Consider the following 115,343-nt stretch of genomic DNA (forward strand, 5'->3'; position numbering starts at 1 on the left):
CCAGCCGAGAATTGCCACAGGAATATTTAATAATAATAGCCAGATACCCGGCGATAAGGGAATGAGTTCGGAAATAATTTGCGCCACTCCAGTAAACCCGCTAGCAAAGACATTTGCAGGGATTAAGAATAAGTTTAAACTCATGGCAAGAAGGGCACCACTTATGGCAGAAATGGTAAATACCTTTATTTCCTCTCCCAGATTCATTCGGTTTTTCAAAGAAAATTCCTCCCATTCACATTGCTGCTATGCTCTCGTTCAATGTATCACGACCGGCACATAAATAGAAGCCACCATTCACCGAATAGTGGCTTCTATCTTTTATTTTTTTAGATTTTCATTGTAGTAATTAACTGAGAACACAGCGCCTTCATCAACCATTGAATTATCTCCAATGTCTTGAGGATCTGAATGTCCTAATTTCTCAGCGTAATAAGGATCATAATCTTCTTTTGTTTCCTTCTTCATTTTAGATTTCAAACGATTGTAGTTGTGAGAAAGCTTTTCTCTATTCTCATCTTTTCCTAAATAATAACTTCCTGCAGCGACCGCGGTTGCTAATAAAGTAGATGTGAGCCATTTATTTGCCAATCTGCTCACTCCTTCCTTCTTGGATTATCTCCTAGATTTATGTCTCAAAATCAAAAAATTCTATATAAACGACTTGACGTTAAGAGACCGGTCAAGCCCGTCGTCCGCTAATTAAATTCACAATAGCAACAACAAGTGCAACGACTAACAATAGATGGATTAATCCGCCACCTACTTCAAAACTAAATCCTAATAGCCACATAAGAATAATAATACCAACAATAGTCCATAACATGTTACAACATCCTCCTCTTCGATTATACGTTTTATATTTTTTGATTAAAGGTTGCCCTTAGTCTTTGTTATTACCATAATTTCAAAAAATAAAACCTTCTGTGAAAACACAGAAGGAAATTGGGTCAATATCACTAGTATAGTTTTAATTCATCACTCGTGGTGATTTGCTTTTCGGGACCTTCTTTAGTATCACCGTCCCATGCCAACATTCCACCATCATAATTCGTCACTTGATCAAACCCTTGTTGTTTCATAAATAAGGACACATTCTGCGACCGGTTCCCGCTCCGGCATATGAAAATATATTCCTTCTCTTTATCAAATCCATCTAATAAGTTTGGAATCGTGTGCATAGGTACAAGAGGCACCCCAGGGATATGTCCGCTATGATATTCGTCTGGTTCACGGACATCAAGTACCACTTGGTTCGGGTTTGACTGTGCCAAAATTTTCTTTAATTCTTCTTTGTCTACTTGGTTCACACCATCATGTTCGAAACTCACATTCATCACCTCTAATATAATATTTACTTATTTTCTACCCATAATAGCCAACGAAAAACGAAATGTAAAGCATGTCGATCTCCTCTTCATTGGCTCCATCATTCTTTTCGATTCAGTTCTTCATCTATTTTTTTTCGCAGTTGGAACAGGCGGTACATGTGGGAAATAATGACTTTAGCTACTGCGTACATTGGGACGGCTAAAATTAAACCTAACAAGCCTGCAAATCTCCCCGCTACGAGAATTAAGACGATAATGGTTAAAGGATGAACCGCCAGTTTTCTCCCCATGACTTGAGGTGAAATAAGATTGCTTTCTATTTGCTGAACAATCACAATCGCCAGGATGACCCAAACGACCATCATAGGGGAATCAATAATGGCGACAATTACAGCAGGAACAGTTCCAATCCAAGGCCCTACAAAGGGAACAATATTCGTGAACATGGCAATTAAAGCCAAAATGAGTGAATACTCAATCCCTATGATTAAAAAAGCGATATACATTAAAACACCTACACAAAAACTTACGATGATTTGTCCTTGTATGTAAGAGCTTAACTTCATATCCATATCTTCAAGGATGCGATACCCTTGATTCTGCTGTTTTTCAGGTAAAAATCGAAGCAGTTGTTTAGGCGCTTTATCTCCATCTTTCAATAAATAAAATAATACAAACGGAACGACAATAAAAATCAATAATACATTCGTCACTACACCGATAAAACTGGCGATGTTCGTTGTAATAAAATCAAATGCCTCAGCCAAGTAATTTGTTAAATTATTTGTGATTTCTTCAATCGAAAAATTCTCTGTTTCTTGGAACTGTGAAACCCATTCATTGTCTTCTAATTGTATTAAAAGCCGTCTAAGCTCTTCAAACAGCATCGGAGCGTTATCAACCAAATTGGTCACTTGTCGCTGGAACACAGGCCCAATTAACACGACTAACAGGATGATCAGGCCGATCATCACCAAATAAATGATCAAGATCGCTAAAGACTTAGGTATTTTTTTACTATGTAGATAATGAACAACAGGGCGTAACAGATAAAACAAAACCCCTGCAATGAGAAATGGAATAAATAATGTTTGAAAAAATACAACAAGAGGTCTGAATATAAATGACACATGGGAACCTACAAGAATAATTAGTAACAGCAAAAGTACAACAACTAAGAACTTTAGAAAACGTGTTTGATACATACTCCCCCTCATTTCTTTTGATTAATAGTCTTATTATAGGATAGCAAGAAAGAGAACAAAAAAGCTACTAGAAAGAGTGACTCTTCTTCCAAGTAGCTTGACCTGTGAATTATAACTAGGTTTACTGAGCCGATAGACGTCTTACAAGCCTTTGGCATGTCTGCCGTTTAATCATTTTATGAGGAATAATCACTTGTCTTGGTTCTGTTCCAGGTTTCATTATTTTCTCAATTAAGCAATTGGCGGCCTCGTATCCTAAACTAAATATATTGATATCAACTGTTGTCATTGGTGGAGAGGACAATTCAGAAATCATGACATTATTAAAGCTCACAATGGAAATGTCGTCAGGTACTTTCACTTCCATCTCATTTAACATTCTCATCACACCAAATGTCATAATATCGTCTGCCACAATTAACGCCGTCGGTCTTTCCGATAAACTCATCAAATCAATAACAGCTTCTTGCCCACCTTCTTGAAGCTCTTCATGGAAGACAACGTAATCTTTACGGGGCTCAATACCTGCATTCGTTAACGCTTTTTCATAGCCTTTCATGTGGTCAAGTGTTACGACTGTATCTAAATTCCCTCCAATAAAGGCAATTTGTTGGTGCCCAAGTAAAATCAAGTACTCAGTGACTGTTTTCGCTGCTTTTAAATTGTCATTATTCACATACGTAATATCTTTCATGTTTTCATCGTAAGGTCTGCCGATCACTGTAAAAGGGAATTTCTGGTTGCGTAAATAATCCATGACTTTATCGTTCACTTTTGAATATAAAAGGACGATTCCGTCGACTCTTTTTCCTTGAACCATGTCTTGAACTTCATCAAAGATTTCTTGTTCTGACTGTCCAGTAGATAGATACAGACCATATTCCAACTGGTGAGCTTTAGAACTGATGCCACGAATAACTTCAGGGAAAAAAGGATTTTGAAACGTCTTATTTGCAGAATTAGGCATGACTAATCCGATCGTTTTCGTACTTTTGTTGGCTAAACTCCGGGCATTAAAGTTAGGATGGTAACCTAATTCCTTCATCGCTTCCCGAACTTTTTCTTTCGTGGGCTCACTGATCCTTGGACTATTTGCGATTACACGTGAAACAGTAGAAGGGGCGACATTTGCAATTTTAGCTACATCTTTAATTGTCACGGTCATGTTCTTTCATCCCTTCTATATCATAAGATCAACGAGGTCACTCTCCTCATTGCCTTTCTCACTTCTTTTAGTTTAAAACTTCAGTTGAGCTTTCATACCTTTTGAACTATAGGTTTCTTATTTTAACGCTTTCATATTCGAATGACAACAGACATGTTCCATTAAATAAAGCATTTGTAGATCGTTCGTCTTTATTTAAAGAGAGGTACGGAGAAAGAAGGTCTCCTCCTTAGCCCGTACCTCGAACATTCATGACTATATTAACCTTTGGTCGCACCAGATGCTAATCCGGAGATCAAGTATTTTTGTAGGTATAAGAATACTAAAGCGATCGGCACGGCAATTAATATCGAACCTGCAGCAAATCGTGTAAATGTGTTTGCAAATTGATCATTTACCATATTGAATAGCCCCAATGCCAGTGTAAAGTTTTCCGGACTTCTTAATACGATCCGTGGCAAGATAAAGTCCATAAATGGTGCCATAAAGTTGAACAATGCTACAACAGCTAAAATAGGTTTTGCTAACGGAAGCAGGATTTGGAAAAAGATTCGGAAATGACCGGCTCCGTCAATTTTAGCTGACTCATCAAGTTCTCGAGGAAGTGTATCAAAATAACCTTTAACGAGAAAGGCATTCATAGGAATGGCTCCTCCAATATAAATGATGATTAACCCGATCAGGCTATCAAGTAAATTCACAGTATTTAACAAGATATACAAAGCAACCATGGCCATTAAGATTGGAAACATCTGCAATAGCAAGAAAGCATACAGTCCATATTTTCTACCCTTGAAACGATATCTTGAAAAGGCATAGGCAGTGATTCCTACAAAGAACGTTGCTAAAAAGGATACGGAAATAGCTACGAATAATGTATTTCGATACCAGACTAAATAGTTACTTCTTGCATCGAAGAACAACCATTCATAATGAACAAGTGACCAGTTTTCCGGAATGATCTTCGCTCCATAGAGACCTGTTCCGGGATTCAATGATACTCCTACTGCCCAAAGTAAAGGATAAAGAATAATCACAAACATAATCCCAATAATGGTATAAATCGCAGTCATTTCAAGTATATTTTTCTTCTTTTTACTCATAGGTTTTTTCTCTGTTGTAGTACTCATTAGAAAGTTCCCTCCTCTTTAAAGGAACGAGAACGACGGAATTGGAAGAACGCAAACGTCGCTACAAGTAGTCCTAAAATAATTGAAATGGCTGCAGCCATATTAAACTGCTGATTTTCGAACGTCAATCCGTAAATCCATGAAATCAAAATATCTGATCCACCGGCGGTTTGACCTCGAACAGCTGGTCCACCTTGGTTAAACAAGTAAATGATATTAAAGTTGTTAAAGTTAAATGAATATTGCATGATCAATAAGGGTGCGGTAGCAAACATTAAGTGAGGGAACGTGATGTTCCGAAACTTTTGCCAACGGTTCGCTCCATCAATATCTGCAGCCTCATACCAATCAGAGGAAATCCCCTGCAAGACTCCTGTAAATAAAGCATATACAAATGGGAAGCCCAGCCAAACTTGAATCGTTATCAAAGCTACTCTCGTCCATAGAGGATCTTGAAGCCAGGGAATACGAGTATTAAATAATGGTTCGATAATTTGTAAGTTTATTGCGCCAAAATTGTCATTAAACATAGCTGAGAAGATGATAATTGTAACGAATGCCGGTACAGCCCAAGGCAAGATAAATACTGTGCGAATAAGTTTTTTAAACCTTACTCGAGGATCGTTGACTAAAATCGCTAAAAACATCGCTAAAGCAATTTGCAGTGTCGTCGCAACAAAAGTCCATATTAACGTCCAAGATAATACGTTGATAAAGGTGTTTCTCCACTCATTTATAGTAAATAAATCATAGAAGTTTTGGAATCCAACCCACTCAAGTAAGTTTCTAGGCGGTGCGTTGTAAAGATTATAATTCGTAAAGGCAAGAAATACCATAAACAGTAAAGGGAATACAACAACAAAGATTAGTAAGAATAGTCCCGGTCCCACTAATAAATAAGGGAAACCTGTATCCCATGCATTTCTAAATCCTTCTCTAATATTTGGAACTTTCCAACCTAATTGTATTCTCTTTGCGTCTTTATAAGCATCTTGAAGATTCAAAATGTAAAAGCTTAAAAAGAAAGCGGTAAAAATCAATGAAAGAATTCCGTTACTTAAAAAGACTCGAGAATCATCTTCTCGTGGAATATCTCCGAGTGTAACTAATCCTTGTAAACCGGAGCTGATGAATTCCATCATTGCAATTACAAAAGCAGCAAAGAGAATGAATAAGGCAGCACCTTTTAAGAATCGCTTATTGTATGCTTGACCAAGCCCTGGAATAATTGAGAGCAGCGTAGCTACAGTCGGATTATGTTGAGGGTTGACTAATTTATTTTGTCTATCTTGACTGTTGTTTGTAGCCATATTTGCTTCCTCCTGATTTAAAGATTCAGGATTGGGAAGTTACCCTTCCCAATCCCTAATCATGTCCACTTATTAATTCATTATTGAAATTTGATCACGAATTTGTTCTACAGCTTCGTCAAGGACTTCTTGTGCATCTTCACCTTGAGAGATGAACTGAAGTGCGTCACCAATTGGTTCCCAAACTTGTGACATTTCAGGAATGTTCGGCATTGGCTCAGCATATTGAGTTTGATCAAAAATCGGACTCATGAACTCATCATCAATTTCGACAGCCGTGTGGGCAGGAAGCTCACCAGCAGTTTCGAAATATGTTTGAGAGTTTTCAGCGTTAGTTAAGAACAACGCTAGCTCTGTAGCCCAATATTCATTTTCAGTATAATAGTTTACTAACCAACCTTTGTTACCAGAGAACGAGCTTAATACTTCGCCATCTTGTTCAGGAAGCATAGAGATTTCTAAGTTGTCACCTAAAGCCTCTTCGTATTCTGGAATAGACCAAGGACCTGTAACGACCATACCAACTTGACCATCTGTAAATAGACCGTTCATGATGTCGCCATCAATTCCGTCAGGCATAAGGTCTTCTTCGAACCATGACTGGATAACTTCAGCACCTTCAACAGCGCCTTCACTATTAAGTCCAATGTCATCAGCGTCATAAACGCCATCTTCGTCTTGAGCAAATACATAGCCCCCTGGAGCTGTTAAGAACGGATATGTGAAATAGAAGTTTGTCGCTTCCATTAAGAATCCATAGTTGCTTCCATCTGTTAAGTCTCGGGCAATATCCATTAGTTCATCCATTGTTTCAGGAGCATCTGGAACAAGTTCTGTGTTGCGGAAAAGTGCATATGTTTCAACAACAGCTGGAATTCCGTATTGGATTCCTTCATAACTAAATGCAGTTACTGCTTCTTCATTGTATTCAGAAAGACGATCTAATTGATCATCAGTCAATTCTAATTCCGCGGCTAACCCTTGAAGATGAATATCTCCCATTCTGTCATGAGGCTGGAAGAATAGGTCTGGCCCTTGACCAGATGGACCATCCAAAGACATACCTTCTGTTTGCTCTAACATAGAGTAAGGAATAACATTCACTTCAATGTCATGTTCATCAGTAAAACGTTGAGCAATTTCTTCATATGCATCTAATTGTGCATCTTCATCATTTACCCACATTGCAAGTTCTTCAGGCTTTTCCGGAGCATCTGCATCCGACGCAGCCTCATTGTTGTTGTCATCGTTATTCATATTGTCTGCATTATCATTGTTTCCCGTGTTGTTTACTTCTTCTTCGTTGTCCACGTTGTTTACATTGTCGTTATTTGTTTCTGGATCGTTGGCTGGAGCATTGTTATTATCATTGTTGTCTCCTCCACAAGCGACCAAAGCGATCGACAACACCAACACAAGCATGATTGATAGTAGTAATGACTTCCCTTTTAACATCTGATTTCCCCCTTATTAAGTATGTTACTTTTCTGTGCACCCTTAGTTATCTTTCTATAAAACCTCTTCACTTGCCACTCATTAAGATTAAAAACCTTCTACAGTCAGCAAGAAGTAATCGCTTTCAAAACTTCACTGCTAATGAATGGATAGAAATCTTTTTCTACACTGTCACCCAGACTGTGTATATATTGAGTGAAGAAGTCTGACATAAGACAACCGTTTGCACAAAGTGGCTTAAAAGAATTTCACGAGCGTCTCGTGAAATCGTTTGCACCACTTTATGATCTCATTATACTATTTGATTCTATAAAAACACAACCCTTTTTTTTGAAAAAAAATTCATTTTCTTCAGCTGTCACATTCACGGCAAAATTCAAACTTTTAATCAGTCTTGACCTCGTAATTTTTCCGCCATGTCTTCTAAAGTAAGAACTTCATCTGACAGCTCTCTTTGACGGTCTGTTTGCTCTGATACGATTTGTTTGACACTTCCACTTTTTTCTTGCAACACGTTTGCACCATCGACTAGTTCAGTCACAGAACTCACCACTTCTTCGATTGCTTGATTGATTTGCATAATGGATTCATTGATATCCTGGTGCTCTTGAACGTATTTACTATTGTCAGTAGATATTTTCTCAAATAATTTTGCAGACGAGGTTGTTTTATCCTGAACTTCAACACTTTTGTGTTGAAAAGCCTGAAAAGCATTAACGACCTCTCTCGCTTCATTTTGTAGGTTCACCAACACTTTTTTTGTTTGTTCAGAAAATGTATTCGTTCCTTGAGAAAGTTTGCGAATCTCGTTTGCCACAACGGCAAAGCTTCTCCCTTCTTTTCCAGCTTTAGCCGCTTCAATCGACGCATTGATAGCTAATAAGTTCGTTTGATCAGCGATGTCGTCAATTCCCTTTAAGAAAGACGTGATATGATTCAACTGGTCCTGCATCATTTTCACACGTTCTGCAGTACTTCCTGTTTCTTGATTCAATTCATTCATTGAGCCCTGAAGGTCTTTCATTAGATGCAGTCCCTCGTGAGAAACACCTTCTAGATTTTTCATTTGTCCATTCATATACTCAATGGAAGATTGGATTTCTTCCGAACTAGCCGACACTTCTTCTGTCGTAGCAGAAATTGTCCCAGTGAAATCCGTTTGCCGTTCCATTTCATTTATAAATGCATCCATTGTAGATTGAATCTCTTTCATACCTTCTAACTGGTCTGTAGATCGTTTGGATGTTGTTTTAGCTACGGCTAATACGTCGTCACTGATTTGATCATTTTTCTGCAAGATCGAAAATAATGTCGTGCCCATTTCCTCTAATCTCATGTCAATTTGCCCAAACTCATCGGAGCGAGTGCCTTGTTGAACATAATCAAACTGACCATCTTTGTAAGCCATAATTCTGTTCATCACTCTTTTTACACCACTGCTTAAGTTTCTTGCAAACCATAATAATGATATTAAAGGAACAATAATAAGCGTGATAAGGGCAACCATCGTGACCACCTCAGTTATGGCAATAGATGATTGCAACGATGTGGACGCGTGCTCTCTTTGATCTTCTAGATATGCCTGAATCCTTTCGTCTACCGTATTAATAGATTCTTCGTTTCTAGTAATAATAGGCGTGATCCGATTTCGAATTCGTTCTACTTCGTCCCCAACATAAATACTTGTAAAGTATTCTTCATATGTACCTTCATAGGATTGAATAACACCTTCTAAAAAATGAAAATAATGGGCCACATTTTGATTAACTGACACATCTGTTCTTAAGTTGTCATACATAACACTCGTTTCTTGTAGCAATTCTTCGACTCGATCAATTTGGTCCTCGTTATACCCTGCCGTCGCCAACTGATATTTTAATAAGCTTATTTGCTTCAAGCCATTTACTAACTGAGTGTAATCTTGTTGAAAGCTCGCTGACTCTTCTAGTAATAAACTTTGCTCAGAAACATCTTGGCTATAGTAATAAATAAAACCACCTGATAACACACACACAAGTAAAATTACCGCTGTTAAACTATAGAGCTTATAAATCAATTTCCGGTCTTTCGTCTTTTTCCTGTCTTTACCCTTCCGCTGAACCAACCTAAATACCCCCTCTTTTTATCCCATAACCCTTATATATCTCTCTATAAACTAAATGCAATCGTTTGCATTTAGTCATATTATACCATTATTATTCAGCAATTCTATTGTTTTTTTCCAATTTTATTCAAGTTCATATAATTTGAAAAGCTCACTCTTCTATACTGACCGGGAGTCATCCCTTCTTTTCTTTTAAATACTCTCGAAAAGTAACTAACGTCCTTAAAGCCTGATTCTATTGCAATTGTCTTTAAATCTACATTTTCCTGTTGAAGCATTTTTTTCGCTTTCGTTATTCTGCAATGGTTCACATATTGGATCGGAGACATTCCTATCGTTTTTTTGAGTGCTCTCGTTAGGTAATCAGGGTGATATAACAATTGTTGAGCCATCGTTTGAACTCGGAAGTCTTCCTTTTTATAGTGAGTTTTAATATAATTCATGCACTGGTTTGCTACATTTTGCGCACTAGAAGGTAATTCTAAGGCGTTCTTTTGAATGAGAGTGATAATGTCGAAAAACGAACATTGCTGCTTCATTCTCGCCGATGGCTCATTGGATTCATTTGCTTGAACCAAATTCGAGAAAAGTTCCTTCGCTTGATCTTTTCGTTGGAAAGTACCGAACCTAGGCAGGTACAAGTCATAAAGTTCTGATTGAGTATATGAACTATTCCTTTTAATAATTTTTGACCAATCCATATTCTTTTCTTCTATTAATTGATAAGGAGAAGAGAATGAAAAATGAACCCAGAAAAACTCCGTATCCTCCTCACAAGGATAGTCCCCTTGGTGTTCGAAGTCTGGAGCTAAAATCATGTATTGTCCTTCTCTTACTGAGTAATGTTTGTCGTGTTCTTTCATATATAATGTCCCTTTCGTAACAAATAACATGTCGAATAAATGAAATTGACGGCGAAAGTGCTTTTTGCCTTTACGAAACATGGAATGTGATCCTTTAATAAAAACGGGTAAGGGCGGGATAACAGTAGAAATGGCTTGCACGGACATGACCTCCAAGTCGGATTTGTTCAATAGTGTTCGATTTTCTATCTATAATCTTACTACAGTTACCAGTATGATAAGAAAGAAAGTCAATAAGAGACCACGAATGAATCAAAATTCAAGACAATTCCATGTCGGATATGCCATCATTATTTGTCTATTTCAGGCTTTATCTTAGCCATTAAAATCGTCTCTCTTAATGTTATGAATGAAAAATTAACATGGAAAAAGAAGGTGTTTATGTGAGTAAAACTCAACAAAAAAAAGCAGCTAAACTCACTTTATTCGCATTAACTTGGCCGATCTTTATTGAAATCCTTCTTCATATGCTTATGGGGAATGCAGATACGTTAATGTTAAGCCAATACGATGATAATTCAGTCGCATCAGTAGGGGTCTCAAACCAAATCATGAGTGTCATCATCGTGATGTTTGGCTTTGTAGCAACGGGGACCACGATCTTAATTGCTCAGAATTTAGGAGCGAATAAACGCCAACGCGCCTCTCAAATCGCTGTTGTGTCCATTTGTGCCAACATTCTCTTTGGACTATTATTAAGTTTTGTTCTATTCTTCTTTGGTGAATCCATCTTATCCGCAATGAATTTACCAGAAGAGTTAATGGACACAGCACTAATATATCTGAAAATTGTCGGTGGTTTTGCGTTTATCCAATCCTTAATCATGACCTTATCTGCGATTATTAAAAGTCATGGTTTTACAAAGGATGCCATGTACGTCACATTAGGAATGAATGTGGTCAATGTAATAGGAAATTACATATTTATCTTCGGGGCATTTGGAGCCCCGACTTTAGGGGCTACGGGGGTTGCCATGAGCACGGCCGTTAGTCGAGGACTTGGGACGGTTATCTTGTTTATTGTCTTATATAAAAGAGTCAAGGGAGAACTTCCTTGGAGCTATTTGACAAAAGGATTTCCAAAAAGAGAGTTGCGTGATTTACTTAAAATCGGTATTCCTTCTGCTGGGGAGCATCTTTCTTACAACACCTCACAAATGGTTATCACTTATTTTATTGCAAGCATGGGGACTGCCGCTCTGACTACCCGAGTGTATGCTCTAAATATTATCATGTTTGCCCTTTTATTTTCTGTGGCCATTGGGCAAGGTACACAAATATTAGTCGGTCATTTAATCGGTGAGAAAAGGCATGAGGAAGCTTATCAGAGGTGTCTTCGAAGCCTGTGGATTGGTATGAGTGTTTCAACGTTTGCTGCGATCATTTTCGCTGTTTTCAGAGAGGAGATCCTGAATATTTTCACAGATAACCCTGATATCATTCAACTAGGAAGTATTCTCCTCCTGTTGACCATTCTTCTAGAACCGGGCAGAGCCTTTAACCTGATCGTTATAAACTCCTTGCGTGCTGCAGGAGATGTGAAATTTCCTGTCTATATTGGTATTTTATCCATGTGGGGAGTAGCTGTGACTATCTCCTATGCCGCAGGGATTTGGTTAGGTTTAGGACTTATCGGTGTGTGGATCGCATTAATATTAGATGAGTGGCTAAGAGGCTTACTCATGCTTCGTCGCTGGAAGACTAGGAAATGGGAGAAGATGTCTTTTATAGATAACGAAGAACAAGGATCAGACGAAGAAAAAGAATACGCTCAGTAACATCATATTTCGAGCGAGCCGCTGAGTCATAAAACCTTGTTTTGACTCAGCGGCTCGCTTTGCTATATTTTGAACAAGATTTAAAACGAGGACCCCTCTACATTTAAGCTCAAATATTCATGACACGCTTTTGGGATTTTTTTCAACAAATGACTACATAAATATACATTTATATTTTTTAAAAAATGGAGTCCGAGAAGTAGATGGACACCCAATGAGTTTACATTATATAGAATTTCTCTTTTTATAATTGTCTAAAAGACCGGTAGATCAATTCATCTGAAAATACATTCTCTATTAATAACTATACCTTTTGACATTTATAATTATTTTTGATTAAATAAAATAGAATATCAATAACTGTTTATGCGGTTCTTGGTATTTTTACTATCTAAAAAATAAGGGGGAATGTAAATTGAAGAGAAAAATGACTTCAATGTTCGGGTTACTTTTGACAGGTAGTTTAGTATTAGCTGCTTGTGGAGACGGTAACAACGATGCCAATGATAATAACAACGGCAACGCTGATACTGGAAATAATGTAACCGAAGAGAACAACAATGAGAACAATACCGACAACAACGACGGTGAAGCTGCTGGCGACGTGAATGTTGGTAACTTGCAGTTAGGAACAGGTAGTACAGGTGGAACCTACTATCCACTAGGTCAGGAAATGGCGACTGTCATCAATAACAACATTGATGTTGACGGATTTGACCTTTCAGCTGTTTCTTCTGGTGCTTCTGTTGATAACATCATTAGTATTTTCCAAGGCGAAATGGACTTAGGAATGACAGTCCACCTTCCAGCATTAGAATCATTAACTGGTGACGGAGACTTTGAGGGAGTTGCTGTAGACAACTTTGGTTTCATGGGTCATATTTACCCTGAAGTGATGCAGATTGTTACAGCTGCTGATTCAGATATTGAATCCATTGCAGACCTAGAAGGCGCTTCTATTGCGATCGGACCTCCAGGAAGCGGAACTCAATCTGCTGCTAAATTAATCCTTGAAGCATACGGAATTGAAGATGGTGACTATGAAGCTTACGAAGAAGGATTTGGCGATGCTGCCGGACGTATTCAAGATGGTAACTTAGACGCTTCATTCGGTCTTCTCGGACTTCCTGCAGGAAGCATTGAAGAATTAGCTGTTTCCCGTGATATTCGTCTATTACCTGTTAGCGATGAAGGTCTTCAACATGTCGAAGACAACAGTGGTTACGAAGCCTTAACGATCCCTGCTGATTCTTACGATTTCTTGGAAGAAGATATTCAAGCAATTACAGCTTATGCTATTTTAGTTGGTTCAACAGATTCTATTGATGAAGACTTAGGATATGAAATTACAAAAGCTCTTTACGAAAACAGTGGAGACATTTCACATCCTCAAGGAGAATTCATCACAGGTGAGAATGCTATGAATGGTTCTGATGGCCTTCCAATGCATCCAGGTGCAGAAAGATATTTTGAAGAAGAAGGTTTTCTAGACTAATAACATTAAGATCGGGGCCGGACCTCTTACTATAAAGTGTCCGGTCTTTTTATTTCCTTTTATCCATATTCATCCATTGTGTAATGATAAAAGTTATGATAAAAAATAAATATCCGTGTTCATTTTGCTCTGTCGTTCCCATAGACAGAACATCGACGAAAGTGCAGGAACAACTTCTCCTACCTTTTCGTCGATCACTCGGTACATAGTTAGAAAAATGCAACGAGCCTGTTAATGGCAGGATCAAAACTGTAAGTATTTTTTAAAAACACTTGAATAAAAGTGAATAAAGGTGAGGTGAAAGTATGAAAGAAAAAGAGAAAGAGATGCTTTCAGAAGAAGAACAGCAGGAGATGTTAGCTAAATATGATAAAGAAAACTCTTTCCGACAGAATACAGGTAAATGGAAATGGGTTATTTCTTTTTTAGCAATCTCATTAACTATTTTTCATTTGTGGAGAGCTTTTCCTCAATCTGGAGGACCTCTCGTCTATTTAATGCAAGGATCGGTTCACTTAGGAACGGCGATGGGTCTTATTTTTCTTCTTTATCCATTTCGACGTACTGGCATGAAGAAAATAGGCATTCCATGGTATGACGTGGTTTTAGCCTTCTTGGCCATGGGATCGGTTTACTATATCTTATTCAGATATGAGTGGATTACAGGTCCCGCTAGAATTTTAGGATTTACCGATTTAGACATTGCCGTAGCAACCATTGGTATTGTCCTTTTGTTAGAAGCGACTCGACGAGCTGTTGGATTGCCAATTATTATCATTGCTTCTTTAGCCATTTTATATGGATTATTCGGGACGAACATTCCTTACTTCGGACATGGCGGATTTAATTGGGCTGGACTCTCAAGACGGTTATTTTTCACGTCTGACGCTATATTTGGTACACCTATTCAAATCTCATCCACCTATATTTACCTCTTCCTATTCTTCGGGGTCATGCTTACGAAAACAGGAGTAGGTCAATATTTCAATGATTTAGCTTTCGGCGCTACCGGCCGATTCACAGGGGGAACAGCGAAAGCTGCGGTTGCCGCTTCCGCTATGCAAGGTACTGTAACAGGTAGTTCTGTTGCAAATACTGTGGCGTCTGGTTCATTTACAATTCCTATGATGAAGCGAGCGAAATTTCGACCTGAGTTCGCTGCTGCTGCAGAAGCCTCTGCTTCTACAGGTGGTCAAATCATGCCACCAATCATGGGTGCGGCGGCCTTTATCATGGCCGAATATGTTTCAAGTGTTTCATACAGTGACATTATTATCATAGGGATCATTCCAGCCCTTCTTTATTTTACAGGCGTATTTATGGGAACGCACTTTGAGGCTAAACGACACGGAATTACAGGTCTTCCTAAAAGCGAACTCCCCCCTTTAAAAGGATTAGTGAAACGAGCTGATTTACTCTTACCACTCGTTGTTATTATCTCTATGTTGGTTAATGGATTTACACCAACTTACGCAGCCTTAGCTGGTATTGGTACGGCTTTTGCTGTAAGTTTCCTTCGTAAAGACACGCGCATGGGACCTAAAGATGTTATTGATGCACTTGAACAAGGGGCAAGGATTGCCTTGCCGGTTATTGCTGCCTGTGCTACCGCCGGGATTATCGTCGGTATTGTCGTATTCACAGGACTAGGTGGCAAAATTGCCGGTGGATTGTTAAGTCTTGCAGGAGATAACTTATTCCTTCTATTGTTCTTTACGATGATTGCTTGTATTTTACTAGGGATGGGTTTACCAACAACAGCAAACTATGTGGTCACAGCTTCCATGGCTGCACCCGCATTAATTTCATTTGGTGTTCCTGATATCGCAGCTCACTTTTTCGTCTTTTACTTTGGAATTGTGGCTGACATCACTCCACCAGTATGTTTAGCAGCATACGCCGGTGCGGGAATAGCGAAAGCTAACCCGATGAAAGCAGGTGTCACCGCCTTCAAGTTAGCAATCGCTGGGTTTATTATTCCTTATGTATTTGTTTACAACCCAGCGCTATTACTGCAAGATGCAGATGTGGTCACTGTAATTCTACTCGTGATTACTTCCGTATTGGGTATGGCCGCGATCAGTGGTACGATGATGAATTACTTTGTGTATTCGTTCAAATGGTACGAACGGCTGTTACTGTTAATTGCAGGGATCATGCTTATCTATCCTGAAAATTTAGTAATTGAACTTTCAGGTTTGACCCTATTTATTGCGATAGGAGTAATACAACATCTACGTAAGAAAAAAGAAACAGCATAAATAAAGCGTGCTAGACGAGGCAGCCTCGTTTAGCACGCTTTTTAATTATAGTTCCTATTTAAAAAATCCGCATATCTTAAGGTATGCTCTTTCAGGGCGGTTAATCATAGAACACATCAAATGTTTCCCACAATCCCTCTAATTCTTTTAACCTCTTCTCCACCTTTACATGCTCAGCTCTCGTTAATGCAGTGATTAAGGCACTAGCTATACTCATAGGTGCCGCAAACGAGTCAATAAAAGAATTGATTTCAGTGGTCGCTACTAATTTATAATCACCATAAGGTACCAAAGGACTCAACAAATGATCGGTAATGACTACGGTCTTTGCATCACTTTGCTTCACATACTTCAACACTTCCACCGTTCTCCTCGTATATCTGGAAAATCCTAGTCCAATGACAAGATCATCTTTCGTAATATCCAGAAGATGTTCTGATACCCCATCCGCTTGATGAATCATCTCCGTATTTTGCAGGATCAGATCTAAATAAAATTCCAAAAAAGTGCCGATACTCGTTGCACTTCTATAAGCAATAATATAAATTCTTTTCGCTTTGATCATTTCATTAACCACTTGTTCAAATACAGCCGTATCTACTTGGTTTAATGTTTGTTTCATATTTTGAATGTCGTCCCCTAGAACTTCCCTTACCACATTCTCGGTGAAATTATCTTCATCCGTTGTCCTGGCAAGGACCTCCGCCGACGTCATTTTCCGTTGTAAAGCTTCTTGTAAGTGCCTTTGCAAATCAGGATAACCTCGATAATTCAGAAAAAAAGCAAAGCGAATCACCGTGGCTTCGCCCACTTTTACATTTTTAGCAAGCTTCGAGGCAGTTAGGAAAGGAGCAGTTTCATGATGCTCTATTAAATAATTCGCAATCTTTTTATGAGATTTGCTCATCTTTTCTCTGGCGTGAATCATTCGTTTATAAACATCACTTTCAAGCAAGCTGCATCATCCTTTAGGACACCCCCGCTCCTCCTTTTAAATTCCGACACGCTTTCTCGTAAGCTTTTAACGTGAAAGTTAACTCATCTTCACCATGTGCAGCAGAAATACTATACCGATTCAACGGCTTCGTATAAACCCCTGCTCGCATCAATTCAAAGTCTAGTTCTCTTCTCAATTTCGTGTTCGTTTTTTGGAGGTCCCGGTAGTGTCTTAGATTTGTCTCTTCATTCCATATTACATTAAAAATAGAACCAATTCCACAAGTCTTAAGAGGTAGGCCTACCCTCTTACCTATCCCTTCTATACCGTTTCGAAGTTCATCTGTATAACGAAGAATCTGGTCAAATTGCTGGTCTAATTTATTCATTGTTGCTAAACCAGCAGCAAGAATCGTTGGATGACCATTATACGTTCCACTATGAAATAATATGTCTCTCGCTGTACCTTTTCCTTTTGAACCTGCTTCGAAAACATCTGCCCCTCGAATAGGTGAGGTGAGATCCATGATTTCACTTTTTCCCCCCACTACTCCAAAAGGAAATCCCCCACCGATTACTTTTCCTAATGTCGTCAAATCTGGTTCTATTTGATAAACGTTTTGAGCTCCTCCTAACGAGGATCGAAAACCGGTTTTTACTTCATCATAGATTAACACTACATTGTATTTTTGAGTCAACTGTCTTAACCGATTCATATATTCTTGATCTGCAGGTATAAAACCTGCTTGTACGGGTTCAATCACAACTGCAGCTAATTGATCTTTATACTTATTAAGCAGCTTTTCCATTCCTTCTATATGGTTAAACGGCAATATCACAGGTTCCTGACCATCCACTTCCACTCCTGCTGATTCAGGTACTGGATACGGTGCCGCCTCTTCTCCTGCTTCCTCAAGAGAAGGATTAATACTATACAACATCTCCTTATAACCGCCATGATAGTGACCTTCACATTTAGCAATTCGCTTCTTACCAGTAAATACTTGAGCTAATCGAATGGCTAATTGGGTCGCTTCTGTGCCGGAATTTGTATAGCGAACTTTTTCAATTGACGGGAAGTAATCCTGAATTTTCATTGCAAACTCTAACTCTAATCTGTGAGGTGTTCCAAATAAAAGCGTCCCATCTTTTTTTAACTGTTGAAAAATAGCCTCTTTAACCGTCTCGTCTCCGTGACCAAGTGCAAGAGAGCCATACCCCATTAAGTAATCAACATACCAATGACCATCTACATCTTTGATCCAAGCACCTTTCCCTTTTTCCATCACAACAGGATAGGGAGCAAAGTACTTAATATTAGCTGTTACACCGCCTGGAAGATGGTTTTCAGCTTCTTTCATTTGTTTTTTTGATTCTTGTGTTCTTAGTCCATACTCTATGAATGGGTGTTTGTGAACTTTTTTCATGGCCATTGTATCGAACTCTCCACCTTTCATTCTCAATTTCATTTTTATGAAATATTTATTTCATTTTATGTCAAGAAGGCTTGTCTGTGAAGGGCGATTGCATAATTTTTTCCTGAAGTAACTGTGCGCTAAATTAAATATAATCTAGAACGAGAAAAATGAAGTATTTATTTCATTTCATTAAAATAATTGATGATTTCTTCCGTTTTTGACCGATTTTGACGGTTGTGGTTAAATGAAGATAGACTACAACTAGGAGGATGATTACGCATGGCTCAACCAAAGTACATTATGAACATCGATAAAGTGCCACACCTATCAGACGAAGAGAAAGCAAAATTAAAACAAATTACTGAGAAGTTCGTTTTCAGAGTGAATGAATACTATTTAGGATTAATCGATTGGGGCGATCCTCAAGATCCAATTAGAAAACTGGTCATTCCAAATGAAGGTGAATTAGAAGAGTACGGTCGCTGGGATGCTTCTGATGAAGACACGAACTATGTAGTACCTGGCTGTCAACATAAGTATGACGAGACCGCACTCCTAATCGTCTCTGAAGTATGTGGTGCTTACTGTAGGTATTGCTTTAGAAAACGATTGTTTAGAAATGATATCAAGGAAGCCATGTCTGATGTTCAGCCTGGAATTGAATACATTAAAGAGCATCCGGAAATTACAAACGTTCTGTTAACCGGAGGCGACTCTCTTATTCTTGCAACGAAAAAGCTAAGAGGAATTATTGAACAATTAAGAGAGATCCCACACGTAAAGATCATTCGTCTTGGTTCTAAAATGCCTGTATTTAATCCGATGCGAATCTATGAAGATGAAGCATTACTAGAATTGATTCGTGAGTATTCTACTCCAGAACAACGAATCTATGTCATGGCTCATATTAATCATCCAGTAGAAATTACACCTGAAGCGAAGAAAGGCTTCGAAGCTTTGCATAACGCAGGAGCTATTGTTGTGAATCAAACTCCTGTTCTTCGAGGAATCAATGACGATCCTAAAGTTCTTGCTGAGCTACTAGATAAATTATCATGGGCAGGTGTCACTCCTTACTACTTCTTTATTAACCGTCCTGTCGCTGGAAACAATGACTTTGTCCTGTCACTTAAAGAAGCTTATGATATTGTTGAAGAAGCAAAGGCCAACACATCAGGTCTTGGTAAACGAGTTCGTTTATCCATGAGCCACACATCAGGAAAAGTTGAAATTCTTGCGATTGAAGATGGAAAAGCTTATCTGAAATATCACCAATCTCGAGACGGCAACTATGGAAAATTCATGATTCTTGATTGTCCAGAAGATGCAGCATGGTTTGATGACCTCCCTGGAAATGAACAATATTGGGATGCACCAAAGAAAAAGTGGGATGATTTCAAAGGGGCAAACGAAAAAATTGCTCAAAAAGAACAACCTGTCACGTAATCATTCACCATCAACCAAGAGACCTCTATTTCCATAGAGGTCTCTTGGTTTTATTATGTTCTCTTTTCACTTCCTTACAATCCAATGAAAATAGTCTTTTCTTCTTACGAATTGTTTCGCTTCTCTCCATATTTTTTAGTACAATAGATTTAGTACACATATAGGTGAGGGATCTGCATGCGACTGCTTCTAATAGTTATTACTATGGCTCTTCTGTTAAGCGGGTGCTTGATGGAACGTTCTTCTGATAGCAACACGTCAACAAGTACGACCTTTCCTGAAACAACAGAAATAAGTAAAACGCCATTAACTATGGCCCTTGAATCGGTGAATTATACTGATACATATGGTGAATTTATGTTTATTTTAGAGCACACAGATGAATCACCGATCTCTTCAGACGATTATCAGTTCCAATGGCCTAAATATGTTGCCGATGACCAAGATGTTATTTATGAAATAAAAAGTGTTGATTTCAGCCACAGTGAAGTCAATGGAAGAACGCTAGAAAATCATGAGCTATCGATCACACTTCATATAACACCGCCACCTTCAGATAGTAATAGAGATCAATATATTCACATTCCTTTATACATAGTTCCTAGCCTGTTTGAAGAAGGGTATCCTTTTCTCTTAACAGAAGATTCTTTAGATCGATTAGAAGTAGGGGATCTCGTTCTTGAGAACATTTTCTTAGAAGAAAAGACGCTTTCTTTTGAAATGAGCGATCAAGAAAATCTTTCTTATTTATTTACTCGTCTGCAAGAAAATCAAAGAATTTATCCTTTATTTTCTCGAATTGAACCTGACGAACATTCCTTTCATGTTCTATTAGAATTTGCACAACCTGTTTCTCTTCCCACTCGGTTGATGATCGAACGAACAGAAGCAAATTTGCCAGAGTGGCGTTTCTCTTTTTTCCTACCCATGGACGAAAGCGATACAAGTGAATAAAGCGTAAGGCTTAGGCCTTACGCTTTTATTATTGTCTTCTGATATCGATAGACATATGATTTTGAAAAATCACAGCTCGAGTTCTTACGTGAAAATGCAAAGTCCCTCTTAAAAATAAGGGAAGATTAATCAATCGAAGTCGTCATCATGTTCTTCTGGTACGTAGCCTGTTTGCGGCATCATACCGGGATACCCATTCATTTGGTTTTGGTGAGTATTTGGTCCTTGCATTGGGTATGAATTCCCCTGGTCCGGACTCTGCATAGACTGATCGTATTGCTGCCCCATTTGTTGCATATTGTTTCCTTCCATGTAAGGCATCTCCTGTCCGCCCATTCCCATGTTCGGCATCCCTTGATCTCCCATTTGCGGCTGTGTCATTTGCTGAGGATACTGTTGCATTTGCTGTGGCGGTTGCCACCCCATGTTATTGTTAAATCCTTGATGGGCTTGTTGGTAATGTTGAGGATACCCCATCATAGGTTGCATGCTTTCTCCGTATCCACCAGAATGGTTTTCAGGCATCATCATTCCTTGCATAGGCTGTTGCATTGCCCCATGATTATAGGGCATCATTTGTCCATAATAAGGCGAAGGCATCGGATGCCCTGGATGTTTTTGACACTTACATTTCATATGATGAACTCCTTTCAAAATGTTCATTCTGTAACTCCGCCGAAGAAGTCACGATTCACTTTATCTTATGAACAGCCAGTAAATTTGTGACAACGTCTTGATTGATCAGCCGTGCCGGGGCAAAACGCTTTGCCAATTCCGCCTCATTTTAGTCGCTCGTTTAAAAAATCATTGCCAGAAGTAAATTGATAAAACTACTATAATTCAGTTGATTCTAGGATGATCATGCCGGAAAGACTGGGCTTTTTCAGTGGTTGCCTGATTCATATGACGAAGATATGATATGATGAGCATAGATTATACATATGGAGGAATACAACATGAACATAGTTGTGACTAGCTTGAATGCGAAATATATTCATACTTGTTTAGCTTTACGCTTATTAAAAGGGTACGCTGAGCCTGAGTTTAAAGTAGATATGTGCGAATTCACCATTAAAGACCCAGAAATGGATATTGTGTCAGACTTATATATGAGAAAACCTGATGTGATTGGATTCAGCTGCTATATTTGGAACATTGAAAAAACCATTCAGGTTGCGAAAATGATCAAAAAAGTACTTCCTAAAACGGTGATTGTTTTCGGAGGACCAGAAGTTTCCTACGATACTTCTCTATGGATGGAACGCATTCCTGAAGTGGATATGATTGTACGTGGTGAAGGGGAAGAGACTTTCAAACAAATATTACAAGCAGTGGAAAACAAGGAATCGTATCATAGTATTGGCAGCCTTGCTTTTCGTGAGAACGGTCAAGTGATTCTCACTCCTTCAAAAGCGAATTTAGACATTAACACGATCCCAAGCCCTTACCGATTTGATGAGGATCGTGAAGAATTAAATAAACGAATTGTTTATTTTGAGACGAGCCGTGGTTGTCCCTTTCAGTGTCAATTTTGTCTCTCTTCCATCGAAGTAGGTGTGAGATATTTTGATATTAACAAAGTAAAAAGTGACCTGCTTTACCTTATAGAAAGTGGCGCTAAAATGGTTAAGTTTGTTGATCGAACGTTTAACATAAAACGGGATTATGCTTTAGATATTTTCCAGTTTCTAATTGATAACCATCAAGGGTGTCAATTTCAATTTGAAATCACCGCAGATATTATGAGGCCTGAAGTCCTTGAGTTTCTTAACGAGAACGCTCCTCCCGGTGTTTTCCGATTTGAAATTGGTGTGCAATCTACCAATGATGATACGAATGTATTAGTTAAACGTAAGCAAAACTTCTCGAAATTATCTCGTACAGTGAGATTGATTAAAGAAGGCGGTAAAATTGACCAGCACCTTGATTTAATTGCAGGGCTTCCTGAAGAAGACTATTCTTCTTTCAAGAGAACTTTCAACGATGTCATTGCACTGGATCCTGAGGAGCTGCAACTAGGTTTCCTGAAGATGTTACGTGGAACAGGAATGCGTGCCATGGCAGATAAATATGACTACAAGTATATGGATCATGCGCCTTATGAAATTTTATCCAATCAAATATTAAGCTTTGACGAAGTTGTTCGCATTAAACGTGTGGAAGACATCTTAGAGAAGTATTGGAATGACCATCGGCTAGACCATACGATTCACTATTTAATCAATCATCAGTTTGAAACTCCCTTTGATTTCTTCCAACAATTTGGTGATTTTTGGGACTCTCATGGGTGGGGCAAAATTGGACATCAATTTGAAGATTTATTTCTTCGTTTATCAGAATTTCTTGATTCCATTGACGTCTCCCGTCGAGATATCATTGATGGATTAATGAAAATAGATTATTTGATTCATTTCCAGCAAAAGCCTAGGAAAATGTGGTGGACCAACCGGTTAAGTAAAGAAGAAGTCCAAGATATTCGTAAGAAAACGTTGGATGTTAACGACGAACTTCAGCCATACATGAAAGATGCCAGGACAATGTCTAAACATATAATTGTCGAACCAGCACCCTTTAATATAGATGCTTATTTATTAGACGGGCGGATCGATGAAGAACGGGGGATGATGTTTGTTCTTTACGATCCCAAAGAAGGAAAACCGAAAGTCCATTTTACAACAATGGAATCTTCTCTTCTTACATGAACTTGTAGAATAATATAGGGCGACAAGATAACTTCAATAAGCAGACGAAAAAAACCGATCCTAGTGATCGGTTTTTCTTACGATTTCATAGCCTTCTAGCGACATGACATGCTGAATAGCTTGTCGGTAGTGAGGAAAAGTGGAAAGTTTATATTTGGTATTAAATTTGACGAATTTTTTCACATGCTCTTTTAAAAATCCTGCAAAAAACACCTTGGCTCCCATAAGAGTAACCGTCTCAACAACTTGGTAAAGTCGCTCAGCAATGTCTTCATTGTCTATAACGACCATTCCTGACATGTCAAACACGATATAATCCGCATTGTTTTTTAGTACTTCTTGAAGAAGCTTATGGGTTAAATGATCAATCCGTTTTTCATTGAATGTTCCTAAAAGAGGAACGAACAAAGTATTTTGTAAGACGCTTGGAAGGATCGGAGTGGATAATTCGTCGATCAATTTCTGATCTAAGTCTCTCGCTTCTTCTTGTTTAGTAATATCTTGCCAAAATAAGATATAGCCTAAGAGTTGTCCTTGATCATCTGTTAATTTGTTTACAACGATATTCGCAATATATTTATCAAATAGTTTAATCCTTGTCTCGTGGGGGAAAATATCTCCTTTTGCCATCACATGATGATAGGAGGAGTGTGATGGATGTAAGTCTGATACTCTCCTTCCTAGTAATTCTGCCGCACTAGTAATAGAAAATAACTCATAAAAATCTTTCATTAACTCCTCAGCCGCTTCATTCATCCATATTAATCGTAACTCGGGATCTGCTAAAAATACATTATCCGTTAATGAATTTAATACATGATAAGTCTCTGAATGGAAATGGCTCTCTGAAGCCATGATTAACCAATCCTTCCTAGAAGATGTTCTACGCTGTAATCGGTATGCCTATTAAAAATGAATAAATTCATTCGCTACTGTAAAAAAAAGGTGCTATCAATTTACTTATAATAACAGAACTTATTGTATACGAGCACAAAAATTTTCAACATGATCTAACATTTGCTTTCTATCAGAATCAGACTTTTGAATGACATCTCCAAAATGAAGAATTTGATCAAGTTCGATCCCGCAAAATTGGAACACACTCTTATCAAGTAAATGAATCATATGGTCATACATTCCCGATTGATGAAATTCTTTTTCCGGGGCTCCCGTTGTGAAAACTAGTGATGCTTTTTTGCCTTTTAATAGAGGTATAGGTGATTCTCCCTCTAATTCATAAGCAAATCCATAAGAAAGAATACGGTCAAGGTAACCTTTCCCTATTGCAGGAAAACCTCCCCACCAAACAGGAAATAAGAAAATGAATTGATCCGCTTCCATAATCTTCTTATGCTCTTGTAATACATCCTCAGCATATTTACCATTCATACTCTGTTCATATTCTTCCAGTGATAGGTGAGCATCTTGAAATTCCTTGTACAAGTTCTTGACTTCTACTTGAACATTTAATTGTGCTAGTGAATGAAGCATTTTTTCAAGAATAGCTCCATTAAAGCTGTCCTTTGACGGGTGCATGTAAATAACATAAACCTTCATAATCATTCCCCTTTTCTTAAGGTTCTGGTACTTCTCCTGTATCTGCATGATATCCTCTCATAAATTCCTCAGCCATTTCCCCTTCTGCTTGGAGATAAAACCGCTCTACTCTTTCTTCTCCTTCTTCTGTCAATGTAATTTCAGTATACCACTCTCCTGCCATGGCTAAGGGTAACTCCACTTCATAAACTCCATCCTCCGATAGATTCATCGTTCCTATCATCGGGTGATTCATCCGTTCCATATTGATATGGATCTTTACGTCATCTACCTCTAGCCTTTCTCCCGCCTTGTCTTTCAGCTCGACTCTAAATGTCTGAAACTCTCCCGTTTCGAACACTTCTCCTTCATTATGGAATTCTATTGATATCTTTTCGAGCACGGGTTCCGATTGACAAGCCACTATTAATAAGATGATGATACTGGTAATTGTCAATAAATTGACGATTTTACTCATACTTCCCCCACCTCTATTTCGCTATAATAAAACTAGTTACATTATAATCAATTTTACGTTCCATTTCATTACATTTACCATTTATTTCATTTGGGGGAAATCATCTTGATGAACAAAGTAGGCATCGCATTAATGATTTTTATCTTGGCTGGTATGGGTTATACTGCCTTTTCTTTCGTTACCGACAGCTCCTCAGGGGACATTTCTACCGTTTCACGCATTCATGCAGATGAACCCCTTTTGTTAGAAGATTATCTTGGAAACAAAAAAACGATCTTACAATTTGTTGCCGTTCCTTGCGAGTGTTGTAGTTATTCAATGCCCTTCATTCAAGAATACGTGGAAATGCAAGATGAAATAGAAATCATAACCATTGTGTTCTACGGTAGAGAAAGAGAAATACTAGATAAATTCGAAAATGAGTATGAAGCAACACACGAATGGGCTGTTGATTTAGATCGAAACTTAGCCAATTACTATGATGTATCGGTCTCACCTACTTACGTATTTTTTGATGAACATGGGAACGAAATGGGAAGCCATCCTTATATTATTGCGACAGCTGAAGAATTAGGAGAACGTTACGAAGAAGCATACGAAAAATACCTTGCAGAGAGCAAATCATAATGGATATATGGTTTGCTTTTGCCGCTGGTATTCTCTCATTTGCTTCTGCATGTATCCTTCCTTTAATACCTAGTTATATTGCAGTCATTACAGGAGTGGCCATCACTGATCTAGATGGGGTTCATGCTAAACGTTTCAAGATGATTTCAAGGTCGATTGCTTTTGTTATCGGACTGATTATTCCGTTAATGCTAATTGGGATGGGTGCTACAGCAGTAGGAGCGATTTTTAATCCAGCCGTCTCTACATTTTTATCACAATTTCTAGGATTTATCGTGATCATCTTTGGTCTATATTTGCTAGGATTATTAAACATCCAACTTTTTCAACGAGAGGTCCGCTTCCACCGTTTTTTTCAAAAAAGAGGGGGACTGCTTACGGTCGCTCTGATGGGTATGGCTTTTGGATTTGGATGGACACCTTGTATAGGGCCCATGTTGAGTTCAATTCTCATCATGGCGGCAGATTCACAAACGATTTGGCAAGGCAGTGGCTTATTATTTATTTATGGGTTGGGACTTGGGCTGCCCTTTATCGTTATTGCCTTTATCGGAAGCTCCAGTTTAAAGTTTTTGAAGTTTCTACAGAAACATATAAAAGTCCTTTCGATCATTAGCGGCATATTATTAATTATTCTCGGTTTATTGCTTGTGACGGGTAATATGGCATATATTACTCCAACGATTTAATCGATACTCCTAAAGAACATCCTTGAAATCTATTTTTAAAATCACCATTTTCGCAGCATTTTGATCAGTGGTTAACCGAAAAAAGATCTAACTTAGACTCCTAAGTTAGATCTTTTTTAGCTAGACTTTTATGCTGGGTTTCTCATAGGCTTTCCAAAGTAATAACCTTGAGCTAAATCAACATAAGGTTGAACTGCATTGTACTCTTCCATTGTTTCGATACCTTCTGCTAAAAGAATAATTCCCATTTCTTTTGTAACCATTCGAAGCTGTTGAACTTTTTCTAATTTAGACGAATCCACGTGGCAGTTTCTGATTAAATCTCGATCAATTTTAGCATAATCCGGCTTTAATTCCTTTAACAATTCAATCGTAGAATAGCCTGACCCGATATCATCTAAAGCTACCTTGATTCCCGCTCTTTGATAATGCTCGAAAATATTTTTTAAATGAACAAGATCACGAATCTTTTCAGTTTCTACTACTTCAAAAACCAAATCTTCAGGATCCACGTCGTACTCTTCCACTGCTTCAAACGTACTCTTTAAACAATGTACCGGGTCATAGATCGAAGAAGGTAAGAAATTGATGAACTGTTTCACACCTTTTGGAAGGAATTGCGATCCCGTACGAATTGCGTTCACTCTAGCCTGACTGTCTAACGTCGATTGTAATCCTGCATGTTGCGAAAATAAAAATAAATCTCCCGGAGAGAAACTATATATTTTACTGTTGGGTCTCAAAAGGAATTCATACCCTATTACTTCTTGATCTAATGCCGAAATGATAGGCTGCATGAAAGATTGAAAAAGCTTTTCTTGAATAATTTTCACAAACATTGGATTTTCAATAATCAGTGACAATTGGCTTAAAGGATACTTTTTCATTTCAAACACGTCAGATTGTTCGTTTGTCTTAAGATACCCTTTAAACTTGTCTAACTGTTCATCATTTAAGACCGATTGGATCAACGATGTGCACCGTTGTAATTGCTCCCAATTAGCATAAGGGATGTGTAATTTATTTAAACCTGAAAAAATATTGATACCGATTTGCTCCATTTTCTTAATAAGAGCCAAATTCGCTTCTTCATCACAAATGGACAGAATCATTTCACCTGTGTTCATAAGCGGTATTTTTGTTTGACATTTGTGACAAGAATTCATAGTGCTCACCTGCTTTTACGATATTGGATACTTATGAGATACCCTTAATACATACAATAGAAACTCTAATAGGACATTTTACATACGTCTGATAATTACATTCATTTTACCATACAAAAGATGTATATAAAAAGAACTATTTTAGTTGTATTTCCAGGATTTTTTATTCTTTGTATAGTATTAATTTCCCTCCCCTTCAAAGTCAGTCTCTTTTCCAACGGTAAGATAATGTTTCGATGTTATTTTTATCTGAATCGTTTACGATCTCATTAAGCATGTCTGATACAATTTGTGTTTGCAAATCTTCTCTTCCTGCCTCTCCAAAGGTTCGTCCTAATGGAAATTTTATATGAAGAGCCCTAGGCACATGAACTTTTCTTGAAAGGTCTGGAAAATGAGTCATAGATATCGTTGCGATCCCCGCTTTTTCTATTTCTTTTTGAATCAATCCGACCGATTGATGACAGATATATCAGCCAGGCGATAACAACACAACATCTACGTTGTCTTCTTTCAGTTTTTTCAAGATGATAGGGATACTTTCGTTCATCAATTTATCAACTCTAGGAATGTAGCCCATCATGCCGTATAAGGTTTGACTGACCTCTCCAATCGTTCCTTTTTCTACTAAATTCTTTAAAATTTTTATAGGGAAAACACAATTTACATCTTGATCGGCTGAAGACGTATCATAATGCGTATGAGTAATCGTCAAATCATCCTCAGGTGTATGATGAGGGATGAATTTCACTCCCCAGTCCCCTCCGTCAACATCAAAAGGATGATCTGTTTTCAGGTGAACTCCTGCAGTTGTAATAAATGAAACATTCCACTCTCTCATCGGTTTCGTTACCTGGGTCAGCCGTTCGACTTGCTCTCTGCCATGCTTGTTTATCATTTTTGCTGCGATTTTTTTAAAGTACCATTCTTTTACTCGTTTAAGCATTGAAATAACCCCTTTCGATTGTTTACCATTCCTTTTAATTCCCTAATCATAACCTTGAAAGATTATCTAATTCACTAAAGAAATCTTTTCTTTATAGATTGAATTTGATATGATGATACTGTCTAAATTTTAGAATATTCAGGCTAATCGGAGGCGATATTTGTATGATTTTATCGAGTGAAGACGTGAAAGCTAATTTAAAAGACTCTAAAGGCTGGGAACTGGAAAACGAGACGTGGATTAAAAAGCAATTTGTATTACCTACTTTTCCAAAAGCCATTCAATTTGTAAATCAAATGGCTGACTTGGCTGAGTCAAGACAACATCATCCTCATATTACGATCGATCATAAACAGGTAACGGTTAAACTTAGCACGTTAGATGAAGGTGGACTTACTCAAAAAGATTTTGAATCTGCTCACGCATTTGACAGAACCTATAAGAAATTTTAATTCTATCACGGTGTCCTGTGAAATACAGACATCGTGATTTTTTGTGCTGCTGTTTACTTATGGTAAGATTAATACCATAACTTTAATATCGGAGGAATGACGAATGCAATGGATATATCTTTTTACGGGGACGATTATGGGTGCGATCTCCATTTATCATCTATTTACTCATAAACACCGTAAATCAACAAATGATTATGTGATCCATCAACTGAACGACCCAAAGAAAATACGAACCGGATCCCGTCCTTATAAATTTTCAATCGGAGCTGCATATCTTGTACTATTTTTAACCATTTTTCTTTACGTAGAAATCTTTAATAACTTTTTCACTGCTACAATCTTGTTCTTTATTATTTTATTGTTAGGTGCTTATGTATTAATCACAATTGATCGCATATTTGAGATTCAAGGCGAGGCAATTATTTTCGCAGGATATCATGCCCGCTGGGGAAAGATTCGACACATTGCTTGGGGTAAAAAGAAAAAAAATCGAACACAATTAATTATGGAGTTGGGCAAAGGACAAAAAATCAAAACAACGATCGACAATAATGAAACCGAAGAATTAGAAGATATATTATCTAATTACGTGCATTTCGAAAAATAAAACCATCCAGGTCACTAGGACCTGGATGGTTTTATTTTTATTTACCCGATTCAGAAAAGGTTTTAATTCGCTCACCAATCTGATCTCTCACTCTTTGGAACACTTTCCACTTCTCTTCTTTGGTACCCTCTGCTTTGGCTGGATCATCAAATCCCCAATGAACTCTCTCTTTATCCTTAGGGGTAGCAGGACAAACATCATCAGCATGTCCACACAACGTGACGACCATATCAGCTCGTTGCAACAAGTCAGGATCGATCTTATCAGAGGTCTGATCTGAAATATCTATATCCACTTCGTTCATTGCTTTTATCGCTAACGGATTTAACCCATGGGCTTCAATGCCTGCTGAGTAAACGTCCCATTCACTTCCTAAATGATATTTACCCCAGGCCTCAGCCATTTGACTGCGACACGAATTGCCTGTACATAAAAAATAAATTACTGGTTTTGTCAATTGTCTTACCTCCACTTATATAATGATATGATTATATAATAACATATTTATATTTAAGGACAACCTTAAAAATATTAAGAAATTGTAAATGTGAAATTTACTCACTAATAACTTATGAGGAAATTGATGTATAATGAAATAGGTGAAATAGTCAGTCTGACAAATAAGAGAGACTTATAGAAAGTGAGTGAACGTGATGGGACGTAAATGGAGCAATATAAAAGAGAAAAAAGCAGCAAAAGACGCCAACACAGCTCGTGTCTATTCAAAGTTCGGACGGAAAATTTATATGGTGGCAAAAGACGGAGAGCCAGACCCTGAAGCTAATCAGGCATTGAAATTTGTATTAGAACAAGCTAAAACTTATAATGTACCGAAACACATTATTGATCGTGCAATTGAGAAGGCAAAAGGCGGTTCAGAAGAGAATTACGATGAACTCCGGTATGAAGGATTCGGACCTAATGGTTGTATGATCATCGTTGACGCACTAACGAATAACGTTAACCGGACAGCAGCAGAATTAAGAGCAGCCTTCAATAAAAATGGTGGGAATTTAGGAGTCAGCGGATCCGTTGCTTATATGTTTGAAGCAACCGCTGTGATTGGGATTGAAGGTAAAGATGAAGAAGAAATTCTTGAAATCCTTATGGAAGCTGATTTAGATGCTCGTGACATTCAAGAAGAAGAGGATGCGGTCATCGTTTATACTGAACCAGATCAATACCATGTTGTTCAGGAAGCTTTTAAACAAGCAGGCGTCACTGAATTTACGGTAGCTGAGATCACCATGCTTCCTCAAAATGAAGTAGCCCTTTCTGAAGAAGACCAACAACTCTTCGATAAGATGGTTGACGCATTGGAAGACTTAGAAGATGTTCAACAGGTGTATCATAACGTAGAAATTTAGCCTTAATACGGTAAAAATACTTCGTTCTATAAATAAGAAAAGCAGCCTAGGCTGCTTTTTTTCTCTTTTTATATATATCTTTTTCCTAATTCTTCTACTATTAATCGTAAAGCTTCCGTTTGTGTTTGAATATCCATGCTTGGGATCTTAGGTGAATTCACTACCATGTCAGGCGTAGCCGGAACATGGATGAAGCCGGCTTTCGTAGTTAAGGAGAGACGGTTGATTTCATATAAAATAGAATACATTGTTGTGTTGCAAATATATGTTCCAGCTGTATTAGATATGGTGGACGGGATGTTGTTACTTTGGAGTGCTTCTAATATTGACCTCAGTGGTAACGTAGAAAATAATCCATCAGGCCCCTCATCAACAATTTCCCGGTCTACAGGTCGATCCCCACTATTATCTCCTTGCTTCCCTTCTCCAGCTGTGTCTTGTATATTTATTCCCACTCTTTCTAGGTTAATGCTTGATCGCCCTACTGCTACCCCTAAACAGACAACCACATCTGGCTCTATCCGCTCCATTTCAGTTAGCAAAGGTGGAACGCATTGGTTATAGATGACAGGTAATACAATGGTGAAGATTTCTATTCCCTCCATCTCGAAATCTTTTGCTCGCTCAATTAACTCTAATGTAGGATTAGATGAAAGCCCGCCAAACGGCTCAAATCCACTTATTAATATACGCAAAGTATTCTCTCCTCTCTAAGCTGTTGTCTCTCTATTCTCCCTTCTCATTTCATCTATTTCAAGTTTTTTTCATTTTCTCTCCCCCTTTTTCGTTCAATAGCTGTACTTATTAAACGAAAGGAGGTGATGAACATGAATGAAGCAGTATTTACTCGCTTATCACTTACATTCTTAACAGGGTTTGATGAGAATGGGAAAGAGATGTATCAAACAAGACATTTCCGTAACATTAAAACGGAAGCAAGCAATGACTCGTTATTTCAAACAGCTCTAGCGTTGGCATCATTGCAACAGTTCGAATTGGACAAAGTCGAAAGAAATAACACGTATGAATTAATCGATTAATCTCTACAATGACTAAATAAAAATGAGAAAGGAGGTGCCGACTATGTCTAAACGATTGGAATTATTATTTCTTAATGAAACAGGCGGCAGCGTGACGATCGGGATCGATGACCCTATTGAGCCTGTTGATAGTTTTGCAGTAGCAGCAGCCATGAATACCATTATTGAACAAAGTGCTTTATCTACTTCTGGTGGTAGTCTTGTGGAAAAACGTGGAGCTCGCCTTGTAGAACGAACGGTAGAAATGATTAATATTGAAGGATAAAGCGAAACCGGAGAGAAATCCTCTCCGGTTTTCTTAAAAGGCTCTGTTAAAGACCAATGTAAAGGAGGTTAGAAACATGGAAGAACTATGGCTTGGAGCCATTAGCGAGTATGGATTCCCTGTAGTCGTTACCTTTTACTTGTTATATAGAATCGAAAAAAAGTTGGATACACTTAACCAGTCTGTTTTACAGCTGCAACAAGCTTGTCCGCTAAATCCTAACAAGTATCAGTCACCAACTACAAAACTAGTCAAAGACTCAAACGGTTAACTAGCCTTTAAGTTTTCAATACAAACATTTTAAAGAAATAAATTGTAATAAAATGTTCTAGAATAGGTCATATTTTAGTCTTCTTCATGTGGTATTTTAGAAATACGGCACAGAGTATACTTTGAGAGAGGAGGACAATGAATGATTCAATCTAAACAGCAAGCTGGACCAACATCTTTTTACGAACTGTTGCCTCAAGATATGAAGGAGTTATTCCTCTCTCAGGGTACAGAAGTTTTTGCTAAACAAGGGAATGTTTTGTTTCATGAGGGTGACACACCAAACCATATTTATTTTATAGAGCAAGGAATGATCCGGCTATCAAAAACTTCTGCTGACGGTAAAGTATTCTTTCTTCAAAAGAAAAATCAACATGACTTGATTGGCGAATTAAGTTTATATAATAATTTAGCGTATCACTTTAATGCAGAAGTAACTCAAGATGCTTCTCTCCTTCGATTTGACCGAGTTGAATTAGAACAATTAATGGTGAAATATGAACAGTTATCGATAGCCTACATGCAGTGGTTATCTGCCCAAAACCAGACGATGTTAGCTCAATTTCGTGACCTTGTCTTTTGTGGAAAGCAAGGAGCCGTATTTTCAATACTCATCAGATTATCTAATGAATATGGCAAAGAGGTAAGCCAAGGGATCTTGATCAACAGAAAAATTACGAATCAAGAGCTGGCCAATTATGCTGGAGCCACTCGAGAAAGCATTAACCGAATTTTGAAACGGTTAATGAAAGAACAAATATTGTCCGTAAACACTAAATATATTACCATTCATAATATTGACTTCTTACGAGACCACCTTCGTTGTCACCATTGTCCATTTGAAGAATGCACCATATAGAACAAGATGGTTTCTCTCAGCACTGCTATCCGGTGAATAACCATTAAAATGCATCTTGAAGATCAAGCTTCCTTCCCGCGGTAAACCATCTTCACATGTATGTTTCCCTTCTTTAAAATAACAAATTGAAAGATTTAGGTCATATAAATAGGCCGTCATTCTTAAAGAATGACGGCTTTAATTTGTCCCTTTTCTGTTTGTCTCGTAATTAACTTCAGACTGTTTGCCCATTGATAATAACTCCTCCTAATACCACCTTAACCAAAATTTATCCACAACTTAAAATCTTTAGTTTCCTAAACAATAATAAAATCCTTGCCGATGAAACCTTGGCAAGGATTTTAATTTATTACTTATTAGACGGTGTCAGACCTCTAACGAAGACATTTACACTCTCTTCAATAAATTCCTTTAAAGGCACTTGAGCAACTTTTCTTCCACCAAGTTGAAAAGACATAAAATACCCAAGGTTCATCCACAAAAAGCTCATCGCTTGAGCTTCAGGATCTACAGCAATCATCTTTCCTTTTCTTTGCATTTCCATAAAGTATTCTACCAAATACGATTTTAATTGTTTTGGATTTTCGGATAGCTTCTCCCCTATAAACGGATGCGTATTTCTTTCTTGGAAAGATAGTAACACCATCTTATAATTGTGTTGATTGTACTGATGATACGTTTCACTGACTCTCGTTAAATCTTTCTTTAAATCATATTCCACTTGATCGTACAAAATCGACTTCATGTCAATTAAATAAGAATGTGTTTCAACTGCTCTCTCTAAAATAGTTAATTTCGTTCCAAAATGGCGAAATAGCGTCATCTCGCTGAAGCCAGAATTTAATGCAATTTCTTTCGTAGTTACTGCTTTAAATCCTTTCTTTTCCATTAAGTCAATGGCAGTATCTAATATGATTTCTTCCGTAGATTTTACATTCTCATGCATCTCTATCATCGGTATCACCACCTGATCAATTTATCAAGCTCACCATTTCACAAATAAGAGTTCTTAATGTTATTATAACGAAGAATTGATCTAAGTAACGTCAGATTCGTGACATTAATAGATCAATCTCTTGACAAATTCGTGACAGATTTAGCTTACTTTATGCAAGATCCAATGATAAATAATAAGTCGTTTAGTTTAATGGTAAAACATACATGATAATAGAAAAGAAGTGAGCTGCACTTGCTGCTAACACGAACAAATGCCACACAGCATGATGATAATAAAAGGTTCGCCATATGTAAAATACAGTCCCGACAGTATAGAGCACGCCTCCTAAGACGAGGAGAACGAGACCCATTGTATCAACTTTAGCAGCGATAGGTTGTATAGCAAAAATGACCATCCAACCCATAGCAATATATAGTAAAGTAGAAATAAAAATAAATCTTTTTACAAAGAAAACTTTAAATACAATCCCTCCGACTGCTAATCCCCAAACGATTGATAACAAAATCCACCCTCTAGCTCCCTCCACTACAATTAACATGAGGGGAGTATATGTACCGGCAATAAACAAATAAATGGCAGCATGGTCTAAAATTTCAAAGAGATTCTTCACTCTACCTTTAGGGAAACTATGCAGCAAAGTAGAACAAGTGTACATCATTAACAATGTTACTCCATAAATAGTAAAACTGATAATATGAACTGCGTCACCTTCCATACTTGAAAACACAATTAAAAGTACTAAAGCTGCAATACTTAGCAACACTCCAATTCCGTGGGTAAGAGCATTCACCGTCTCTTCCCGCTTCGTAAACACGTGCGTATTCCCCATTCTTACACTCCTTTTAAGCGATCAATCACAATCATGCCTATTGCACATATCGAATAGAGGATACTTTCCAATCCTCTTCATTTTCAAAAATCAATTCTACACCACCATCAAAATGCATGCTTTCTTCAGAAGATGTATAAAACTCATACTCTGTGCTAAAAACTTCTTCCTCGTGGTCATATGAAAAAGATCTTTGTCTACTATAAATAACCGAATCCAACTGCAAGTAATGAAAACTGCGCTCAATTCCTTCCTGATCGGTCAAATGTAATATCTCTGCCTCAGAATCAATTGTAATGGATGACGAAGTTAATTCTTCCACTTGTTCATGCTCTCTCTCATGCATAGCTTGAAAAAACTCCCTTGATTTATAATCTAAATCGTGCCTCAACGATAATTCCTTTTCATGACGATCTTCTATTTCAATCGTTTGCTGTTTGTAGGTGAGGAGATCATCTTTTAATTCCATGTTTTCTTCTTCTAAAGTTTGAATTCGTTCAAACAAACTTTCTTTCTCTTCTAACTCTTTTTCAAGCTGATCTACCAGTCTCTCATTCGTGGAAATTAGCGTTTCCAAATCTTCGGTATTATCAACTGAGTCCGCCGCCGGTTCAACTGGATCGTTATTTGAGCAACCGACCATCACTATGAAGAATAAGAGGGTGATGAGTAAGATCTTTTTCATTTTTCTTTCCCCTTTTTTCGTTTTATTGGCATACGACCATAAATAGTTGGGATCTGTCAGATTTAATATGAGTAGACACTAAAAACATTCCATTTTATAACTTCTTTAGTTTATCATTTTCTTCCTTCAAATGAAAAGACATTTCAAACCCAGAAAACCAACTCCATTCGACATGAAGTTGGTGACTGGCGCAAGGCTCTTTGTTATTCCCATTTTGTTTACAAGAAAAAAGCTGCTCCTAAAAAGAATCCTCCTATTGCTGCTAAAGCTACTGGTACGACAGGATAGTAGTATCTAGGTGGTGGATAATAACCACCGTAATACCCATAACCAAATCCTCCGAACCCTTTATTATCTTGTTCTAAATATACATACTGGCGATCCACATTAACAATCCGACCTCGATACTCCACGCCTGAAACATCTGTTATTCGGACGTACTTCCCTTTATAACGACAACACATGTCATAATACCGTTGAACATGTTCCAATACCTCACCTCCTAAACCTATTCATTCATAGTTTATTTAAGAAGTGTTTTTTTGGTTGGACAACTGACCCTATAAACAGAAAAAAGAGAGGAATTTTACTTCCCCTCATATCTTCTGTCTATTTGTCTTCTTTATCGTTCCGCTGATTTCTTTCTACAATCTTCTCTAATAACCCAAGTAAATCATCTCGAGACATTTCTGAAGATGGATGGCGCATTTTTCGGGAAGGAAGATTGCTGTTTTCTTCTTCATCGAACAACAATGGCTTTCCTTTTGCAGAGTCAGACGGTACGAACTCCTCAGGCTCATCATACGTATAAGGTTGGCTAGAGGAATCTTTATAAGAGTCTAATTCACTCAATGGCTCCTCATCTGCTTCCTTGTAGAAATCTGAAATATCAGGATCTTGTTCTGTATTTGACTCCTGTCTAGCAAGGTAGTGTGTTCGTCCTTCTCCTTGATCTTTTGAATACGTTTCATCCAGTAAATAGGCTGGAATCAACTGACCATCAGGCATCATATATTTTCGATTTAAATGCCTCGTGTCTCGATCGAAGAAACTATAGATCACCGGAATGAGAATCAATGTTAAGAATGTTGCACTAATCATCCCACTAATCACTGTGATCGCTAGTGGCTGCTGGATTTCCGTTCCTTCACCGAACCCAAGAGCCAAAGGAATTAAAGCTAAGATCGTTGTAGAGGCCGTCATTAATATCGGTCGGGCACGATTCTTAACTCCTTCTACAATCGCGTCGTAGCTTTTATGACCTGCTGCTTTTAACTGGTTAATATAGTCCACCAGAACAATGGAGTTATTCACGACTATCCCCACTAGGACAATGATTCCAATAAAGCCTGTAACACTTATTGGCGTCCGAGTGACGGTTAACCCTATCGCCACCCCTATTACAACTAACGGGACTGTAAACATAATGACAAATGGATATCTTAATGACTCAAACTGAGCAGCCAATACGAGATAAACAAACACGACAGCTAAAATCAGCGCCAAGGTTAAATCACTAATGGCATCTTCTAATAACTGTTGGTCCCCAGTGAAAGAGACGCTCGTTTCACTTGGCAAGCCATAATCATCGATTGTATCTCGAACGAGCGTATTTATTTCCCCTAAATTATTTGCCGAGCCAAACGTAAGAGAGAATTGAACCGATTCTTCCTGGTTGATCCGATTAATCGTTTCAGGCCCTTCTCCCTCTTCTATTTCTGCTAAGTCACTTAACGGAACATACTCTCCTTCGGGGGTTCTTAACAGTAAATCTTCGAGAGCTTCAACATCTGCAATAAATTCGTCATCATAACGAACGTAAACTTCCAAGACGTCATTCTCATCAGTCACTATTTGTGTCGCATAAACACCTCGAGTTTTGTTATCAACAAATTCAGCTATTTGGGCTGGAGAAAATCCTTCTTCTCGAGCAGCTTCATCGTCTATTAATATTTGAAGTTCTGGAATCGTTTCTTCAAGACTATTGGACACTTCTGTAAATTCATTCATATCTTCAAACTCTTCTAACAAGTCCCCAGCAACTTCTTCTAACTGTTGCGGATTTGAATCATTTAAATCAAAACTGAACGTGTTCGGATCACTTCCGAACGAAGCATCCATGGAGATGGAGATGTCAGCATCAGGTGCAGCACGTTCAATGTCTCTTCGGATATCTTCAGAAAAGTCCATTGTGGAGATGTCACGCTCATCGATCGGTGCCATCGTCACGTAAATGACCGCTTCATGACCATTTCCAGTACCTCCCATCGGTCCTTGATCTCCACTTGAACCAGTAACACTCGTATAGTGTTGAATATCTCCTTGTCCGTCTAAGATATCTTCAATCTCTTGAACATCTTCATACGTGACATCAATGGGAGTTCCTGATTCATTTTCTACATCAATCTGGAAGAAACCTTCATCCGTGGCCGGTAAAAATTCAGTCCCAACAGTCGTCACACCAAATCCACCAGCAATGAGCAGTCCAATCGTAATCATGAAAACTACTGCTCTATTTTTCAATGACCATCTTGTCGATCGGTCAAAGAACCTAACAAAACGGGATTTCTTCCGTTTCTCTTCTACATCTTCATCCGGTGCTTTTAACCATTTGCTAGCAAGCATCGGAACAACCGTTAACGCTACCACTAAGGAGGCTAACAAACTAAAAGAAACGGTTAGGGCAAATTCTCTAAACAAGTTCCCCACGATCCCTGAGATAAATACCACCGGTAAGAATACTGAAATCGTCGTTAACGTAGAGGCGGTAATTGCCGTTGCTACCTCTTTCGTTCCGTCTAAAGCCGCTTGTTTAGGTTCTTTTCTCATTGATAAATGTCGATAAATATTTTCAATAACGACAATAGAGTTATCTACTAACATCCCTATTCCAAGGGCCAAGCCACCTAACGTCATGATATTTAGTGAAAAGTTAGTAAAGTACAATAATACAAAAGTAACAATCACTGAAAACGGTATGGCAATACCAATGAGTAATGGTGTTTTAATACTTCTTAAAAATAAGAACAAGACGATCATTGCAATGATTCCACCAGCTACAAGGGCTAATGCCACATTCGCAATAGCATCATCAATGTACTCTCCTTGGTTGAACAAAATAGCAGAATCAATATCTTCATATTGACTTTCTGAAAGAAGTTCATCCAATTCCGAGGTAAATGTTCTTGACACTTGTGCTGTATTGGCATCAGCTTGTTGCTGAACACTGACTAAAATCGAGTCATCTTGATTTGTTTGAGTGATCACGTCACTAGGCTCTGGACCTACCGCTACTTCGGCCACGTCTGCAACAGAAACTTCGTCACCTGACTCTGGGTCCGTACTAATGACTATGTTTTCAATATCTTCAACGCCACCCATTTCAAATAAAACGCGGGTCGTAATCTCTGAATCTCCACTTTCTACGATGCCTCCTGGAGCTGTGACATTATGACTTTGTAAAGCCTGAACGACATCGGCCTGATCGACATTATTTTCTTCTAATTGCTCTTGGTCTAACGATACTTCTATTTCATCAATAGCGTCACCAAGCAAATCTATCGTGGCAATCCCATCTATTTTTAACAACTCTGCTTCTAAATCCCTTACTAAAGAACTTAGTTCTACATCATCATCTGCCGCAGATAACGAAAGTTGAATGATTGGAAACTGCGAAGGGTCAAATTTCAAAAACTGTGGCGTACCTGCTCCACTTGGCAACGGAGTTTGGTTCATACTCGTAATAATGTCATTTTCAACATCATCAATAGACGTCGTCCAAGAAAATTCCAAGATGGTTAAAGAGGACCCTTCCATGGAGATCGTACTAATATTGTTTAATCCCGAAATCGTCGACAAACTATTTTCCATCGGCCGCGATATTTTATCTACTACTTCCTCCGGGCTTGCGTCATCATAACTCGTCACGACCGCTGCGATCGGCGCTTCAATATCAGGAATCAATTTTAAAGGAATATTCGTTAATGAAATGGCCCCTAATAATAGAAATAAAACCATCGTTACTAATGTAAAAACGGGCCGTTTAATAGAAAAACCTGTTACATTCATGATTGATCTCCTCTCTCTGTCTCGATCACTATTTGATGAAGCTTTTTAAAGGCATCTCGAATTTCAACTAAATCTTGTTCATTCATTTTTGATAAATATTTGTTGGTTATTTCACTTCTGTTTTCATCTATTTTTTTTAATAGATCCAACCCCGTTTTCCCCATTTTCAATACGGTGCTTCGTCGATTAGACTCGTCTATTTCCCGATAAATGATATCCATTTGTTCTAACTTAGCAACCATCTGACTAATCGCACTAGCCGAAACATTCATATGATAGGCCAGATCTTTTACATGTTTCACATTTTTTTTAGCCACTAAAAAAAGCATAAGCTGCTGATTAGAAGATAGACTATTTTCATAACCTGTACCAAATTCACGATTAAACGTTAAGCTAATATCTACTAATCGCTCTTCAATCTCACAAATGATCTTATTAATATCCACTGAACACCCCATAAATTATTAAGACATTAAACAATTAACTTTCTTAACTATAAACACACGGACATTCACTGTCAAATCATTTGTCTATCTACAAGTTGTCCAGTCCACCCTGCTTTTTCCTTGTTAACTTAGTTTACCGAATGACGTGTCATTCCATCATGTCCAAGAGATATATCTTTGCTAAGACCAGAGGCGTATTTTAGAATAATCACACACAGAGAATGATGCGACTTCAACCTCCACACCATGAAAAAGACTGGACTACAAGCCCAGTCTTTTTCATGGTATCCATTATGTGAGTGAATTGTTGTCTTTTAACTTTTAATTAAAGACTCTAAATGCTGCTTGCCCGCTTCTGTAATCCTTGTGCCCACCCTGCCTCGATGAACCTTCACATATCCTCGTTCACTTAACAACTGAAGTCTATACCGCACTTGTTGTTCTGTGAGGGGGATAGCTTTTTTCTCTGTTTCCTTGACAATTTTTTGCCTACTAATACTGGTTTCCTTTGCCTCCAATTCAAGAACCACTTGTAAAACCAAGTAAAGTTCCTCTTCATCTATTGATAGAGCCGGCGTCATAGGGAGATCCTTCCCTTTACTTGCCTCAGGGAAGAGATGCTCTTTCGGTTCCCCTTGGAAAAACGACTCATTCGGTATATCTCTAAGAAGAACTTCATGATTTTCACAAACGGTTAGCATATAGTCGATTGTATTTTTTAGCTCACGAATATTTCCGTACCAATGGTATTTTCTTAATTGTTGAAACACAGCCGGATGTACTTTAACGTCTTGCATCCCTGACTGGTGAATAAAATAGCGGATCAGTCCGTCCACATCTTCTTTTCTAAATCGTAACTCAGGTAAATGAAGAAATAGGACCTTTAACCGATGATACAAATCTTCGCGGAATTGATTTTTTTCGATTAATGTTAGTAAATGGCGATTCGTTGCTGCGATCACTCTCACATCAACAGGAATGATTTCGTTTCCTCCAATACGAAGAAGTTCTTTTTCTTGAAGGACACGCAAAAGTCTTGCCTGAACTTTCAAACTGATATCCCCAATTTCGTCTAGAAAGATTGTTCCTCCATGAGCTTGTTCGAAAAGGCCTTTACGACCTCCTTTTTTAGCTCCAGTAAAGGCTCCTTCTTCATAACCGAATAGTTCACTTTCCACTAAATCCTCTGGAAGGGCACTGAAATTGACCGCCAAATAAGGCCCTTGTCTCCGATTGGATTCATTATGAATCGAGCTTGCAAATAACTCTTTTCCCGTCCCACTTTCCCCTTCAATCAAAATCGTCAAATCAGACTTTGCCAGTTTTTTTGCAATTCTCTTTGTTTCTAAAAGCGTATCATTCTGCCCGATAATGTCTTCAAAGGTATACTTAGCGAAGTGACCCTTTTTCAATAGTTCTCTTCTTCGTTTGTTTTCCATTTCAATGGCTTCCCCTGCATTTTTAAAGGTAACTACTTTCGTCCCATCGGACTCCATTGAAAATTTGTGAACGATAATATCTGCTTGTTCAATCGTAAAGTATCGATTCGACTCTCCTTTATTTTCTAAAACAAAAGAGACAAGCTCTTTATTCATGAGCACATCTTGAATTGGTTTACCAATCACCCGTTTTCCTCTAATATGAAGAATTCCCTCCATGATTCCATTAAATACGGTGATGATCCCTTGATTGTTCACAGCTAAAATCCCATCATGAACGCCATCGACCACTTTTTTTAAATGTTCACTTATTCTCGTCGCTTCTTTTGTCGTGTCAGAGATTCTTTTACTGAGATCGATAATTTTTTGAATGTATCGATTGGACACCTCTTGGTTTTTTTCATTAGCAATATCCAGTTCACTAAGGATCGCAATGATGGAACTCATGTCGATTAGCCGAGGACGAATATTGATCGTTGTCTCTATAAAATCAGGAACTAAATCCATTTCTCCAGGTGTAATCGCAATGGGAATACGCTTGACCATCTTCTTTCCCGGGAAATAAGGATAGTACTTCAAATGGTCTACACCTAAATTCCTTAGTGATTCAATTGCTTCATTGACCGTTTCGGGATAATCGTTCACATAAAGAACCTCAGTCCCGTTAGGAAGTTCAAATAATTGATCAATATAGAGGAAATTCACAATCCTATTTGCAATAAGTTGTTTGCAATTATCGGATATATAAGGTGCGACTTCATTTTTCATCAGTGAGGAAGACAGAAGCACCACTTCATTTTCGAATACAGGCAGTATATCATCTTCAGCGGAGTATCCTGAGATCTGCACGAAGTCACCAATAATATCTTCTAATTGGTCTACTAACGTTTTTTTCGTCTCTTTAGAACCTGCTATCAAGATAATCCGATTTGGTTTCTTCATATTATCACCCATTAACGTTTATTGGTTGAACCTGATAAACCAATTATACGTGGTTCATAAACAAAACACACGAAAAACCCACATCCTAAGTATAGAATGTAGGTTCATTCGTCCCTATTCAAATGTGCCTTTCACGATCGCTTCTTTTTCTTTCATCATCCATTGACCTTTAGCCATGACGCTATCTATAGAAAAGGAGTTTCGCTCAATAATGAGAGCGTCAGCATCTTTCCCTATTTCAATTGTTCCTTTATCATGTAGTTTCAGGATTCGTGCAGGATTTTCAGTCGCCACTTTCAAGACATCTTCAATAGGAAGGTGCTCAGTTACAATCGCATCTTTTATTTCGTTGAATAAGCTGACTACGCGTCCGATACCTAAACCAACAAATTGACGATTTTCATCAAATCTCGGCAAACTTCCTTGTCCATCAGACGTAAAGGTAATTTGACTGATCGGCACACCTGCTTCAAGCATACGTTTCAATCCCTTACTGCACTTTAAGTCGTCATCATTCACTTCTTCTTCAAGGCAACTTGTCGTGAAATCGACGATTCCTCCTTTTTTGGCATAGTCAATGCCGTCTTCAATGAGTCGCTCATGGCGATTAATATGAGTGGGCCAAAATTGCGTGATCGGAATATTCGTCGTCTCCACCACTTTTTCAATCAGGTCTAGTCCGTCTTCTCCATCGCCTAAATGGATGTTCACGATTCCACCTTTTCCAGAAAGAATGCCCCCGATTCTCGCTTCACTAGCTAACCTTGCTAGTTCTTCCAAAGTAGGCTGGGAAGAACGATGATCCGCAATCGCAATTTCACCTGCTCCAATGATTTCGTCAACGAGCATAATATCATTCTCTAAAGATCCCGTTAACGTTTTTATTGGAATATGGTAATTTCCACTCTGGCAATAACAGCTGATACCTTCTTCCTTTAATCCTTTTGCTTTTGCGATCAGGTTAGCCATTGTTCTTGTCGTACCATCTGTTCCGATGACACCAACCACAGTCGTAATCCCTGCTTTAATACATTCTGAGAGCATCAATTCAGGCGTTCTTGTTTTGAAACTGCCTTCTCCTCCTCCCCCTGTAATATGTACATGACCATCAATGAGGCCAGGCACTAAGTAATTCCCGTCTGCATGAACTACTTCCACATGTTCAGTCAAACTGGATGGATCTATTTGTTTAGAGATAGCAATAATTTTCCCGCCACCAATAAGAACATCATTTCTACCTAAAGAGGTTGGAGCATACACGTCAGCATCTTTAATAAGGGTCAGCATCTAATTCCACCTTTATTTTATAATCCATTGATGATTTCTATTGTTTATTCATCATATAAATGACAAGCAACTTCTTGTTCCTCATTCATCCTTTGTAATTGTGGACGATCATGATGACACCTGTCAAATGCTTTTGGACATCGTCCTACGAATGCACATCCCTTTGGTGGGTCCACTGGTGATGGAACATCCCCTTTAAGGATGACACGTTCTTTCTTATCTCGGGGGTTAGAAATGGGAATAGCCGAGAGCAATGTTTGAGTATAAGGGTGTAAAGGGTTCTCAAAGATCTTTTCTGTAGACCCCGTCTCTGCCATTCTTCCTAAATACATCACGGCTACACGGTCACACAAGTGCCTTACCACACTTAAATCATGGGAGATAAACAAATAAGTTAAATCAAATTCCTTTTGCAAGTCTTTAAGCAAATTGAGAACTTGCGCTTGAATAGATACATCTAACGCAGCTACTGGTTCATCCGCTATAATTAATTTCGGATTCAAAATTAGGGCTCTTGCAATCCCAATCCTTTGCCGCTGACCACCTGAAAATTCATGAGCGTAACGGTAAGCGTAATTACGATTTAACCCTACCACATCAAGCATTTTGTTAATCCGTTCCGTTCTTTCCTTTTTATTTGTGACCCCGTGGGCCTTTAATGGTTCTGCCAAAATATCTTGAACAGTTAGGCGTGGATTCAATGATGCATAGGGATCTTGAAAGACCATTTGCATGTTTTTTCTTCTTTCTCTTAAGTCGCTCTTTTTCAGAGCGGCTAAATTCTCTCCACCAAAAGTGATTTCACCTTCAGTCACTGGAACCAATTGAGTAATGCCCCGACCGGTCGTAGACTTCCCGCAACCGGACTCTCCTACAAGACCCAAAGTTTCTCCTTCTTTTATGGAAAAGGATACGTTGTCTACAGCTTTTACATACGTAATCTTCTTTTTGATAATTCCTTTTTTGATCGGAAAATAAATCTTTAAATTCTTCACATCTAATAGTGTACTTTCAGCCATTTTCTTCACCTCCTAATCCTCAGCATAGAGCCAGCAACGACATTGATGGCCTTGTTTCATTTGAAATAGAGGCGGATCCTCTTCACGACAACGATCCATCACTTTATCGCAACGATCAGCAAAGCGACAACCTTTTTCCACTGTTCCTGCCTGTGGAACCTGACCTCTAATGGAATATAAACGCTCGATTTTTTCTGTTGCTTTTGGAATGGAGCCTAACAGACCTAGCGTATAAGGATGCTTCGGATCGTTAAACAGTGTATCCACATCAGTTTCTTCCACGACCTGCCCTGAGTACATGACTACGACCCGATCACACATCTCAGCTACAACACCTAGATCATGAGTGATGAACATAATCGATGTATCTGTTTTCTCTTTTAGATCTTGCATTAAATTTAATATTTGAGCCTGGATCGTTACATCCAACGCCGTCGTAGGTTCATCTGCTATTAATAATTTAGGTTGACAGGCAAGACCAATAGCGATCATTACTCTTTGCCTCATGCCACCAGATAGCTGATAAGGATAGTTACTGTATATTTGCTCTGGTCTTGGAATTCCAACTAGTTTCAGCATCTCAATAGATCGATTTCGAGCTTCTGTTTGGTTCATGTCATTGTGAAGCAGTAGCACTTCATTGATTTGTTTTCCGATCGTGAATACGGGATTTAACGAGGTCATAGGTTCTTGGAAAATCATCGATATATCATTCCCTCGAACTTTACGCATGTCTTTTTCCTTGAAATCTAATAGGTTTTTCCCTTCAAACTCGATCGTTCCTCCGGCAACTCTGCCTGGAGGTGAAGGAATCAGACCCATTATCGATAAAGAAGTCACACTCTTCCCGCAACCGGACTCTCCAACCACGCCTAACGTTTCTCCAGCTTTGATGTGAAAGGAAATCCCGTCTACAACGGAAATTTCCTTTCCATCACTTTTGAAATTAATTGTAAGATCTTTGATGTCTAATATATTTTTTGTCATGGTCATCACTACTCCTTCAGCTTTGGATCGAGGGCATCCCGAAGTCCATCCCCAAAGATGTTAAAACTTAATACTGTAATTACAATGGCGAGACCGGGAAAGAATGTTGCATGAAAAATGTTGCTACTGTTATCTTTTGCTGCACTCAGCATCGATCCCCACTCTGGAGCAGTAATATCTCCTCCAAGACCTAAGAAACTCAATGCGGCTCCAATAAGAATTGCTACCCCAATACGCATCGTTAAATACACCATCACAACAGATAACGTCCCAGGGAAAATATGTCTAAAGATAATCACTGTGTTCGGAACGCCAATGGACTTTGCCGCCTCGACGTAAGTCATTTCTTTTAAAGAAAGGGTAGAGGCTCGCACAATTCGGATAAATACTGGGATGGTGAAAACCGCCACAGCGAAAATAATATTCGTTAAGCCCGCCCCTAAAAAGGCGATGACGGCAATAGCTAATAAAATCCCCGGAAAGGCAAGTAACACATCTGTCATACGAGTGACTAAACTATCGAGCCATCCTCCGTAATAACCGGCTAGCAATCCTAAAACCGTTCCAATCACTGTACCGATGGCAACAGAAACGAATCCTATGAGCAACGTTTCTTTCGTTCCATGAATCACTCGACTTAAGATGTCACGATTTTGATGGTCCGTTCCAAAAATATGCATGGATGAAGGTGTTTGATGTTTATAAGCATCGGTTAATTCAACCGTTGTACTTTCAAGATAGATTCCAGTTAAAATCGGTTCCACTTGTTCATTCCCTACTTGAAATTGAACGACAGAGCTCACATCTCCAGATTGAATTTGAACGATCCCTTCTCCTTCTTCCTCGAACTGCACTACCCCTTGTTCGTTCACTGTAACTACGTCTTCAGTTAATGAACGAAGTTGAAAGCTAGCGCTATCTTCATTTTCGGAAGACCCTGATTGGAACCCGCTTGTATCTTCTTCTTCGTCTGCTCCGTATTTCTCTTCTGTATATGCGCGTAACTCTTCAATTGTTGTGATTTCCGATCCATCCGTTTTCAATGCTTCGAAATTGATCTGATACTCGTCTCCTATGGAAAATGCTTCTTCAGGTTGAGCAATGATAATCTGAGACACTATTGGTTCCACGTCATCAAGGGGTACCTCTCCCTCTACAAGGATCTCTGCAACTGAAGATACATCTCCACTCTCTATAACAGCCTCTGTAGCTCCTGAAGTATTAGCACTAATTTGAACACCGGATTGTGTCCTTCGAATAGAGGCGATTCGGCGATTCTCCGTTTCTGTCTGCAATTGAGGAAGTTCTGATTGGTCAACCACCTCACCATTACTTAATCTTCCTTCTAATTGGACCGTTGAACTTGTTAACTGATCGACATCGATCCCTTTATCTGCGTACTGGGCAGTGACAGGTCGATGTGGATCGTATGGAGCAAACAATGGGCCAAATATTCCAACTAAAAGAATCATGATGACTAAGCCGAAAGCAAAAACAGCTAATCTTTGTTTTAGAAATTTCCGTAAAAAGATCCGGAAAGGAGAATTTTTCTTTTGCTTGTCCATTATGTTTCCCCCTCCTATTCGTAGCGAATTTGTGGATTCAAAAATCCGTAACTGATATCCACAAGTAGATTAATTAATAAAAATTGAAACGAAAATAAAAGAATTAATGCTTGGATGACTGGGTAATCTCTTGTTAAAATCCCGTCAATTAAATAGGAACCTAAACCAGGCCAAGCAAATACTTGCTCTACAACAACAGCCCCTCCGATCAGGAAGCCAAATTGTAGGCCTGCCATCGTAACTACAGGGATTAACGCATTTCTTAGTACGTGACTCCAGATAACAACTGATTCTTTTTGACCTTTCGCCCGCGCCGTTCGTACATAATCCTCACGAAGGACTTCGAGTACACTAGACCTTGTAAACCTAACGATGGTCGCAGCTACACCGAAACCTAATGTGAGTGAAGGTAATATTAAATGAAGCCACGTTCCACTTCCACTTGTCGGGAACCAGCCAAACTGAACAGCAAAAATCTGCATCATCATAAGTCCGAACCAAAACTCTGGAATACTGAGTGCAGTGATGGTAGAAATCATACCTAATCGGTCTAAGATGGAATTTCTTTTCGTTGCCGAAATAATCCCTACGGTCACTCCAATCAATATCGCCCAAAACATACTAAGGATCGTTAATATAAACGTGTACCCAAACCGCCTCAGGACTTCTTCAGACACATCCGACCTCGTTCGGTACGATTGTCCAAAGTCTCCTTGAATCGCCATGTTATACATATATCTTCCATACTGAACGACGAGAGGATCATTAAACCCTTCTCTTTCTCTCATTTGTTCGTAGGTCTCTTGGTCTATTTCTGCCCCATACATAATGCGGATAGGATCCCCTGGCGTTAAATGAACAAATAAAAACGCAATTATGGTAATAATAAATAATATAGGAATCATACCAAGAAGCCTTCTAATAACAAAATTAAGCATTTGACCACCTTCCTTTCAAATTGCGAACACTCCCATAGACGATGGTTATGTAATGTATACCAGGTTTTCGAAAAAGAAGAAGAAACTCAAAAGACCCTACTTCATTCTTTTGAGTTTCCAGTCTTCATCTTCTCTTAATGAATTATTGGAATTCAGCTAGATTTAAGTTCACTGCACCAGAAGGTAAAACATAAATACCTACTAAATCGCGATTCTTAGCTATGATCGCATCTGGGATATGCAAGAATACCCACGGAGCATCTTCATAAATCTTTTGCTGAATTTCTGCATAAATTTCCATCGCTTCGTCTTCATCAGGCGTCGCTAACGCTTCATCAAACATTTCATCTAGTTCTTCATTAATATAGAAGCCTGAGTTATTGAAATTCGGTGGCACTCTGTCAGAAGCAAAGTTCGGACGGAGACCGTAATCAGCTTCACCAGTACCTGGGGACCAGCGTCCGATCCACATATCAGTGTCTTCGCCTGCATCTAACATATCGAACAACGTCCCAGATTCATACGCTTGCACTTCAACGTCAATTCCTATTTCTTCTAGCTGGATTGCGACGTATTCTGCTACTGAAATAAATTCAGTGCTATTTCTTGTCCAAAGGGTCGCTTCAAATCCATCAGATTGCTCACTGCCATCCATAAGTTCTTGAGCACCTTCAACATCGTATTCGTAGATCGGTTGACCTGAATAACCGTAGACATTAGGTGCGATCGCTGAATCAGCAATCGTTCCATAACCATCTAGAACTTGCGCAATTAAGCCATCTTTATTTACTGCATGGTTCATAGCTTGACGAACATCTAAATCTTCGTATTTGTCATTTTCAAAGTTCATCCCAATATAGAACACATCTGTCGTTGGACCTGTAAACAAATCAATCTCTTCTTCTTCCTCAAGTTCTGCAGCATTTAATGTAGGGATTGGGAAAATAAGATCGACTTCTCCCGTTTGCAGCATATTTACTCTCGTACTTGCTTCTTGAACAGGTCTAAATGTAATTTGATCTACTCTAGCTAATTCCTCTTCGTTCCAGTAGTCATCAAATTTTTCTACAATAACATGCTCGCTATCACGCCATTCAACAAATTGGAAAGGACCTGTTCCAACTGCCCCTTCTCTGTCTAGGTTATAATCTTCATCCTCTTGTTTCTTCTCAATTTCATCAACAGACTTCATAGCCGCTGAAGAGTGGGCCATATAAGAAGCCATCGCAGAGTTTGGTTCTTCAGAACGGATCGTTACAGTAAAGTCGTCCTCAACCTCTACTTCATCAATAAAAGAGAAAAACGAAGACCTGGCTAAGCCATTTTCAGAATCACGAACGAAATCTAAATTTTCTTTTACTACATTTGCATCGAATTCTGTGCCATCGTGAAAAGTGACTCCTTCACGAAGAGTAAACGTAACCTCTGTTGCATCATCGCTGTAGTCATAATCCTCAGCTAGCACATTCACAATATTCATATCTTCATCAAAGCGAAGCAATCCTTCAAACATTGTACTTTGCACAGTAGCAGAGTTTCCGTCTGTCGTATTATGCGGATCCATGGACGTAGGTTCTGCTTCAATTCCTACAGTTACTTCCCCTCCGCTTTCGGAGCTTGCATCCGTTTCATTATTAACCTCTTCATTGTCATTGGTGTTTCCTGCATTTGTGTTATCATTCTCTGTTTCATTCACTTCTTCTTCTGTAACCCCGTTATTACTTTCATCATTCGGAGTTTCGTCGTTGGATTGACACGCCGCTAAAATAAACATAAATGACAAGACAATCAATAACCAGATTCCTTTTCTACTTAACATTCACTCATCTCCCCTTTTTAGTTTGTCATGTATATAAGATGCAAGGATTATGCCAATTTACTAAAAAGGGGATTATTTTCTGAAAATTCGTTGTAATTACAGGATTTTTCACATTTTCTTTCTATACATCAAGGAATAAAGGAGAGGTAAATCGGGTGAACCAATAAATTAATTGGGTGTTGTTTAATATTCATTCTTTACAGACAAATTTTATACAATAATACGCTAAATTCAATCAATTTCATACATATTAATACAAAATCATCCAAATACCCCTCATTTAAGGTCATGAATAAAGAACTTTTTACTCTCAACCAATTACACCCAATAAATTTAAAAATTCTGACTTTTTATTCAATACTGAACTCTTCAGCTAAGTTGAAGCGTCAAACTTATCAAAAAAGACAACCTCCGGGAAGAGATTGTCTTGACTTACACTTAAAATATTACTGCCAGTACCATTGACAATACACCTAAAACACCTAACTGCATTGTAGCCGTGGACGTTTTTTTCTTATGACTTTTCCAGATCATTAAATACAAGCCAAACATCAGCCCCATAAACAAAATTCCATCGACAATGGGGTGAATAAAGGTTAACTGAGTCGTTGCGTGCTGATATATAGAGTAATTAACTAATATAGCTACACTCCACCCAAGGAAAATACCAATGCCAATCCATTTTAATAATCGTTCCATTTCGATTCGCCTCCTATTACGTATGATGAGTAAGTTCTTTTAGATTATTCACTATCAGAAATTTGCTGGAAAATCTGACCGTATGTTTCTTCATCAAACAACCCTTCATATCTAGCAGCTTCTTCTCCATTTTCATAATGAACAATCGAAGGAGTCGCCTCAATATTATAATCATTCCAGCCTTGATCAAATTCTAAAATGTTATACAACTTCAAGTCGACATCCATTTCTTCTGCTTTCGGAACTAGGATTGGTGTCGCCTCATTACAGAACTCACACTGACCACTATAAAAATAAACCGTTACGTCTTCCTCATTCGCTAACTTTTCATCTAATTCTTCAGGCAGAATGATATTCTGATAATGGGGGTCATCAAGTTGATCGATCGTTTCACTGTGTAGCCGATCTTTTTCGAAAGGATTTCCTTCTGCTTGCTGCTGATTTTGATACGAAGTTAGAAAGGCAATTGCCACAAACAGTAAGACGATGACACTACCAAAAATAATAACTTTTTTCATTGATGTTTCACTCCTTTGATGTTTTAATAACCCAAACCATGAGCAATGAAATCAGTAGAAAAGCTACTGTAGCTAAAAATGGAATCGTTATAAAGCCTAAGTAATTTATGTACTGATAGTTACATGGAATTATTCCACAAGCTTCACCTACTGATGAAAGAAAAGGGATTTTTTGAAGCATATAATGATAGACTGAAAAACCTAACCCAATTAAACTCAAAGGTAACGTGTAGTAGGCTTGGCGGACATCCTTTTTCACGGTGGCTATCGCTAACGTTATTGCAAGAGGATACATGAAAATTCGTTGTATCCAGCAAAGCTCACATGGAATATAATTCAGGATTTCCGAAAAATACAACGAGCCTAGCGTTGCCATCAGAGCAATCCCCCATGCCGAAAGCATAGCCAGCTCTATTTTTTGCTCACTTGTTTTCAAATTGATCTCTCCAATCTTTATATTGCTTTTTTCCCCACTATTAATGTATCGAAAGAACCTTCCCTTTGTAAAGGACAACCTCTCCATAGTTCAACAACGTCACAAAAAATCGAACTTTTCAAGGATCATCTTTTCCTTGGAAGTTCGACCCGTGCTTTATGAGTGGAGGACAGCGGTTGGTTCTTTTTCATTGACAAAGTCCATGACATTATCAGCTGGAAGAGCTTTACTGTATAAGAACCCTTGCATCTCATCACAATTTCGTTCATTCAGGAACATCACCATCTCAGCTGTTTCAACACCTTCTGCAATAACTCTCATGTTCATGTTATGAGCAAGTTGGATAATGGACGTTACAATCGCTTGATCATTAGTATTTTCTATCACTTCTCTAATGAATGATTGGTCAATCTTCAGTGTGTCGATAGGAAATCTTCTCAAGTAACTAAGTGAACTATACCCTGTCCCGAAGTCATCAATGGAAATTTGAATTCCAATGTCCTTTAAACGTTTTAACGTCTTGAAGCATTCATCACGATTATACAGTAAATCATTTTCTGTAATTTCCAAGTCAAGCAGACTAGGATTTACGCCTGTTTTTTCAATAATGTTTTTCACTTTCCCGACAAAGTCAGGTCTCTGAAATTGTTTAGGAGAGATATTAATTCCCATTCTAGTAGAGAACCCTTTGTCATACCACTGTTTAGCTTGATAGCATGCTTGCTCTAAGACCCAATCGCCTATTGGAAAAATGAGTCCTGAATCTTCAGCAATCGGAATGAATACTCCTGGGGAAACGTCGCCCAATTTCTCATCGTTCCATCGAAGCAACGCTTCAAATCCAACCACTTTATTTTCTTTTAAATCCACTTGTGGTTGATAATACAATTGAAACTGTTGATTTTCAGTCGCTTTTCTTAATCTTTTCTCAATTCTTAGCCGCTCATCTCTCTTTGTCCTTAAAGAGGTTTCATAAACTTGATAATGATTTTTCCCTCTTTCTTTAGCATGTTGCATGGCTATTTCTGATTGTTGAACTAAAGGAGTTGATGCGACCCCCGTTTCAGGGTAAAGAGAAATACCTACAGTGGCGGTAATAAATAATTCATTATCTAGAACGAGAAATGGTTTCTGGAATCTTGCTAACACTTTTCGAGCAACAGACTCTACTGCTTCTCTCTCAGGTTCATTTCTCATTAATATTGTAAATTCATCTCCGCCGTAACGATAAACCGACACTTGGCTATTTTCAAACAAAACGAGTTCCTTGGATATTTCTTCTATTAATTTATCTCCAGTAAAATGCCCTAACGTGTCGTTATAGTATTTGAAACGATCTAAATCGATAAAAAGCACAGCCGCACTTTTACTTAAGGATTGATAAGATGTAATCATTTTCTGAAGATCCAGTTCAAATTGTTTTCGGTTTTTCAGACCTGTTAATACATCTACGGTCACTAATTCTTTGATTGTTTCTTCCGCTTCCTTTAATGGGGTAATATCTTGATGAAGGATTAAGTTCGCAAATCTCATCCCTGAATGGACTAATGGAAAGACCGCAGTTTCCAACACAGCTAATGAGCCATTCTTCTTTTGATGCCTCGACTCAACTTTAATGTCATACCCCTCTTTTATCGCCGTCGTCAACACAGTGCAATCAGTGACGTTCATTGTGTTTACATCAATTCTGTCGAAATAGCTCTTACCTACAATTTCCTCCTGGTCAAATTGCATGGTTTGTATGTATTCCTCACTTGCGTACGTTACTTCTCCATCGGGGCCTGTAACGACTACTAATGAGATATCTTCCACCGCTTTTTTCAAAACGCTAATGGAAGAAGTTAAAAAGGACTCTTTTTCATCCCAGGAATCCCCTTTTAGAATGCGTTTAGATAATATCTTTAACCACTCAGGTGATAATGAACGGTTTTTGTTCAATGGTGCATCGTCAACGTCCTTGTTGATTGGTGATCTTCTCATCTTCCCCCTCCTAGAGTTGTGAGATTGTTCCTTCATAAGCAACTATTTACATTTTATGACGAATGAGTCTTTAGACGCAAGTTTTTTATTATATTTGGTATTTCCACAGTTCGGTTTCATTCTTATTTATTCGCAAAATAGTAACAATTTCGCCATGTGATCTTCACACTTCATTGAGTCGAAGTGCTCTTTAATCGTCTATACTATAAAAAACGAAACGTAAATTTGAGGTGAAAAAATGGATGTTAAAATCTATATAAATTCCACAATTAATAGTAAACTTTTCGAGAAAAGAGTATCCGATGTTATGGACCAATTAGGTCTTCAGGCCGAATTTATTTCTGTCGATCATTCCAAGGCATCCTCACAGCATCCTTTTTATACACCTGCACTCTATATAGATGGAAACCTGATATCTAGTGGGAAAGTCTTATCCAAAGAAGAAATTTTAAAGTGTTTCTTATAAAGTGTTTGCAACCCCCTCTGTTTGGGTATATTATCCATAATCGTTTTAATAGGGGGATTATAATGGAAACAACAGAATTAAACGACAGTTATTTTACATCGATTGGTTATGATGGAGCTTTAAGGCAATTACACGTCCGATTTGCTTCCGGTGCTTATATTATCTATTCTGAAGTCACTCAAATGGATTATGTCGGGCTCTTATCCAGTAACCAAATGAAAGATTTTTTCCACGAAAAAATTGAACCAAGATTTCCATCCCGGAATGTAAATACGTAATAATTAGGCAAAGCCTTCACATTGAAGCTTTGCCTTTTTAAATATTCCGACTTTATTTCATCTTTCATTTATTTCTTGAAAAAGGTGGTAGATCCATGAGGAGTTCGTTACAATAGACGGTGGATAAGCTATTTTTCAGAAATGAGGAGGGTGTATTTATGAAAATCGGGGTACCTAGAGAAATAAAAAATAACGAAAATCGCGTAGCGCTAACTCCAGCTGGAGTTCTCACACTCAAGCAGGCAGGCCATGCAGTTATTGTAGAAACAGAAGCTGGAATTGGAAGCGGTTTCACTGATGAAGATTATATTGCAGCAGGAGCAGAACTATATAGCGACGTGAAATCGCTATGGGCTGAAGTCGACATGGTGATGAAAGTAAAAGAACCATTGGAATCTGAGTATGTTTACTTTAGAGATGGACTGATTTTGTTTACATATTTACACTTAGCCGCTGTTCCAGCACTAGCTAAAGCCTTAACAGAAAAAGGAGTGACCTCTATCGCTTATGAAACGGTGGAAATTAACAGAACTCTACCATTATTAACTCCTATGAGTGAGGTTGCAGGTCGCATGGCATCTCAGATTGGCGCACAATTCCTTGAAAAGCCTCATGGAGGAAGTGGCGTTCTACTATCTGGCATTCCAGGTGTTAAGCGAGGGAAAGTAACGGTTATTGGCGGTGGAGTTGTTGGAACAAACGCTGCAAAAATTGCGATGGGGCTTGGTGCCGATGTAACAATCATGGACTTAAGTCCAGAAAGACTGCGACAATTGGACGATATTTTTGGCACGGAAATCAACACTTTGATGAGTAATCCGTTAAATATTGCTCAAGCAGTGAAAGAATCTGATCTTGTTATAGGGGCTGTCCTTATCCCTGGAGCTAAAGCACCGAAGCTCGTAACGGAAGAGATGATCAAAGAAATGAGACCAGGATCGGTTATCGTAGATGTTGCTATTGATCAAGGTGGGATTGTTGAAACTGTGGACAAGATTACCACCCACGATGATCCAACATATACAAAACATGGCGTCGTCCACTATGCCGTTGCAAATATGCCAGGGGCTGTCCCAAGAACCTCAACAATTGGTCTCACAAACGTTACAGTACCTTATGCATTGCAAATTGCTAAACACGGTTTACCTTATGCATTGAAAAATACTCCTGGTTTAATCAAAGGGGTCAACACCGCTAATGGTCATGTTACTTATGAAGCCGTTGCCCACGATTTAGATTACGATTACGTACCAGTGGAGCAAGCATTAAAACTAGTATAAATCTATTTAAATACAGAGGCAGTCACTTAAAGGATAACTTTAGGTGACTGCCTCTATTTTGTATAATAGACATTTTCCCTCATCGTTTCGTCCTGATCAGCCGAGTCATGACGGTTCATGCTACGCCGGTACTGACTGCGCAGCATGAACCGTCATGACCCCACCATAAAAAGCAAAGCCTTCTATGCTTCCTTTTGACTAGCTAATACACCTAATTTCTCTGTTAAATTCTCCAGTTCATTAAAACTTTCAACGATTGATTGTATTCGGTTATTTTGCTCCTCTACAGACGCTAGCATCTCTTCAACAGAAGCACTGGATTCTTGTGTAAAAGATATGGTATTAAAAGGTTAGAGTCGAAACGGCAACAAAGGACTTGAGAAAAACGCTCAAGTCCTTTGTATGATTGCTAAATATTCATGTTTATACAATTCTGGCTCATCCCGGGCTAACTCATTATATACAAACGAAAATATCATTAAACGAAATAACCAAAATAAAGGACAGCTAGAAAAGAAACGATGAACTGAATCCAAAATAAAATCGATGTTCGGACTGTCAACTCATTTTTCGACATGCGATTTGAAATCAATTCCATGACATAAATTAACCAAAAAGCTAATAATCCTTTTACAACCGTGCCCCACCATAGATTCATGATGATTAGCCCTCCTCCGGTAACGAAAAGGAGAATATAGAAAACTCTTAAGGTCATTTGAATGATTTTCGCTGGTTTTCTTTTCCCAGTCTTTAAGAAAACGACTGTCAATCCAAATAAGACCATCGTAATAAACCAAAATAGTGCATGAGAATGAATGAACGTCTCATATTGCCACATTGAATTGCCTCCTTTATCCAATACCTTCACTGTTTAGAAGTATATCGAATATTGATTATATATGTAAATAGTATTGTAGTAAACAGTTTTAATGGAAAGAAAAGAAGCCGTCCATTATTGAACGGCTTCCTCATTATCATATCTCGCTGTCATCTTGATTGCTGCATCCCCTTAGTCAATACGGGCATCTCTTTCATCATATACCCGACATTACGTACCGTTTTAATATAGACTGGATTACGTTTATGAGGTTCTATTTTCTGGCGAACTCTACTTATAAAGACATCTATTATTCTTTCGTCTAACTCAGAATCATTCCCAGACAAAACTTTTAACAGATGCTTTCTGGAAAATGCTTTTCCCTTGTTTTTCATCAAAAAATAAACAAGCTCAAACTCTTTTCGGGTAAAATCGATGACTTCTTCGTTATCTTTGTATACAGAAAAGTGAGTCGGATCCAGAGTTAAATCTCCATTTCTTAATAACTTCTGTGACGATCCATTTCTATCACCTTGGTTTTCATTCGTATCATAGCAACACAAATTTCCTCTTCGTATAATTGATTTCACTCGAGCTACTAGTATCTTTAATCTAAGAGGTTTGACTATATAATCATCTGCACCTAATTCCAAACCTAGGACAGCATCAATTTCATCGATCTTCCTCGAGATTAAAATGATTGGTATCCAAAGGTGGTGTGATTGTCTTAATTCCCTGCATAAGTCTAATCCACCCAGTTTCCGAAGGTCTAGGTCAATAACAATCGCATCAGGTTTTAACGACGTGGTCGCCTTTAAAGCATCCAACCCATTCTCCACTGCCCAAGTCTCAAATCCGTGTTTCTGAAAGGTTTCTTCCATATCTGTGCGCAGCGTTTCGTTTCCCTCGGCGATTAAAATTGTTGGTGCCATTTTTTTCTCACTCATGAAATCAACAACTTTCCTCCACAAGAGTTTCTTAGTTCAAATCAAAGCGTTCGCCATTCACTTCGTAAATAATCCATTCAGCTATGTTCGTGCAGTAGTCAGCAATTCGTTCAATGTATCTAGCAATAAAAGCCATTTGAGTCACTTGTTCAGCTGTTTCTTTATCATCAATTTTAATAGTAAAAATAGATTTAACGAATTGTCCATAAGCCTCGTCTACCTCGTCGTCCACGTTGGCAATATGTTGCGCTTCGATGACATTTCCTTGCTGGTATGCGATAAGTACTTCTCGCATCATTTTGCTTGTTTTTGTGGCCATGGCCATTAGATCCGATTGATAATCTTTAAAATACGACATTCGATCCATTCTTTGAGCTGCTTTAGCCATATCTACAGCTAAATCACCAACTCTCTCTAGATCACTTGAAATCTTTAATGCAACAATGATATTTCTTAAATCAGAAGCTACTGGTTGCTGCTTCGCAATCAATAACGTTGCTTTTTCATTGATATCAAGTTCAAGGGAGTTTACTTTTTTATCGTTTTTAATAATTTCATTGAATTTGGCAACATCTTCATTTTCAATCGCTGTAAGAACATCTTCAAAGGCCTTTTCAACCATTGAACCTAGCAACATGATTTCTTCTTTTAGTTCCCTTAATTCTGCTAAAAAACCGCCACGCATAGGCATATATCAACTCTCCTTAACCAAATCGGCCTGTAATATAATCTTCTGTACGCTTGTCAGTCGGATTAGAAAAGATCTTATCCGTGTTATCAAATTCAACCACTTCACCGTTAAGGAAAAAGGCCGTCTTATCTGAAATACGCGCAGCTTGCTGCATATTATGAGTTACAATAATAATTGAATACTTTTCTTTTAATTCTTGGATAAGTTCTTCTACTTTCAATGTCGATTTAGGGTCTAACGCAGATGTTGGCTCATCCATAAGAATGACTTCAGGCTCAACAGCTAAACATCTAGCAATACATAATCTTTGTTGCTGTCCCCCAGATAATCCCAATGCAGATTCGCCCAAGCGGTCTTTTACTTCGTCCCACAGTCCTGATGCACGTAAACTTTTTTCAACAATTTTTGTTAATTCTGCCTTCTTTTTGATTCCATGCACTCGGGGTCCAAATGCGATGTTATCAAAGATAGATTTCGGAAATGGATTTGGTTTCTGGAAAACCATCCCTACTGATGAACGTAATTCAACTAAATTAACTTTTGAATCGAAAATATTTACTCCGTGATAGTCTATATTTCCATTGATTTTAACAATGGGTACTAATTCAACCATTCGGTTAACCGTTTTTAAAAAGGTCGATTTCCCACAACCTGAAGGACCGATGATCGCCGTCACTTGTTTCTCGGGAATTTCTAAGTTAATATTTTTTAAAGCTTGATCGTTTCCATACCAAAGGTTTAAACCTTTCGCAGAAATAATACTTTCTTCTTGCACATCTTTATCTAAGGACAACTTTTGTTTTTCTTTTACTACAGTTTGAATCGCAGACATTGTCATTCCTCCATTCTATTTTTCAAAAACTGTCTTCCTATCTATCTATAACACTTCGTTTTTCTTTCGGTAGTAGTTTCTTAAAAGGATCGCAAACATGTTTAATAAAATGACCAACATAATTAGAACGAGAGCTGTTCCATAGGCAATTGGTCTAACCGCACTAGCTTGAGCATGCTGTGTGGCTAAAATGTATAGATGATAAGGTAAAGCCATGAAATTATCCGTTAGACTTGTAGGCAGGTTTCTAGAGAAATAAGCGGCACCCGTTAAAATAATCGGTGCTGTTTCACCTGCTGCTCTAGCCAGTCCTAAGATAGATCCTGTCGCCATTCCAGGAATAGCTGAAGGTAAAACTAGTTGGCGGATCGTCTGCCACTTCGTCGCACCTAAGGCAAGTCCGCCTTCTCTAAAAGAAGTAGGCACAGATTTCAACGCTTCTTCAGACGCGGTAATGACCCATGGTAAAACCATGATTGCTAACGTGATCGCAGCGGTAATTAACCCGACGCCAATTTTCAAAAATGAAGCAAAGATTGCTAGACCGAAAAGGCCATATACAATTGATGGAACACCAGCAAGGTTTCTAATGCTCATTCGAATCACACGAACAAGCGGTCCTTGTGTAGCATATTCATTTAAGTAAATCGCTGCACCAATCCCAACAGGCACTGAGATGATAATTGTTAAAGAGGCCACATAAAATGTTCCAACTAATGCAGGCCATACTCCTCCCTCTGTCATGTTTCTTTGAGGTGGTTGCGTAATAAACGACCAGCTTATAACATGTGCACCTTCACGGATAATAGAGAATAACAGCAACCCTAACGCGACTATGGTGAAAAAGGCGAAAGCGCCACAAATTGTAAACCATAGTTTCTGTTCTAATTGTTTACTCATTGGTTAACTTCCTCCTTTGTCTTGAGATCAATAAATCAGCAATTAAATTAACGATAAATGTAATCACAAATAAAATTAAAGCAATCACGAACAAGGAACTGTAATGTAAGCTTCCCCATGGAACATCAGAGCCTTCAATTGCAATATTCGCTGTCAATGTTCGCACCGACGTGAGAAAGTTCGGCAAAGTAACACCAAGAAATTCTGTAATTGGCATGTTGATCGCATTTCCCGCAGCCATTAATACAGTCATTGTTTCGCCAACGGCACGGCCAAAACCAAGCATAACCCCTGCAACAATCCCAGATTTAGCTGCTGGTACAGTGATGGTCTTAATCGTTTCCCAGCGTGTGGCACCTAGAGCGTATGCGGCTTCACGGTAATCTTTAGGAACACTTTTAATGGAATCTTCAGAGATACTAATAATCGTAGGCAAGGCCATTACAGACAAGATGACCGAAGCCGTTAAAGCTGTTAATCCATTAGATAAGCCAAAAACATTTGCAACAATAGGTGATAAGATCACTAACGCAATAAACCCAAGGACAACTGATGGAAAAATCGCTAACACTTCCACTGCTGGTTTAAGGATTTCCCTCACTCTTCTCGGTGCAATTTCAGCAATGAAAATAGCTGTAAAAATCCCCCATGGGATGGCAATCACTAGCGCTCCAGTTGTCACCATTAAAGAACCAAGAATAAACGGTAATGCACCATAACCGGCTCCTTGTGGAGAGGACGGATACCATCTTGTACCTGTTAAAAATTCCATAATCCCCACTTCTCTTATTGCGCCCGATCCTTCTCTAATCAAGAAAAACAAAATTAACAGTAGAACGAAGATAGCGATTGAACCAAATACGAAAAACATTTTTTCTATTAAGAAATCTAGTGTGTTAGATTTAAATGATTTTTGGGTAAGTGTTTCTTTATTTACAATCTTCAAGTCTTCAACTTCTTGATTCACTTCTTTTTCAGCATGTTGTAAAGACATTGTCTTGCCTCCTGTTCCTGTCATAAACGTGTGAACGTTAAACTGTTTCATATCAATGAAATCTCGGTTAATAAAGAAGGAGATGAAATGTTCCAAATTAGAACATCTCTCTCCTCAACTCTCTCTTTCTACCAGTCTAATCCTAATTCTTCAAACGTTTCTTCATTTGCAGCTTGGTTGTCATCCCCAATTTGATAGAAACCAGTATCATAGCGGATGTCACTAGCTTCATCTGACTTCAATACCCAGTTCAAATAGTCAAGCATGATCCCCTCAGGTGTTCCATTAACATAAAAGTAAAGTGGGCGAGCAATCGGATACGATCCGTCATCTACATTTGATTCTTCAAATGGAGTAACATACTCACTGTCTTCGTCTAATGCCACATTTACAGCATCTATTCCTTCAATATAACCAATACCAATATAACCAATCGCATTAACTTCTTGCTCTACAGATTCTCGGATGGCAGAAGAACCTGGCATAAACATTGCGCCATCTGCAAAGTCTTCACCGTCCATGATGTTCTCGTTAAAGTAAACATATGTCCCAGAGTTTGATTGACGAGAATACACAGTGATTTCGCCGCCATCGTCCCAACCTAAGTCAGACCAGTCAGTGATTTCACCAGTAAAGACATCTTTAATTTGTTGAACCGTTAATTCTTCAACTGGGTTATCATTATTAATCGCTACTGCAAGTCCATCTTGACCTACAATAAATTCATGGGGCTCTGCGCCATTCGCTTCAGCATCCGACAATTCTTCTTCAGTCATAGGACGAGAAGACTGAGCAATGTCTACTTCATTGTTAATCATGGCTGCGACCCCTGTTCCTGATCCGCCACCAGTTACTGACACATCACCATTTTCGTTGTGATCCATATATTCCTCAGCATAGGCTTGACCAAGGTTTACCATCGTGTCTGAACCTCTTATATCTAAGTATCCTTCAGGCATTTCTTCTGCACTGTTGTCTCCTGCAGCCGAGTTATTATTGTTATTAGAATTTCCATTACCAGAAGCTTCGTCTTCTCCCCCACCACAAGCAGCAGTTATTGCCATAAGACCTACAATCATCATTGATAAGCTGTACTTTTTCACGATTCATTTCCTCCTCTTAGTTCTTATGATTTCTCTATAAGTGATCTCTTGACCACAATTCAAAGTATAATCTTGTATTGTTAAGCTAGAATGAATGCTGCGTAAATGATTTGTAAATAGTATGTAAAGAGTTCATTTATTGCTTGGACCCTTTGCTTAAATAAACTTCGTTTTTTCATTAGGATCCACACATAGTCACGGGTTCCTTTTTTAAATGGAAGCATGGCTATTTATAAGGGGATGATGGAGCGAGTAGTCTAATACCATAATGAAGTGTGGTAGTAGCTAATTAACATTCAATTAAAAAAACAAGCTCAATGTTGAGCTTGTTCCATGACTATATATGCATCTGTTCACCTGTTTTTGCTAATATCACCTGTCCCTGATACCTTTGGGAAACTTCATTAACTAGCTGCTGGTGATTCCCAAAATGAGGAAGGTGAGTAAGCATCACAGCTTCTACTTTAGCTTCATTAGCTAAACGACCTACCTCATCACTGTTCATATGTCCAAAAGTATTTGCCGTTTGATCGGCATAAAAGCTCGTTTCAGCGAGCAATAAGTCTGCCTTTATAGAAAACGGAACCAACTTTTGATCATAGGTGGTGTCAGCTGTATAAACAACCGATTTCCCTGTAATAGTAGAGGTTATTTTCATCGCAAAACACGGAGCAGGGTGAGAGGTTTTCTGAAAAGATATTGAAAATGGGCCAATTGTAATTGGTTGAGCAACTTCATATTGTGTAACGAGCGAATACGGTGGTTTCCCTAATTTCTGAAACTCATTTTTATCTTCTCCATGAGCATAAATTTGTAGAGGGTGATCCGTTCTCTTTAAATTCATGTCTACGACTCGGCTATATGTGAGTCCTCCTAGATCAGCAACGTGATCGTGGTGATAATGACTGAGGACAACAGCATCTAATTCTTTTAATTCTACATAATTTTGCAGTTGAGAAACTGCGCCACTTCCGCAATCTAACAAAATTTTTGTGTTTTCCTCTTCTATAAGAAAACAACTGGTTGCTTCATTTTTTCCTGCATACGCTCCCCAAAAACCAATGACAGTTAATTTCATCTTAAAACTCCTTTCGATTGAAACCCTAATAAGCTTAATAATAGAGAACAAAAAAGACTCTAACGATTATCAGCTAATCATTAGAGTCTTCATTATAGACAGTCTTATGCTTCTTGTACTTCTGGGTATACACTCACTCGTTTGCGGTCACGGCCTACGCGTTCAAATTTAACAACGCCATCCACTTTAGCAAATAGTGTGTCGTCTCCACCTTTTCCTACGTTTACTCCAGGATAAATACGAGTTCCGCGTTGACGAACTAAGATCGAACCACCTGTAACAGATTGTCCGTCTCCTCGCTTCGTGCCTAGACGTTTGGAAATTGAGTCACGACCGTTTTTTGTACTACCTACACCCTTTTTCTGGGCGAAAAATTGAAGGTCTAAATTCAAGAACATGGTCTTCACCTCCTGCTATTTACGATTCAATACGTATAAATTGGCTATACTGCTCTTCCATCGTTTTCATGGAAACAAGCATGCCATTTAGTAATAGTTGTACTTTTTCATCTGTGTCACGATGTAACTTTTCAGGAACTCGACAGCGGAGAAACCCTCCGTCATTCTTCATTTCCACATCTAATTCTGTATGGCAAATTTCTGCAATAGCGTTTACTGTTCCAAATGCTACAGCTGAAGCTCCGGCACAGACGAGATCATGTCCATAAGGACCTGAATCTGCGTGTCCAGACATGGTGAAGGTATGAATAAATCCATCATCATTCCGATCAAATGTTATTTGAATCATCGTCAGCACACCTTTAAGCGTTGATAGCGTCAATCGTTACTTTAGTGTATGGTTGACGGTGACCTTGCTTACGACGGTAGTTCTTTTTCGCTTTATACTTGAATACAGTCAACTTCTTAGCGCGGCCTTGTTTCTCAACCTTTGCAGTAACTGTAGCTCCGTCAAGTAATGGAGAACCTACTTTTGTTTCGTCTCCACCAATAAGTAGAACACGGTCAAAAGTAACAGTATCACCTTCAACTACGTCTAGCTTCTCAACGTAAACTTCTTGTCCTTCAACGACTTTCACTTGTTTACCACCAGTTTCAATAATTGCGTACATGTGCGCACCTCCTTCAATACTCAGACTCGCCATCGCAGGTGCAAAACTTAACATTTTGCTTTAAAACCTGGTCCGCGCGGTTGCAGTTCTTTGGGCGCAACCAAACAACTAACAAAGGAAATCATACCATATAAGAAATTAACATGTCAATGAAAGCTTTCCTTTTAAATCGAGTGAATTATCCTTGGCCTTCCCAGCGTTTTCGAACTTCTTCGACCGAGCCAATTATACGAATCGTAAATGTGTTCGTATTGCTTTTGTTCAAGTAAATTTCCTTTCCCGATTGTTCTTCGATTCTAGCTAGCCTAGATCTCGCTTCAGTCTTATATAAAGTATACACTTTCTCTGCAACTTCTATTAGGACAGCGTCCTCTTCTAGGTTCCTTAAGGAGGAAATGGCTATTTCCATCTCTCGAGCTATTTCTTCTTCTTTCAATACCTTCCCGGTCCCATCACAAACTGAGCATGACCGGAGCAAGGATTCTTGGAGCGTCTTTCTCGTTTTTTTTCGAGTCATTTCAACTAACCCTAATTTCGTAAACCCAAGCACACTTGTCATCGTCCGATCTTTTTTCAACTGGTTTCTTAAGACTTTCAAAACCTCCGCACGATCTTCATCTGAAGACATATCTACAAAATCAATTAACACGATTCCGCCCACATCTCTTAGTCGAAGCTGGTCAGCGATTGTTTTTGCTGCTTCAACGTTTAATTTTAACGCAGTTTCCCTTAATCCCTGTTTCCCAATAAATTTAGCTGAGTTCACATCTATCACAGTCATCGCTTCTGTATGATCGATTTGAAGTGATCCGCCATTTTTCATCCATATAAATGGTTTCAACGACTTTTCCATTGTTTTATGTAAATCATAATGAGTAAAGATATCCTCTTTCCCTCTATAGAGCTCGACTTTCGATAGCGATTGCTTGTGTTCATGCTTCTTAATGTATTGGTAGTCATCTAGTTGGTCCACGACAACCATTGTATTCTCATCATCTAAAAAGTCTCTGATCACTCTATCCATTAAGGAGGAGTCGTTATAGAGCATCATTGTTTTTTTTGAAGTCTGTTTCCCTATTGATAAAACTTCTTGATACGTGTCTTTTAGTCTGCTTAATTCTTCATACACTTCTTCAGATGACCTATCTTCTGCTACTGTCCGAATAATGATCCCTTCGTCATTTTCGAGCCACTCTCTCGCCTGAGCTCGCCATTCATCACGGACTTCATCGTTCATTTTCTTTGAAACAGCTACATAATTCGCTTCAGGTAGATAAACGAGGTATTTCCCAGGGAATGATAAGAGTTCCGTTAACTTCGCTCCCTTTGACCCTGTTTCCTCTTTTTTCACCTGTACGTTGATCCATTGACCTTTAGTCATATAAGAAGAAATTGGTTTTTCTGCGCCTGATCCATCCGCTTCATTTATGGAGCGGTGATAACTGACTAGTTCTTTTTTATATAAAAAACCATTTTTCTCAGCTCCAATGTCTACGAAGACCGCATCCATCCCAGGCAGAACATCTACCACTTGCCCTCTGAAAATCATGCCTGGCTGAGGCCCTTCTGACGGTGTGTCGAATAGCCATTCAACTACTTTTCCTTCTTCAAGTAGCGCTCCTCGCATATCATTCATCCATCTATGGAGAATAATTTTCCTGTCCATTCCACAGCTCCCCTTTATTTGGAGAATGTCCACTTGCCCAGTGACGAGTTTATTCTTACTTCATTAGTTGCGACAAGGGGACATCTTTATAATTTCGTTCAAAAAAAGCATCTAAAAGAATTCTTTCTGGAATTTCTGCATCATTTGAACATATGAATGTCAATTCTTTCTCACGGTAGATCGATCTTATTGCTTGAGATACCGTTAATGACGGAAGGACTTTTAAGTACTTCCTCCGCTTTTTTCTCCTCATTCTTTTCCGCTCAAGAATAAATCGAAGAAAATGATAGTGGCGCTGTTTCCACTCTAAATACTGATGAATCCATAAAAAAAAGAGAATGAGTACTAAGTTTAAATGAAAAGGAAGAAGAAATAAACTGCCGTAAGTTAGACATAATAATACCATAAAGGAAACCGTAAAGCTAAGATGGTATGACCGTTGAAATGGAAGAAATAAGGTCTGTAACGAGAAAAATAATTTCCCGCCGTCCAAAGGGAAGACCGGCAGAAAATTAAACAATAATATCGTCACATTATGAAAAAGGAACAGCTTATGATCTCCCTCAGACCAAAAGGGACTGTTCAATAAAAGGAAGCTCACTCCAATCATCCAAACATGTTGCACCGGACCACTCAATGTCACTAAAATCTCTTCTTTCGCAGGGCGATTCCCATACTCGTCCATCTCCGCTATCCCCCCAAAAGGCAACAGCAAGATGCGTCGAATCCGCCAACCAAACTTATAAGCCATAAGAACGTGTCCCATTTCATGGACCAAAATGATGACAAAGAGCATGAGTATTTCTTTAAACAGTCCTGTTAATGCTCCTACAGCAAAAATGGCCCATAATATAGGATGAATTTTTATTTTCTTCACTAGGTTAATCAAGAGAGATCACTTCAATAGGATCTACAAAAGAATCCCCCTCTTTCAAGGCAAAATAATACACGCCAATATTCTCATTAGTCTCCTGTGTGGACACTTGGGCTAATATTTCTCCTCCATCCACATGATCATAAAGATTCACATGAATACTCTCCAACATCCCATACCATGATTCACTGCCATCATAATGCCGGACAATCACTATTTTTCCTAAATCATTCTCCTCATCTTCGCCTATAAATCGAACAATGCCGCTTCGAACTGCTTCAACAGATTCATTCACGTTCGTTTCTACAAAGATCCCTCGCCCATTCTCATCAAATGTTTCTTTAATTGTTCCAGTAGCTGGTAAAGCAAATTGATCTTGGAATTCTTCTTCCATATCACCAGGGGCGACGGTTTCCATCTGAGTAGGTACTAAGGCAAGAGGTCTACCGAAAAGATCTTCGTACCACAAAGCTACTTGGTCAAACTGGAACTCTTCTTGAAAAGAGGTACGAATATAATTACGTGCTCCTTCCAAGGCCGGACTGCTCGTTTGAAATAAAATACCTATTATCAAGAACAAGCAAATACTAGCTAACACTTGCATCATGAAAGCATCTTTTCGAAAAAATGGTTCTGTGTCTTGCTGAGGAGCCTTTATACCTTTCGCTTCATCAAATGAGTAAACTGTGTCCTCACGTTCTTCATCATGTTTCATCCCCCACATAGGGTAACCTTCACCATAAAGCCTCGTCCTAGGCTTTTCCGGTACTTTCTTCACTTTTCTTTGGCGTCTTTTAGCGTCCATTTTCTTTTTTAACTTAGATAAATTGTGATCCATATGCCCCTCATCCTCGTCAATAGTGTCGTCTTAATTGATAGTTATGTCTTGTCCTAAAGGGTTAGAACAGAAACACAATGAAAAAAAGGGAGGCTAGTGGAAAAGTCTTTTGATTTGTCATGGGCGTGATTGTAGTAGAAGAGGACGATGTCATAACAATAGATTCGACGTTAATTTTCAAGGTCTACAACACAAAAAAAGGCCCTTCTAAATAAATAGAAGGGAAAATTTATATCAATATAAGGGGGTATTGATATGATATGCAAACCACGTGTAAACGTGATGAACAACAAGTAATTATTTTTAACGAATCAGATTAAAAGGTCTCTAAGTTATTCCTTTACCGATCCAGACGTTAACCCAGCAACGATACGGCGTTGGAAGAGTAAAACGATGATAACAATCGGAATGGTAACAATGACCGTTGCGGCTGTAATGTCCCCCCACGGAATCGTATATTGGGACTGGTACATGGAAAGCCCCACCGGTACCGTGCGCCAGTTATCATCTGAATTAATTGTTAAAGCGAATAAATACTCATTCCAAGCGGCAATAAATACGAGAATCGCCGTAGTGAAAACTCCCGGTGCAGCCAATGGAAAAATAATCTTTCTGAATGTTTGAAAGGGAGTTGCCCCATCTAACTTTGCAGATTCTTCTAATTCAAAGGGAATCTTCTTAAAGAACGTAGCTAAAATCCATATGGCTAAAGGTAAGCTGATTGTGATATAAGGAATTACAAGCCCCATGTAACTATTACGAAGACCTAATCCTTGGATTAAATTGAAGATAGGAGAAATAATCGCTATTTGCGGAAACATTGCTGCCGCTAGGACAATCCCCAAAATCGTTCCTTTGAATTTAATCGGCAGCCGTGTGACAGAGTAAGCCGCAAGCGATGCCACTGAAATGGCAATGATCGTTGTTAAAGATGAGATCGCGATACTGTTCCACATATAAAGAAAAAGCGGTCGTGTATTAATTGCATTTTCGTAAGATTGAAACGTGGGATTACTAGTAAACCAATTGAACCCGCCAAAAATTTCAATCGTTGGCTTGATCGATGTAAGGAAAACCCATAAGAAAGGGAACATGATCACAAAGATGAACAAGCTCAAAAAGATATAAAATGAAGCACCCGCTCGTTTTCGCATGTTGAATAACCTCCTTTAGTTTTTGCCTGTTTTTCCATCAAATAAGTCAGAGCCAATCAGTTTGATAAAGACGATACTGATCAAGGCTACCGCTAAGAAAACAATCACGGATAAAACAGACCCTTCACCAAAGTTCGATTGTGCAAAAAGAACTTGGTACGCATAAACGGAAATGGATTCCGTGCTGTTCGCTGGTCCGCCTCCTGTTAATACATAAATCAAGTCAAATACCCGGAATGCGTCTAATGTTCTGAAAAGTAAAGCAACAAGAATGGCAGACTTAAGCATCGGTAAGGTAACATTAATAAATTGTTGCATTTTGTTCGCACCATCTACTTCCGCGGCTTCATACAATGATTCTGGGATCGTTTGTAACCCCGCTAACAATAACAGTGCCATGTACGGCATCGTTTTCCAGACATCAGCTAAAATAATTGAGAACATCGCCCCTGAGCCTGTACTTAATAGAACTGAGGCGTCTGAAATTAAACCGAGTTGCTCGAAATAGTGAGCGACTACCCCTGATTGTCCATCGTATAAGTAGTTCCACATCATCGCACTGACCGCTGTTGGAATTGCCCAGGGGATTAGAACAGCCGCTCGTACCGCTCCACGGCCAATAAATGCCCGGTTAATGACTAGCGCAACAGCCAAACCAATCGTTAATTCAAAAAACACCGACACGACAGTGAAAAAGACAGTGTTCCACATAGCTGACCACATTCTAGCATCGGTTAAATACTTTCCGTAGTTAGTCAAGCCAATGAAGTTTGGCCGAATCAGACTGCGGTCAACTGAAGCAAGTGTCGCCGTTGCCTGGGATAAAGAGGATTCAAGATCCCCATCTCCGATTTCAGCTATCGAATCTGTAAAGGTATCTTGTGCATCTTCCAATAGATCGATATATCCTTCAGCAAAATCATTGTCAAGATGTGAATATCTTAGATCCCTGTCATTAACTGGTTCGAAATTCATCACCATCTCATCAACGATCTCATATTGCTCTTGCACTTCAGGTAGAGTAGTTAACTCTTCATGATACGTGTCTATATCCTGACGAACTTGCATGACGATGGGCTGAAGATCTGTCCCTTCCGCTTCATCCTCTAATGAACTAAGATCCCGGTCAATATAAAAGTAGTTATTCGCATATGTTTCTAAGTCAATTTGGTAACTGAGTGTGGTTTGATTTCTTGTTGGGTCATTTAAACGATAGTCGAACATACTGTTCCAAAATGATTGTGCCACCGGCCATAGAGTAACCGCTGCGATTAGGACAAGGGCAGGTAAAACCATTAAATAACCTAGTTGTGATTCACTTAACTGAAAACCTTTCTTCTTTCCCATATTCATCCTCCTTTACAGGATTCAATTGATTCAATTTCTAAAACTTATAAATAAGGTCAAAAACAGAAAATTAAAGTGTAACTGAAATCGATTTCAGTAGAGGGAATAGCGAATTCACCATCTTCTCCTAAGTAGACTGGCGAACCACTAATTGTAGCGGTAAAATCTCTTTTTTATAGGTTACTTTCTTTTTGTTTTTAATCATATCCACCATCATTTCCATTGCCCTTGTCCCCATGAGTTTCATTGGCTGTTCAATGGTTGTAATTCCTGGATCGATTAGATCCGCTATAGGCTGATTATCAAACCCTACTACAGCTAATTCATCAGGTACACGGCAATGAAACCGTTTAGCTTCTTGAATAATTCCTGCAGCCACTTCGTCTCCTCCGGCAAATATCGCCGTAGGACGATCTTCCATCGCATAGATTCGCTGAAAGATATTTTTCCCATCTTCAATTCCGTAAAAGCTGGGAAACATCCATTCTTCTGGCAAGGTTAAGCCATGTTCCTTTAATGCTTTTAAAAATCCTGTTTTGCGATCAAGGGTAAGTTGAATTCGATCTGCCCCACCTGCATAAGCAATTTTAGTATGACCTTTTTCAATCAAATGTTTCGTTCCTATATATCCGCCATACTGCTGATCACAGCGTATAACAGGCATTTGTGCTTTAATGTCATATTCATTGCAACATATAACAGGACCATACTTTGTAAAAGGTTCAATGGCTTCCCAATCATTTTGAAGAGAAGCTAAAATAATCCCGTCTACTTGTTTCGCTTTAAGTAATTCTAAATGGGCTAATTCCCGATCTTTATTTAACCTTGAGTCACATAAAATCAGTTGATAACCTTTTTCACCTGCAATTCGCTCCATCGCATCAACAAGATGACTGAAAAACGGGTTCACAATCCTAGAAATGATTACTGCAATTGTATTGGTCTTCTGCCCCCGTAATCTTCTAGCGGATGAGTTTGGAACGTACCCTAGTTCCTGCATGGCTTGCAAAACTTTTTTCCTTTTTGAATCATCAACGTATGGATGATTATTTATAACTCTAGAAACGGTTGTTGGTGACAAACCAGTTTTAGCCGCTACTTCTTTAATGGTTGCCATCGTTATCCCCTCACCTGTACTTGGTTGAAAGAAAAGCTCACATTCTTTAAACATTTGTCATGGAAAATAGTCCTAACATAACAGCTTAAAGTTTTATCGATTGTTTGCTTTTCTTTGTCTAAAATAAAGAGAGAAGCGAACAGTGCGTCCACTCCTCTCTAATCTGTCATTTATTCAGCTAGCGCTGATTCAATGGAAGACTCCATATTTTCAGCTGCTTCTTCAGCTGTAATTTCCCCAGCAAGTGCTCGAGATAATTCAATTTGCATCAAGTCAGAAATTTGAGGATAAATTGGTGACACTGGTCGTGGAACAGCGTTCTCCAAAGTATTCACAAATTCTTCATCAGCAAACAAAGGTGCTGCATCACGTACTTCTTCATCTTCATAAAGGTCACGTAACGTAGGTGCAGACCCACCTTCAATAGCAGTTATCTTTTGTCCTTCAGGTCCCGTCATGAATTTCAACAATTCCCATGCTTCTTCAGGATGCTCACTATTACGGTTAATCATTGACATCCAACCACCAAGTCCTGCAGCACTTCCCTCATCACCAGCAGGTAATAAAGCAAATTCTACATTTCCTGCCACTTGAGACTGATCTTCATCTTCAGTCATCGCTTGCATATATGGCCAGTTTCGTGCAAACACCGATTGACCTTCTAGGAATGCGGTGTGCGTAGCAGGCTCATCAAAATTTAAAATATTCCCTGGCGTAATGTCTGATTCTACAATTTCAATCATTTTTTCAATCGCAGCGATCGTTTCAGGAGAATTGACCGTCACGTTTTGATCTTCATCTAACACGCTACCACCATAAGAGGCAATAAATTCAACTGCGTTAACAACTAAACCTTCATATTGATTGGCTTGCATTAAATAACCGTAATCTGTGCCTTCTTCACCTTGATATTCTGAAGCCATTTCAATAAGGTCATCCCAAGTTTCAGGCGCTTCGTCTACGATATCAGAGCGATAGAACAACAAGCCTGCATCAGTGAATTTTGGCATAGCCCATTGGCGACCTTCAAAGTTTCCTGAGTCTACCGTTCCTTCGAAATAGTCATCCATATCAATACCATCTCGCTCAATATACCGGTCTAATTCTAAAACATATCCACCTTGTGCAAATTCCGCAGGCCAGATCACGTCAGCATCAAAGACATCAATTGTGCTATCACCTGCACTAAATTCAGTTACATATTGATCGTGTGATTGACCAGTGTCTGAAGGCATTTCTCGAAATTCAACTGTAATATGAGGGTTCTCCTCCATAAACGCTTCCACAAGGATATTCGTTGCTCCAGTTGCATCTTGACCACGGGCGTATGTGAGAGTTACTTCTTCTTGATCTTCTGAAGCTTCTGCTTCTCCATCGTTTTCGTTGTTTGCATTGTCTGCACCATCATTGTCCGCATTATCAACATTGTTTTCAGTGTCATTAGCCGGATCGTCATTGACTGGCGTCTCGTTGGCATTGTCGTTATCACCGCATGCAGCAATGACGCCAACCATGGATAGAGCCACAGCACCTGAAAGTACTTTCTTCCAAATTCTCATTTTTTTGTTTCCCCCTTCAAGATGTTTTCATGATAACGATTTCATACATGTTGTAAAAAAAAGGCGTTCTATATATATGCAGTTACAAAGATGATAAATAATAGCTGAAACAACATGTAATCGTTTTCATGTTTTTATTATAGAACTATATGATAGCGTTTACAAGTCTTTTTTTCAGAAAACTATATATTTTTATAGATTGTTTGATAATGCTTAATATAGAGGATTTTCTTACCATTAAGGGGTACAATTTTATATGTGTTAAATTTAGAATTGCTATTATTTGCTGATAGAACATCGCTTTTCGCTGATAGGATGCTCTTTTTCGCCGATAGAACCTTGTTTTTCGTCGATAAGATGCTCATTTCCGCCGATAGAACTACGTTATCCTCCGATTTAAGAGGCCTTGACGATCTTCACACCACTCAAACCACTAAAAAAACAACGGCTAGTAGCCGTTGTTCGGTCATCCTCGTATTCCGAGGAACTTTTTTACTTTTTTAAATACACTGGACTGATCTTCTAATGACATTAGCGGTACAGTCTCACCATTAATGCGCCTGCTGATGTTCCGATAAGCAATGGAAGCTTTGCATTTCGGATCGAGGGCCACTGGCTCCCCATTGTTCGATGATTTAATAACATCATCATCATCAACAACTATTCCTAACAAATCTATAGCCAGGATGGAGACGATCTCTTCTACATCCATTGATTCCCCATTTTTCATCATATGGCTGCGAATGCGGTTGATTACTAATTTAGGTGAAGCAACATTTTCTTCTTTTTCTAACAAACCGATAATTCGATCCGCATCTCTCACTGATGAAATCTCAGGAGTCGTCACTACAATGGCTTGATCTGCTCCTGCTACAGCATTTTTATACCCTTGTTCAATCCCTGCAGGGCAATCTATTAAAATATAATCATAATCTTGTTTTAATTCATCTACCAATATTTTCATTTGATCCGGCTCAACTGCAGATTTATCCTTGGTTTGGGCAGCAGGAAGGAGATAAAGACAATCGAAACGCTTGTCTTTAATAAGTGCTTGTTGAAGACGGCAGTTTCCTTCTATAACATCCACTAAATCATAAATAATTCTGTTTTCAAGACCCATGACGACATCAAGGTTTCGAAGGCCTATATCCGTATCTACTAAACATACTTTTTTTCCGGTAAGGGCTAGTGCCGTTCCGATATTAGCGGTCGTCGTTGTTTTACCGACACCACCTTTTCCAGAGGTAACAACAATTGCTTCTCCCACATTATTCTCCCCTTTCTTCCATTCTATTCTATCATTAATTAGGTAAAATTTATCATAAATTATACACCTTTACTATTCTAATTTCATAGAAAGGTTCGGACGAATGTTAGAAAGCTTTTGCAATTTATCTAAAATCATTTCTTTATCTTCATTCACATAGGCACATTCCATATCTTCTTGTTTTTCCTCATCTTCCTCTGCATGTTCAGGAGGACGACGTATGATCGAAGAAATTCTTAATTGGGAAGGAGTCATGTTCGACGCACAAATAATCGCAGAATCGTTCCCTTCATATCCGGCATGGGCAACTCCGCGAAGTCGACCTAATATGTAGATATTTCCTGTGGCTTTCACCGTAGCCCCAGGGTTCACATCACCAATAAGTAATAAGTCTCCTTTTAAATCCAACACTTGACCTGAACGAACCATTTTCACGATGCGAGTGATCTGATTATTCCGCTTCATCTCTTCAGCCTCAACTTTGGTCAAGACATCTGAAGCAATTTCTTCAATGATCACATTCATTTCTTCAGAAAATAAGTTTTTAAAATCTTCTACTTGAACAGAATCTAGATACCGATGACCAATGTCTAGCTTCACTTTAACTGGACCTTGTGCGCCACTGGAGGTGTCGGGTCGTTCAGATAACTTCTCTTTCAACTCATTTTTTAACGCATCCAGAGAGCAATGATCGTCTAATAAAAATGTTAGACCGTCCTTTGTTCCCTTTATGATCACATGCTGAGCTTTTCTTTGTTTACTCGTCATAGAACTCTTACACCTCACTATCGATAGCGAATACTATTGTTTTGTTAAAGACTTTCGTTGGAATTGTTCGACATTTAAGCAGAACATGAGCGAATCAATCCCCATCTATAGAAGAGTCATACCTTTAATTCATTTCATCCATTCGTCTTTCCAAATATTGAAACCACAGCCGCAAAGGAAAGGCAAAAACTGTGATTACGAGGAAATTCATGATCAGCGTAGGGATGAATCGTGTACTTAAAAAAGTTTCATGAGCAAGAGAAGTCTTCCCTAATAAAGTCATCATACCGTAAATATAGTATTCTAGAAGTCCTACTCCAACAACGACTGTTAAGATCAGAACCGCTAAGTTATCTTTGAAAAAAGGAATGGAGTTAGAAAACACATAAGCGATAAGCCCCATCCCGAATGTATACACACCTAACACTTGTGAATAAATAATGTCATAAAGAACACCAAACGTTATCCCATAAAGGAGCCCGTTCCCTCTTCCACGATGAATTCCAGCCACTAAAATAAGCATAAACATCCACCGAGGGATCAATTGATACGCTGACCCATGAAAATCAGGGGCGAACACTTGATAAACCGTTCCTTCTAAAATAAACAAAATAAACAAGGCAATGAACATTGAATAACGAATGATCATGAATCTTCGTCCTCTGCATCCAGATTGATTTCATCTTCAATTGATGGGGCGTCCCGTTCTATAACCATTACGTAATCCAAATGATAATAATTAGCAGATGGTTCCACGTAAGCGGTCTGGGTAAGTCCGAATTCGTCATTCTCGTAATCGACGATTTCTCCAATGACCAATCCTTCTGGAAACACTCCTCCAAGACCTGAAGTAGAAACTGTTTGACCCGTTTCCAAGTCCACATCAATATCAATCTTCGTAAATTGTAAATAGCCGTTCTCGTGATCAATACCCTCAATAAAGCCATAAACAGACTCATCTGCATCGACCATCGCTGAGATACGGTTTGTCACATCTTGGTCACTTAACAATTGAATGGAGGAAGAGAATTGAGAGACTTGATCAATTTTACCGATCAGCCCTCCGGAAGTCATGACAGCCATATTTTCTTCAATTCCATCTTGTGCCCCTTTGTTAATCCCTACTTGTTCATTCCAGCGATCTGGAGACCGGTGAATCACGAGAGCAGAACGAACGGTATAATCCATTAAATGTAGATCATCTTGCAAATCTACTGCGCTCTCTAACTCTTCATTTCTTCTTCGTAACTGGTTCACCTCTACTTGCAGGGAAGCAAAATCGTCAAGGTGAGACTTTAACACTTGATTTTCTTCATACAAATTTCTCATGTCATTAATGTTGTCAAAGAAACCCGCTACGAAATGAGCGGGTCTTGAAAATGCTGACTGAACCGAACCGACTGTATCCATCACAACTTGCTCTGGCCATGACAAAGCCCTGCGGTCACTCATGGAATAACCGATTAACGCCACAAGGATAATCATACAAACGAGCAGGACAATCAGTCGCTTGTTAGAAAAAAACGAAGACATATGCGACACCTACTACCCTTTTCGATTTGACCGTACAGTTATTCCTGCTTTTGAACGAAATAAATGAAGATTTTCCAATGCTCTCCCTGTCCCAATTGCCACACAATCTAAAGGATCTTCTGATACAAGAACAGGCATATTTGTCTCTTCACTTAACACTTTATCAAGATTTCTTAATAACGCCCCGCCTCCAGTTAACACAATACCACGGTCCATAATATCTGCTGCCAATTCTGGCGGAGACTGTTCTAATGTATCTTTTACGGCTTGAACGATTTGTGTCACCGTATCAGCTAAGGCAGAATTGATTTCCTCAGCACGAATGGAAATCGTCTTCGGTAAACCAGATACTAAATCGCGGCCACGAATATCCATTTCTTCATCTGGTTCTGGTTCTCCTGCATTACCAATTTCAAATTTAATGGCTTCAGCTGTTCGCTCACCAATCATTAAGCTGTATGTCTTTTTAATATATTGAATAATAGAATCATCCATTTCATCACCAGCCACGCGAACAGATTGGCTCGTAACAATTCCACCTAATGAGATAATGGCTACTTCAGTCGTACCTCCACCGATATCCACGATCATGCTTCCTGTTGGTTCCCAAACAGGCAAGTTAGCTCCGATGGCTGCTGCAAAGGGTTCCTCAATGGTATAAGCTTCTTTCGCTCCAGCCTGTTTCGTAGCATCTTCTACAGCACGTTTCTCAACGGCTGTAATACCTGAAGGGACACAAACCATGACGTTCGGCTTTCTTGTGAAAATAGAACGATTCCGTAAAGCTTGTTGAATAAAATACTTCATCATTGTAGCTGTTGTATCAAAATCAGCGATCACTCCATCTTTCATAGGACGGATGGCTACAATATTCCCCGGTGTTCGTCCGATCATATTCTTGGCGTCATTTCCTACCGCTTCAATCGAACCTGAGTCAGAGCGAATGGCTACGACTGATGGTTCACGAAGAATGACCCCTTTCCCCTTCACGTAAACTAAAGTGTTAGCTGTTCCTAAATCAATCCCTAAATCTTTTGAAAAACCTGCAAACATCTATGTAATCTCCCTTCGCTCATTCGAACTTTTCATCTGTCTATTTAGTAAAAATTAGTAATGGGCGATTGACGACAAAGCCCATACGGATAATTATACTCAATCTTTGAACAGATGAGTAGTATTTTCATTCATCTCCACAAAAATCCTCATTTTATCCTAACACACGCAACTATTCATGTACATAAAGGAATCATCGATGTTTAGCGAGATTTAGATTTTTTGAGTTTTGCAGAAGTGGAAGTACGGAGAGGGGGGTTCTACCTTTATAAATAACCTTTTTCTTTTAATGAGCAAAATCGTTGGTCTCCAATAATGACATGATCAAGCAAGTCGATGCCTAGCATTTTTCCAGACTCACTCAACCGCTTCGTGACATCAATATCTTCTTGGCTTGGCGCGGGATCTCCGGAAGGATGATTATGCAGACAGACGATAGACGCTGCCGAGTAGCGGAAAGCTTCCTTAAAAACCTCCCTTGGGTGTACTATACTGGCATTGAGGCTGCCTATAAAAATTGTTTGTTTGTGGATGACTTGGTTTTTAGTATTCAAATAGAGGCATATAAAATGTTCTTGATTGAGGTGACGCATCTCTTCCATCATATATTGAGATACATCTTCAGGGGAGCGGATTACGTAACGATCCTCCGCTTGGAATTGTTGCACTCGTCTACCTAACTCGAGGGCTGCTTTCACTTGCACAGCTTTTGCTTCACCAATGCCGCGAATATCCATTAGCTCTTTCACACTGGCGTCTTTCAATAATTTCAAACCATCAAAATGTTGAATCACTCTTGCAGCTAATTGAATGACCGATTCAGACTTTGAGCCGGAACCTAAGAGAAGGGCAATTAATTCCTGGTTGGATAAAGCTTGAGGCCCATCCCTTACTAAACGCTCCCTCGGTCGTTCGCTTTTTGGAACATCTCTAATCATCATAGCCATGGTCATGCTTCCTACCTCCTTTTACTGACTCCCTTCATTTCCCGTATATCTGAAAAATGAAGGGAGTTTTCATTCACTATGAAATTGCTTTAAAGCTCGCACAACCTTTGCAATCGGTAGCCCCACAACCGTATAGTAGTCACCATGAATTTTTTCCACAAGCGTTGCTCCTAAGCCTTGTATTCCATAGGCTCCCGCCTTATCAAACGGTTCTCCACTATCGATATAAGAATCAATCTCTGCCTCTGTTAATGAATAAAAATACACACGAGTCTTGTCTACGAATGTCATCTCTTTCTCTGCAGATAACAAAGAAACCCCCGTAAGTACGTCATGCTCTGTTCCGGAAAGGCGTTGAAGCATCTTTTTCGCATCTAATTTGTCTTGAGGTTTGCCTAGAATCTTTTCATCAACGACGACAACCGTATCGGCAGCAAGAATGACTTCGCTAGGAAAACGACTAAAGACATCTTGTGCTTTTTGATAAGCTAAAGAGGAGACGACTTTTTCCGGCGAATCCTGTTCATTTACTATTTCTTCTACTTCACTAGGTATAATGGTGAATGTGAGTTCAGCTTGTTCTAAAAGCTGCTTTCTTCTCGGAGATTGAGAGGCTAATATGAAAGGTTTCATGCGGGTACCCATCCTTCTTTTTTTTAGTAAAAATAAAGAAGAAGAGTCTGTAATTAGTTTACTAGACCCTTCCTTTATATTCAAGTTTCTTCTTAATAGTGGAAATTATTCCTCACCAAAGATCAATTCTTTCGCAGCAATACCCGGATTCGTCATTTCTTTCGGGTCTAGAATTCGGTCTAATTCTTCTTCAGATAAAATGCCCCGTTCGATACATATTTCTCTTACAGGGCGGTTTGAAGTGATGGCTTCCTTTGCAATTCTCGCAGCCGTTTCATAGCCGACGTGAGGATTAATTGCGGTAATAATACCCACACTGTTCTCCACGAGAGATTTGCAGTGTTCGATATTTGCTTCGATTCCTTCAACAGCAAAATCTCTAAAGACGTTCATCCCATTTTGCAAAATAGTAAAGGATTGAAGCAAGTTAAACACCAAGACCGGCTCCATGACATTTAATTCTAACTGCCCTGCTTCAGACGCTAAGCTGATCGTGTGATCGTTCCCAATGACTTGAAAAGAGATCTGGTTAATTACTTCACACATGACAGGGTTTACTTTTCCAGGCATGATCGATGATCCAGCCTGTCTCGGTGGTAAATTGATTTCATTGAGACCTGTTCTTGGTCCCGAGCTCATAAGTCTCAAGTCGTTAGCAATCTTTGATAAGTTAATCGCCAATATTTTCATCGTACTTGAAAGTTGTGTATACGCATCGGTATTCTGAGTAGCATCGACTAAATCTTCTGCACGATGGAAGGGCATACCCGTCATTTCCGCAAGATTTTTCGTGACTTGGTCGATGTAAGCTGGCATGGCATTTAAGCCTGTCCCTACAGCCGTTGCTCCCATATTCACTTCATACAGGTGGTCGACGGATTGCTTCACTCTCGCCAAGTCACGAGAAAGGAGGCGTCGATATGATCCAAACTCTTGACCTAACCGAATGGGAACGGCATCTTGAAGGTGCGTTCTGCCCATTTTAATCACTTCATCAAATTCATCTTCCTTTTTCTTCATGGTGGCAACTAAATCATTTAACGCTGTAATCAGACCATTCGATAAATATAAACAAGCAATGTGAATCGCTGTTGGGAACGCATCATTGGTGGATTGGGCCATGTTGACGTGCGTATTCGGGCTCACTCTGACATATTCGCCTTTTTTCCCGCCTAAGATTTCGATGGCCCGGTTCGCAATGACTTCATTAGCATTCATATTAAACGACGTGCCTGCACCACCTTGAATGCTATCAACGATAAACTCGTCATTGAGTTTTCCTTCGATCACATCATCAGACGCTTGCATGATGGCCTCTGCGATATTTTTATTTAATCCACCTACTGTAGAATTGGCTTTTGCCGCAGCTTTCTTCACATATCCAAACGCTTTAATTAATTCTTCATGCGGGGGATATCCTGTAATTGGGAAGTTTTCCTTCGCTCTAATTGTTTGTATTCCATAATAGGCATGAGCAGGTATTTCTTTTTCTCCCATTAAATCTCGTTCAATTCTCATTGTTGTGGTTTGATCTGTTGTCATGATTGACCCCTTCCGCTTTTCTCTAAAACTAGATTTTGCTTAACTTCCCTCATTCAACTCCAACGTGGAAAGTAGTTCTTTATAAGTGATCAGACTGTTTAAAATAGCACCTTGCATCTCCCATGCAAAAGCTGATGAGGACACATTCGCTGAATAAACGCTCATCACTGATTGGCTCTGTTCCATCCACTGAACCAAGAGTTGTTCCACTTGATCATTTGATACGGTCACTTGTTCCAGGTTGTCCTGCCAAGCTTGTCCCGTAGCAAAAAACTCAGTAATTTCCTCATCTGAAGGCGTTCCTCCGGCAATATCATCAACGGTGATATCAGCTGCTTTACTGATCCATGTGATCCCTTCCAATAAGTAGGCATGAAGATCTTCATTCAGTTGAAGATGGTCTGTACTGACAGTATAAGGCTTCACATATGTTTCTTGTCCTTGACTTTCTAAGACTGCCGCTAATTGGTCCGCACTTTCTCGATCTGCTCCCGCTCCAACGAATAAATAGTGCGTTCCATTTTCCTCAATCAACCTTGAAGGGAATCCTTTATCTTTCAACGAAGAGGCTATTTCATTTCCTTTTTCTTCAGTGGAAAATGCCCCTGCTTGTACTAAGTATAAATCAAGAGGGGGTAAAGATGCCATGACATTTTCATCTTCATCTATTGCCGCTGCAATGGGAAGGTTGTCTCCACTCGTGCTCTGCGTCCCCATCATGGTTGATTCTCCAGCAGTACTTTCTCCTCCTGTAAATAACGATAACAACATCATACCAAAGGCGCCGCCTACTAGAATGGCCGCCGCAATTGAAAGAAACACTCTACTTCGTAAAAAACCTATCGGTAATTTCACTGTAGAAATACTGCTTTTCTTTTTCCGATTCACCGGTGGCAGTTTAGGACTTTTTAAACTTTTCCCATCATCCCAAAAGGGCACCGGTTCTTCAGAAGCGGCTTTATGTTTTTCAAAGTCAACGATGGTCTTTCCTGAATCTCTTAATGGAACTTTGATTTTTCGAGATTCTGAATTCAATGTGCTTGTTCCCTTTTTTTCCATTCCTAACAAATCTTCTATCTTTTTATGCTTTCCATTGAGACGCACGTGAACTTGTTTTTCTTCTCTCATAGCAAGTCTATGCTCCTTTCATATCGGATCAGCCTTTGTTAAAGTCTATTAATTAACCGAAAATGATAGAACCATTTCATATAAAAAGATGAAAGACATAATTACAGAAAAAAAAGACCTTGTCGCTCGCTTAGGGAAGAACTTGTCAACAATGGCCTCTCATCAGGGCTTGTAAGTTCGTCTTCGAAAAGGGAGCTGAGGTCTTCCACATTTGCATAAACAGGAATAGCCTGCTTTTTTAATTTCACGATACTAGGAACTATGGGTTTTGGTAAATAGGCGTTTCTTTCAGCTCAGGCTGGATGAACGGACGTGCTGTCTCATAGTCACCAAAAGTATCAACTAAATCGTCAATGTAATACGTGCTCACATTTACCTCGAATGTTAGAAGTTCTGGGGACTCACTCTCTTCTTCATCTAGTAACATGTCTGACTCAGAAGGTGCAGTGAAAGATAATCCGTAAATTTCTGTGAGCCTGTCTAATTGCTCAAGTTCATGAAGAAACTGAAACAACTGCTCATATGTCTCTGCCTGAACAGAAAGACTAGCTGTCACTTGGTTCACTTCTTCATTGTCTCCTAAGATTATTGTAGAGTCTTCCAAGTCCTCTGTTGGATTTATCTCCTCATCAAGAACAACAGTGTCTTCAGGTGAGTCCATCACCACAACATCTTCATCCACGACGACTTCTTCGGTCTCTTCAGTCCCATCTTCAGGAACCTCCTCTTCAGGAAGGGTAAACACAGTGCTTAGAAGAAGGTCTTTAGAAAAAGTATACCTGAATATTTCTGCCCCTGAAATAAGCTCGGCTTTCTCCATGTCCAGCATCCAATGATCCACCCATGGATGAACTGGTACTGTTCGAAGCAGCTCATGAATTTCATGGTCTTCATACGAATCAGCCGTTTCCTGCGAGCTCTCTATAGACGCTAAAATTTCTTCTTCAAACGCCAGTTCATTCTCTTTTTCAGCCACATCTTGTTTCAACGGTTGTAAGATGAAAAAGTAATAAGTAAGAACACTCACTAATAGAAGAGCAACCACGACGATCATCGCCGTTTGAATTCTTTTAAATTCGATATTCAAGATTCTTCCTCCTCTATTTCGTCGTCTTCAAACATATCCTCTTGCTCTTCTTCAACATCGTTATCAAAGGGATCCATTCCTTCTTGATCATCATCGAAGTTGTCCAAATCATCATTGTCTACACCTTCTTGAATTTCCTGTTCAGAATCATCCTCAAAGACATCCTCATTATCTTGATTATCTTGAGATGGTTGAAAGCCTCCCTCAGATTCTTGTTGCATCTCTTCTTCTAACTCATCCTCTATCTCTTCTTCTCTTACTTGTTCATTCTCTGCTTCTAACTCGTCCCATCTTTCGACATTCGTATACACAGGCATATTGACAGAAATGGTGTAAGAAGCATGATATCTTGGTAATTCAGTCATGGTTACTGTATCTTCGTTCTCATCAAGTTCTTCTGTAGTCAAATCAGTAATCATCGCTTCATCAACAATGTAATGCTCGTTTAACGCATGTAAATAGCTTGCCGCTTCCCGCTGTGACTCAAACTGAACGTCTAAGTTGACCGTTCCTGGTTCCTCGTATTGAAACCATGTGAAAAATCCTCGTTCAGGCAGTTGCGCGACGAATGTGCTTAATAGTCGTGGCGTGGACTTATTCTGTGACGTCAGTAGTTCCACCGTGCGATCTAAGCGTTCTTCATCAGATCCAGTCTCTAGCTCCTGATTTCTTTCTGCTTCTTGAAGGAGTTGAACCGTTTCAAGTTCCTGTACTAAATGGTCCTGTTCTCGCTCTAAATTTTGTTTTTGTAAATAAGCATAAATAAACGCGAGCAGGAACAGGATGAGGAGACCTGAAAACACATAGAAAAGCATACGTTTCTTGACCGGTTTCTTTGGTAGTAAGTTAATTTCTACATTCATCAGTTACACCTCTTTAAGACAAAGGCTAAGAGGGAGAATGAAACGATGAGGCACATCCATGTTCACCTTTGATATAATATCTAAAGATTTTTCTGTTTTCACGGGAATTCCAAGCGTATCTTCTAACCACTTATGTAGAAGCAACATCATAGGGTGGTCCCCAGTTAAGAAGATTTTTGTTACTTCCTTTTCCCCTTTGTTCATCGTATATTTATAGAAATCTATGACTCTCTCAATTTCAACGAGCGAACCCTTTAGTTCTCCTTCAACTTTCTCGTCTTGTTTACAAACCCATTCGGCAATATTTTCCTGCTGCGTGACTTCCCAGTCTTCTCTGCTAAAAAATTGGACGATGTTCCGCATAAATACAGGTTTATGGTCATGAAAGATACTAATATTCACTGAACTTAAATCCCATTCCAGATACATGACCTGCTCCTCAGTGTCGTCCATGTGATCTTGCATATAGAGGCGATATAACGACAAGGGCGCAACATCTGCTACAATCGGAACCATTTTTTCAGATTCAAAGTGGGCAACGTATTCGTTAATTAATTGTTCAGGTACGGCAAATAAGAGAATTTGTTTCGTCTCTTCCTCTTCTTGTTCTTCAAGCAAGTGAAAATCAAAATACGCTTCATCGAATGGTAGATGAATAGTGGAGCCAATCTCAAAATTTATGTATCCTCGAATCTCTTCTTTCGAGAGTTCTTTAGGAACCTCTAATTGACGAAAAAAGATCGATGAATCAGGAACTAGAAATTTAATGTCTTTTCGTTTTAATTTCCACTCCGTTACGCATTCAGCTAAAAACAGTTCAAAGCTCTCTGCGTCAATGATCTTGCCTTTTTCCAATATGCCTTCTGGGATCACTCTTTCGAAATAGTCAGTGATGGAATCAACCGACGCCTGTTTCGTTACTACACAGCGAAAGACATGGTCTTTTATTTGCAAACTGACGTGATCCTTTTTCCCAAAATTACTTAAAGCCCCCATACAAACCCTCCATGCATAAATACGTTTATGTACCAATGAAATATTTCTTCGTGATAAAAGTAGCTGATCAACGCTCCCATGGCGATAAATGGACCAAAAGGGATCGGATTTTTTCGTTTTGCTTTTTTCATCGCAATTGCAACGACACCAAACACGGCCCCTATGAAAGAGGACAGGAAAACGGTCAGCAATACGCCTTGAAAACCAAGAACGAGACCAATCACTCCCATAAGCTTAATGTCTCCTCCACCCATACCGCCTTTAGAAACAATCGCCAAAAGGAGAAATAATACAAATCCGAACCCTGCCCCCACTAAGCTGTCCCACCACGGGGAAAGAGGTTCAACGACTCTTAATATGACGATCAACACGAGAAAGAACAGTAACACTTTGTCTGGAATCAACATCGTTTCTAAATCTGATACAGTAATAATGACTAACAAAGAAATGAACACCAACGCCACAAGCAATTCTTTTGACCATCCCACCATCCATGGCGAAATCGTAAAAAGACATGCAGTCATAAATTCAAAAAATGGGTATCTTGCAGAAAAGCTAATCTTACAGTTTCGACAACGGCCTTTTTGAATTATGTAAGAAATAACAGGAATTAACTCCATCCACGTCAACGTATTTCCACAATTTGGACAATGAGAACGAGGCTTAACGATCGACATCCCTTTTGGTACACGAAGTCCGACCACATTATAAAAGGAGCCCAAAACCGCTCCCACTAAAAACAAGTATACATGAAGAAACACTTCCATGAATAGACGCCCTTTCCGGAAATTGCTAGATTTATGTCGTTTGGTAGAAAAAAATATTGATTATGTTATATGTAAATCCCTCCCTGGTTGGGAGGGATTTACAAGTTACTGTTATTCCTATTCAAAAATGAAAATCTTCTAATTACTAATTTATTGGAAGTTGACTTCTGTTAAGTTCTGAGGCTTCTGCATCACTAATATCATACTCAGGATTACCTCCATCAGATAGAGTAACAGTGTATACAGTTCCGTCATAATCTACTTGACCTGAATATGTTCCATCCCATGGACTTTCTAAAGGCTCTATGTAGCCTCCATCCACTAATTCTTGTAGAGTAATTGTACTAAAATCTGGATCACTTGTAGATGCTAACCTCGCTGAACTAATCATCTGTTGGGCGTTTGCTAAGTGAGCATCTTGTCTTGAGTTATCAATCAACCCGCCAATACTTGGAATGGCAATGGCTGCGATGATTCCTAAAATGACAACAACGACCAATAATTCAATAAGCGTTAAACCTTTTTGATTCTTTAACATTCTTTTTAACATGTTGAACCTCTCCTTTTGTTTGTTTTTTATATTTATGGCCGGTTGCACTACTAGCTCCAGATAACCTAAGTGCCCACGTACAGGTCATTGTTCATCGCTCCATGGAAACCTCTTTTTAAATTTCTGAGTAAATTTGAAACATCGGGACGATGATCGAAATGACGATGGTCCCGACAATGACTGCCAACAAGACAATCATGATCGGCTCTATTAAAGACTTGAGCTTGTCCGTAGCGTATTCCACTTCTTTTTCGTAAAACTGCGCCACTTTCGTTAACATTTCATCCAATGACCCTGTCTCTTCGCCAATGGAAATCATCTGAACGACGAGGGGGGGATAGACCCAATGCTTTTTCATTGGCTCTGTTAATCGCTGTCCACCTTCTAGAGCTTCCCGAGACTTCTTAAGAGACCTAGAAATCACTTCATTTTGAACCACTCGCTCCACCATTTGAATCGATTGCAGGATTGGGACGGAACTTGAGAAAAGAGAGCTCAATGTTCGTGTCATTCTTGCCAAAGCTGCTTTTTGCAATAGTGGACCAAAAACTGGCATTTTTAGTAAGGCATAGTCCAAGTAGTATTTGGTATCTGGCTTTTGCGTTACCGCCCATAATCCTACTGCGAGTAAGGAAACCACTAGTAAAATGAGCCACCAAAGATCTGCTACGATATCACTCAGACCAAGAACAAACAGAGTAATCATAGGCAGTTCGCCCCCCACATCACTGAGCATGGATGCAAAAGTTGGAACGACAGATGATAACAAGAAGATGACCACCGCAATGGCAACGATTCCGACAATGACTGGGTAAGCCATGGCAGCTTTCACCTTTTGTCTTGTTTCATGTTGCTTTTCAAATTGAAGGGCTAGTTGATCTAGCGTTTCATCTAATGAACCACTTGCTTCGCCTGCTCGAACCATATGAATAAATATCATCGGGAACACTTTTTTATGTTGGGCAGCGGCTTCTGAGAAGGCTCTTCCCGTTACAAGCTCGTCCTCTACTTGTTCCAACGCTCTGCCTAACGGTTTGCTTGACGTTTGTTTTGCTAGAATCGCTGTTGCATCTCGTAAGGAAACACCATAATTTAAGAGCGTAGCGAATTGACGTAAAAACAAAACAAAGTCTTGTAACTTCACTGGATTACCAAAAGTAATATCTTTATTTAGGAGAGTTGGTTCCATTTGGTCTACAGAGGCTAAAGCCACCCCTTGGCTCCTAAGCTTTTCAATCGCATGTTTTTTCGTTTGTCCTGAGATGGTCCCTTCTTTTCTGATCCCATTTTTCAGTTTTCCTTTATATTTAAATTGAGGCATTAGGCATTCCTCTCTTGTAAATAAGGGTAAACTTCTTCATGACTCACTTCTTTTCGGTTCAGTAACTCTTGTATCGACATGGCTAGCGTATTCATTCCTTCTTTTTTGCTCGTCTGCATGACGTTATGGATTTGGTGAATTTTTTCGCCTCTGATCATGTTTGAAATAGCCGGATTGTTAATTAAAATTTCTGTTGCAGCTCTTCTTCCTTGCCGGTTCGCGGTAGGAAACAGCCTTTGCGAGACAATTGCCGTTAGGACACTAGCCAGTTGAATTCGAATTTGTGCTTGTTGACCAGGCGGGAACACATCGATGATCCGGTCAATCGTTGCCGGAGCACTGGACGTGTGAAGAGTCGCAAACACTAAATGTCCTGTTTCCGCTGCGGTAATCGCTGTGGCAATCGTTTCAAGATCTCTCATTTCCCCCACTAGAATGACGTCTGGATCTTGACGGAGAGAAGCTCTTAAACCATTTGCAAACGATTTCGTATCATTGCCTACTTCTCGTTGATCTATAATGCTGTTACCGTGTTTATGTAAATATTCAATCGGATCTTCTAGCGTAATGATATGTTTCTTTTGCGTATCGTTTATATGTTTAAGCATGGAAGCCAAGGTCGTTGATTTCCCGCTTCCCGTAGGCCCCGTCACGAGGACAAGTCCTTGTTTTTTCTCTGAAATCTTGGTTAATATTTGTGGCATTTGCAATTCTTCAAGCGTTGGAATACTCGTCGGAATCACTCGAATAGCTAGACTAATATGAGAGCGTTGATAATACGCATTGATGCGAAAACGGGAGACTTTAGGAATCCCATAAGAGAAATCAACTTCCCCTTTGTCTTTAAGAATGTACATATGGGAAGATGGCAGCAAAGCTTCTGTCATCTCCTGCATCATATTAGGCAAAATCTTGTCACTATCCATTTTGACTAAATCACCGTTAATCCGGAAAACCGGCGGCATACCAATCGTCAAATGAAGGTCCGAAGCTTGAATAGAAACGGCTTTTGTTAATAAACGGATGATTTTTTCTTCCAAAGGTCACTCACCTACTTTTCTGTTGCTACTCGCAGCACTTCTTCAGTGGTCGTTAAGCCGTCTACCACTTTTTGCAATCCGTCATCCACAAGAAATGTCATTCCTTTTTCAACGGCATAGCGGCGAATGTCTTGAGTGGTCTTTTCGTTCATAATCATGTATTTCATCTTATCGTCCATCACAAGAAGTTCGTGAATGGCTAACCGTCCACGGTACCCTGTCATATTGCACGTAGGACATCCTTCTCCATAGTGAACAGTTGCCAGATGAATATCTCTCCGAGAAAAAATATCTCGTTCTCGAACGGTTATCGGACGGGTTGTCTTACAATCCCTGCAAATTCGCTTAACTAGTCGTTGCGATAGAATTCCTGATAGAGAAGAAGCCAATAAGAAAGGCTCAATTTTCATATCCATTAAACGATTGATCGTGCTAATGGCGTCATTCGTATGAATCGTACTTAAAACAAGATGGCCTGTTAAAGACGCTCTCACAGCGATTTCAGCTGTTTCTGCGTCACGAATTTCACCCACCATGACGACGTCAGGATCTTGCCGTAAGATTGCTCGTAACCCATTAGCAAAGGTCATGCCTACTTTTGTATTTACCTGAATTTGGTTGATTCCTTCCAGTTGATACTCCACCGGGTCCTCAACTGTTATGATATTTACTTCCTCGCTATTCAAACGATTAAGACCGGCATACAAAGTAGATGATTTTCCTGACCCTGTTGGTCCAGTAATTAAAATAATTCCATTCGGCTCTGCTAGTAGACCCTTTAACTGCGTTAAGTTCTTGTTACTAAATCCTAGTTTCTCCATATCATTTAAAGAGTTTCCTAGATCAAGAATGCGCATAACCACTTTTTCACCATACACGGTTGGCAAAGTAGATATACGCAAGTCCACAGGGTGGAAGTCAATATTTACTTTGATTCTCCCATCTTGAGGTACACGCGTTTCTGTTATATCTAAATTAGCCATGATTTTGACTCTGGCCGTTAACATATTCTGCATATGTTTAGGTAAGCTTCGTTCTGATCGCAAGACTCCATCAATACGGTATCTGATGACCACTTTTGATTCTTGTGGATCAATATGAATATCACTGGCTCGTTCTTGGACAGCCCTTAGTAACAGTTGGTTGACAAGTTTCACCATTGGCGAGTCTTCTTCACTTGCTTCATTGATTTCTGGAGGGTTTGACTTAAAATCCTCATCATCGATCATTTCTTCTAACGATTCATCTAAGTCATAATATTTATGGATCGTTCGAACAATGTCGTCTTTTGTGGCAATCGCTACTTCTAATTGAAAACCAGTGGACAAACGAATGTCATCAATCGTGAAGTAATCCATCGGATCAGCCATAGCGATGTAAAGCTTGTCTTCCTCACGCTTCAATGGCATGACAAAGTTCCGAATCGCTACCTCTTTTGAAATCATGCTGGTCACTTTCGTATCAATGGGATATCGATACAAGCTAACATGAGGAATCCCTAGTTGAAACTCCAAAACTTCAATTAATTGTTGCTCTGTAATAAATCCTTGCTGCAACAAAGAATCACCAAGCTTTTGTTTGTCTGTCTTTTGTTTAAGTGCTTCAGAAAGCTGGTCTGGTGTAATTAAGCCAGTTTCCACAAGAAGATCCCCTAAACGTTTCCGAGTTTTTTTCACGACCTCACCTTACTTCCTAGACGATAAGTTCTAATCGTAGTATTGTTCTCTATTTTGAATTTTATTAGGACTAAAATCACATAAATTCGCACCAAATATTCCTATCTGTACCTATTATAATGTATAATAAGAATTAATAAAGTCGTTTTATAGATTTTCTTATTTAATTTTGTCAATTTATACATATTTTTTAGCCTCCTAGAAGGTGAATTAAGGCTTAATTACGTTAATATCTAGTAATCTCATGCTCCAAACGCAAATAACTCCGACTTTGAGCGCGGTATAAATTGTACAGAGGGGAAAATCTATGAATAAAAATCGTGCTAACTATCAATCGGGGTTAACGTTAATTGAGCTTCTGGTGACGATCACGATTTCAACAATGGTCGTGGGGTTGCTTGTTTCCATATTACTTTCCACCTTCAATCATAACCAACGATCCGAAGCGCACATCAATTTAAGACAAGAAGGTAACTATCTCATCACCCAATTGCAACAAGCTCACCATCAAGGAGATTATACTCTTTGTTACGAAAATGAGACGATATATATAGATAATCGCATGATAGAATCATTAACTCCTAGAGATATCATGATCAAAGGAAAAGGTGAGGAGCATACGATGTTTCAACATAACGGTGAGCGTATTAGTTCAGATGAACTTGCCACATGTGATTCTCCCTTGAAAGTCACTAAAGACGAGGAACTGTATGTCTCCGTAACTTTGACTGATGGTTATGATCGAGAGCTAGATATACAAACGGTCGTGGATCGCCTAGGCAACCTTGTTATTGAAGATGTCCCTACGGTAGAGGATCGAGAAGATCAGCCTTATTTCGATTTTATTCGTGGTAATAACTTGTTTTTAGATGGTGATGCTTTAAGTTTTGCAGGAAATGAAATGAATGGAGAAGACACTTTTATACGTGTAAATGGACCATTTCAATCGAAGGATTTTAATGGAGGCTCACATATTAATATTTCGACCATATATGTTGATGGTGATTTTATTTTTAATACCTCCGTCGGGAGTGTGGGCTCAGAAAATTCTCCAGGTTCTATATATGTAAATGGGAATTATGTTTTCAACCCTGGTTCCTCTCCCATTTATGGTGATATCTTTGTTGATGGAACAGCTAAAGTAAATGGTGGAGCCACTCACGGGAATATGTTCGTAAGAGAAGATGCTGAATTTCAAAATGGGATTTTCTTTGAAGATGTGATGATTGGTGGAAATCTATCAATCGTTAATGCGACTATTCATTCAGACGTATATGTGGAGGGCGATGTTCAAGTAGGTTGGGAACCTAAGTTTTACAATAATGCGAACGTATATTATACAGGAGAATTCAATCCTATAGATAATATGGGATCTCACATCACAAATAGGTTCATACAAGTGCCAAGTGTACCAGCCGTTCCATCTTTTACAATTCCTGAAGAAAAGCTCCCACCTTTAAGGAGCGACCAGTGGTTTGAAGAGAACGACTATTCTATAAATGAGTATGATGTCAAACAAGACGGGATGAAATTATTTTTTCAAAATAATGTTCGTTTAGATTCACACAATCGAAACGGGTTATCCGATTTTACAAATGTCATGATTGTAAGTGAAGGCGACATTCTTATCAATGGTGAAAACTGGTGGACCATGACCGGGATCCTTCTTGCTCCAAATGGCAGGGTCACCTTAAAAACCACTTCTTTCGAGGGTATTATTATTAGTAAGGATGGGGTTTTTATTGAATCTGGAGGAAGTAATGTCACTTTCAAACCACTATTAGATTTCATAGGTGGTTCTGAAGATTTCCCGCTAGGTAATTAATACGATCGCTCTGCATGTTTATGAAATTACGATCACTTCCGAATGAGGTGTCTTTGTGACATATTTAAAATATCTGTTATGTAAACGAGCTTTCACACTAATTGAAACGATGGCTGGACTTTTGTTAATATCTATTATTTTAATAAGTTTTTTTAGTTTTTTTGGGCAATCACTACTTTTTTCATCTAAAGCTGAAGATAATTACTCATCAACGAACTTAGTAAACGGCCTCGTTAATGAAGTTGAGGGAAATGAGGCTATAATCAATTATTTAGAAAACACACAACTTAATTTAGGTTGTAACAATGATTCAGGAATTATATTACCTCAGGATGAATCGAGTATTCCAAGTTTTAATATGGTTCAGCTTGGGCTTTTATTTGATGAAGAATCGGAAAGCTACTATTACCCCTTAAATAATAAAAGGTACGTTGCCGAAGTGAAAATCTGCCAACAAACTGAACAAGAAGTAGATCTTTCTTTATTTAGAATACATGGGAAAATATCAGAATCAGGGCAAGCGGCTTCTTCTGAGGTGTATCATTATATTAATTTGAAATAAAAGGTGTGTGGATAAAGATGGGCATTAATAATGAAAAAGGGTATGTTTTGGTCCTAACCTTAGTAATAATTGTTATTATTGGTGTGCTTATTCCTCCTCTTATCGGAAGTGCCTTAAGTAGTGCCTCTCAAGCTCAAAGGTCAGAAGAAAACAGTCAATTAATTAAAATGAATGAAATGGGGATTATGTCCGCCCGGAACTCGGTTCTGGAAAAGGTGGAAGATATAAACCAATTATCTGAAACGGACGTCAATAGTGTGATTAATTACCTTGAACGTGAATTGAATTTTCAACCTATTGATCTCTCTTTTCAAAACTATAAAGGAAAAGTAAATGGCTCCTTTATTCCAGAGCAAACGAATGATAATGAAATTATTATTACGTATCAAATAGAATCAAACCTTCTTAATAGTAGAAGTAGTTACAAAGAAACAGAAGAGATCTTTACAATAAGGTCTAATTCCGGTGGCACCTCTAGTGGGAATCATTTTGATTGGAGTCAAATCGAAGAGGATCCACCTTTTCAACAATTAAATTCGCGCGATGTTAAAACAACTGGTAACAACAGAGAAATCACAGTAAATGGTAATGCTACATTTAGAGACCAATTACAAATAAACAATGGCTTAGTAGAAGTGACAGATCATCTAGCTCTGATTAGTGGGGGGAGAATCAACCCCCACTCTCGGTTAATAGTAAGTGGAAATCTTTTAGTAAAAGATCGTAACTTAATAATAAATAATATGGCTGAAGTGATCGTCCAAAATGATTTCTATTTAGAGAATGCAGAGGTAATATTTCAAAATTCATCCAACCAGAAAGAATATTTATGTGTCCAGGGAGATGTTAAAAAACCTTTAAATTCTTCAACTCAGTTTGAGAAGATCGACTCTTGTCAGAATATTAATTCAAAAAAAGGTTTTTTTGTTGTTGGTGAAGTTATTGAGTACAATGGAACAGGTGAGGGCGAAGAAGGAACGGGCCCTGTTTGGTACCCTATAGGTACGTCAAGTACAAACTGATTCGTAATCTACTTTCAAAACTCAACTAAAAAATAGCAAAAGAAGGCGCCCACCTGGACGCCTTCTTTTTTAATACCCTTTAATTGGATGACCATCTTCGTCGTATTTAGGAAAGGGCTCTTCAGAGTCCTCGTCCCACTCGTCGGGGTATGTGCCTTGTTGTCCACCTGGAGAACTTCCAGGATTTCCGGACTGGCCATTTCCACTCCAATTATTGTTCGGTGAGGATTCCCCTCCTTGGTCATCTTGGCCATTCCAAGACTCCCCTCCAGGAGTGTAGCCACCCCATTGTCCTTCTTCATCATTATTAGGCGCAGTATCTCCTCTTTGCCAGCTATCGTCATCGTCATTCCATGATCCACTTGGCGGGGTTCCTTGACCTCCGCCTCTATTCCATGAATCGCTTGGCGGGGTACCTTGTTGGCCGCCACTATCGCCCCACGATCCATCAGGGGAGGTTCCAAAACCTTCATCGTCATTATTCCAGAAATCTCCAGGTGCTGAACCGCTGCCTGAACCTTCATAATCATCCCATGATTCTCCAGGGGCGGGTTCTTGACCTGGTGGCATTCCTTCACCATTCGAATCACCCCACGGCTGCTCCCCATTTCCTTCTGGTGGACCACCCCATGGTTGATCTTCTGATGGAGGTGGGCCTTGATAACTTCCATCACCATTTTCACCATAAAATCCGTCTGGCTGCATTGGCTCTTCCTCTTCTTCAATTAGATCTTCTTTGCTTCTTATTTCCACACGGTGAACAGGTGCGTAGTAATCATTGGCTATTTGTTGACTAGTGTTTTCTTCGTCCAATGGATTGATAATTGCCCGCACTAATTCGTAATTCATTCCGTCCATTCCGGGATGATCGATCTGTGTCGATCCTTTCGCTAGGTTCTCAGAATATTGAACGATTGTTCTAGGCGTGATGGTTTCTTCGTTTTCCAATTCAACGGTAATCACATAAGGAAATTCTTCACCAATAAACCCAACTGTTAATTGATTGTTCGTAAATTGAAATTGAAGTTCATAATCGATCGGGTTTGGGTTATCAAAAACTAAATCTTGTTGCTCTGAAACGATTTTTGCATCATAGCCCAAAGGAATGTCATCGATCATGACATCGTTCTGAGCTCTTTCTATTAAATGAAAATTACTTTGAAGCAACAATTCGTAAATAGCAGATCCCAGCACGGAAAGAGGTTTCTCTGTAACAGAGTCGATCCTCGCTTCTTCTAACGTATCTAAAACAGAAAATCTACTATCTGCCTCTATCGTGATCGTGGGCAAATCATGAATAACTGCTTCAAGTAAAGGAGAATCAATAAAGCGTGACGTTTCCTGGATTTGCTGTTCCTTATCTACTTGGTCTTCGAACACATATTCATGGACATTAATCACGACATCTTGATTGGGCAAGGTAGAAATTTCTTCTTCCATATCATAAAGTAGCTCTTCTGTAAAAACCACCTGTTCAATGTCTGAATAAAATTCGAAAGCTTCCAACGTAGATATGAGCTGCTGTTCATTTCCGAGAACAGTTAAACTCTCTTGAAGTTCCTCTGAAAACATCATGTCCTCGATCGTCTCATCAACTAAAAAATTCAAATCTGACGTAGGATATGTTTCTTCTTTATCAAACCAGCGTAATACGATGGATCTCTCAGCCTTCCAACTTTCTACATTTTGCTGAACTTGTATACTAGCTTCGTCTTGATTTAATTCACTAATATCCATATTGGCAATTTGTGTTTCCGGTTCAAACCGTTCTTCCTCAAAAAAAGTAGAGTAAACCAATGTCGCCGAGTATGTAAACAGTGATAAAAAGATCAAACTGCCCGTCATAATCATTAATGAGGACACAAACCATTGCCATTTTTTCATATAATAACCTCTTTCATAAGTTACTAATTCATTCATTTCTATTCTCAAAGTCTACTAAACTTCTATTGAACGGGAACGTTGAGCAAATAGAGTGGCTGTCAAAATGACTAACAATAACACTATGGCACCTGCAATCGCCCAATGCACCACTTCCAACAAAAACAATGCTAAATAAAAATAGAAAGCAGAAAGAATAATATGGAGGAACGTTGTAAGTTTATTAAATACAGATGGTAAAAGTAATAGGATTGGAATTAGAATCAGAATGCCAATCAACGCCATGAAAATAGGTACCATAAAAACGCGTTCACTCCTTAAAAAACTTATACTCTCCTTTAATTAAACCACTGTAATAGGTCTTAAGCAATAATAATCTATAAGTAATTCCCTTTTATCAACGTTCAAGTCGCTTCTAAAAGGAAAGAGAGATAAAATTTAACTTTTTTATATTATTAAAGCTGCCCTTAAAAAAGAAGCACGCTTATTTGCAAGCCCGCCCCATTAGTATTACGATGTGCTACCTCATATTATTAATTTCTTAAGAAAACTGAGCCACTTTATTTCTCCCTTTTTGCTTAGCTCCTGTATACATAGCCCGGTCAGCATTTCGAAGTACAGAGATTGGGGACTCATCTTCTTCGCTTTTTGATGCAACTCCGATGCTTGCTGTAATTCGAACAGACTTCCTGTCTCCACTCTGAAGATCTTCAGACACACTGAACAAGTGACATTCTATGGCTTGTCTAACCTTTTCTGCTATTTGATAGGCTTTAAATAACGGTGTGTTCTTCAATAACACAACAAATTCTTCTCCACCGTAACGTGCCAGAACGGCTTCGCTTCCTAATGTATTCGTTAAAACAGATGAAACTTGTTTCAGTACCTCATTGCCGCTTTGATGACCATACGTATCGTTAATTCTCTTGAAATGGTCTAGATCAAGCAGAATTATTGCATAGTTCGTTTGCTCATTATCTCGATCATAATCATCGAGCAATAATCGCTCAAAGTATTTGAAGTTATAAAGATTTGTTAAGGGACATCGTTCACTTTCTTTTTTAGTCTGCTCCAAGTGTTTCGCATTTTGTAGGGCAACAGATAGATAGTTAGCAATAATTTCGAGCAAGATTTGATGGCTTTTTTCAAACGCATTCTTCTTTTCGGTGGTGAGGGTTACAACCCCGATCACTTGATGATTTCGAATCGAAGGAGCCGATAAGATGGATTCAACGCCTTCGCACATGCCATGCTCATCCAATTCCTGCCATTGTTTGCTCGATCGATATAAGATTGATTCGCCTTCTTTAGAAACATATTGACTGATAGGATCCCCTTCACTTAACTTCACATGAGAATGGGTCGGTGAGTGCTGCGTGTAAAGTGGACGGATTATATCTCCTTCTGTTCTCTCATAAAGAAAAATACCGTGTGCGGGGAACACTTTCGAACATGTCTCGATAAACAGCTCTAAAATTTCTTCCACAGTAAGACGGTCGTTCACTTCATAGCCAAAAGTACTTGCCTTCTTTAATAAACCAGTCGTCTTTTTGCTTTCATTGTATACTTTTAGAATGAGTGATACTGTCACAATTGGAATACCAACAAGCAGGACGGCCAAATGACCGATTTCTTGATATAATACGGCAAGGGTTAACCCTACTGGTAGAATTAAGATACCTGAAACGGTTTCCCAAATTAACGCTTCATCAAAAAATTTAATGTTTCTCATGTTAAGGAACCAATAGCGGATAAGAAAAATCAATCCGTTGTTTAAGAAAATGTACGTGGTAATGTAAACGAGGATTGGCAACCATAAAGCCGAAATATAGGCTGTCGTCACTTCACCCACTTGACCGCCAAATAGATAAAACATTCCGGCAGCACCAAAGGACGTAGCGAGAAATAATAATGAATTTAAAGGGAACCGGTAGCTTTCTTTTTTAGAAAGCTTCAGTTGAGATAATGTTGTCCCGAGGGCCACTTGGGTTACCATCGCTTCAACCAAAAGACCAAAATGTAGAAAAATCGCTAAAGAAATCCCATGGAGCGGGATGAGTGAGGTTTGTTTTACTTGAATAGGGAAAAGGGAGGCAATCAAAATCAGAACAGTAAAAGACACGATCGGAATCCAAGCTGTTTGCAGAAGTTCATACGTGTTTTCAGCCACATAAAAAATAAATGGCGGAAATGTCACTAGCCATAAAAACCAAACGATCCGTTGTTGCCGTTCCGACATTGTCTACACACCCTTTATGTAAGTTAAAATTGTAATTGTTTGAATTTTCCAACCAATCCAACTTTTATATTACCATGGCTTCATTCTTTTGTTAAGACAAATGACTCATAAAAGTTTATTTATTTAGACAATAGGCCTACGATACTAATTAGAACTTTTTCTTATGTTTTGCCGACATTCACTTATAAACTGATGCGACCCTGTAATAATTAAGACATCCGTGTCAGAGGCAGCTTTTATCCACTGTTCAATCCCTAATTTATAGTCCTTTATCCACATCTCCTCAGTCAACTTCTTAGTTTCAAGAAGTTTATAATCCTCTTTTGTCATACTTCTATCTGAATCGAAAGTAGTATAAACGATCGGACAGTTCAACTGTCTTAATAAAGCAAGCATCTCTTTCACCGGTTTGTCTTTCATAGCTGCAAATAGCACGGTCACATTCTGTTCTGTATATTTCCTTCGTGTAAGCTGGCAAACTGTATGAATCGCTTCTATGTTATGAGCTGTGTCCATGATGACGGTTGGATGTTCTTGCACGACCTCCCACCTTCCTGGGATGAATGCTCTCATCAAACCTTTTTGAATGTGCTCTTCATGAATTTTAGGAAATATCTTTTTGGACAAGTAATGGACGACCATGAGTGAAAGGCTTGCATTCACAGTTTGATGTTCACCTAATAAACGAATGGTGTAGTGCTGGTTCACTTCGCTATCATCGTATGTAAACAGTTGCTCGCTATTATTGATTTTTTCTGTTTTAAATTTAACGTTGTCAAATAAAGAAATCACATCCGCGCACTTCTTTATACCTACATTGACTAACTGCTCTAGCGCATCTCCTTGACTTGCAGTAAATAGAGGAACTTTCGGTTTGATGATGCCGGCTTTTTCTTTCGCTATGCTCTTTATGCTATCTCCGAGATAACGTTGGTGGTCCAGACCTACATTCGTAATAATCGTACATACAGGCTCATCAAGGACATTCGTTGCATCCAACCTTCCTCCCATGCCCGCTTCAACCAATACAACATCTATCGGCTGGATGAAGGCAAAATAATAGTAGGTTAAGGCCGTGAAACATTCAAATTCACTGACCATTTCTTTTCTTTCATATTCTACTGCCGAGACTGCTCCCTCAATCTCCCGACAGGCTAAGACGAACTCTTCATCTGAAACCGGATATTGATTGATCGTTATTTGGTCCTTTGCATCGCCAAATACGGGCGTATTAAACGCACCTACTTTGTATCCAGCTTCCTGAAGGATCGATGACAGAAACGCGCACGTGGATCCTTTTCCATTTGTCCCAGCTACGTGAATCGCTTTTATTTTCTTTTCCGGATGGTCAAGGGCTGTCATTAACGCTTGCATTCGGTCCAATGTGTAGACAATTCCTGCCCCTTGTTTTGATTCGATAAAAAGTCTAGCATCTTCCATATTTGTGATCATAGACGAACTCCTCTGTACAATTTCTGTTGATTTTGTCCGGTAAACATGACATGATTCAATAAACATCACATGATTCTACTAGAATGAAGTTAAACACTCTTATAATATCACACGGGGAAAGGAAGCTCACTCTTGAAAAAAACTTCCGGCTGGATTGTTTATAACGGTCATCTGACATCAGATAAATTCCTTGATTATGTTCAATGGTTTATTGAAGCCGCCACTGAAAAAGGTATAGAAATCACAGCAAAAACAAATGATCAATTGCTCGTCACAACGGATAGTCCTATCTATGATGTGGAGGAGAAGAAGTCTATCGCGCTTCCTGATTTCGTTCATTTTGCTGATAAAGACCTGCATTTAGCCCGTCAGTTAAAAAGGCAAGGCATTCGATTATTTAATTCTCCAGAGGCGATTGCCTTATGTGACAACAAATCGTCCATGCATGAACAGTTGCTACATTCAGGGATTCCAACTCCATTAACGATGATTGCCCCAATGATCTATTCTGGAATGAAACTGTCTCATACACAATATTTAGAAGCCGTGGAAGATCACCTTGGTCTCCCTCTCATAGTAAAAGAAGCTTACGGTTCTTTTGGCCAGCAAGTGTATTGGGTGGAAACGAGATCAGAACTAGTAAGTATAGCTAAAAAGCTAGCTGGGATTGACCACCTCTATCAGCAACCAGTAAAAACGAGTATAGGCGTGGACCTTCGATTAAATGTAGTAGGTAATCAGGTTGTCGCTGCAATGAAACGGACTTCAAAACGAGATTTTCGAGCGAATGTCACAGCTGGTGGAACGACGGAACCTTATAAACCATCTACAGAAGAAAAGGATTTAGCCCTAGCCGCATCAAAAGCGGTCGGGACCGATTTTGCAGGTGTAGATTTGTTAATTGGAGAAGATGGACCTCTCGTTTGTGAAGTGAATTCTAATCCACATATCCGAAGTATTTATGAATGTACAGGTGTTGACGTGGCTATTCCAATGATAGACCATATTATCCAGCACAGTAGCTGAGAGACAGGAGGCCACTATGACCCATTTAACAGGATGGCTGATATATCGGGAAAAAGATATTGTGAGAAACCGCCGATTTATAGACATGCTGCAAGAAGCGGCATCATCAAAAGAGATCACATTAAAACTTATTCCATACGAACAGTTGCAAATTGATGTTTCTCAGCAAGCAGGCTTTTTCCCAGCCAAAGACGGTGACAAACCTGATTTTATTATTAACCGATCCGTGTCACCATGGCTAAATGAGTTAGTCGAATTATTAGGGATTCGCTGTTTTAACCGGGCCTATGTCTCAAGAATTGCCAACGATAAACGGTTATCTCATGCCGTATTAGCCAATATAGGCATCCCCATGCTACAAAGTAGCGTGATCCATCGAAATCGTTTAACTGAAAATGAGTCGGGCTTCTCTTCTCCCTATATTCTCAAAGACCCATTAGGTCGAGGAGGTACGGGTGTAGAATTAATTGATCCAAAAAAAGGATTAGGAAATATAGCTGCCACGTTACAAGAAGACCTTCTGCATCAACCAGTAGGCGGAAAAAAGGGGAAAGATTTACGAGTTTATATCGTTGGAAACACCATTATCGGTGCCGTTCTTAGAGAGTCAGCCACTGACTTCCGTGCCAATCTTTCTACGGGCGGAAATTCAAGTCTTTATACACTAAGTGACGATGAAGTCTCTATCGTTCACAAAATTACCAATGCGATTCAAATAGATTTTGCAGGACTTGATTTCCTCATTGGAGATGATAACCGTCTTCTATTTAATGAACTAGAAGATGCAGTAGGGTGTCGAAGTTTATACATGAGTAGCGATATCAATATTGCTGATTTATTTATGGATTATATTTATCAAGAAATGACACCTAACCAATGAAACTCTCCACTACTTTGTGGAGAGTTTTTTTCTGTCTCAGTCGAGATAAATTTTCTCATTAAATGCATAGATTACCGCCTGAGTTCGGTCATGGACTTCTAGCTTGCTTAAGATGTTACTTACGTGCACTTTTACTGTCTTTAAAGCAATAAATAATTCATCAGCAATCTGTTGATTGGTTTTCCCTTCTGTCATGAGTCGGAGCACTTCTTTTTCCCGGCCCGTCAACTGTTCGTGAAGACCGGGGGCTTTAGTAGACCTCATCTTGGTCATAATTTTCCCCGTAACTTCAGGCTCAAGGACAGATTGCCCTTCATGTGTAGCCCGTATCGCTTTGGCAATCTCACTGGCTTTTGATGTTTTTAACATGTAGCTTGTGGCTCCAGCTTCTAAAGCGGGGTAAACCTTCTCGTCATCTAGGAAACTTGTAACAATAATGATTTTAGCTTCTGGCCATTGCTCAACGATTCGCCTAGTCGCTTCGATGCCATCCATTTTTTTCATCACTAAATCCATCAAAATGATATCTGGTTTGAATTTCAATGCTAACGTTACAGCTTCCGTCCCGTCATCTGCCTCAGCGATCACATCAATATCAGGCTGAGCAGATAAATAAGCTGACACTCCAATTCTCACCATTTCATGATCATCCGCAAACAGAACGTTAATCATTGCGTTGATCCCCCCTTTTAATCGCCGGAACTTTCACTTCCAGCCTTGTGCCTTCTTGTTCCACACTGACTACCTTTAACGTTCCTCCTATTTCAATGGCCCGTTCGTGCATGTTCGTCAAACCATAAGATCCGTGACTTGTCACTTCTTGCACATTAAATCCTTTTCCGTCATCTGCTATACGTAATATCACGTTGTCATCCCTTTCTATCAGCACTACCTGTAATTGATTGGCGCTTGCGTGACGTAACGTATTGGATACAGATTCTTGCAAAATACGAAAAAGATGATCTTCTACTCCTTTATCCAACGGAAATTCTTCTAGTTTGGATTCGATTTTCAATGGGACTTTTTCAGTTAATTCGGCGAGTAATTCCTCAATTCCTTCTTTCAATGACTTTCCTTTTAACGCCACAGGACGAAGATGTAAAAGCAAGGCTCTCATCTCAAGTTGAGACTGATCGATCATCTTTTCGACGAGGACCAACTGCTTTTTCATCGTTTCATCTTTCGGAGGGTTGGTTTCATTGATCGTGGCCATCATCATAGAGGCAGCGAAAAGTTGCTGACTGACAGAATCGTGTAACTCTCGCGCAAGTCTCGTTCTCTCTTGCACGACCACTTCTTGTAAACTTCTCTCCCGATCTGTGGCTCTTTCGGTGGCAAGCTTTTGCGATAATTCTGCTTGTTTCATCATTTTCTCATCTAGTTCGTCGAGCTTCCTTTGGACCTGAAGCAGTTCTGGACTTGAATTAGCTGAATTGATCGAGCGCTTCTGACCTTTTATTAAGTCGTCTAGTTGGACACTGACCATCTTTAATTTCTTTTTCCAGAATGCGCCGTGAAAAGCCCCGATAAGAATACCTGTGATAATAATCATCATCATTACAAAAGAGAGATACGGAACATCATAAATTCGTTGTTGCCAAAGCAGGGACCAGTTATCCAGGGGAAACGCCATAAATGTTAATCCTAAAAGAAAGAAAGCAAAGAGGAGAAAAGAAATGACAGCTAGGATCATTTGTCTAATAAATAAACTCATATTCTTTTCACCTCAATATCTCCTGAAAAAATCGAGGTGACAATTTTCACTCGAGGTTTGCCCTGCTGAAAATGCTTCGTCTGAAATGAGACTGATTGATTGAAAAGCTTCATTTCCGGCTGTTGGAAGATGGATAACTGGCCAAACATGACGCTATGATGCACAGATACTTCCACTTCATAAGGAACATAGATCTGAATATGACCAATAAAATGGCGAATGGATATTACCGCTTCTTCAGGAATAACCGTGTTGCTTAAATCAATGACACGATCCCCAAATCCACCGTGAATATTCACATCACGCCATTGGTAGGGTACGTCATCGGTTTGTTGATCTCCAAACAAGCGATGTTGAAACAACGGTTTCACTTCCGTTATCCCTTCCGCTTGCAGACTCTCACCTTCACTGAATCTTGGTTTTATATAATCTGGTTCGTCTTTTGAACGTCGATATTGGATGAAAAATAAAATAATAAGAGCAATAAACAAAAATCTGACTGCCACCATATTCAACACATTTAGTACCAAACTGACCGTCCCTACCCAAAACAACACTTTTCCAAATAGGCTATGGTAATTCTTCCATCCTAAATACATGAGGAATCCTAGAAATAGGGCGGTGAATATAAATCCGCCACCAAAAAACATTAATTCTATAAGCAGGATCGCGATGGTGATCATGATTATCCAGTTGAATGTTCGTGTTGGAATTCTTTTAAACATCGCGAGAACCTCCTCCTCTTTATCACCATGATGGTCTAGTTACTTTCCTAATAGATAGAAGGGTGCGTAATGATCGCACCCCATCTATCATATCATTTTCGTTTCTGTTTCGGATGTTTTTTCATGGTCGTTCAGTTCTTTTTCTAGTCTGGCAATCTTACTATCCAGCGTGTAGTGGTAATCATCACTATCCAATTTGTATTCTAATTCTTCAATGTAGCGTTCCATGTCAGTGAATCGGGTAGACGCTTGATCGGTTTGCTTTGGAGCCAGTCGACTCATTTGATGACGGGCTCTTGCTACATTTTCTCGCCCCATCAGCTCCATCCTCTTCAGTCTCATATCCTTCAACTTATGATTCATCTCTTCATATTTTTTCTCTAATGATTCCAATTGCCTCATAGCTTCTACTTGGCTGTAAGTTAACCGCTCTGCTCGCTGGACATACTCTTGATATTCTTTCTCAGCATATTCAGCAAGCTCTAGCTCGTCTGCTTTCTTAGCGATTTCCGCTTGATGTTTCCGTTTTTCCGCCATCTCATCTGCCAGCTGCCGTTCTCTAGTGAATTCTTCTTTTAGACGATGTTGACGCTCAATGAGCGTGCGGACCTTTTCCGTTTCTTTCTCGCTCTGTCGCAAATAGTGATTCAATGCTGAGATAGGATTGTTTTCTTCTTTTTTATCCAATAACTGATGCAAATCACTTTCGATTGCATTGATCATTCTTGTGAAAATGTTTGACATTTGACTCACTCCTTATAAGATTATTTGTTTAACTCTGCCCACTGCTGTTCAAAATTTGTAAAAGGGTCCCGTGTTCTCTGCGTCGATCGATTTTTTTCAGGAGGCATCCCTTCTTCCTTTGGCCCTCTTCTAAACATGACATACAGCACATAAAGAGCAAGCAGACCAACAAGGGCAAATAGATTCGACACGGTCATGCTTAACACGATCAATCCTAAGATGATCCACATCACCTTGGCCCCGGTAGTCGTTGCTTTAACAAATTGTTTGAAGATCACATACAGCAAAAATACGCCAACGCCTAACAATATTAATGGTCCTACATTCATTAAAAAAACAAACAAAGCAACGATCGCAGCTAGAAAAAGTAAAAATGTTTTCATTGTCAATCCTCCTCTCACCTTTCTTACTTTTAGTTTACCGAGGAACGTGTCGTTACATAACGAACTAGAGATATATTTCAACTAAGACTGGAGGCGTAATTTAGAGTAAGCATTAGCATATCCGGCTCTAACCTGCCCCCGCTTGGTTTAGGACAAACCTTGGAACAGCGCGGCTCGTTTGTCTCCTTTCTACTCGTTTCGGGACAAACCACGGAACAGCGCGGCTTGTTTCTCTCCTTTTTGTTTCCATAGATACTTATGAACCGGAGGAAAATGATCCACAACTCAAAAATCCGAACACAAAAAAACTCCCTTGTCTCAAAGGGAGTCTTAAACATCATCAATAAAGTTTTTGAAATTGTTCGATCAGCTTAACAGTAAGAGGACGATTGCTCGGCAATTTCGCATCATCTACTTGTCGAATAGGCATAATTTCCATGTTCGTACTGGAAATAAAGGCTTCATCTGCATCATACAAGAAATTCACATCAAACGGTTCTTCCACGGCTTCAATTTCCAAATCAGCAGCGAGATCAAGGATGATTTGTCTTGTGATCCCGTGTAGAATTCCCTTTAAAGCAGGATAGGTATACAACTTTTCATCCTTAATGACAAAGACATTGGTGCTACATCCTTCTTTTACAATTCCGTCTTCATGGAATATGGCTTCTTCACAATCATTCACTTTAGCTTTTTGCTTAGCCATGACGTTAGGAAGCAAATTCAGCGATTTAATGTAACAATTCTTCCATCTGACATCTTCGGTCGTCATCACTTTCACGCCTTGTTTCCGAAGGTCTTCTGGAATGACTTTGGCCTGTTTCACCGTCATCGTAAAGACCGAACACGCGGGATCTGGATAAAAGTGCTGACGAGGATGAATGCCACGGCTTATCTGCATGTAGATTTCTGCATCAGCAAGCCCCGATCGTTTCAATCCTTCGTCACAGAGAGACTCAATCTCTTTCATGGAATATGGTAATTGAAGTTCAATGGCATCGGCACTTTTTTGCAGCCTCGTTAAATGTTCCTTCATAAAGAAGGGCTTTCCGTTATAAACACGAATCACCTCGTAGATTCCATCCCCAAATTGATGGGCCCTTTCTTGAATAGGAACGACTTTTTCATCCATGTCTACAAAGGCATCCTTATAATAAGCAATTTCAGGCATCTCTTACACCTCCCGATAATTTTACAACTGCATAATTAGAGGAGCAGGAGGTGTTGTAAGCCTCCTGCCTGACTCTTTATTTCTTTAATTCGTTGATACGAGCTTGAACTTTTTCTTTTTGTTCAAGGTAGTCTTTTTCTTTCGCTCGTTCTTCTTCCACAACCTTTTCAGGAGCTTTTTTGATAAACCCTTCGTTACCTAATTTCTTCTGAACTCGAGTCACTTCCCCATCCAAGCGCTTTAACTCTCCTTGGAGACGCTCAACTTCGGCATCTAAGTCTAACAGACCTGCTAAAGGCATGTATAACTCTACCCCTGAGAGAACCGAACTCATAGATTTTTCAGGAGCAGTTAAATCAGAAGCAATCGTTAATTCGCCTGGGTTACAAAACTTATCTAAATATTCTCTTCCGCGTTCAAGCTGCTCTAAAACTTCAGTTGAGTTCGCTTTTACGTAGAGAGTGATCTCTTTACTCATGGGAACATTCAATTCAGAACGTGTATTTCTTACTGAACGAATGATTTCCTGCAATAGTTGCATATCTTTCACGGCCTGCTTATTCACTAGCTCTTCTTTTCTTTCTGGCCATGAGGCTACGGTAATGGACTCGCCTTCGTGCGGTAAATGCTGCCAAACTTCTTCTGTAATAAATGGCATGAATGGGTGTAGAAGCCGCATCGTTTGATCTAGCACGTAGGCTAACACCGAACGAGTAGTAAGCTTTGCTTCTTCATCTTCGCCGTTTAGCGGCAGTTTCGCCATTTCAATATACCAATCACAGAAGTCGTCCCAAATGAAGTTGTACAGTGCACGACCCACTTCCCCAAATTCATAAGCATCAATGAACTTTGTCACGTGTTCCGTCGTTTCTTGTAAACGGGTTAAAATCCACTGATCTGCGATAGATTTCTTGCCAGTAAGATCAATCTCTTCGTACTTCAGCCCATCCATGTTCATCAATGCAAAGCGAGACGCATTCCAGATCTTGTTACCGAAATTCCAGTTGGCTTCAACCTTTTCCCAGTAGAATCGTAAATCATTTCCTGGTGAACTGCCCGTACTTAAGAAGAAACGTAAAGCATCGGCGCCGTATTTGTCGATAACATCCATTGGGTCGACACCGTTCCCTAGTGACTTACTCATCTTTCGGCCTTCACCGTCTCGAACCAGTCCGTGGATTAACACGTCTTTAAATGGACGCTCCCCAGTGAAGTGCTGTCCTTGGAAGATCATCCGCGCAACCCAGAAATAAATGATGTCATAACCTGTTACAAGGGCGTCAGTGGAGTAATGCCGCTTGAAATCTGCTGCATCTTCATTGGGCCATCCCATCGTGGAAAAAGGCCATAGGGCTGAACTAAACCATGTATCAAGGACATCTTCATCTTGCTCCCAGTTTTCAATGTCTTCTGGTTCTGTACGACCTACATAAATTTCGCCAGTCTCTTTATGGAACCAAGCTGGAATTCGATGTCCCCACCAAAGCTGTCTTGAAATGCACCAATCACGAATGTTTTCGATCCAGTGCATATACGTTTTCTCAAATCGATCAGGAACGAAATTGACTTTTCCTTCTCCTTTTTGAAGTTCAATCGCTTGCTCTGCTAGAGGTCCCATCTTCACGAACCATTGCGTAGATAAATATGGCTCCACGACAGCTCCGCTTCGCTCAGAATGTCCAACGCTGTGAGGGTGCTCTTCAATATGGAATAACACGCCTTCTTCTTGAAGATCTTTCACGATTTGTTTGCGACATTCGAATCGATCCATCCCTTGATATTTTCCTGCGTTCTCGTTCATTTTACCGCCTTCATCCATGACAAGAACTCGTTCTAAGTCATGACGATTTCCTATCTCAAAGTCATTCGGGTCGTGAGCTGGTGTGATTTTCACGGCTCCTGAACCAAATTCCATATCTACATAGTCGTCTGCAACAATTTCTATTTCTCGACCAATAATCGGAAGGGTGACCTTTTTACCGATGAGATGTTTATATCGCTCGTCTTCAGGGTGAACAGCCACAGCCGTATCTCCTAGCATTGTTTCAGGTCGAGTCGTTGCCACTTCAATATGGCCAGAACCGTCAGCCAATGGGTACTTCATATGATAGAAGCCACCTTGAACATCCTTGTAAATCACTTCAATATCGGATAGGGCTGTTTTCGTTTCAGGATCCCAGTTAATAATGTACTCTCCACGGTAGATTAAGCCTTCTTCATATAGTCTTACAAACACTTCCCTTACAGCATCAGACAAACCTTCGTCCAACGTGAAGCGTTCCCGGGAATAGTCAAGAGAAAGGCCCATCTTCGACCATTGTTCACGAATAAATTCCGCGTATTCACTTTTCCATTCCCAAGATTTTTCCAAGAATTTCTCTCGGCCAAGATCGTAACGTGATATGCCTTGTTCCTTTAATTTCCCTTCAACTTTCGCCTGGGTCGCAATGCCAGCATGGTCCATGCCAGGCAGCCATAAAGCGTCGAACCCTTGCATCCGCTTCACACGCACGAGAATGTCTTGCAAAGTTGTATCCCATGCATGACCTAAATGAAGCTTTCCTGTCACGTTCGGTGGGGGAATTACGATCGTATAAGGTTCCTTGTCTTTGTCTCCTGTTGCCTCAAAAAACTTTCCATTTACCCAATATGGGTACCACTTTGCTTCTGTTGCTTGTGGATCATACTTCGGTGGCATGGATACTTGCTGTTGTTCTTCTGCCAATTGAAACGCCTCCTTTTATTGTCCAATGCTTATTTAAACACACAAAAAAACCCCGTTCGTCAAAGGACGAAGGGAGTTGAATCCTCGCGGTACCACCTTTGTTTACAGAACAACACTTACTTTCCCTTCTCCTGAAAAAAAGAAGAAGACTTTGTTGAACTGTACACTCAAAGCGATAACGGGGCTGATCCGGCGATCACTACTGCACGAAGCCTGTTCATGATCACAACTCCAGGGCGACTTTCCATCTTTACATCCAAGAAAACCTTTCAGCAAGTGCCTGTGACACTGGTCTTCCTCTCTAGTGGGTTCGAGATGTACTCCTCCCTTTCAACATTTCACTATTCTTATCAAATATAGTCTTTATTTTACCTCGACTTATCATGAGAATCAACAATGAGTTTGTTTACCTTTCGTTTTTCATTAAGGAGCAGCTACTTTTAAATGATTTGGCTCCAGTGAAAGATAAAAATGCATTGCTCGTTACTCTATCATGTTTGGAGGAAGATCAACACTTCCTTTACACAAAGGTCCAAGATTTTTAATAGTATTGCCACCATTCTGTCTTACTAAACGATCTATGTAGTTTGTAAACACCTAATCCTCCTCATTCGCATAGTTTATGATAACTGTACCGAAAAGAAAGGGGCGAAACCAGTGAAGAAATTTACCCATCACCGGATGGCTCGATCATTTAAAAACAGTTGTCGGAAACAAAAAGTGCATTGGCGCTTCCAAAGGGTTATCGACCTATTTTACCAATTGTTACTTCCGCTGATCATCTTTCAACTCATTCGAACACTTCTTTTGCCAACGACATTTGATGTGATTATCTTAACAATTTTCGTTCTGTTGTATATCCTTTACTGGCATTCTTGACTCTTCATTCCCTTCGATAATTATCAGACCATTTCATAGAAAAAAACGGATCACTCACCGTGAACCGTTTTGTCCTTTAGGATTCATCCTTAAACACCACGTTCATAAACCGGTGGATCCGATTCATCGTTAATACTCTTCTCTCCAGTTGCATAACCATTTGAAGTTCTGACTTCGTTCGGCCAGCTTGCCGGTAATGATCAATCATTCTATAAATATTTTCTGGAAAAGTTAAATAGCTCATAAATAAATGCCGTTCTTCATCAAAAAAGGCAAAATGCTTTTCATATAAGTTCAGCCAATGGTGTCCTTCCACTTCGTCCCAAGGTCGTGATTGGAAAAAGTGTCTAAATAGCATCGCTAAATCCCTAGCCGGTGTGTCAAGTACGGCTCTCTCAAAATTCAGAAAGTAAGCTGTGCCATACTCATCATAGCATGCATGACTCCGTTTCAACCGACCATGACAGAGCACACTTCGAGAACTCTTTTTTTCATTTGCCTTCTCAAGCCATAATTCCAATTGTTCTTCTGCTTGAAGGGCCATGAATTTAATTCGTTCGAAATGAGTTAACAACGTCAATTCAAATGGAGAATAATACGTATGTTGTTCAATTTCGTCTACATATTTATCAATTTCCAATTTCCGGAGGTCCCATCTTTTTTTCAGCAATTGAGAAGACTCATCCAGCGAGTCTGCTGCGTAATCTTGCGTCTTTTCAGTTAAACTGTGTAACTTAGCCACTTGTTCCACCAGCGTATCTTCTGGCTGGACAGGGTTGCGAAACTGTTGATGATCCTCGTACCAAGGCATGAGATAGTAAATGAATTGACCATCTGTTACCGTATAATCCCCGTATTTATTCGGGAGTACCGGAACCACATAAGGAAAACCAATTCGCTCAAGCCTTCGCATGACGTTAATAAACCAGTCTGCTTCACTTTTTTTCATCGTCGTTTTCTTTAAAGCAAAGGTGCCATAATTCGTTTCAACCTTTTGGACCTTTCCAATATGTTCTACCTTTTCAGGGTAAAGATCATATTGAAAGAGGACAGCGCCCGTGCTTTGATTAGTTAATTTGTTCATAGTGAACCTTCTCCTTCGCTTCTTCTAACCAATGAACAAATTTTGCTACGATCTTTTTTGACACATCCCATTGATTTGAAAGAGCAACATATCGCTTTTCTACTTCATCATCATTTCTTGTTTTGTTAAACCAACTGGCGAATTCAACATATTCTGTCGGATAAACGAGGCGAGATAACAACAAGAGGCCGTTTTCATTTTTTAAAGGAAATGACTCATTTAAGCCGTTGAAAACAAGGTCAAGACGATCTTCTCCGTAGTTCTCTACCCACTTTCTTAAACACGAGCAAAGAACGTCCACAGAAGGCTTTAATTCCGTCCCTTTATTTTCCCAGAACAGCTGTCCATCAATTTCCTTTGCTTGACTAAAAGATTCTATTGCAAGCACCCTCTGCATCTGACCATCTACTTCAACACTTCTTGCTAATCCATCAGCTTTTTTTTCTCGCTGTCTCGCTTCTTTTCTCATCTTTTCTAACACTCTAAAACGAGGGGTTGATGAAGGAAAAGGAACGTCAATGAACGCTGATATACGCTCCTTTGATTGGTTTACAGGTGGATCTGTTTCCTCTATTGGAACTAAAACATAGTTACCGAGGAACTGACCCATTTCCTCGGGATAATCTGAAACAGGGAACGATGAATCAACGACATCATGAAGAGTCATCCAGCCTGCCTCTATAGGTATAGCTTTGTCTCCATTAACCGTTTGGATCATTCGATCTGTTAGAACTCCGGCGTGCTCTGCAAACCGATCTCGCCATTGCATATGATGCTTCATTTGTTCCTCGTCTGTCCAAAGGTGTAGAGCTTTAATTCCTCTTTCGGTGTTTATGAACTTATTTTTCTCGAGCCATTCTACTTGCTGAAAAGGAAAGTGACTCTCAATATGATGAAGCTCAATCATCTTCCTTCCCCCCTATCTGGATGAAGACGATTTACGTACAGGAATATACAAGAGTTGCCCTTCTGACACTTCCTCATCCTTAAGCCTGTTCACCCTCATTAGATGGCTTACCTCTAGAGAATAACGATTCGCAATGACATCCAGTGATTCTCCCTCTTGAATGATGCACATCCTAAGCTTGGAGTAACCTTCTTCCTCACGGTCTGAGAGCATTTTCGTTAAATAGAGCGCATTTTCACTTTCTTCCTCTTGGTCTTCTTCTACATCTCTTTCGCTGTTTTTAGAGTCTTCTTCCTCTGCATCTGTCGTATTCTCAATCACATTCGCTTCTTCACCATAAAGATCGTGACGTTGGTCTTCTTCGAACTCATTGTAATCTGACGCTTCTGCTTCTGTTTTCACTTCATCCTTAACACTTAACTTATTATCTGATGCTTCAGAGCGAAAGCTCACCCTCGGCTCATGTTGATGAACTTCTTCTTCATACTCTTCCTCCACCTCTGGAATAAATGATTCTTCCCGCTCATCATCAAATTGGTCTTTCTTTTGAGCATAAAAATCTTCAGGAACTGCCGCATCGTTTACTTCATCATTATCATACACGTCAGTATAGCCTTTCTCCGTTCGGACTTGCTCAAAAGAGAATGAACGTCCTTCTAAGTTTTCAAATTCTTCATCGTTCTCCTCTTCATTAGAGTTATCTTCCTCCGATCGCACTCCTGTAATCGACAAGTCCGCATTGATTTCAAGACATTTACTGTCAGGCAGCTGATAATCAAAGTTGGTTACAAACAGGTTGACATCTTCCATGCTGTTGATTCTTTCTTTAGGAATGGTTACATCAATTGGGAACTGTCGATGAACTTCCTCGATCACTCCTTCCATATCAGATACCTCGTCAACTGATCGAAAGTCTGCTCGGTGAGCTAAAGACGCATTAGAATCATCTTCTTCTACTTCTTCTACCGGACTACGGTACTCCCCAAGCAACTGGAGAACCCCTCTAACAGATACTTCCTCTTCCCCCTCATGAATCGTAATTTCTGGTTCTAATGACAATGATATTAGCTCATCCACTCTTTTCCCCCGGTCAAGCCAAACCGATTCTTTCATAGAAAAAGATAATGATGAAGATTCTTCATATGCCAATGTGATTCCTCCTCTTCTGAACAAACATAAATGAACAATTCTCTAGTGCCTGTGCTCTTAGTGTACGAACAAAGGCTCATACAATAGACTACTATGAAAAAAAAGGTTTAATTATGCCTGTGGAGAAGAATTTTAGACTTGGAGGAAGCCGTCAGCTCGTTTTTTGTTCGTCTTTCGCTTATCAAAAGATTCAGGCCAAGGATACCGTTTTGAAACACGGAGGCTTACGTATTCTTACAAGTTCTGTTGTTCTTGGAAGAGTCGAATAAAACGAAGGTGGGAAGCTCTAATTTTATTAGGAAGCTCGTTCATCTCAAAAAATTTAAGATCTAGCGTCTCTTCTAAATCGATAGTTAACTCTCCGGAAAATTGATTGGTCGTAAATAATAACGTCACAGCGTAATATGGATCACCGTTTGGGGCTTCCACATAATAATCTTTCCCTGAAAAAGTATCAAACTTAACTAAGTCCTCTTTATTTATAGTTAATCCTGTTTCTTCTTTCACTTCTCTCATAGCCGTTTCTTCAAAACTTTCGCCGACTTCCATGAGGCCACCAGGCAACCCCCAATCGCCATCATCACGTTTTTGCAACAACACGCGTTCCCCTTCATAAATAATCACTGCTGCTCCTGGGAGAATTAGCGTTTCGTTTCCAACATATTTTCTTAACGTTTGATAATAGCTCATATCTAAACACTCCATTTCAATGTATATTCTTTCGTTTGTTTCATTCAACTATGAATATTGCTTTTTTCCATAGAAAGATTGTGAATTTCTCAAGGGAATGTAACGATATCGAATCCCATTCCCCACCTATTAAGGTCAATCATGTATAATTTTAACAAGAACCGCTTTTCAAAGACAGGAGGATCTTCGTGCCAATTAAACGTTCTACTGATTTTAGTCATATTGTTCGCTCCATGAAAAGCGAAAACGCCCTTCCGTTAATGGAGTGGCTTACGTTGAAGAAAGAAATCATTTATGGAATTGGACGAGCCTATTTTCATCAAAACAAAGAGATCGAACTCTCGGTCGCTCAATCGATTCAGCTTGCAATAGATAACATTGATTCGTATGTAAAGGACCAAGCTTTCGAACATTGGTTTATAAAACTATTCGTTGATGAATGCGAAAAACTCCGGACGGTTGACTTATCCGACACAAATAAGAAAGAAATGAAAGAATTGCTCTCCTTTCTAAATATACCTACGAGACAAATGATCGTTTTAAAGCATTTTGGTGGCTACTCTTACGTGGAAATTAGTAAAATTCTTAACCAGTCCGAGCATGCCGTTAAAAGGCATGTCTACAGGGGATTTAAATATATTCGAGCGTGTTATTAAAATGAGGTGTAGCTATGAATTGTGAGACGTGCCAAAGCCTTCTGTTAGATTACTACGATCAAAACTTAGCCAAAAGAAAAAACCATCAAATAGACCTTCACCTAGCTCAATGTGCAACGTGTTCAGAAGAACATGCAGAATTATCTAAAGTCATCAATGATTTTACTTTAGAAGTGGAAGCCATCCAAACTCCAGATGAGTTTATAGAGCAAGTGCAGTCCAAGCTCCCTTCAGAGATCGTCACTGTTAAACCGCCATTAAGCTTGAAATACAAAGTTGGCCTGCCTGTCATTATGGGATGTTTGTTATTTATTCTCGCATTGTTTACGTCTCCAAGCTTTTACTATACTGTTTTAGATGTCACGTCTATTGAATACGATTCGTTGGACCGAACCATCGCTGAAGGCTATGGAGAGGACTTGCATCTTGTTGAAGAACAGAGCGGAATACAAATCACCATAACGGAAGTCGTGGCGGATGAACTAGCTACCCACATTTACTATGAGCTTGAGAATGTAGAAGGGGACACAAATCACTCTATTAATGCCATGAGTGACATTAATATAGAAAACGTAGAAGAAATATGGTCAGACTTGAATAAATCCCGAAATTCCTCGAACTACTACAAACATAGAGTAGTAAATAAAAACCTCTCAGCTAAAGAGAATAGGCAGAGAGGCAGACTTGAACTTCCTCCGATCGACAATAAGGAGACGGAGATACAACTTACGATTGACTCGTTATTAGAACTTCCTGATGAGGATTTAGTGGAAGAATCCACTGATGCCTTTCAAGATTATATAGGAGAAACTTATGGGCCATGGTCGTACGAGATCCCTATTCAAAGATCTCAAATCTCGGAGTATGACCTTTCTAATCAAACGGTCGAGGTTGAAGGGACCGAATTTACATTATTAGGATTAAAGACGGGTCCGACTAGCACCCATTTAGAGTACAGGAAAGATTTTGATATTT

At 39.2% G+C, this 115,343-nt stretch carries 115 protein-coding genes, 1 riboswitch and 2 other annotated features (2 of these 118 only partly in view); of the genes, 26 read left to right on the top strand and 89 right to left on the bottom strand.

Annotated features, from left to right (window positions below):
- The 11 genes from CR194_RS10360 to CR194_RS10410 all read right to left on the bottom strand — a co-directional run.
- Nucleotides 1-207, bottom strand: the 5' portion of a protein-coding gene (locus tag CR194_RS10360) for a YitT family protein (RefSeq protein WP_110609978.1). Its footprint begins 624 nt before the window's first position; only the first 207 of its 831 coding nucleotides appear in the window; it begins with the start codon at nucleotides 205-207; its stop codon lies beyond the left edge, outside the window.
- A gap of 114 nt (nucleotides 208-321) precedes the next feature.
- Complete coding sequence (locus CR194_RS10365) at nucleotides 322-591, bottom strand: hypothetical protein (protein WP_110609586.1); 270 nt, start codon at nucleotides 589-591, stop codon at nucleotides 322-324.
- Between the two features lie 91 nt (nucleotides 592-682).
- Nucleotides 683-826, bottom strand: a complete 144-nt coding sequence (locus tag CR194_RS10370; protein WP_110609587.1) for a lmo0937 family membrane protein — start codon at nucleotides 824-826, stop codon at nucleotides 683-685.
- Nucleotides 827-959: 133 nt separating this feature from the next.
- Complete coding sequence (locus tag CR194_RS10375) at nucleotides 960-1,331, bottom strand: rhodanese-like domain-containing protein (RefSeq protein WP_110609588.1); 372 nt, start codon at nucleotides 1,329-1,331, stop codon at nucleotides 960-962.
- Between the two features lie 98 nt (nucleotides 1,332-1,429).
- Complete coding sequence (locus CR194_RS10380) at nucleotides 1,430-2,536, bottom strand: AI-2E family transporter (protein ID WP_110609589.1); 1,107 nt, start codon at nucleotides 2,534-2,536, stop codon at nucleotides 1,430-1,432.
- 121 nt (nucleotides 2,537-2,657) lie between these two features.
- On the bottom strand, nucleotides 2,658-3,701 hold the full coding sequence (locus tag CR194_RS10385; protein WP_110609590.1) for a LacI family DNA-binding transcriptional regulator: 1,044 nt from the start codon (nucleotides 3,699-3,701) through the stop codon (nucleotides 2,658-2,660).
- A 260-nt stretch (nucleotides 3,702-3,961) separates the two neighbouring features.
- Nucleotides 3,962-4,804, bottom strand: a complete 843-nt coding sequence (locus CR194_RS10390) for a sugar ABC transporter permease (protein WP_110609979.1) — start codon at nucleotides 4,802-4,804, stop codon at nucleotides 3,962-3,964.
- Between the two features lie 26 nt (nucleotides 4,805-4,830).
- A complete protein-coding gene (locus CR194_RS10395; RefSeq protein WP_110609591.1) occupies nucleotides 4,831-6,141 on the bottom strand; it encodes a sugar ABC transporter permease in 1,311 nt (436 codons plus the stop codon).
- Nucleotides 6,142-6,213: 72 nt separating this feature from the next.
- The gene (locus CR194_RS10400; RefSeq protein ID WP_110609592.1) at nucleotides 6,214-7,596 is read right to left on the bottom strand and encodes a sugar ABC transporter substrate-binding protein; all 1,383 of its coding nucleotides are present in this window, start codon (nucleotides 7,594-7,596) and stop codon (nucleotides 6,214-6,216) included.
- A 388-nt stretch (nucleotides 7,597-7,984) separates the two neighbouring features.
- Complete coding sequence (locus CR194_RS10405) at nucleotides 7,985-9,700, bottom strand: methyl-accepting chemotaxis protein (protein ID WP_110609593.1); 1,716 nt, start codon at nucleotides 9,698-9,700, stop codon at nucleotides 7,985-7,987.
- A gap of 104 nt (nucleotides 9,701-9,804) precedes the next feature.
- Complete coding sequence (locus CR194_RS10410; protein ID WP_158282237.1) at nucleotides 9,805-10,644, bottom strand: AraC family transcriptional regulator; 840 nt, start codon at nucleotides 10,642-10,644, stop codon at nucleotides 9,805-9,807.
- A 281-nt stretch (nucleotides 10,645-10,925) separates the two neighbouring features.
- Here CR194_RS10410 and CR194_RS10415 point away from each other — a divergent pair, with 281 nt between their 5' ends.
- The 3 genes from CR194_RS10415 to CR194_RS10425 all read left to right on the top strand — a co-directional run bounded on the left by CR194_RS10415 (nucleotide 10,926) and on the right by CR194_RS10425 (nucleotide 16,097).
- Nucleotides 10,926-12,341: an MATE family efflux transporter gene (locus tag CR194_RS10415; RefSeq protein ID WP_110609595.1), complete on the top strand. Its 1,416-nt coding sequence runs from the start codon at nucleotides 10,926-10,928 to the stop codon at nucleotides 12,339-12,341.
- Nucleotides 12,342-12,756: 415 nt separating this feature from the next.
- Nucleotides 12,757-13,836, top strand: a complete 1,080-nt coding sequence (locus tag CR194_RS10420) for a TAXI family TRAP transporter solute-binding subunit (protein WP_199228160.1) — start codon at nucleotides 12,757-12,759, stop codon at nucleotides 13,834-13,836.
- A gap of 305 nt (nucleotides 13,837-14,141) precedes the next feature.
- Nucleotides 14,142-16,097 carry a TRAP transporter permease gene (locus tag CR194_RS10425; RefSeq protein WP_110609596.1) on the top strand — a complete coding sequence of 652 codons (1,956 nt, stop codon included), beginning with the start codon at nucleotides 14,142-14,144 and terminating at the stop codon, nucleotides 16,095-16,097.
- Nucleotides 16,098-16,197: 100 nt separating this feature from the next.
- On the opposite strand, the gene CR194_RS10430 is transcribed toward CR194_RS10425, so the two are convergent.
- On the bottom strand, nucleotides 16,198-17,052 hold the full coding sequence (locus CR194_RS10430; protein WP_110609597.1) for a MurR/RpiR family transcriptional regulator: 855 nt from the start codon (nucleotides 17,050-17,052) through the stop codon (nucleotides 16,198-16,200).
- A gap of 13 nt (nucleotides 17,053-17,065) precedes the next feature.
- Nucleotides 17,066-18,502 carry an aspartate aminotransferase family protein gene (locus tag CR194_RS10435; protein ID WP_233254314.1) on the bottom strand — a complete coding sequence of 479 codons (1,437 nt, stop codon included), beginning with the start codon at nucleotides 18,500-18,502 and terminating at the stop codon, nucleotides 17,066-17,068.
- Between the two features lie 228 nt (nucleotides 18,503-18,730).
- Here CR194_RS10435 and CR194_RS10440 point away from each other — a divergent pair, with 228 nt between their 5' ends.
- Both CR194_RS10440 and CR194_RS10445 read left to right on the top strand, forming a co-directional pair.
- Complete coding sequence (locus CR194_RS10440; RefSeq protein ID WP_110609599.1) at nucleotides 18,731-19,897, top strand: KamA family radical SAM protein; 1,167 nt, start codon at nucleotides 18,731-18,733, stop codon at nucleotides 19,895-19,897.
- Between the two features lie 177 nt (nucleotides 19,898-20,074).
- Nucleotides 20,075-20,851 carry a hypothetical protein gene (locus CR194_RS10445; protein WP_110609600.1) on the top strand — a complete coding sequence of 259 codons (777 nt, stop codon included), beginning with the start codon at nucleotides 20,075-20,077 and terminating at the stop codon, nucleotides 20,849-20,851.
- Between the two features lie 129 nt (nucleotides 20,852-20,980).
- Here CR194_RS10445 and CR194_RS10450 read toward each other — a convergent pair whose 3' ends face one another.
- Entirely contained in the window at nucleotides 20,981-21,487 is a 507-nt protein-coding gene (locus CR194_RS10450; RefSeq protein ID WP_110609601.1) for a hypothetical protein, read from the bottom strand.
- Between the two features lie 320 nt (nucleotides 21,488-21,807).
- On the opposite strand from CR194_RS10450, the gene CR194_RS10455 reads away from it, so the two are divergent.
- A complete protein-coding gene (locus CR194_RS10455; protein WP_110609602.1) occupies nucleotides 21,808-23,553 on the top strand; it encodes a B12-binding domain-containing radical SAM protein in 1,746 nt (581 codons plus the stop codon).
- Nucleotides 23,554-23,613: 60 nt separating this feature from the next.
- Here the strand turns inward: CR194_RS10455 and CR194_RS10460 are convergent, their stop codons facing one another.
- The 3 genes from CR194_RS10460 to CR194_RS10470 form a co-directional block, all read right to left on the bottom strand.
- The gene (locus tag CR194_RS10460) at nucleotides 23,614-24,408 is read right to left on the bottom strand and encodes a PAS domain-containing protein (protein WP_110609603.1); all 795 of its coding nucleotides are present in this window, start codon (nucleotides 24,406-24,408) and stop codon (nucleotides 23,614-23,616) included.
- A gap of 120 nt (nucleotides 24,409-24,528) precedes the next feature.
- Nucleotides 24,529-25,110, bottom strand: a complete 582-nt coding sequence (locus CR194_RS10465; RefSeq protein ID WP_158282238.1) for an NAD(P)H-dependent oxidoreductase — start codon at nucleotides 25,108-25,110, stop codon at nucleotides 24,529-24,531.
- A 16-nt stretch (nucleotides 25,111-25,126) separates the two neighbouring features.
- On the bottom strand, nucleotides 25,127-25,567 hold the full coding sequence (locus tag CR194_RS10470) for a FixH family protein (protein ID WP_110609605.1): 441 nt from the start codon (nucleotides 25,565-25,567) through the stop codon (nucleotides 25,127-25,129).
- 105 nt (nucleotides 25,568-25,672) lie between these two features.
- Here CR194_RS10470 and CR194_RS10475 point away from each other — a divergent pair, with 105 nt between their 5' ends.
- Complete coding sequence (locus CR194_RS10475) at nucleotides 25,673-26,194, top strand: TlpA family protein disulfide reductase (RefSeq protein WP_110609606.1); 522 nt, start codon at nucleotides 25,673-25,675, stop codon at nucleotides 26,192-26,194.
- Nucleotides 26,194-26,883 carry a cytochrome c biogenesis CcdA family protein gene (locus CR194_RS10480; protein ID WP_110609607.1) on the top strand — a complete coding sequence of 230 codons (690 nt, stop codon included), beginning with the start codon at nucleotides 26,194-26,196 and terminating at the stop codon, nucleotides 26,881-26,883. The genes CR194_RS10475 and CR194_RS10480 overlap by 1 nt, the downstream gene beginning before the upstream one ends.
- A gap of 128 nt (nucleotides 26,884-27,011) precedes the next feature.
- Here CR194_RS10480 and CR194_RS10485 read toward each other — a convergent pair whose 3' ends face one another.
- Both CR194_RS10485 and CR194_RS20860 read right to left on the bottom strand, forming a co-directional pair.
- Nucleotides 27,012-28,049 carry an EAL domain-containing protein gene (locus tag CR194_RS10485; protein WP_110609608.1) on the bottom strand — a complete coding sequence of 346 codons (1,038 nt, stop codon included), beginning with the start codon at nucleotides 28,047-28,049 and terminating at the stop codon, nucleotides 27,012-27,014.
- Between the two features lie 202 nt (nucleotides 28,050-28,251).
- Entirely contained in the window at nucleotides 28,252-28,995 is a 744-nt protein-coding gene (locus CR194_RS20860; protein ID WP_408640754.1) for a glycine/sarcosine/betaine reductase selenoprotein B family protein, read from the bottom strand.
- 164 nt (nucleotides 28,996-29,159) lie between these two features.
- Here CR194_RS20860 and CR194_RS10500 point away from each other — a divergent pair, with 164 nt between their 5' ends.
- Both CR194_RS10500 and CR194_RS10505 read left to right on the top strand, forming a co-directional pair.
- On the top strand, nucleotides 29,160-29,447 hold the full coding sequence (locus CR194_RS10500; protein ID WP_110609611.1) for a 4a-hydroxytetrahydrobiopterin dehydratase: 288 nt from the start codon (nucleotides 29,160-29,162) through the stop codon (nucleotides 29,445-29,447).
- A gap of 103 nt (nucleotides 29,448-29,550) precedes the next feature.
- Nucleotides 29,551-30,057 (top strand): hypothetical protein, encoded by a 507-nt coding sequence (locus tag CR194_RS10505; protein ID WP_110609612.1) that lies wholly within the window; start codon nucleotides 29,551-29,553, stop codon nucleotides 30,055-30,057.
- 37 nt (nucleotides 30,058-30,094) lie between these two features.
- Here the strand turns inward: CR194_RS10505 and arsC are convergent, their stop codons facing one another.
- Nucleotides 30,095-30,514 (bottom strand): arsenate reductase (thioredoxin), encoded by a 420-nt coding sequence (arsC, locus tag CR194_RS10510; RefSeq protein WP_110609613.1) that lies wholly within the window; start codon nucleotides 30,512-30,514, stop codon nucleotides 30,095-30,097.
- Between the two features lie 196 nt (nucleotides 30,515-30,710).
- On the opposite strand from arsC, the gene CR194_RS10515 reads away from it, so the two are divergent.
- The gene (locus CR194_RS10515) at nucleotides 30,711-31,424 is read left to right on the top strand and encodes a YebC/PmpR family DNA-binding transcriptional regulator (RefSeq protein WP_110609614.1); all 714 of its coding nucleotides are present in this window, start codon (nucleotides 30,711-30,713) and stop codon (nucleotides 31,422-31,424) included.
- Nucleotides 31,425-31,492: 68 nt separating this feature from the next.
- Here the strand turns inward: CR194_RS10515 and CR194_RS10520 are convergent, their stop codons facing one another.
- Nucleotides 31,493-32,119, bottom strand: a complete 627-nt coding sequence (locus CR194_RS10520) for a pyroglutamyl-peptidase I (protein ID WP_110609615.1) — start codon at nucleotides 32,117-32,119, stop codon at nucleotides 31,493-31,495.
- Between the two features lie 132 nt (nucleotides 32,120-32,251).
- On the opposite strand from CR194_RS10520, the gene CR194_RS10525 reads away from it, so the two are divergent.
- The 4 genes from CR194_RS10525 (at nucleotide 32,252) to CR194_RS10540 (ending at nucleotide 33,858) form a co-directional block, all read left to right on the top strand.
- Nucleotides 32,252-32,464, top strand: a complete 213-nt coding sequence (locus CR194_RS10525) for a DUF1659 domain-containing protein (protein ID WP_233254315.1) — start codon at nucleotides 32,252-32,254, stop codon at nucleotides 32,462-32,464.
- 43 nt (nucleotides 32,465-32,507) lie between these two features.
- The gene (locus tag CR194_RS10530) at nucleotides 32,508-32,729 is read left to right on the top strand and encodes a DUF2922 domain-containing protein (protein ID WP_110609617.1); all 222 of its coding nucleotides are present in this window, start codon (nucleotides 32,508-32,510) and stop codon (nucleotides 32,727-32,729) included.
- A 76-nt stretch (nucleotides 32,730-32,805) separates the two neighbouring features.
- A complete protein-coding gene (locus CR194_RS10535; protein ID WP_110609618.1) occupies nucleotides 32,806-33,000 on the top strand; it encodes a YvrJ family protein in 195 nt (64 codons plus the stop codon).
- A gap of 141 nt (nucleotides 33,001-33,141) precedes the next feature.
- On the top strand, nucleotides 33,142-33,858 hold the full coding sequence (locus tag CR194_RS10540) for a Crp/Fnr family transcriptional regulator (RefSeq protein ID WP_110609619.1): 717 nt from the start codon (nucleotides 33,142-33,144) through the stop codon (nucleotides 33,856-33,858).
- Nucleotides 33,859-34,207: 349 nt separating this feature from the next.
- Here the strand turns inward: CR194_RS10540 and CR194_RS10545 are convergent, their stop codons facing one another.
- From CR194_RS10545 to CR194_RS10625, 17 genes are all read right to left on the bottom strand, one after another.
- Nucleotides 34,208-34,813, bottom strand: coding sequence for a TetR/AcrR family transcriptional regulator (locus CR194_RS10545; RefSeq protein WP_110609620.1), 606 nt, complete (start codon nucleotides 34,811-34,813; stop codon nucleotides 34,208-34,210).
- A gap of 184 nt (nucleotides 34,814-34,997) precedes the next feature.
- On the bottom strand, nucleotides 34,998-35,645 hold the full coding sequence (gene trhA / locus CR194_RS10550; RefSeq protein WP_110609621.1) for a PAQR family membrane homeostasis protein TrhA: 648 nt from the start codon (nucleotides 35,643-35,645) through the stop codon (nucleotides 34,998-35,000).
- Nucleotides 35,646-35,682: 37 nt separating this feature from the next.
- Complete coding sequence (locus CR194_RS10555) at nucleotides 35,683-36,330, bottom strand: hypothetical protein (protein WP_110609622.1); 648 nt, start codon at nucleotides 36,328-36,330, stop codon at nucleotides 35,683-35,685.
- Nucleotides 36,331-36,548: 218 nt separating this feature from the next.
- Nucleotides 36,549-36,821: a hypothetical protein gene (locus CR194_RS10560; RefSeq protein ID WP_233254316.1), complete on the bottom strand. Its 273-nt coding sequence runs from the start codon at nucleotides 36,819-36,821 to the stop codon at nucleotides 36,549-36,551.
- 118 nt (nucleotides 36,822-36,939) lie between these two features.
- A complete protein-coding gene (locus CR194_RS10565; RefSeq protein ID WP_199228161.1) occupies nucleotides 36,940-40,398 on the bottom strand; it encodes an efflux RND transporter permease subunit in 3,459 nt (1,152 codons plus the stop codon).
- Nucleotides 40,395-40,844: a MarR family winged helix-turn-helix transcriptional regulator gene (locus CR194_RS10570; protein WP_158282239.1), complete on the bottom strand. Its 450-nt coding sequence runs from the start codon at nucleotides 40,842-40,844 to the stop codon at nucleotides 40,395-40,397. The genes CR194_RS10565 and CR194_RS10570 overlap by 4 nt, the downstream gene beginning before the upstream one ends.
- A 314-nt stretch (nucleotides 40,845-41,158) precedes the next feature.
- A complete protein-coding gene (locus CR194_RS10575; RefSeq protein ID WP_110609625.1) occupies nucleotides 41,159-43,225 on the bottom strand; it encodes a sigma 54-interacting transcriptional regulator in 2,067 nt (688 codons plus the stop codon).
- Between the two features lie 114 nt (nucleotides 43,226-43,339).
- Nucleotides 43,340-44,512: a beta-aspartyl-peptidase gene (iadA, locus tag CR194_RS10580; RefSeq protein WP_110609626.1), complete on the bottom strand. Its 1,173-nt coding sequence runs from the start codon at nucleotides 44,510-44,512 to the stop codon at nucleotides 43,340-43,342.
- A 44-nt stretch (nucleotides 44,513-44,556) separates the two neighbouring features.
- A complete protein-coding gene (locus CR194_RS10585; protein ID WP_110609627.1) occupies nucleotides 44,557-45,531 on the bottom strand; it encodes an ABC transporter ATP-binding protein in 975 nt (324 codons plus the stop codon).
- 12 nt (nucleotides 45,532-45,543) lie between these two features.
- Nucleotides 45,544-46,518 (bottom strand): ABC transporter ATP-binding protein, encoded by a 975-nt coding sequence (locus CR194_RS10590; protein WP_110609982.1) that lies wholly within the window; start codon nucleotides 46,516-46,518, stop codon nucleotides 45,544-45,546.
- An 8-nt stretch (nucleotides 46,519-46,526) separates the two neighbouring features.
- Nucleotides 46,527-48,083, bottom strand: a complete 1,557-nt coding sequence (locus CR194_RS10595; RefSeq protein WP_110609628.1) for an ABC transporter permease subunit — start codon at nucleotides 48,081-48,083, stop codon at nucleotides 46,527-46,529.
- 14 nt (nucleotides 48,084-48,097) lie between these two features.
- Nucleotides 48,098-49,021 (bottom strand): nickel ABC transporter permease, encoded by a 924-nt coding sequence (gene nikB / locus CR194_RS10600; protein ID WP_110609629.1) that lies wholly within the window; start codon nucleotides 49,019-49,021, stop codon nucleotides 48,098-48,100.
- Between the two features lie 142 nt (nucleotides 49,022-49,163).
- On the bottom strand, nucleotides 49,164-50,840 hold the full coding sequence (locus CR194_RS10605; protein ID WP_110609630.1) for a glutathione ABC transporter substrate-binding protein: 1,677 nt from the start codon (nucleotides 50,838-50,840) through the stop codon (nucleotides 49,164-49,166).
- A gap of 438 nt (nucleotides 50,841-51,278) precedes the next feature.
- Nucleotides 51,279-51,539, bottom strand: a complete 261-nt coding sequence (locus CR194_RS10610; RefSeq protein WP_110609631.1) for a hypothetical protein — start codon at nucleotides 51,537-51,539, stop codon at nucleotides 51,279-51,281.
- 44 nt (nucleotides 51,540-51,583) lie between these two features.
- Complete coding sequence (locus tag CR194_RS10615) at nucleotides 51,584-52,057, bottom strand: thioredoxin family protein (protein ID WP_110609632.1); 474 nt, start codon at nucleotides 52,055-52,057, stop codon at nucleotides 51,584-51,586.
- A 7-nt stretch (nucleotides 52,058-52,064) separates the two neighbouring features.
- Nucleotides 52,065-52,493 carry a disulfide oxidoreductase gene (locus CR194_RS10620; RefSeq protein ID WP_269845711.1) on the bottom strand — a complete coding sequence of 143 codons (429 nt, stop codon included), beginning with the start codon at nucleotides 52,491-52,493 and terminating at the stop codon, nucleotides 52,065-52,067.
- Between the two features lie 156 nt (nucleotides 52,494-52,649).
- Nucleotides 52,650-54,473, bottom strand: coding sequence for a sensor domain-containing protein (locus tag CR194_RS10625; protein ID WP_158282240.1), 1,824 nt, complete (start codon nucleotides 54,471-54,473; stop codon nucleotides 52,650-52,652).
- A 238-nt stretch (nucleotides 54,474-54,711) separates the two neighbouring features.
- Between CR194_RS10625 and CR194_RS20865 the strand changes: the two genes are divergently transcribed.
- The 3 genes from CR194_RS20865 to ald all read left to right on the top strand — a co-directional run bounded on the left by CR194_RS20865 (nucleotide 54,712) and on the right by ald (nucleotide 56,497).
- Complete coding sequence (locus tag CR194_RS20865) at nucleotides 54,712-54,939, top strand: thioredoxin family protein (protein ID WP_110609635.1); 228 nt, start codon at nucleotides 54,712-54,714, stop codon at nucleotides 54,937-54,939.
- Between the two features lie 62 nt (nucleotides 54,940-55,001).
- Nucleotides 55,002-55,217: a KTSC domain-containing protein gene (locus CR194_RS10635; RefSeq protein ID WP_110609636.1), complete on the top strand. Its 216-nt coding sequence runs from the start codon at nucleotides 55,002-55,004 to the stop codon at nucleotides 55,215-55,217.
- 158 nt (nucleotides 55,218-55,375) lie between these two features.
- Nucleotides 55,376-56,497, top strand: a complete 1,122-nt coding sequence (gene ald / locus CR194_RS10640) for an alanine dehydrogenase (RefSeq protein ID WP_110609637.1) — start codon at nucleotides 55,376-55,378, stop codon at nucleotides 56,495-56,497.
- 478 nt (nucleotides 56,498-56,975) lie between these two features.
- On the opposite strand, the gene CR194_RS10645 is transcribed toward ald, so the two are convergent.
- The 35 genes from CR194_RS10645 to CR194_RS10815 form a co-directional block, all read right to left on the bottom strand.
- Nucleotides 56,976-57,335 carry a YisL family protein gene (locus CR194_RS10645; RefSeq protein WP_110609638.1) on the bottom strand — a complete coding sequence of 120 codons (360 nt, stop codon included), beginning with the start codon at nucleotides 57,333-57,335 and terminating at the stop codon, nucleotides 56,976-56,978.
- Nucleotides 57,336-57,484: 149 nt separating this feature from the next.
- On the bottom strand, nucleotides 57,485-58,261 hold the full coding sequence (locus CR194_RS10650; protein ID WP_233254317.1) for a response regulator transcription factor: 777 nt from the start codon (nucleotides 58,259-58,261) through the stop codon (nucleotides 57,485-57,487).
- A 31-nt stretch (nucleotides 58,262-58,292) separates the two neighbouring features.
- On the bottom strand, nucleotides 58,293-58,952 hold the full coding sequence (phoU, locus tag CR194_RS10655; protein ID WP_110609639.1) for a phosphate signaling complex protein PhoU: 660 nt from the start codon (nucleotides 58,950-58,952) through the stop codon (nucleotides 58,293-58,295).
- A gap of 13 nt (nucleotides 58,953-58,965) precedes the next feature.
- Nucleotides 58,966-59,784: a phosphate ABC transporter ATP-binding protein PstB gene (gene pstB, locus CR194_RS10660; protein ID WP_110609640.1), complete on the bottom strand. Its 819-nt coding sequence runs from the start codon at nucleotides 59,782-59,784 to the stop codon at nucleotides 58,966-58,968.
- 45 nt (nucleotides 59,785-59,829) lie between these two features.
- On the bottom strand, nucleotides 59,830-60,684 hold the full coding sequence (gene pstA / locus CR194_RS10665) for a phosphate ABC transporter permease PstA (protein ID WP_110609641.1): 855 nt from the start codon (nucleotides 60,682-60,684) through the stop codon (nucleotides 59,830-59,832).
- Complete coding sequence (pstC, locus tag CR194_RS10670; protein WP_110609984.1) at nucleotides 60,677-61,678, bottom strand: phosphate ABC transporter permease subunit PstC; 1,002 nt, start codon at nucleotides 61,676-61,678, stop codon at nucleotides 60,677-60,679. Before pstC ends, pstA begins: the two co-directional genes overlap by 8 nt.
- Nucleotides 61,679-61,806: 128 nt before the next feature.
- Nucleotides 61,807-62,781, bottom strand: coding sequence for a PstS family phosphate ABC transporter substrate-binding protein (locus tag CR194_RS10675; RefSeq protein WP_110609642.1), 975 nt, complete (start codon nucleotides 62,779-62,781; stop codon nucleotides 61,807-61,809).
- A 337-nt stretch (nucleotides 62,782-63,118) separates the two neighbouring features.
- Nucleotides 63,119-63,859, bottom strand: coding sequence for an MBL fold metallo-hydrolase (locus tag CR194_RS10680; RefSeq protein ID WP_110609643.1), 741 nt, complete (start codon nucleotides 63,857-63,859; stop codon nucleotides 63,119-63,121).
- A gap of 104 nt (nucleotides 63,860-63,963) precedes the next feature.
- Complete coding sequence (gene rpmA, locus CR194_RS10685) at nucleotides 63,964-64,257, bottom strand: 50S ribosomal protein L27 (RefSeq protein WP_110609644.1); 294 nt, start codon at nucleotides 64,255-64,257, stop codon at nucleotides 63,964-63,966.
- A 19-nt stretch (nucleotides 64,258-64,276) separates the two neighbouring features.
- On the bottom strand, nucleotides 64,277-64,606 hold the full coding sequence (locus CR194_RS10690; RefSeq protein WP_110609645.1) for a ribosomal-processing cysteine protease Prp: 330 nt from the start codon (nucleotides 64,604-64,606) through the stop codon (nucleotides 64,277-64,279).
- 13 nt (nucleotides 64,607-64,619) lie between these two features.
- Nucleotides 64,620-64,928 (bottom strand): 50S ribosomal protein L21, encoded by a 309-nt coding sequence (gene rplU, locus CR194_RS10695; protein WP_110609646.1) that lies wholly within the window; start codon nucleotides 64,926-64,928, stop codon nucleotides 64,620-64,622.
- A 12-nt stretch (nucleotides 64,929-64,940) separates the two neighbouring features.
- Nucleotides 64,941-65,020: a sequence feature (ribosomal protein L21 leader region), on the bottom strand.
- An 86-nt stretch (nucleotides 65,021-65,106) separates the two neighbouring features.
- A complete protein-coding gene (locus CR194_RS10700; protein ID WP_110609647.1) occupies nucleotides 65,107-66,594 on the bottom strand; it encodes an Rne/Rng family ribonuclease in 1,488 nt (495 codons plus the stop codon).
- A gap of 55 nt (nucleotides 66,595-66,649) precedes the next feature.
- Complete coding sequence (locus tag CR194_RS10705; RefSeq protein WP_146035937.1) at nucleotides 66,650-67,471, bottom strand: M50 family metallopeptidase; 822 nt, start codon at nucleotides 67,469-67,471, stop codon at nucleotides 66,650-66,652.
- A 4-nt stretch (nucleotides 67,472-67,475) separates the two neighbouring features.
- Nucleotides 67,476-68,306, bottom strand: a complete 831-nt coding sequence (locus CR194_RS10710; protein ID WP_110609649.1) for a M23 family metallopeptidase — start codon at nucleotides 68,304-68,306, stop codon at nucleotides 67,476-67,478.
- A 332-nt stretch (nucleotides 68,307-68,638) separates the two neighbouring features.
- Complete coding sequence (locus CR194_RS10715) at nucleotides 68,639-69,460, bottom strand: carbohydrate ABC transporter permease (protein WP_110609650.1); 822 nt, start codon at nucleotides 69,458-69,460, stop codon at nucleotides 68,639-68,641.
- 15 nt (nucleotides 69,461-69,475) lie between these two features.
- Nucleotides 69,476-70,807 (bottom strand): carbohydrate ABC transporter permease, encoded by a 1,332-nt coding sequence (locus CR194_RS10720; RefSeq protein ID WP_110609651.1) that lies wholly within the window; start codon nucleotides 70,805-70,807, stop codon nucleotides 69,476-69,478.
- 127 nt (nucleotides 70,808-70,934) lie between these two features.
- Nucleotides 70,935-71,924, bottom strand: coding sequence for a LacI family DNA-binding transcriptional regulator (locus CR194_RS10725; protein WP_110609652.1), 990 nt, complete (start codon nucleotides 71,922-71,924; stop codon nucleotides 70,935-70,937).
- 170 nt (nucleotides 71,925-72,094) lie between these two features.
- A complete protein-coding gene (locus CR194_RS10730) occupies nucleotides 72,095-73,483 on the bottom strand; it encodes an ABC transporter substrate-binding protein (RefSeq protein WP_110609653.1) in 1,389 nt (462 codons plus the stop codon).
- 466 nt (nucleotides 73,484-73,949) lie between these two features.
- Nucleotides 73,950-74,750: a septum site-determining protein MinD gene (gene minD, locus CR194_RS10735; protein WP_110609654.1), complete on the bottom strand. Its 801-nt coding sequence runs from the start codon at nucleotides 74,748-74,750 to the stop codon at nucleotides 73,950-73,952.
- Between the two features lie 72 nt (nucleotides 74,751-74,822).
- A complete protein-coding gene (minC, locus tag CR194_RS10740) occupies nucleotides 74,823-75,518 on the bottom strand; it encodes a septum site-determining protein MinC (protein ID WP_110609655.1) in 696 nt (231 codons plus the stop codon).
- A gap of 124 nt (nucleotides 75,519-75,642) precedes the next feature.
- Nucleotides 75,643-76,167 (bottom strand): rod shape-determining protein MreD, encoded by a 525-nt coding sequence (mreD, locus tag CR194_RS10745; RefSeq protein WP_110609656.1) that lies wholly within the window; start codon nucleotides 76,165-76,167, stop codon nucleotides 75,643-75,645.
- Nucleotides 76,164-77,051, bottom strand: coding sequence for a rod shape-determining protein MreC (gene mreC, locus CR194_RS10750; RefSeq protein ID WP_110609657.1), 888 nt, complete (start codon nucleotides 77,049-77,051; stop codon nucleotides 76,164-76,166). The genes mreD and mreC overlap by 4 nt, the downstream gene beginning before the upstream one ends.
- Nucleotides 77,052-77,063: 12 nt before the next feature.
- Nucleotides 77,064-78,104: a rod shape-determining protein gene (locus tag CR194_RS10755; RefSeq protein ID WP_110609658.1), complete on the bottom strand. Its 1,041-nt coding sequence runs from the start codon at nucleotides 78,102-78,104 to the stop codon at nucleotides 77,064-77,066.
- A 266-nt stretch (nucleotides 78,105-78,370) separates the two neighbouring features.
- Nucleotides 78,371-79,057, bottom strand: coding sequence for a RadC family protein (gene radC / locus CR194_RS10760; protein WP_233254318.1), 687 nt, complete (start codon nucleotides 79,055-79,057; stop codon nucleotides 78,371-78,373).
- 63 nt (nucleotides 79,058-79,120) lie between these two features.
- Nucleotides 79,121-79,684, bottom strand: a complete 564-nt coding sequence (locus CR194_RS10765) for a Maf family protein (protein WP_110609659.1) — start codon at nucleotides 79,682-79,684, stop codon at nucleotides 79,121-79,123.
- Between the two features lie 105 nt (nucleotides 79,685-79,789).
- The gene (aspA, locus tag CR194_RS10770; RefSeq protein ID WP_199228162.1) at nucleotides 79,790-81,226 is read right to left on the bottom strand and encodes an aspartate ammonia-lyase; all 1,437 of its coding nucleotides are present in this window, start codon (nucleotides 81,224-81,226) and stop codon (nucleotides 79,790-79,792) included.
- Nucleotides 81,227-81,265: 39 nt separating this feature from the next.
- Complete coding sequence (locus CR194_RS10775) at nucleotides 81,266-82,354, bottom strand: SPOR domain-containing protein (RefSeq protein WP_110609660.1); 1,089 nt, start codon at nucleotides 82,352-82,354, stop codon at nucleotides 81,266-81,268.
- Between the two features lie 259 nt (nucleotides 82,355-82,613).
- Nucleotides 82,614-83,441 carry a hypothetical protein gene (locus tag CR194_RS10780; protein WP_110609661.1) on the bottom strand — a complete coding sequence of 276 codons (828 nt, stop codon included), beginning with the start codon at nucleotides 83,439-83,441 and terminating at the stop codon, nucleotides 82,614-82,616.
- Entirely contained in the window at nucleotides 83,438-84,304 is an 867-nt protein-coding gene (locus CR194_RS10785; RefSeq protein WP_110609662.1) for a hypothetical protein, read from the bottom strand. Before CR194_RS10785 ends, CR194_RS10780 begins: the two co-directional genes overlap by 4 nt.
- A 3-nt stretch (nucleotides 84,305-84,307) precedes the next feature.
- The gene (gene pilM, locus CR194_RS10790; RefSeq protein ID WP_110609663.1) at nucleotides 84,308-85,300 is read right to left on the bottom strand and encodes a type IV pilus biogenesis protein PilM; all 993 of its coding nucleotides are present in this window, start codon (nucleotides 85,298-85,300) and stop codon (nucleotides 84,308-84,310) included.
- On the bottom strand, nucleotides 85,288-86,067 hold the full coding sequence (locus tag CR194_RS10795) for a prepilin peptidase (protein ID WP_110609664.1): 780 nt from the start codon (nucleotides 86,065-86,067) through the stop codon (nucleotides 85,288-85,290). The genes pilM and CR194_RS10795 overlap by 13 nt, the downstream gene beginning before the upstream one ends.
- 145 nt (nucleotides 86,068-86,212) lie before the next feature.
- Complete coding sequence (locus tag CR194_RS20715) at nucleotides 86,213-86,617, bottom strand: type II secretion system protein (protein WP_110609665.1); 405 nt, start codon at nucleotides 86,615-86,617, stop codon at nucleotides 86,213-86,215.
- 27 nt (nucleotides 86,618-86,644) lie between these two features.
- A riboswitch (cyclic di-GMP riboswitch) is annotated at nucleotides 86,645-86,727 on the bottom strand.
- A gap of 5 nt (nucleotides 86,728-86,732) precedes the next feature.
- On the bottom strand, nucleotides 86,733-87,938 hold the full coding sequence (locus tag CR194_RS10805; RefSeq protein ID WP_110609666.1) for a type II secretion system F family protein: 1,206 nt from the start codon (nucleotides 87,936-87,938) through the stop codon (nucleotides 86,733-86,735).
- On the bottom strand, nucleotides 87,938-88,978 hold the full coding sequence (locus CR194_RS10810) for a type IV pilus twitching motility protein PilT (protein ID WP_110609667.1): 1,041 nt from the start codon (nucleotides 88,976-88,978) through the stop codon (nucleotides 87,938-87,940). The genes CR194_RS10805 and CR194_RS10810 overlap by 1 nt, the downstream gene beginning before the upstream one ends.
- 11 nt (nucleotides 88,979-88,989) lie before the next feature.
- Nucleotides 88,990-90,654 carry a GspE/PulE family protein gene (locus tag CR194_RS10815; protein ID WP_110609668.1) on the bottom strand — a complete coding sequence of 555 codons (1,665 nt, stop codon included), beginning with the start codon at nucleotides 90,652-90,654 and terminating at the stop codon, nucleotides 88,990-88,992.
- Between the two features lie 307 nt (nucleotides 90,655-90,961).
- Here CR194_RS10815 and CR194_RS10820 point away from each other — a divergent pair, with 307 nt between their 5' ends.
- The 3 genes from CR194_RS10820 to CR194_RS10830 all read left to right on the top strand — a co-directional run bounded on the left by CR194_RS10820 (nucleotide 90,962) and on the right by CR194_RS10830 (nucleotide 94,063).
- On the top strand, nucleotides 90,962-92,479 hold the full coding sequence (locus CR194_RS10820) for a PulJ/GspJ family protein (protein WP_110609669.1): 1,518 nt from the start codon (nucleotides 90,962-90,964) through the stop codon (nucleotides 92,477-92,479).
- Between the two features lie 109 nt (nucleotides 92,480-92,588).
- The gene (locus tag CR194_RS10825; protein ID WP_158282241.1) at nucleotides 92,589-93,041 is read left to right on the top strand and encodes a hypothetical protein; all 453 of its coding nucleotides are present in this window, start codon (nucleotides 92,589-92,591) and stop codon (nucleotides 93,039-93,041) included.
- Nucleotides 93,042-93,058: 17 nt separating this feature from the next.
- Nucleotides 93,059-94,063 (top strand): hypothetical protein, encoded by a 1,005-nt coding sequence (locus tag CR194_RS10830; RefSeq protein WP_110609671.1) that lies wholly within the window; start codon nucleotides 93,059-93,061, stop codon nucleotides 94,061-94,063.
- A gap of 69 nt (nucleotides 94,064-94,132) precedes the next feature.
- Here CR194_RS10830 and CR194_RS10835 read toward each other — a convergent pair whose 3' ends face one another.
- The 4 genes from CR194_RS10835 to CR194_RS10850 form a co-directional block, all read right to left on the bottom strand.
- Complete coding sequence (locus CR194_RS10835; protein WP_158282242.1) at nucleotides 94,133-95,947, bottom strand: VanW family protein; 1,815 nt, start codon at nucleotides 95,945-95,947, stop codon at nucleotides 94,133-94,135.
- A 54-nt stretch (nucleotides 95,948-96,001) separates the two neighbouring features.
- On the bottom strand, nucleotides 96,002-96,244 hold the full coding sequence (locus CR194_RS10840; RefSeq protein WP_110609673.1) for a hypothetical protein: 243 nt from the start codon (nucleotides 96,242-96,244) through the stop codon (nucleotides 96,002-96,004).
- Nucleotides 96,245-96,485: 241 nt separating this feature from the next.
- Nucleotides 96,486-98,183: a sensor domain-containing diguanylate cyclase gene (locus tag CR194_RS10845; protein WP_110609674.1), complete on the bottom strand. Its 1,698-nt coding sequence runs from the start codon at nucleotides 98,181-98,183 to the stop codon at nucleotides 96,486-96,488.
- A 144-nt stretch (nucleotides 98,184-98,327) separates the two neighbouring features.
- A complete protein-coding gene (locus CR194_RS10850) occupies nucleotides 98,328-99,635 on the bottom strand; it encodes a bifunctional folylpolyglutamate synthase/dihydrofolate synthase (protein WP_158282243.1) in 1,308 nt (435 codons plus the stop codon).
- Nucleotides 99,636-99,767: 132 nt separating this feature from the next.
- Between CR194_RS10850 and CR194_RS10855 the strand changes: the two genes are divergently transcribed.
- Both CR194_RS10855 and CR194_RS10860 read left to right on the top strand, forming a co-directional pair.
- Nucleotides 99,768-100,661: an ATP-grasp domain-containing protein gene (locus CR194_RS10855; RefSeq protein ID WP_110609676.1), complete on the top strand. Its 894-nt coding sequence runs from the start codon at nucleotides 99,768-99,770 to the stop codon at nucleotides 100,659-100,661.
- 16 nt (nucleotides 100,662-100,677) lie between these two features.
- Nucleotides 100,678-101,541, top strand: a complete 864-nt coding sequence (locus tag CR194_RS10860; RefSeq protein ID WP_110609677.1) for an ATP-grasp domain-containing protein — start codon at nucleotides 100,678-100,680, stop codon at nucleotides 101,539-101,541.
- Nucleotides 101,542-101,577: 36 nt separating this feature from the next.
- Here CR194_RS10860 and CR194_RS10865 read toward each other — a convergent pair whose 3' ends face one another.
- From CR194_RS10865 to CR194_RS10895, 8 genes are all read right to left on the bottom strand, one after another.
- Nucleotides 101,578-102,213, bottom strand: a complete 636-nt coding sequence (locus CR194_RS10865) for a response regulator (protein WP_110609678.1) — start codon at nucleotides 102,211-102,213, stop codon at nucleotides 101,578-101,580.
- Entirely contained in the window at nucleotides 102,206-103,255 is a 1,050-nt protein-coding gene (locus tag CR194_RS10870) for a sensor histidine kinase (RefSeq protein WP_110609679.1), read from the bottom strand. Before CR194_RS10870 ends, CR194_RS10865 begins: the two co-directional genes overlap by 8 nt.
- Nucleotides 103,252-103,980 (bottom strand): cell wall-active antibiotics response protein LiaF, encoded by a 729-nt coding sequence (liaF, locus tag CR194_RS10875; protein ID WP_110609680.1) that lies wholly within the window; start codon nucleotides 103,978-103,980, stop codon nucleotides 103,252-103,254. Before liaF ends, CR194_RS10870 begins: the two co-directional genes overlap by 4 nt.
- 87 nt (nucleotides 103,981-104,067) lie before the next feature.
- Nucleotides 104,068-104,724: a PspA/IM30 family protein gene (locus CR194_RS10880; protein ID WP_110609681.1), complete on the bottom strand. Its 657-nt coding sequence runs from the start codon at nucleotides 104,722-104,724 to the stop codon at nucleotides 104,068-104,070.
- A 20-nt stretch (nucleotides 104,725-104,744) separates the two neighbouring features.
- Complete coding sequence (locus tag CR194_RS10885) at nucleotides 104,745-105,107, bottom strand: lmo0954 family membrane protein (RefSeq protein ID WP_110609682.1); 363 nt, start codon at nucleotides 105,105-105,107, stop codon at nucleotides 104,745-104,747.
- Nucleotides 105,108-105,234: 127 nt separating this feature from the next.
- Entirely contained in the window at nucleotides 105,235-105,357 is a 123-nt protein-coding gene (locus tag CR194_RS20720) for a hypothetical protein (protein WP_269845712.1), read from the bottom strand.
- Between the two features lie 90 nt (nucleotides 105,358-105,447).
- Nucleotides 105,448-106,278 (bottom strand): aminotransferase class IV, encoded by an 831-nt coding sequence (locus tag CR194_RS10890; RefSeq protein ID WP_110609683.1) that lies wholly within the window; start codon nucleotides 106,276-106,278, stop codon nucleotides 105,448-105,450.
- Between the two features lie 76 nt (nucleotides 106,279-106,354).
- Complete coding sequence (locus CR194_RS10895; protein ID WP_110609987.1) at nucleotides 106,355-108,976, bottom strand: valine--tRNA ligase; 2,622 nt, start codon at nucleotides 108,974-108,976, stop codon at nucleotides 106,355-106,357.
- An 86-nt stretch (nucleotides 108,977-109,062) separates the two neighbouring features.
- Nucleotides 109,063-109,346, bottom strand: a binding site (T-box leader).
- 314 nt (nucleotides 109,347-109,660) lie between these two features.
- Between CR194_RS10895 and CR194_RS10900 the strand changes: the two genes are divergently transcribed.
- Nucleotides 109,661-109,882, top strand: coding sequence for a hypothetical protein (locus tag CR194_RS10900; protein ID WP_332888667.1), 222 nt, complete (start codon nucleotides 109,661-109,663; stop codon nucleotides 109,880-109,882).
- 76 nt (nucleotides 109,883-109,958) lie between these two features.
- Here the strand turns inward: CR194_RS10900 and ysxE are convergent, their stop codons facing one another.
- From ysxE to CR194_RS10920, 4 genes are all read right to left on the bottom strand, one after another.
- Nucleotides 109,959-110,966 (bottom strand): spore coat protein YsxE, encoded by a 1,008-nt coding sequence (gene ysxE, locus CR194_RS10905; protein ID WP_110609684.1) that lies wholly within the window; start codon nucleotides 110,964-110,966, stop codon nucleotides 109,959-109,961.
- Complete coding sequence (locus CR194_RS10910; protein WP_110609685.1) at nucleotides 110,950-111,873, bottom strand: hypothetical protein; 924 nt, start codon at nucleotides 111,871-111,873, stop codon at nucleotides 110,950-110,952. Before CR194_RS10910 ends, ysxE begins: the two co-directional genes overlap by 17 nt.
- Nucleotides 111,874-111,885: 12 nt before the next feature.
- Nucleotides 111,886-113,022 carry a stage VI sporulation protein D gene (gene spoVID / locus CR194_RS10915; RefSeq protein ID WP_110609686.1) on the bottom strand — a complete coding sequence of 379 codons (1,137 nt, stop codon included), beginning with the start codon at nucleotides 113,020-113,022 and terminating at the stop codon, nucleotides 111,886-111,888.
- A gap of 234 nt (nucleotides 113,023-113,256) precedes the next feature.
- Entirely contained in the window at nucleotides 113,257-113,712 is a 456-nt protein-coding gene (locus CR194_RS10920) for an NUDIX hydrolase (RefSeq protein WP_110609687.1), read from the bottom strand.
- A gap of 188 nt (nucleotides 113,713-113,900) precedes the next feature.
- Here CR194_RS10920 and CR194_RS10925 point away from each other — a divergent pair, with 188 nt between their 5' ends.
- A complete protein-coding gene (locus tag CR194_RS10925; RefSeq protein WP_110609688.1) occupies nucleotides 113,901-114,368 on the top strand; it encodes an RNA polymerase sigma factor in 468 nt (155 codons plus the stop codon).
- A gap of 14 nt (nucleotides 114,369-114,382) precedes the next feature.
- Nucleotides 114,383-115,343, top strand: partial view of a DUF4179 domain-containing protein gene (locus CR194_RS10930; protein ID WP_110609689.1) — the 5' portion only. It continues 635 nt past the right edge of the window; only the first 961 of its 1,596 coding nucleotides appear in the window; the start codon lies at nucleotides 114,383-114,385; its stop codon lies beyond the right edge, outside the window.

The sequence above is a fragment of the Salipaludibacillus keqinensis genome (assembly GCF_003226325.1).
Taxonomy (GTDB): domain Bacteria; phylum Bacillota; class Bacilli; order Bacillales; family Salisediminibacteriaceae; genus Salipaludibacillus; species Salipaludibacillus keqinensis.

Bases quoted from the DNA above. Each gene is read 5' to 3' on its own strand.
- CR194_RS10370 (WP_110609587.1), bottom strand. From the start codon at position 826: ATGTTATGGACTATTGTTGGTATTATTATTCTTATGTGGCTATTAGGA.
- CR194_RS10380 (WP_110609589.1), bottom strand. From the start codon at position 2,536: ATGTATCAAACACGTTTTCTAAAGTTCTTAGTTGTTGTACTTTTGCTG.
- CR194_RS10385 (WP_110609590.1), bottom strand. From the start codon at position 3,701: ATGACCGTGACAATTAAAGATGTAGCTAAAATTGCAAATGTCGCCCCT.
- CR194_RS10390 (WP_110609979.1), bottom strand. From the start codon at position 4,804: ATGAGTAAAAAGAAGAAAAATATACTTGAAATGACTGCGATTTATACC.
- CR194_RS10395 (WP_110609591.1), bottom strand. From the start codon at position 6,141: ATGGCTACAAACAACAGTCAAGATAGACAAAATAAATTAGTCAACCCT.
- CR194_RS10400 (WP_110609592.1), bottom strand. From the start codon at position 7,596: ATGTTAAAAGGGAAGTCATTACTACTATCAATCATGCTTGTGTTGGTG.
- CR194_RS10410 (WP_158282237.1), bottom strand. From the start codon at position 10,644: ATGTTTCGTAAAGGCAAAAAGCACTTTCGCCGTCAATTTCATTTATTC.
- CR194_RS10415 (WP_110609595.1), top strand. From the start codon at position 10,926: ATGGAAAAAGAAGGTGTTTATGTGAGTAAAACTCAACAAAAAAAAGCA.
- CR194_RS10425 (WP_110609596.1), top strand. From the start codon at position 14,142: ATGAAAGAAAAAGAGAAAGAGATGCTTTCAGAAGAAGAACAGCAGGAG.
- CR194_RS10435 (WP_233254314.1), bottom strand. From the start codon at position 18,502: ATGAAATTGAGAATGAAAGGTGGAGAGTTCGATACAATGGCCATGAAA.
- CR194_RS10440 (WP_110609599.1), top strand. From the start codon at position 18,731: ATGGCTCAACCAAAGTACATTATGAACATCGATAAAGTGCCACACCTA.
- CR194_RS10445 (WP_110609600.1), top strand. From the start codon at position 20,075: ATGCGACTGCTTCTAATAGTTATTACTATGGCTCTTCTGTTAAGCGGG.
- CR194_RS10450 (WP_110609601.1), bottom strand. From the start codon at position 21,487: ATGAAATGTAAGTGTCAAAAACATCCAGGGCATCCGATGCCTTCGCCT.
- CR194_RS10455 (WP_110609602.1), top strand. From the start codon at position 21,808: ATGAACATAGTTGTGACTAGCTTGAATGCGAAATATATTCATACTTGT.
- CR194_RS10460 (WP_110609603.1), bottom strand. From the start codon at position 24,408: ATGGCTTCAGAGAGCCATTTCCATTCAGAGACTTATCATGTATTAAAT.
- CR194_RS10465 (WP_158282238.1), bottom strand. From the start codon at position 25,110: ATGAAGGTTTATGTTATTTACATGCACCCGTCAAAGGACAGCTTTAAT.
- CR194_RS10470 (WP_110609605.1), bottom strand. From the start codon at position 25,567: ATGAGTAAAATCGTCAATTTATTGACAATTACCAGTATCATCATCTTA.
- CR194_RS10480 (WP_110609607.1), top strand. From the start codon at position 26,194: ATGGATATATGGTTTGCTTTTGCCGCTGGTATTCTCTCATTTGCTTCT.
- CR194_RS10485 (WP_110609608.1), bottom strand. From the start codon at position 28,049: ATGAATTCTTGTCACAAATGTCAAACAAAAATACCGCTTATGAACACA.
- CR194_RS10500 (WP_110609611.1), top strand. From the start codon at position 29,160: ATGATTTTATCGAGTGAAGACGTGAAAGCTAATTTAAAAGACTCTAAA.
- CR194_RS10505 (WP_110609612.1), top strand. From the start codon at position 29,551: ATGCAATGGATATATCTTTTTACGGGGACGATTATGGGTGCGATCTCC.
- CR194_RS10515 (WP_110609614.1), top strand. From the start codon at position 30,711: ATGGGACGTAAATGGAGCAATATAAAAGAGAAAAAAGCAGCAAAAGAC.
- CR194_RS10525 (WP_233254315.1), top strand. From the start codon at position 32,252: ATGAATGAAGCAGTATTTACTCGCTTATCACTTACATTCTTAACAGGG.
- CR194_RS10530 (WP_110609617.1), top strand. From the start codon at position 32,508: ATGTCTAAACGATTGGAATTATTATTTCTTAATGAAACAGGCGGCAGC.
- CR194_RS10535 (WP_110609618.1), top strand. From the start codon at position 32,806: ATGGAAGAACTATGGCTTGGAGCCATTAGCGAGTATGGATTCCCTGTA.
- CR194_RS10540 (WP_110609619.1), top strand. From the start codon at position 33,142: ATGATTCAATCTAAACAGCAAGCTGGACCAACATCTTTTTACGAACTG.
- CR194_RS10545 (WP_110609620.1), bottom strand. From the start codon at position 34,813: ATGATAGAGATGCATGAGAATGTAAAATCTACGGAAGAAATCATATTA.
- trhA (WP_110609621.1), bottom strand. From the start codon at position 35,645: ATGGGGAATACGCACGTGTTTACGAAGCGGGAAGAGACGGTGAATGCT.
- CR194_RS10555 (WP_110609622.1), bottom strand. From the start codon at position 36,330: ATGAAAAAGATCTTACTCATCACCCTCTTATTCTTCATAGTGATGGTC.
- CR194_RS10565 (WP_199228161.1), bottom strand. From the start codon at position 40,398: ATGAATGTAACAGGTTTTTCTATTAAACGGCCCGTTTTTACATTAGTA.
- CR194_RS10575 (WP_110609625.1), bottom strand. From the start codon at position 43,225: ATGAAGAAACCAAATCGGATTATCTTGATAGCAGGTTCTAAAGAGACG.
- iadA (WP_110609626.1), bottom strand. From the start codon at position 44,512: ATGCTGACCCTTATTAAAGATGCTGACGTGTATGCTCCAACCTCTTTA.
- CR194_RS10585 (WP_110609627.1), bottom strand. From the start codon at position 45,531: ATGGCTGAAAGTACACTATTAGATGTGAAGAATTTAAAGATTTATTTT.
- CR194_RS10590 (WP_110609982.1), bottom strand. From the start codon at position 46,518: ATGACAAAAAATATATTAGACATCAAAGATCTTACAATTAATTTCAAA.
- CR194_RS10595 (WP_110609628.1), bottom strand. From the start codon at position 48,083: ATGGACAAGCAAAAGAAAAATTCTCCTTTCCGGATCTTTTTACGGAAA.
- nikB (WP_110609629.1), bottom strand. From the start codon at position 49,021: ATGCTTAATTTTGTTATTAGAAGGCTTCTTGGTATGATTCCTATATTA.
- CR194_RS10605 (WP_110609630.1), bottom strand. From the start codon at position 50,840: ATGTTAAGTAGAAAAGGAATCTGGTTATTGATTGTCTTGTCATTTATG.
- CR194_RS10610 (WP_110609631.1), bottom strand. From the start codon at position 51,539: ATGGAACGATTATTAAAATGGATTGGCATTGGTATTTTCCTTGGGTGG.
- CR194_RS10615 (WP_110609632.1), bottom strand. From the start codon at position 52,057: ATGAAAAAAGTTATTATTTTTGGTAGTGTCATCGTCTTACTGTTTGTG.
- CR194_RS10625 (WP_158282240.1), bottom strand. From the start codon at position 54,473: ATGAGAAGATCACCAATCAACAAGGACGTTGACGATGCACCATTGAAC.
- CR194_RS20865 (WP_110609635.1), top strand. From the start codon at position 54,712: ATGGATGTTAAAATCTATATAAATTCCACAATTAATAGTAAACTTTTC.
- CR194_RS10635 (WP_110609636.1), top strand. From the start codon at position 55,002: ATGGAAACAACAGAATTAAACGACAGTTATTTTACATCGATTGGTTAT.
- ald (WP_110609637.1), top strand. From the start codon at position 55,376: ATGAAAATCGGGGTACCTAGAGAAATAAAAAATAACGAAAATCGCGTA.
- CR194_RS10645 (WP_110609638.1), bottom strand. From the start codon at position 57,335: ATGTGGCAATATGAGACGTTCATTCATTCTCATGCACTATTTTGGTTT.
- CR194_RS10650 (WP_233254317.1), bottom strand. From the start codon at position 58,261: ATGAGTGAGAAAAAAATGGCACCAACAATTTTAATCGCCGAGGGAAAC.
- phoU (WP_110609639.1), bottom strand. From the start codon at position 58,952: ATGCCTATGCGTGGCGGTTTTTTAGCAGAATTAAGGGAACTAAAAGAA.
- pstB (WP_110609640.1), bottom strand. From the start codon at position 59,784: ATGTCTGCGATTCAAACTGTAGTAAAAGAAAAACAAAAGTTGTCCTTA.
- pstA (WP_110609641.1), bottom strand. From the start codon at position 60,684: ATGAGTAAACAATTAGAACAGAAACTATGGTTTACAATTTGTGGCGCT.
- pstC (WP_110609984.1), bottom strand. From the start codon at position 61,678: ATGTCTTTACAACATGCTGAAAAAGAAGTGAATCAAGAAGTTGAAGAC.
- CR194_RS10680 (WP_110609643.1), bottom strand. From the start codon at position 63,859: ATGAAATTAACTGTCATTGGTTTTTGGGGAGCGTATGCAGGAAAAAAT.
- rpmA (WP_110609644.1), bottom strand. From the start codon at position 64,257: ATGTTCTTGAATTTAGACCTTCAATTTTTCGCCCAGAAAAAGGGTGTA.
- CR194_RS10690 (WP_110609645.1), bottom strand. From the start codon at position 64,606: ATGATTCAAATAACATTTGATCGGAATGATGATGGATTTATTCATACC.
- rplU (WP_110609646.1), bottom strand. From the start codon at position 64,928: ATGTACGCAATTATTGAAACTGGTGGTAAACAAGTGAAAGTCGTTGAA.
- CR194_RS10700 (WP_110609647.1), bottom strand. From the start codon at position 66,594: ATGGACAGGAAAATTATTCTCCATAGATGGATGAATGATATGCGAGGA.
- CR194_RS10710 (WP_110609649.1), bottom strand. From the start codon at position 68,306: ATGGATCACAATTTATCTAAGTTAAAAAAGAAAATGGACGCTAAAAGA.
- CR194_RS10715 (WP_110609650.1), bottom strand. From the start codon at position 69,460: ATGCGAAAACGAGCGGGTGCTTCATTTTATATCTTTTTGAGCTTGTTC.
- CR194_RS10720 (WP_110609651.1), bottom strand. From the start codon at position 70,807: ATGGGAAAGAAGAAAGGTTTTCAGTTAAGTGAATCACAACTAGGTTAT.
- CR194_RS10725 (WP_110609652.1), bottom strand. From the start codon at position 71,924: ATGGCAACCATTAAAGAAGTAGCGGCTAAAACTGGTTTGTCACCAACA.
- CR194_RS10730 (WP_110609653.1), bottom strand. From the start codon at position 73,483: ATGAGAATTTGGAAGAAAGTACTTTCAGGTGCTGTGGCTCTATCCATG.
- minC (WP_110609655.1), bottom strand. From the start codon at position 75,518: ATGACGAGTAAACAAAGAAAAGCTCAGCATGTGATCATAAAGGGAACA.
- mreD (WP_110609656.1), bottom strand. From the start codon at position 76,167: ATGATCATTCGTTATTCAATGTTCATTGCCTTGTTTATTTTGTTTATT.
- mreC (WP_110609657.1), bottom strand. From the start codon at position 77,051: ATGTCTTCGTTTTTTTCTAACAAGCGACTGATTGTCCTGCTCGTTTGT.
- CR194_RS10755 (WP_110609658.1), bottom strand. From the start codon at position 78,104: ATGTTTGCAGGTTTTTCAAAAGATTTAGGGATTGATTTAGGAACAGCT.
- radC (WP_233254318.1), bottom strand. From the start codon at position 79,057: ATGACCATGGCTATGATGATTAGAGATGTTCCAAAAAGCGAACGACCG.
- CR194_RS10765 (WP_110609659.1), bottom strand. From the start codon at position 79,684: ATGAAACCTTTCATATTAGCCTCTCAATCTCCGAGAAGAAAGCAGCTT.
- aspA (WP_199228162.1), bottom strand. From the start codon at position 81,226: ATGACAACAGATCAAACCACAACAATGAGAATTGAACGAGATTTAATG.
- CR194_RS10775 (WP_110609660.1), bottom strand. From the start codon at position 82,354: ATGAGAGAAGAAAAACAAGTTCACGTGCGTCTCAATGGAAAGCATAAA.
- CR194_RS10785 (WP_110609662.1), bottom strand. From the start codon at position 84,304: ATGAATGTAGAAATTAACTTACTACCAAAGAAACCGGTCAAGAAACGT.
- pilM (WP_110609663.1), bottom strand. From the start codon at position 85,300: ATGGGGGCTTTAAGTAATTTTGGGAAAAAGGATCACGTCAGTTTGCAA.
- CR194_RS10795 (WP_110609664.1), bottom strand. From the start codon at position 86,067: ATGGAAGTGTTTCTTCATGTATACTTGTTTTTAGTGGGAGCGGTTTTG.
- CR194_RS20715 (WP_110609665.1), bottom strand. From the start codon at position 86,617: ATGTTAAAAAGAATGTTAAAGAATCAAAAAGGTTTAACGCTTATTGAA.
- CR194_RS10805 (WP_110609666.1), bottom strand. From the start codon at position 87,938: ATGCCTCAATTTAAATATAAAGGAAAACTGAAAAATGGGATCAGAAAA.
- CR194_RS10820 (WP_110609669.1), top strand. From the start codon at position 90,962: ATGAATAAAAATCGTGCTAACTATCAATCGGGGTTAACGTTAATTGAG.
- CR194_RS10825 (WP_158282241.1), top strand. From the start codon at position 92,589: ATGGCTGGACTTTTGTTAATATCTATTATTTTAATAAGTTTTTTTAGT.
- CR194_RS10830 (WP_110609671.1), top strand. From the start codon at position 93,059: ATGGGCATTAATAATGAAAAAGGGTATGTTTTGGTCCTAACCTTAGTA.
- CR194_RS10835 (WP_158282242.1), bottom strand. From the start codon at position 95,947: ATGAAAAAATGGCAATGGTTTGTGTCCTCATTAATGATTATGACGGGC.
- CR194_RS10840 (WP_110609673.1), bottom strand. From the start codon at position 96,244: ATGGTACCTATTTTCATGGCGTTGATTGGCATTCTGATTCTAATTCCA.
- CR194_RS10845 (WP_110609674.1), bottom strand. From the start codon at position 98,183: ATGTCGGAACGGCAACAACGGATCGTTTGGTTTTTATGGCTAGTGACA.
- CR194_RS10850 (WP_158282243.1), bottom strand. From the start codon at position 99,635: ATGATCACAAATATGGAAGATGCTAGACTTTTTATCGAATCAAAACAA.
- CR194_RS10860 (WP_110609677.1), top strand. From the start codon at position 100,678: ATGACCCATTTAACAGGATGGCTGATATATCGGGAAAAAGATATTGTG.
- CR194_RS10865 (WP_110609678.1), bottom strand. From the start codon at position 102,213: ATGATTAACGTTCTGTTTGCGGATGATCATGAAATGGTGAGAATTGGA.
- CR194_RS10870 (WP_110609679.1), bottom strand. From the start codon at position 103,255: ATGAGTTTATTTATTAGACAAATGATCCTAGCTGTCATTTCTTTTCTC.
- liaF (WP_110609680.1), bottom strand. From the start codon at position 103,980: ATGTTTAAAAGAATTCCAACACGAACATTCAACTGGATAATCATGATC.
- CR194_RS10880 (WP_110609681.1), bottom strand. From the start codon at position 104,724: ATGTCAAACATTTTCACAAGAATGATCAATGCAATCGAAAGTGATTTG.
- CR194_RS10885 (WP_110609682.1), bottom strand. From the start codon at position 105,107: ATGAAAACATTTTTACTTTTTCTAGCTGCGATCGTTGCTTTGTTTGTT.
- CR194_RS20720 (WP_269845712.1), bottom strand. From the start codon at position 105,357: ATGGAAACAAAAAGGAGAGAAACAAGCCGCGCTGTTCCGTGGTTTGTC.
- CR194_RS10890 (WP_110609683.1), bottom strand. From the start codon at position 106,278: ATGCCTGAAATTGCTTATTATAAGGATGCCTTTGTAGACATGGATGAA.
- CR194_RS10895 (WP_110609987.1), bottom strand. From the start codon at position 108,976: ATGCCACCGAAGTATGATCCACAAGCAACAGAAGCAAAGTGGTACCCA.
- ysxE (WP_110609684.1), bottom strand. From the start codon at position 110,966: ATGAACAAATTAACTAATCAAAGCACGGGCGCTGTCCTCTTTCAATAT.
- CR194_RS10910 (WP_110609685.1), bottom strand. From the start codon at position 111,873: ATGATTGAGCTTCATCATATTGAGAGTCACTTTCCTTTTCAGCAAGTA.
- CR194_RS10920 (WP_110609687.1), bottom strand. From the start codon at position 113,712: ATGAGCTATTATCAAACGTTAAGAAAATATGTTGGAAACGAAACGCTA.